The following is a 115,343-nucleotide window of genomic DNA, read 5'->3' on the forward strand; positions in this document are numbered from 1 at the left end:
AGCGACACCGGCCTGTCGTCGATGGCCGCGCTCAAGCTCAGCCTCGGCAAACGTGGCGCGAGCCTGCCTGCCGTGCTGAACCTGCTGCAACTGATCGGTTGGGGTTCGTTCGAAATCATCGTGATGCGCGACGCCGCCAGCTTGCTGGGTGCGCGGGCGTTCAGCGAAGGCAGCCTGCTGTCGAATCCACTGCTCTGGACCGTATTTTTTGGTGGTTTGGCGACCTTGCTGGCCGTCAGCGGTCCGTTGACGTTCGTGCGACAAATCCTGCGCAAGTGGGGTATCTGGCTGCTGCTGGCCGCGTGCATCTGGCTGACGTGGAACCTGTTTGCCAAGGCCGATCTGACCGCGTTGTGGGCACAGGCCGGTGACGGTTCGATGCCCTTCGCCGTGGGCTTCGACATTGCCATTGCGATGCCGCTGTCGTGGCTGCCGCTGATTGCCGACTACTCACGCTTCGGCAAGCGTGCGAAAAATGTGTTCGGCGGTACAGCGATTGGCTTCTTTATCGGCAACTTCTGGCTGATGAGCCTCGGCGTGGCCTACACCCTGGCGTTCGCGCCGAGCGGTGAAGTGAATGCCTTGTTGCTGGCGCTGGCGGGTGCAGGCCTGGGCATTCCGCTGTTGCTGATCCTGTTGGACGAGTCGGAAAACGCCTTCGCCGACATTCACTCGGCGGCTGTCTCCAGCGGGATTCTGTTGCGCTTGAAAGTCGAGCATCTGGCGTTGGCCATCGGCGTGATTTGCACACTGATCGCGTGCCTGGCGCCACTGGCGCAGTACCAGAACTTCCTGCTGTTGATCGGTTCGGTGTTTGCGCCGCTGTTCGGCGTGGTGCTGGTGGATCACTTCATTCTGCGCAAACGCAGTGCTCAGGTGGCGTCAGCCGCGTTGCGCTGGCCGGCGCTGCTCGCCTGGTTGGGCGGGGTGAGCACTTATCATTTGTTGGCCAATCTGTATCCGGACATCGGCGCAACCCTGCCGTCGTTGATTCTGGCAGGGTTGCTCCAGCTAGTGCTGGGCCGTGCCTTCAGTTACGGCCGGGAAACAGCTCGGGCTTGAGAATGCCGTTCAGGCGCGGGTAGGGGATCTTCAGTTCGACGTGGCCCAGCGCGTAAGGCGCGATGGTGCTCACTTCGTACTTGAGGATCACCCCGCCGTAGGTCAGCGCCACATTCTGGGTTTTCTGGAACGGCCACTGCTTCACGAACTCCGGTTCCTGATCGAGCTTGGTGCTGATCAGCCAGCTGTTGTGCGCCACTTGCGCGGCTTTCCAGAACGCCTCTTCCTGACCCGGCACCAACATGTCGGACAAGGTCAGCACTTTATGCTGCTGGCGCGAATAGTTGATGAAGCCGCGGCCTGGTGTGCCATGTGCGCCGCCGGTGTCCAGGTAGCTGGAAAACTCGACGATCACCAAGCCGTCATGCTGCTCACGTACCTTGGCTTGCAGGTAGCTGCTGTTACGCGGGCCAGCGGTGCGCAAAAACTCATCGCGATAGGCCGCCAGCGTCGGTGCCGCAGGGGCTTCGGGCGAGGTGCGGGTCATTTGCAACAGGCGCTTTTCGACAATACCGTCAAGCTGAGGCTCGGCCGGGAAGCGCAGCGTATCGATGTTCACCAGCGGGCAGTCAGGCGTCGTGCAACCCGGTTTCAGTGTTTCGGTGGCGTCGCGGGTAGTTTCCAGCGGAGCTCGGTAGTTGGGTTGGAACAAACTCTGGCAGGCACCCAGGGTCAGGGCAATTGCGGCCACGGAGGCGATTTTAAAAAGCGACATGGGCGTCCTTCGTAAAACAGGGAAAGGCAAAAAGTTATCCGCTTCGACTCTCAACGAAGCAGTCAGTTCGCCACTAAGCTAATTAGAGTTGGTTTCGCCCTCACCGTCTATCTCGCTGACGGGAAAGGGGCTGCATCAAACGGCGCGGGCGCGTTAGGATGGCGCGAAGTCGAGGTTGGAGCCTCTTCATGGATTTGCAGTAAACGAGGATTGTCATGACTGATTTTGCCAACGCCATTCCGACCGCCGTTGATATCGTTCGGCGCGAAAAGTGCTACGAGGGCTTCTACAAGCTCGATCGTGTGCACTTGCGCCATGAGTTGTTTGCCGGTGGCATGAGTCGCGAGATCAATCGTGAAGTGTTTGTTCGCCATGATGCGGTGTGCGTGTTGCCATACGATCCGCAGCGCGATGAAGTGGTGCTGATCGAGCAGTTTCGCGTGGGCGCCATGGGCAAGACCGACAACCCGTGGCTGATCGAGCTGGTCGCCGGTCTGATCGACAAGGATGAAGTGCCGGAAGAAGTTGCTCACCGCGAGGCGCAGGAGGAAGCTGGGCTTGTGTTCGGGGCGCTCTGGCCGATGACCAAATACTTTCCATCGCCGGGCGGCAGCAACGAATTTGTGCACTTGTACCTGGGGCGTTGCGACAGCACCGGAGTCGGCGGCCTGCATGGGCTGGAGGAAGAAGCAGAGGATATCCGCGTTACGGTCTGGGCGTTCGAAGATGCCTTGCAGGCCGTCCGCGACGGACGTATTGCCAACGCGCCAAGCATCATTGCCTTGCAATGGTTGGCCTTGAACCGCGCTGAAGTGAGGGGGCTATGGTCGTAAACAAGCTGCGCGATCGTTACAGGGTGGACCTCGTGGGGCTGCAAGCCTCCTGCGAGGCCAACTACGCGCGCCTCATGCGACTGCTGCCGGACATGCGCAACGAACCCGAGGCGCGGCGCATTGCCGTGACTCACGGCGACCAGATGCTCGGCGTACTGGCTCTCGAAGTGCTGCAGGTCTGTCCGTACACCACGACCCTGCAAGTGCGCCAGGAACACAGCCTGCCGTGGCTGCCGGTGCCGCAACTGGAAGTGCAGGTCTACCACGATGCGTGCATGGCCGAAGTGGTCAGCGCCGAACATGCACGACGCTTTCGCGGCATCTATCCTTACCCGAATGCCTCAATGCATCAGCCGGATGAAAAGGCCCAGTTGAATATGTTCCTGGGTGAATGGCTGAGCCATTGTCTGGCGTGTGGGCATGAGTACGCCGTTGTGCGCTGAGTGTGAACTGCGTCAGATTCACAGGTTTCCTCTTTTGATCGTCCCCCAGCATAATTGCGGCACTCATCCAATCCCGTGATTCAGCCTGGGAGAACGCCTTGCCGAGCGTATCCACATTGACCACCGCCGATTCGGCGTTGCTGGTGCAACTGTCCGACAGTCATCTGTTTGCCGAAGCGGACGGGAAGTTGCTGGGCATGAATACCCGGGACAGCCTGCAAAAGGTCATTGAGCTGGTGCGCCTGCAGCAGCCGCAGATTGACCTGATCGTTGCCAGCGGTGATCTGTCTCAGGACGGGACGCTGGAGTCTTATCAGCTGTTTCGCGACCTGACCCGGCAGCTCGATGCACCGGCGCGCTGGATTCCTGGCAATCATGATGAGCCGCGGATCATGGCCGAGGCGGCGGTGCAAAGCGCATTGCTGGAGCCGGTGGTGGATGTCGGTAACTGGCGGGTGACTTTGCTGGATTCGGCGGTGCCGGGGTCGGTGCCGGGCTATTTGCAGGATGAGCAGTTGCAGTTGCTGGCGCGTTCGTTGAGTGAGGCGCCGGAGCGGCATCATCTGGTCTGCTTTCACCATCATCCGGTGTTGATCGGCTGTTTGTGGATGGAGCCTATCGGCTTGCGTAATCCTGAGGCCTTGTTTGCGGTGCTGGATCGCTTTCCGCAGGTGCGTGCTGTTTTGTGGGGGCATGTGCATCAGGAGGTTGATCAGGTGCGCAAAGGGGTGCGGTTGATTGCTTCGCCTTCGACTTGCATTCAGTTTGAGCCTGGGAGTGATGATTTCAAGGTTGGGGAGCAGGCACCGGGGTATCGCTGGTTGCGGTTGTTGCCGGATGGGCAGATTGAAACGGGTGTTGAGCGGGTCACCGGGTTTGATTTTCAGGTTGATTTCGGGTCGAACGGGTACTGACTTTTCATCTTGGACTTGGCGGCCTGATAGCCGGCCAGGTTCTTGTTTACCGGGTACATATCCGTTTCTGCGGTAACGGCGGCTGGCGGTTTTGCCCTTACGGCGAGTCCCTTTTGTCAAACGCCACAAAAGGAACCAAAAAGTCTCGCCCCAAGCGTCCGGCCCCTCGCTAAGGCTCGGCGTACCTTCGCTCCGGTATCCATCCGGGGACACTGCCCTCCGGTCTGCTTCGCGACGACCTACATGCAGCGTGTTCGACTGCGTCGAACGGCGCTGCGCGCCACTCCCCGGATGAACACCTCCACTCAGCCTCCCGAAAGGGGCGGGTAGATCAAGATCAAGAGCTGCAGGCGAGCTAACGCTCGGCCTGATGAGTGGTGAAGAGCGAAGCGTGTACAGCGAACCCCTTGTAGGAGCGAGGCTTGCCCGCGAAGGCGGCCTGACAGCCGACCAATCTCTTTTGCAAGTAACCACATTCCCCTGTAGGAGCGAGGCTTGCCCGCGAAGGCGGCCTGGCAGCCGACCAATCTTTTTTGCAAGTACCCACATTCCCCCGTAGGAGCGAGGCTTGCCCGCGAAGGCGGCCTGACAGCCGACCAATCTCTTTTACAGGTACCCCCATTCCACTGTAGGAGCGAGGCTTGCCCGCGAAGACGGCCTGACACCCGACCAATCTCTTTTACAGGTACCCCCATTCCACTGTAGGAGCGAGGCTTGCCCGCGAAGACGGCCTGACACCCGACCAATCTCTTTTACAGGTACCCTCATTCCACTGTAGGAGCGAGGCTTGCCCGCGAAGACGGCCTGACACCCGACCAATCTCTTTTACAGGTACCCTCATTCCACTGTAGGAGCGAGGCTTGCCCGCGAAGGCGGCCTGACAGCCGACCAATCTCTTTGCATGTACACCCATTCCACTGTAGGAGCGAGCCTGCTCGCGAAGGCGGCCTGACAGCCGACCAATCTCTTGCAGGTACACCCATTCCACTGTAGGAGCGAGGCTTGCCCGCGAAGGCGGCCTGACAGCCGACCAATCTCTTTGCAGGTACCCACACTCCACTGTAGGAGTGAGCCTGCCCGCGAAGACGGCCTGACACCCGACCAATCTCTTTTACAGGTACCCCCATTCCACTGTAGGAGCGAGGCTTGCCCGCGAAGACGGCCTGACACCCGACCAATCTCTTTTACAGGTACCCTCATTCCACTGTAGGAGCGAGGCTTGCCCGCGAAGACGGCCTGACACCCGACCAATCTCTTTTACAGGTACCCTCATTCCACTGTAGGAGCGAGGCTTGCCCGCGAAGGCGGCCTGACAGCCGACCAATCTCTTTGCAGGTACCCACACTCCACTGTAGGAGTGAGCCTGCCCGCGAAGACGGCCTGACACCCGACCAATCTCTTTTACAGGTACCCCCATTCCACTGTAGGAGCGAGGCTTGCCCGCGAAGACGGCCTGACACCCGACCAATCTCTTTTACAGGTACCCTCATTCCACTGTAGGAGCGAGGCTTGCCCGCGAAGACGGCCTGACACCCGACCAATCTCTTTTACAGGTACCCTCATTCCACTGTAGGAGCGAGGCTTGCCCGCGAAGGCGGCCTGACAGCCAACCAATCTCTTGCAGGTACACCCATTCCACTGTAGGAGTGAGCCTGCTCGCGAAGACGGCCTGACAGCCGACCAATCTCTTGCAGGTACCCACATTCCCCTGTAGGAGCAAGACTGCCCGCAATGGCGTCTACCCAGCCCCCCATGCCCGCCATGCATATCCCGATCCCCCCGACTCCCTGTAAACTCCGCGTTCTTTACCGACGCACAGGGAGCTCAAATGTCCGGTTCGATCCTTTATATCCACGGCTTCAACAGCGCGCCTTCGTCAAAAAAGGCCACGCAGTTGGTGCAAGTGATGGACCGCCTGGGTTTGAGCGATCAGTTGCGCGTTCCTGCCTTGCATCACCACCCGCGCGAAGCCATCGGTCAGCTGAACAAGGCGATTGAAGAGCTTGGGCGGCCACTGCTGGTAGGCAGCTCACTCGGCGGCTACTATGCGACTCACTTGGCCGAGCGCCATGGCCTCAAGGCCCTGTTGATCAACCCTGCCGTCAGTCCGCACCGGATGTTTGACGGGTATCTGGGGACGCAGAAAAACCTGTATACCGATGAGGCCTGGGAATTGACCCACGACCACGTGACGGCCCTGGCCGAGCTGGAAGTGCCGGCGCCCCAGGATCCGCAGAGGTATCAGGTGTGGTTGCAGACCGGCGACGAAACGCTGGACTATCGCCTCGCCCAGCAGTATTACCGCGCCTGTGCCTTGCGCATCCAGGCCGGCGGCGACCATAGTTTCCAGGGTTTTGCCGCGCAACTGCCGGCAATGCTGAGTTTTGCCGGTATCGGCGCAGATTTGTATCAGGCGATCGATTTCACAGCACTGTGAGTCGTCGTCTCTTTTTCACAGAACACTTTTTTGACAGGCGGACGACGAGACCCCATGGCCACTCCCAGCGCTAGCTCTTATAACGCAGACGCCATCGAAGTCCTCTCGGGCCTCGACCCGGTGCGTAAACGCCCCGGCATGTACACCGACACCAGTCGGCCGAACCACCTCGCCCAGGAAGTCATCGACAACAGCGTCGACGAAGCCTTGGCCGGGCACGCAACGTCGGTGCAGGTCATCCTGCACGCCGATCACTCCCTGGAAGTCAGCGATGACGGCCGTGGCATGCCGGTGGACATTCACCCGGAAGAAGGTGTGTCGGGCGTCGAGCTGATCCTCACCAAGCTTCATGCGGGTGGCAAGTTTTCCAACAAGAACTACCAGTTCTCCGGCGGTCTGCACGGGGTGGGTATTTCGGTGGTCAACGCTTTGTCGACCGAAGTCCGGGTGCGCGTGAAGCGCGACGGCCACGAATACCAGATGACTTTCGCCGACGGTTACAAGAAAACCGAGCTGGAAGTGATTGGCACCGTCGGCAAGCGCAACACTGGCACCAGCGTGTTCTTCGCCCCGGACCCGAAGTACTTCGATTCACCGAAATTCTCCATCAGCCGCCTCAAGCACGTGCTCAAGGCCAAGGCCGTTCTGTGCCCGGGGCTACTGGTCAGTTTTGAAGACAAGGCCACCGGCGAGAAAGTCGAATGGCATTACGAAGACGGCCTGCGCTCCTACCTGGTTGACGCCGTCAGCGAATTCGAACGCCTGCCGGACGAGCCGTTCTGCGGCAGCCTGGCCGGTAACAAGGAAGCGGTCGATTGGGCGCTGCTGTGGTTACCGGAAGGTGGCGACAGCGTGCAGGAAAGCTACGTCAACCTGATCCCGACGGCGCAGGGCGGCACTCACGTCAACGGTCTGCGTCAGGGCTTGCTCGATGCGATGCGCGAGTTCTGCGAATTTCGCAGCCTGTTGCCGCGTGGTGTGAAGCTGGCGCCGGAAGACGTCTGGGAACGCATTGCGTTCGTGCTGTCGATGAAAATGCAGGAACCGCAGTTCTCCGGCCAGACCAAGGAACGTCTGTCGTCCCGTGAAGCGGCGGCGTTCGTTTCCGGTGTGGTCAAGGATGCGTTCAGCCTGTGGCTCAACGCTCATCCGGAAACCGGCATGCTGCTGGCGGAACTGGCGATCAACAACGCCGGCCGTCGTCTCAAGGCCAGCAAGAAGGTCGAGCGCAAGCGCATCACCGCCGGGCCGGCATTGCCGGGCAAACTCGCCGACTGCGCCGGGCAAGACCCGATGCGTTCCGAGCTGTTCCTGGTGGAAGGTGATTCCGCCGGCGGTTCGGCCAAACAAGCGCGGGACAAGGAGTTCCAGGCGATCCTGCCGTTGCGCGGCAAGATTCTGAACACCTGGGAAGTCGACGGCAGCGAAGTGCTGGCCAGTCAGGAAGTGCACAACATCGCCGTGGCCATCGGTGTCGATCCGGGCGCGGCGGACATGAGCCAGCTGCGTTACGGCAAGATCTGCATTCTCGCCGACGCCGACTCCGACGGCCTGCACATCGCCACCTTGCTTTGCGCTTTGTTCGTCCAGCATTTCCGCCCGCTGGTGGATGCCGGTCACGTTTACGTCGCGATGCCGCCGCTGTACCGCATCGACCTGGGCAAAGAGATTTACTACGCCCTCGACGAAGCCGAGCGCGATGGCATTCTCGATCGCCTGGTGGCCGAGAAGAAACGCGGCAAGCCGCAGGTCACCCGATTCAAAGGCCTGGGTGAAATGAACCCGCCGCAACTGCGCGAAACCACCATGGACCCGAACACGCGGCGTCTGGTGCAGTTGACGCTGGACGATTTCGAAGCGACCTCGGAAATGATGGATATGCTGCTGGCGAAGAAACGCGCCGGTGACCGCAAATCCTGGCTGGAATCCAAAGGCAACCTCGCCGAGGTTCTTGGCTGATGCGGGCTGGCTTTGCCCTGGCGTGTGCGTTACTTCTGACCTCCGTTTCGGCGCTTTCCGAACCGGCACCGCAGTTGCGCCTGTTGTCCGAGCATCCCGTCGACGGCATGCACGGCGGCAATCTGTCGGGGCTGGCCCAGTGCGGCAAAGACTTGTGGACGGTCTCCGATCGCGACGATGACCAGATCTACCGTCTCGATACCCGCGACACGGTCTGGCAGGCCGAAACCGTGGGCATCGGCGTGCCGACGGTGCCGGACAGCGGTTTGCCCTGGGGGTTGCGTTCGCGGGCCTGGGTCGCGGCGTTTGTACGGGGCGGGGACCTGGATTTTGAAGGCATCACTTGCGACAGCGCGGGTAATCGCTACATCGTCAGCGAGTCCCATGCCGCGATCCTGCAAGTGCCGCCCGTTGGGCGGTCGTCCTGGCTGAAGATCTCGCCGATGCTGGTTCGCGAAGCGCGGGCCAGTGGCATGCTGTTGCAGTTCAATGCGCTGTTCGAGGGGCTGGCGATCAATCCGGCGGGCGATCAATTGTGGCTCGCCGCCGAGCGTCAAAGCCGTGGCTTGTTGCTGATCAAGCGCAAACAGACTGTGTGGGATTGCGACGGTGGCTGCGTGCTGCTGAGCGAGGCGGGAAAAGAAATGCAGCCGGCACAGTTTCCACGGGCCAAAGCCGTGACTCGGGACTTTGCCGATGTATCGCTGTTCAACGGCAAGCTGTTTACCCTTGAACGCAACGCTTACCAGATCTGCCGCCGCGACCCGGAGACGGCCAAGGTCGAGCGCTGCTGGTCATTTGCCGATGAAGCCTTGCAGGAACACCGCCGCTATCAAAATCCGTTTGGTCTGACTGAAGCGTTGATTGTCGACGCCGAGGGTGCCTGGGTCGGCACCGACAACAACAACGATGCCCGCGCCGATGGCGAGGTTCGCCCGGTCGTTTGGCGCTTCGCCGCGCCTGAAGGTGGCTGGAGTGCCAAGCCGTGAGCCAGCAAACGCCGGGAAAGCGTGCCGGTCGGGTGTTCATGGTGCTGGCCTGGTGCGCGGCGCTGTTCCTGGCGACGCGGTTTTTCGGCCAGTGGGAGGATCGGCAGCAAAATCCCAATGTGGTCATCAGCTCGGAGCAGGGCGAAGGTTTTATTGAAGTGAAACTGGCCAGCAACACCCAGGGGCACTTCGTCGCCAGCGGCCAGATCAATGGCCAGCCGGTGGATTTCATGCTGGATACCGGGGCAACCGATGTGGCAATCCCGGCGCAAATGGCCGAACGGCTGAAACTGGAACAAGGCTTCGGGGTGACCCTGAGCACCGCCAACGGTCGTACCGAGGGTTATCGAACCCGCGTCGACCGGCTGCAACTGGGCGACATTGTGCTGCGTGATGTGCGCGCCATCGTCGTGCCAGGCCTGGATGGCAAGCAAGTGCTGCTCGGTATGAGCGCGCTGAACAAACTTGAATTTACCCAGCGCGGTGGCACCATGCTGCTGCGCCAGACAACGAACCGATGAGGCCCGCATGAGCGACTCCCTTGATCTCAGCCTGGACGGTGTAGAACGCCGGTCACTGGCTGACTTCACCGAAAATGCCTACCTCAACTACTCCATGTACGTGATCATGGACCGTGCCTTGCCACATATCGGCGACGGCCTGAAACCGGTACAGCGGCGCATCATCTATGCGATGAGCGAGTTGGGGCTGGACGCCGACTCCAAGCACAAGAAATCGGCGCGTACCGTCGGTGACGTGCTCGGTAAATTCCACCCGCACGGCGATTCGGCCTGCTACGAAGCCATGGTCCTGATGGCCCAGCCGTTCAGCTATCGCTACACGCTGGTCGACGGCCAGGGCAACTGGGGTGCGCCGGATGATCCCAAGTCCTTCGCCGCCATGCGTTACACCGAGGCGCGGCTGTCGCGTTATTCCGAAGTGCTGCTCAGCGAACTGGGCCAGGGCACGGCGGACTGGGGGCCGAACTTCGACGGTACACTCGACGAGCCGCTGGTGTTGCCGGCACGTTTGCCGAACATCCTGCTCAACGGTACCACCGGCATCGCCGTGGGCATGGCCACCGACGTACCGCCGCACAACCTGCGCGAAGTCGCGACAGCCTGCGTGCGCTTGCTCGATGAACCCAAAGCCACGGTCGAGCAGCTCTGCGAGCACATCCAGGGCCCGGATTACCCGACCGAAGCGGAAATCATCACGCCTCGTGCCGATCTGCTGAAAATGTACGAAACCGGCAAGGGGTCGGTGCGCATGCGCGCCGTGTACCACATCGAAGACGGCGACATCATCGTCACCGCGCTGCCGCATCAAGTCTCGGGCGCCAAGGTGCTGGAGCAGATCGCGGCGATGATGCAGGCCAAACCGTCCAAAGCCCCGCAGATCGCTGACCTGCGCGACGAATCCGACCACGAGAACCCGTGCCGGATCGTGATCATTCCGGGCGCGCGGAAGAATTTCGACCACGATGCGCTGATGCAACACCTGTTTGCCAGCACCGAGCTGGAGTCGAGCTACCGGGTCAACATCAATATCATTGGCCTGGACGGCAAACCGCAGCTGAAGAACCTGCGTGCGCTGCTGGTGGAATGGCTGGAATTCCGCGTGCAGACCGTGCGTCGTCGTCTGCAATTCCGCCTCGACAAGGTCGAGCGTCGCCTGCACCTGTTGGACGGTTTGTTGATTGCCTACCTCAACCTGGATGAAGTGATTCACATCATCCGCACCGAGGAACACCCGAAAGCCGCGCTGATCGCACGGTTCGCCTTGAGCGAAATCCAGGCCGACTACATTCTCGACACCCGTTTGCGTCAGTTGGCGCGACTGGAAGAGATGAAACTGCGTGCCGAGCAAGATGAACTGCTCAAGGAACAAGCCAAGCTGCAAGCCCTGCTGAGCAGCGAAGCCAAGCTGAAAAAGCTGGTACGTACCGAGCTGATCAAGGACGCCGAAACCTACGGCGACGACCGTCGTTCGCCCATCGTCGAGCGCACCGAAGCCAAGGCCCTGACCGAGCACGATCTGCTGCCGAACGAGAAAGTGACTGTCGTGCTGTCGGAAAAAGGCTGGGTGCGTTCTGCCAAAGGCCACGAGATCGACGCCACCGGGCTTTCCTACAAGGCCGGGGATGGTTTCAAGGCGTTGGCACCGGGTCGCTCCAACCAGTTTGCAGTGTTTATCGACTCCACCGGTCGCAGTTATTCGGTGGCGGCCCACACGCTGCCATCTGCCCGTGGCCAGGGCGAGCCGTTGACCGGCCGTCTGACGCCGCCGCCAGGGGCGAGTTTCGAATGCGTGCTGATGCCGGAAGACGATTCGCTGTACGTGATCGCCTCCGATGCCGGATACGGCTTCGTGGTCAAGGGTGAAGACCTGCAAGCCAAGAACAAGGCGGGCAAGGCGTTGTTGAGCTTGCCGAACAACTCGAAGGTCATTCTTCCGCGCCCGGTGACCGATCGCGAGAACAATTGGCTGGCCTCGGTGACCACCGAAGGTCGCCTGCTGATCTTCAAGATCAGTGATCTGCCACAATTAGGTAAGGGCAAAGGCAACAAGATCATCGGGATCAACGGTGAGCGTGTGGCCAGTCGCGAAGAATATGTCACGGACATCGCCGTACTGCCGGAGGGCGCCACGTTGGTGCTTCAGGCCGGAAAACGTACGTTGTCCCTGAAAGCGGACGACCTCGAACACTACAAAGGTGAGCGTGGTCGTCGTGGCAACAAACTGCCACGTGGCTTCCAGCGGGTCGATGCGCTGCTCGTCGAAAACCTCAATTAAGCGGCCTAGAGCGCTCGATCTACGATTTAACGCGTAGATCGACGCTTTGCCGCTGGAGTCGGAACGCATATTCACGGATGATATGGCCTTTCAAGCGCCGGCGTGGCCGAGCGTTCTTCATATTTATTGAGTATTTTCACTGTGGTTAGCCTTGTGGCAACCACCTGGATGGGACGATGACTGCTCTGCGCCTTCCTTTTATTTTGATGCTCGCTGGCGTTCTTGGCCTAGCGGGTTGCAGCGTTCACCAGCCGGTGTCGCTGTATCAGCTGGACAGCGGAAGTCCGGTTCAGCCTGCGCAAAGCGCCGGCATGGCGGTATTGCTCGGCCCGGTAACGCTTGCGGATTACCTGCAACGCGAAACCTTGTTGCAGCGACAGCCGGATGGCAGCCTTCAGGCGTCGACCGACGGTCGTTGGGCTGGAAGCCTGTCGTCGGACGTTGATCAGCTGTTGCTGCGTCAGGTGGCGGGCCATCTGGACAGTCAGCGGGTTGTGCTGGCGCCTGCGACCCTCGGCTTCACGCCGGATGTCCAGGTGCTGCTGACGATTACTCGTCTGGACTCGGGCGAATCGCAACCGGCGATCCTGGATGCGCAGTGGCGCCTGATCGACCGTCGTGGCCAGGTTCGCGATAACCGCATCATTCACCTGCAGGAGCAGCACGCAGGCGGCACGGCCGCTCAGGTTCAGGCTCAGGGGGTGTTGCTGCAGCGTCTGGCCGAGCAATTGTCCGTGGCGCTCAAGCCACTGGCTAATCAACCGCCGATCGCTGAAGCACCCAAAAAGCCTGCTCCGAAGCCTGTGGCTCCCGCGGCAGAGCAAGAGCAACAGCCGAAGATCCCGATGGCCTCGCCGATCCGGACCGATATGGAAGTGTTCAGGTTCTAAGCCTGGATTGATCCAAGAACAAAGCCCGCAGTGATGTGGGCTTTGTTGTTTCTGCAGGGTGCAGATATCTGTCGCTTGTCCTGGCCTCTTCGCGAGCAGGCTCGCTTGTATGGTAGGACTTGAAGGGAGGAGGAGGGACAAGGCTCGATTCTGACTGTTGACGCAGTACAGACTGTGGGAGATTTCGCCCCTCCTCCTTTCACCCAAGCGCCGATAAAGAATGCATCTGGCTAGACCGACGATAGGAACAAGCCTGCGCCTCTGGGTGAGCCCTTCAAGTGCTCAAACCTTATCTCGGAGGAAATCCTATGGCAATGCCGGTCTCTCTATCAAAACCGATCGTGGGCGTGGATGTCGCCAAGAATGAACTGGTGATTTATCAGGCTGATAACGATTTGCTTAAAGAGATTCCCAACACTAAAACATCCATCAAGCAGTGGCTGAATACGTTGCCGGGGACGGTGGCTATTGCCATTGAGGCGACCAACATCTATCACCTGGACTTTGCTGATCTGGCCTATGAGGCCGGATGTGCGATTTACATGGTGGGAGGCTATGAACTCAAACATTATCGCGAAGGCGTGAAAATCCGCGCCAAAACCGACGCGCTGGACGCCAAGTTGCTGGCCCGTTACCTGAAGAACGAAGCCGAGGAGTTGCGCCCCTGGACCCCTCCATCACCGCTGTACCGCCAGCTCCTGAGCCTCTTCCGCCGCCGGGCTGCCTTGGTCCAGGCTAGGGTTGGCCTGGTGCAGAGTTGGTCGAATGAGCCGCTGCTGAAAGCGGCTTTTGCAGAACAAGTGAAGTCCATGCAGCAGCTTGAAACGCTGATCGAAAAGACGATCAACGATCAGCTCAAAGAAGCCGGTTTACTCGGTCAACTGAAACGTTGCCTGAAAGTTGAAGGCATTGGATTTTTGACTGGGGCTCGCTTGATAACTGCATTTCAGCGCGGGGATTTTAGAAACGCGGATGCGTTTATCGCCTTCCTGGGCATGGATTTACGGGTGTCTAAATCAGGACAGAAGGACGGTCGCCGCAGTTTGACCAAGCGCGGTGACCCCGAGGCCCGCCGGCTTCTGCACAATGCAGCGATGTCGGCTAGCCGTACGAAAGCCTGGAAAGGGTTTTACGAAGCCCAAAGAGCCCGGGGCTTCAGCACTACTGAGGCGCTGGTGATGCTGGCTCGCAAGCTTGCGCGGGTGGCATTCGCCTTGCTGAAAGGGCAGAGCGAATATCAGTCAAAGGTCAGTTGAGGGTTTCCCCTCAACCATAGAATCTCCCACAGGTTTTGTGTCGTACACCTATCGCGCGAACGACGAAGGGCCTGTGGGAGCGAGCCTGCTCGCGAAGAGGCCGGGACAGGCAACAAAAAAGCCCGCAGACGATCACTCGTCTGCGGGCTTCTTCACTTCTGGGTTTAAGGCTTACGCCCGACGCTCATGCATCCGCGCCAGTTGTCGCTCCAGCATCGACGGATAAGGCTCCATCAACCGCTCCACACAGCACGCACCCTCAGGGCTGGCAATCGGGCGGATCCGCGCACGCTGGCGTATCAGCGCGTCGTCACCGATCTTGCGCTCCACCAACAGCAGGTTGCGGCTGTGTTGCGACAAGGCCAGGGCATCCTGAGCGGCTTCGGTCAGCAGCAGGTCGATCTGGCTCAGACCGAATAGCTCATCACCCAGCGTCAGGCCCAGCTGCAATTGCAGGGTGATGCCGCTGTCTGCAACTTCAATCTGCAACTGATGACCCAAGGCTCGCAGCAATTCACCGCAGCAGATTGCGTTGGTCAGGTAGTCGTCGCCGCTGTCTTCGGTGTGGAACAGCATCAGCGTGCTGCCATCGTTCAGGGTGTGCAGTTCGCTCTGATAGAGCGAAGCTGCCTGATCGAGGCAGTCGCGATAGCGTTTCAGCAGTTCTTCCAGGCGGGTGCGAGGCAGACGACGCAGTTGATCTTGAGCGCCCAGTTGCACGGCCAGTACGGCGCTGTGCTGCGGCACGTTCGAAATCACCGGTTTGGCGAGCGGTTTAGGCGCAACGTCGGCCGATTCATCACGCAAGTCAGCAAACGCATCGTCGTCATCGTCGTCTTCAACGGTGCTGACACTGCGCCGTGGTGCTGGCTTGAGGCCAGCCACAGGTTTGCTTTCATCGAAACTCGGATCCCGCAGGTTGCGCACTTCGAAGGACGGCTCGTTATCGTCGGCGTCTTCATAGTCGCTGTCGTCGAATTCCGGCTCCGGCACGGGTTCCGGTTCGGCCGGCTCCGGCGCGAAGTTGGCGTGCAGCTGACGGGCCAGGTCGCCGATCTCGTCCTGGCGCTCGGTGGCCGGGGTGTATTCGTCGATATTGCGCAGCCACACGCGCAGTTGCAGCAGCGGCGTGGAGATGTGTCGGCCCAGGCGCAGGCTCAAGGCCAGGGACAGGGCCAGCAGAATCGCACTCAAAATGCCCATGCTTTGCAGGCTGATGGTCATGGGCTGCTGGAACTGATCCATGTCCAGGCTGATGCGCAGTTGCCCGGCGGTGACGTCCTGGAACGTGATCTTGCTCTGGTACATGCCCTCGGCTTCGCCCAGCAGGCTGTGCTTGGGGCGCTGACCGGCTTCGGCGAGGATGCGGTTATCCACGCTGTAAATGGCGGCGTGGGCCACCAGCTTGTTTTTGGTCAGGTTGTTGAGCAGCACGTTGAGGCTGAGGATGTCGTTGGACACCAACAGCTCCGTGGCGGACGTGGCAGTCTGCGTGGTCAGGCTTTCACCCAGCGCATCGGCCTGCTCGTGCATGGCCTGCTTGAACTGCAAACCCATCACGCAGGCGTAGATCACCAGGGCCAGAGCGACCAGGATCACGTTATGGCTGGCGATGCGCAATGCAATCGGTACACGGCGGTGGCGCAGTGCACGGAAGATCAGCAGAAAGAAGTTATCGGTTTTTACTGGCGTGGGCCGGTTCACTTGAGCTCGGCTCTTTTGTCCGTGAAGTTGACGCGCAGTATAGCGACAGGCCCTAGACCGGCAAAGCGCTCACGGTGCCCGATGGTCACTGAAAGTGGGTAGAATGCGGTTTTTTTCCACTTGCGGGGGTGCGCCTTGCGCGAAATCGTCCTGATAAACATCACGGGAGTCGACCGACCGGGTCTGACTGCGGCCATTACCGGCGTTCTGGCCCAGGGTGGTGTGAACATTCTCGACATTGGTCAGGCGGTGATCCACGACACCCTGTCGTTCGGCATCCTGGTTGAAATTCCTGATACCGAGCAAGGCAAGTCGGTGCTCAAGGACATCCTGTTCAAGGGGTACGAGCTCGATCAGCAGGTGCGATTCACTCCGGTGTCCGAAGGGGATTACCAGCAGTGGGTCGGCAATCAGGGCAAAAAGCGCCACATCGTGACGCTGTTGACCCGCAAGGTGACCGCCGGACAGTTGCAGGCCGTGAGCTCGATCACCGCCAAATATGGCCTGAACATCGACCACATCGATCGCTTGTCCGGGCGCATGCCGCTGGACACCCCGGCCGACAAGGGCAAGGGCTGCATCGAGTTTTCCGTGCGCGGCGAAGCGGCTGACCCGCAGGCGCTGCGGGCTGAATTCCTCAGCGTCGCCCAGGAACTGAACGTCGACATCGCCTTTCAGGAAGATTCGCTGTTTCGCCGTAACCGCCGCCTGGCGGTATTTGACATGGACTCGACGCTGATCGAAGCCGAAGTCATCGACGAACTGGCCAAGGCAGCGGGCGTGGGCGATCAGGTGTCGGAAATCACCGAGCGAGCGATGGCCGGTGAACTGGATTTTCGCGCGAGCTTCAAGGAACGCCTGGCCTTGCTCAAGGGGCTGGACGTCAGCGTGCTGGATTCGATCGGTGCTTCGTTGCGCCTGACTGAAGGCGCCGAAACCCTGTTTGCCGAGCTAAAGCGCCTGGGCTACAAGACCGCGATCCTGTCGGGCGGCTTCACCTACTTCGCCAAGCAATTGCAGGCCAAGTTGGGCATCGACTATGTGTTTGCCAACGAGCTGGAAGTGGTCGACGGCAAGGTCACCGGTGTGGCGGTCGAGCCGATTGTCGATGCGCAGCGCAAGGCGGATCTGCTGAAGGAGCTGGCGCACAAGGAAGGTTTGCGCCTGGAGCAGACCATTGCGGTCGGCGACGGTGCCAACGATTTGCCGATGCTGGCAATTGCCGGCCTGGGCGTGGCGTTCCGCGCCAAGCCGCTGGTGAAGCAGTCGGCAAAGCAGGCGATTTCCACCCTTGGATTGGATGGCGTGCTGTATCTGCTGGGCTTTCGGGACCGTGACGGGCAGCTCTGAGTCTCCCCAGAGCTGAAAGGCGCTTGTGGCGAGGGAGCTTGTCGGATCGCCGCACCGTCCCGCTGGGCTGCGAAGCGGCCCCGAAAAAGGACTGCTACGCAGTCCATACGGGAGCAAGATCCCTCGCCACAGGTATTGGATTCACCCTCAGAGCGACTTCCACAACGAATCGAAATCCTCCTCGACGCCGCTCTCCGCGGCGTTGTCGTTTCTGCTCGCCTCCAGCGAACGGTAGGCAAACTGATTGAAGCTGTTGGTGCTCGCCACCCGCCGATCCAGCCCGGCGCGGCGTTCCTGGCCGTTGGTGTTGATCAGCACTTTGCTGCCTTCCTGAAAGGGCAGGCGCGGAGCGAGCAACGTGGCGGGCAGGTCGATGGCGCTGATTTCCGGCAGCAACAGGCCGCGCAGATATTGACTGTGGTCGTCCCGCGTTCGCACCAGTTGCAGCCCGCAAGGCTCGGCGTAAGGCGCGACCTGCTCGATCCCCATTTGCGTCCCGCCGCCGCGCACCTGACGAATCCAGCGCACCACCGCAATACTCCAGCCCTGATTGGCAGAGTCCTGGATGCCGATCATTTCGCCAGCCTGCAACTCGGCGGGCACCGCGTCGGGCCACGCCAGGCAATAACCGCCGGGGCTGTGGTTGATGACCGGCAGGGCGTAAGTCGGAAAGTGCCGATTGTTATCGGCCGCCTCCTGGCCGTCGTCGCTCTGGAGGTGCGGGTATTCAATTTCTTCGTAGGGCAGCAAGGTATCGGCGCTGCCGTGGGGGGCGGCGTCGAACGCGTGGTGCCATTGGTCCTTTCCCTGGTTCGTCGGGGACGCTGCCGAGAACTGCGCGAGTCGAGTGCCGGGGTTTTTCAGAATATCGCTGAACGAACGTTGCCCGCCCAGGTAGAAGTGCAATGCGCTCATGCCCACACACAAGGTCAAGGTGCCTTGGCCAACCGTGCGCTGAAAACTGCGCTCGGCCGCCTGGCCCCAGGCAGCGTGCAGGTGTTGCAGGGTATCCAGGCTGAGCCCGGTCGGTACCGGCAGCGGCGGTGTGCCGTCATTGCCTTGCAGATGCGCTTCGATGGCGGTGACCAGCGGCTGCGGATCAATCCCCAGCAAACCGGCCTGCTGCTCGGCCCTGAATTTCGAACGATAGCGCGGCCCGGTGTCGAGGTCCGGCGCGACGGCAAACAATCCGTCTGCGGGTTGGCCGGGTTGCAACTTTATCCATTGGCTCCAGGGCTCCAAGACCTCGGCGAGCCGGGCGATCTGGTTCTGGCGCAATTGATTGCAGCGGGACGCGCCCAGCAGCAGGGCGGTTACATAAGTCTGTTCGACGCTCAGGGTTTTGGTCTGGCTGGCCAACTCATCGCGCAGGCTCAGGTGCTGGAGTTTGAGTGCGCAGGCGATCCGATACAGCTGATGCAGCTCCAGCCACAGGCCTTCCGGTACCGGGCAATACAGTTGAGTCGAGCGAATCAGCGGCCCGTTCAGGCAATGGATCGCCCGCTGCAACGCTTGGGTCAGCAGCGATGCTCGGTCCTTGCTGAAGCGCGGGGTGATGCGCACGACGATCTGTTTGTAACCAATCGCCAAGTGATTTTGCAGGGCCTGGCAGAGGTTGGCGATCTTGCGCGAACGCTCGTCGAGCACTATCGCCTGGTGCAGGAAATGCCGTTCCAGGTGTTTGCAGACGTAATACACCTCGGGTCGCAACAGTTCGAGCAGTTGCAGGCGATTGTCGCTGGGGGTGAGCAGCTGGTTGAGTTCGCTCAAGCCTTGATAGAGCAGGCGAGCGGTTTCACCGATGTTTGCTTTGGGCAGGTTGGCGATCCAGCGCTTGAGGTCGCGTGGCGTCGGTTCACAGAATGTCAGGCGCAATTGAGCCGGGATCGGGGCGCGTAGCAGCTGGTGAGGGCTGGTTTCATTCATGCCGTAGAAAAACTCCAACCGGGAAATGGGCAGTGAATGATCTGACTGTAGCAGTTACGGATGTCGACCGTTTGTCTGTCAGTCGAGTGCTGCCCGGGCGTACTACTAATCTGACACACGTGCGACTGGATACGCACGGTCGTGCGGCCTGCTGCCTACGCAGGGCAGGTCTCTTGTAACTTCAAGGAGATGAGGTTCATGTCTAGATACGTAGTGGCAAATCAATGGGGCGGTAGTTCGGCACCCTGGCATCCGGGCGGAGACTGGACGTTGGGTGCGAGGGACAACCAGAACGTGGTCGCGATCGAGATCAAATCGGGCGATGGCGGGAAGAGCTTCACCGGCACCATGACTTACGCGGGTGAAGGTCCCATTGGCTTCAAGGCTCAGCGCACGGGCCAGAACCAGTACAACGTGGAAAATCAGTGGGGCGGCAATGACGCTCCATGGCATCCGGGTGGCAAGTGGGTCATCGGCGGCCGTGATAATCAGAACGTTGTGGCGTTGAGCGTCACCTCCAGTGATGGAGGGAAAAACCTCAGTGGCACCAATACCTACGCCAACGAAGGGCCGATCGGCTTTCGTGGGCAGATAGAGTAACGGCGCTACCGAAATGTCCGCCCCTTCGAAGACGTTCGACGGGGCGGATTAGCCAATCAGGCTGCTGGCAGGCCCAGCGCCTGGCCCATTTGTACTGGCGACAGGGCGCCGAGCCCTTCAACCCACTTCACTTGATCCGGCCCGAACAGCACCACAGCGGTCGAACCCAGCTTGAAGCGACCCAGTTCCGCACCTTTTTCCAGATGGATTGGCGCGCGGGCGGCTTCGTCGTAACGGAAGGTTTTCAGCTCGCGTTTCGGCGGCGTCACCAGTCCGGCCCACACGGTTTCAATCGACGCCACGATCATCGCGCCCACCAGCACCACGGCCATCGGCCCGCGCTCGGTGTCGAAAATGCACGCCACACGTTCGTTGCGGGCAAACAGTTCCGGCACGTTTTCGGCGGTGGTCTGGTTGACCGAGAAAATCCGGCCCGGGATGTAGACCATCTCGCGCAGGGTGCCGGCCAGCGGCATGTGCACGCGGTGGTAGTCTTTCGGCGACAGGTAAATCGTCGCAAAGTCGCCGCCCATGAACGGCGCAGCATTGGCGGCATCACCGCCCAGCAATTCCAGCACGCTGAAACTGTGGCCCTTGGCCTGGAACACGCGGCCATGTTCGATCGGGCCGAGTTGGCTGACCGCACCGTCGGCCGGGCTGAGAATGGCGCCCGGGGTTTCATCGAGCGGGCGAGCGCCGTCTTTCAAGGCGCGGGTGAAGAACGCGTTGAAGTGCTCGTAAGCCGTCAGGTCTTCGACCAGCGCCTGGGACATGTCCACCTGATAGCGCTTGGCGAACCAGGCGGTAAAGGCATTCTTGAACCAACGCACGCGGCATTCGGCAATGCAGCCGGCCAGTCGCGAGAGCAAGTGGTGAGGCAGCAGGTATTGGCTGAGGATAAACAAACGCTTATTCATGGACTGTCCTTAAAAACCTTAAATCTCTACGGGCGTATCGGGGTGGTTGCCCCATTCGCCCCAGGAGCCGGCGTAGCCTTTGACCCGCGGATAACCGAGGGATTTGGCCACCAGATAAGTGAAGCCAGAGCGATGGTGAGTCTGGCAGTGGGTAATGACTTCTTTGTCTTTGGTGATACCGAGTTGTTCCAGGATCTGCGGCATGTCCGTGCGGATGCGCAGGTTGCGCGCTTGATCCATGCCGGCCGTCCATTCGAAATTCACCGCGCCGGGAATGTGCCCGGCCTTGGCTGCCAGGACTTTCTCGCCGGAGTATTCCAGTGGGCCACGCGCGTCCCAGATCGCCAGGTCGGCGGCACCGAGACGGCTTTGCAGGTATTCGCGGGTGGCGGTCGGCTCGTCGTGCAGGGTCAACGCAATCGGGCCGCCAGCGGGGGCCGGGATCTGGATCGACATGGGCATGCCTTCTGCCAGCCAGGCTGTCAGGCCGCCGTCGAGATAGTGGTAGTTGCGATGGCCGATGACATCGAGCAGCCAGATAAAGCGCCCGGCCCAGCCGCCGCCTTCGTCGTCATAGACCACGTAGGTGGCATTGGCGTTATGTCCCAACTCACCGAACAACGTTTCGAGTGCCGCTTGCGGCGGCATCAGCCCAGGCGCAGGCGCCTGGCCGAGTTGTGTGCGTTTGGGATCGACAAAGCGTGCACCGGGAATATGCCCTTCGGTGTAGCGGGCACTGCTGGTCAGGTCCACCAGAATCAGTTCGCGGGACTCGAGGCGAGGGAGCAAGTCGCTCGGCTCGATGACCAGCGCCAAGCCAGAGAAGTCAGACATGTGAGGTCTCCAGAGCACAAAAGGGAGGATTGTAGCGCAGCATTCATTGACCGCGCTGGCTAAAGCTATGGAGTGCCTTTTCAATGCACTGCGCGGTTTTGCCGAAGGCTTGCACGGTGATTTCCGAGAACGGCCCGCCGCCCTGATCCGCCACAACGACCATGATCACCCGACCATTGTTGACCAGCGAGCGCAGCAGCAGGTGTTCGCCGCGAAACTGCGCACGCAGGCTGGCGGGTAGCAGCGCCGAGAACTGGGCGTTGTTGGCCGGGGTCAATCGCACCTGGGCCTGTTGCGAGAGCAACCGTTGCAGCACAGTGCTCTGACTCACGACCAGGTTTAGCCCCGCCGCTTCCTTCGCCAGCCCGGCCGTTTGATGCGCACGCAAATTGGCGTGGGTGCGGTCAGCCATCAATATCATCACTCGACGCATACCGCATGCGACCAGTGCGTCCCGGGCCGACGTGGTCAAGTGCATCGCATTGGTGAAGCGGCTCGGCTCAACCAGCAGTTCAGCACATTGTTTACGCCATGCCGTCAGGTTTTCGGTGGTCGGCGCTGGTGCCGGCAGCAACCCGGCGTGAATGCGGTTCACGCCCGAGGGCCAGATCAACGCTACTGCGGGGTGCCAGATGTCCGGCATGGCATGCTGGTGCGCGCTGTTCACGGCTTGTTGATGCAGTTGCTGCTGCACGTCGCTCATCGGCATTTGCAGGTAAAGGCTGGTCAGGTATTGCCAGCGCTCGCTGTGCGGGCTGTCCCAGGCCTGTTGCGCCGACAGTGCCAGCCCATTGGCCAGCAACACGGTATTGGCCGGTTGGTTGAGCCAGCGACGCAAGGTCGGATCGTCATCGAGGCGGTTTTGCTGGCGCAAGGGATGCTCGCTGTCCCGGGCAATGCGCAGGACTTTGACCAGTTCGCGCTGCTCGTTGAGCAGCAGGCGATAACCTTGCTGCACCCAGATCGGCAGGCGCCAGATGTCCACCAGCGCCTGGCAGATGTCCAGCAGGCGAACGCCGAACAGGTCCTTTTCGACTTTGCGCGCTGACTCGCCTTTATGAATGACCCGCAGTTCCCATTCTTCGAGCAACTGCGGATGAGTCAACGCCATCGGCCAGAGCGGCGAGAGAAACAGCAGGCTGCCCCAGTGGATGTCCTGCCAGAGCCGCGCCAGGCGAGCGGCAAAAAAACCGTTGGCCTGTTGGGTCGCGTGCTGGCTGATCATCTGTATCTGACGCAACGCCACCGGGATCTGTGATTGCGGTTCGGCAGGCAACCGGGCGAGCAATTCCTCGGTGCGTTTCAACCCGAGACGATTGATCGCCACCTCAAGGTTTTCTGCCGGGTCGGTCATGCTGCCGTGGGTATGACGATTGGCTTCACGAATCACGCTCAAGGCCAGGGCCGGGCTGTCCTGCAACAATTCGGCGATGTCGCGAATCGAGCTGCGGTTGTCGGCGAGGGCCTTGCAGACACGGTCGTGACTGTCTTGCGGAACCGGCAGACGCACGCCATCGAGAAGCTTGACCCAGCCTTCAAGAGTGGTTGGTTTTGGGATAGGGGTGTTCGTTTCGTTAGCCATGGTTGGACGTGATCATCGTCTGCATTACCTATGCCCAGAGAGGGCTAAATTAGCTTTTCGCTTGAACTGGCTATAGTCTGGCGCAGTTTTGCCGATAAGTAGAAGAAGAGATTTTTTAACTTCCGAATATGACCTTGAACCCGACTCAGTAAGTGCTCTCCTACCTATGGCTAAAATAATCGGCATCATCGTCGTATTCGCGAGCGTGCTCGGCGGATACGTGCTTTCCCACGGCAAGATTGCCGCCCTGATTCAACCTTTCGAGGTGTTGATTATCGGTGGTGCGGCCCTCGGTGCATTCCTGCAGGCCAACCCAGGTCACATGTTCAAACTCGTTCTCAAGAAAGCGCTGGGAATGTTCAGTTCGCGCTTCAACCACACGTTCTATCTGGAAGTGCTGGGCCTGATCTACGAGATCCTCAACAAGAGCCGCCGCGAAGGCATGATGGCGATCGAAGGCGACATCGAAGACGCCGCCGCGAGCCCGATCTTCGCCAAGTACCCTGCGGTTCTGAAAGATGACCGCATGACCGCCTACATCTGCGATTACCTGCGCATCATGTCCTCCGGCAACATGGCGCCCCATGAGCTCGAAGGTCTGTTCGACATGGAACTGACCAGCCTCAAGGAAGACCTCGATCACCCGTCCCACGCCGTGAACGGCATCGCCGACGCCATGCCTGGCTTCGGTATTGTCGCGGCCGTATTGGGTATCGTGGTGACCATGGCCTCCCTGGGTGAAAGCGATCAGAAAATGATCGGCTTACACGTGGGTGCGGCACTGGTAGGTACTTTCTTCGGTATTCTCGCCGCCTACGGCTTCTTCGGCCCGCTGGCCCATGCCCTGGCCCACGAAGCCAAGGAAGAGCTGAACGTCTACGAAGCCATCAAGGCTTCGCTGGTTGCTTCGGCTTCCGGCATGCCGCCATCGCTGGCAGTGGAATTCGGCCGCAAGGTTCTGTACCCGGCGCACCGTCCTAGCTTCGCTGAGCTGGAACAAGCGGTTCGCGGTCGCTAAGTCATGGAAAACAACCAGCCGATAATCATCAAACGCGTAAAAAAATACGCGGCCGGACATCACGGGGGCTCCTGGAAAATCGCCTTCGCTGACTTCGCGACGGCGATGATGGCGTTCTTCCTGGTGCTGTGGTTGTTGTCCACCGCCACGCCGGAACAGAAGATTGCCATCGCCGGTTACTTCAAGGACCCGGTCGGTTTTTCTGAAAGCGGCACGCCATACATCATCGATCTGGGCGGCTCCCCGACCCTGGCGCCGGAGAACACCCTCAACCCTGAGGTGAAGTCTCAGCCGCAGCCTGACCGAGTCACCGTCGACACCGACCAGGTCGAAGGCATGGCCGAACAGGTGGAGAAGGAACGCCTGGAACTGTTGCTGCAAGAATTGCAGAACAAGGTCGATGAGAACCCGCAGCTGCAAAAATTCAAGGACCAGATCCTGTTCGAAATCACACAGGACGGCTTGCGCATCCAGATCATGGACGCGGAAAACCGGCCTATGTTCGACTCAGGCTCAGCGCGTCTGAAACCGTATTTCGAAGACATCCTGCTGGCCATGGCCGACACCATCAAAGCGGTGCCGAACAAGATCAGCATCAGCGGCCACACCGATGCCAAGCCGTACTCGGGCACCGGTGATTTTGGTAACTGGGAACTCTCGGCCAACCGTGCCAACGCCGCCCGCCGTGCCCTGGTCGCCGGCAGCTATCCGGATCAGCAAGTGGCGCGGGTGGTCGGTTATGCCTCGTCGGCGCTGTTCGATCGCGAGAACCCGTTCAACCCGGTCAATCGCCGGATCGACATCGTGGTGCTGACCAAAAAGGCCCAACGCGCCATCGAAGGTTCGCAAGGCGTTGAACCGGCACCTGCGCCAACGCAAGGGCAGGGCGGTCCGGGCGAAGTGCCGGCCACGCCGATCGATCCGAACGCATTGCCGGCGGATAAACAACCGCTGCCGGCCCATGAGCTTCGTGAGCGATTGAATATCTTCGAAGACCCGGCACCGAACCCGGCGGAACCGCCGAAGCAGTGACCCATAACAATCAAGCCGACAGAGATGTCGGCTTTTTTGTGCGTCTTTCACGGGTTTGGACGTCACTGCATTTTTAGCGTGGACATGGCCCTGTGGGAGCGAGCCTGCTCGCGAAGGCTTTGTGTCAGGCGACGGGGGGAGGGCGGTGTACATATCCATTTCTGCGGTAACGGCCGCCCATGGATCATGTTCGTGGCATCACGAACATGATCACGGCTACTTAATAACTGGTTTCCGGCAAACTGGCGATGATCGAGCGATAGCTGTTCATCCGCTGCTGCTGCACGCGACCCTCTTCCAGCGCCTTGAGCAAGGCGCAACCCGGCTCGCGGTCGTGCTTGCAGTCGCGGAAGCGGCAGGTGCCGATCAAGTCGTTGAACTCGATGAAACCGGCTTCGACGTCGGCACGGCTGACGTGACCCAGACCGAATTCGCGGATACCCGGGGAGTCAATCAACTCACCGCCACCGGGGAAGTGGAACAACCGCGCGGTCGTGGTGGTGTGGGTGCCCTGGCCGGACAGCTCGGACAGCGGGCCGACACGGGCTTCGACTTCCGGCAGCAGGCTGTTGACCAGCGAGGACTTGCCGACGCCGGACTGGCCGACGAATACGCTGATGCGTCCGTCCAGCTGCTTCTGCAGCTGTTCCATGCCGTTGCCGTGGTGCGCCGAGACCTCCAGCACCGGGTAACCCAGCGTGCGGTAAACCGCCAGCAAGGCATTCAGCGCCGGGGCGTTCTGCTCGTCGATCAGGTCGAACTTGTTGAGCAGCAGCAGCGGACGAATCCCGGCGTGCTCAGCAGCGACCAGGTAACGGTCGATCAGGTTCGCGTGCGGCTCGGGCAGCGGGGCGAAGACGATGACGATCATATCGACGTTGGCTGCAACGGGCTTGAGCTGGCCACGGCTGTCCGGACGGCAAAGTTCGGTTTTACGCGGCAGTTGCGCCACGATTACCCCGATGCCTTGGTTGCCGGCACGCCAGACCACCTGATCACCGGTCACCAGCGCCGGCAGGTTGGCGCGCAAATGGCAGCGGAACACTTCGCCGGCCAGTTCGCCCTCAAGGGCTTCGACTTCGACCTGCACACCGAAGTGCGCGATCACCAGGCCCGTCTGTTCCGGACCCAGGTCGCCGCCCTCAAGTGCCTCGACAGCCGAGGACTCGCGTTTGGCGGCGCGGGCAGCGCGTTCACCTTGGATCTTTTCGATGCGCCAGTTTTGACGACGATTGAGTTGGCGTTTGGCCATGGGTGTTCCGTATCAAGAATGCAGCGATTAGGTAAAACGGCCGCGAGTTTAGCACGCCCGGGCGCCGCCCTAGGCTAAACTGCGCAGCATTGCCTAGGAGCCGACACATGCAAAACCCGCAGAATCTGATCTGGATCGACCTGGAAATGACCGGTCTGAACCCTGATACCGACGTCATCATCGAAATGGCGACCATTGTCACCGACAGTGACCTGAACACCTTGGCCGAAGGGCCGGTGATCGCTATTCACCACAGCGACGAGATCCTCGCCGGCATGGACGAGTGGAACACCCGTCAACACGGCGGCTCGGGCCTGACCCAACGGGTGCGCGACAGCCGCATCAGCATGGCCGAAGCCGAGGCCGAGACCATTGCCTTCCTGGAGAAATGGGTGCCAAAGGGCAAGTCGCCGATCTGTGGCAACAGCATCTGTCAGGACCGTCGCTTCCTTTATACCCACATGAAATCCCTGGAAAGCTACTTCCACTACCGCAACCTCGACGTGTCGACCCTGAAAGAGCTCGCCGCACGCTGGGCACCGGACGTGCGCGACAGCTTCAAGAAAGGCAGCACCCACCTGGCCCTGGACGACATCCGCGAATCCATCGCCGAGTTGCAGCACTACCGCAAGCATTTCATCAAGTTTTGAAGGGTGTCGGGCCTTTGTGGCGAGGGAGCTTGCTCCCGCTCGGCTGCGAAGCAGTCGTAAAACCTGCAAATGCGGTGTGACTGGAAGAATGCCGGGGAGCGCTTCGCGCTCCAGCGGGAGCAAGCTCCCTCGCCAAAGGTTGCGTGTAATGCGTTCTCTTGCCCTCTTTTGGTGCCGGGACTAAATGGCTAGACTGCGCGCCTTTCTGCAAGGACCGCCACCATGTTGCTGATGCTCTACCTGATCGCCATCACCGCCGAAGCCATGACCGGTGCCCTTTCCGCTGGTCGTCGCGGTATGGACTGGTTTGGTGTGGTGCTGATCGCCTGCATCACGGCGTTGGGCGGCGGTTCGGTGCGCGACGTGCTGCTCGGTCACTACCCGCTGACGTGGGTGAAACACCCGGAATACCTGGTGCTGACATCGATTGCAGCCATGTTCACGGTTTTCGCTGCGCGCTGGATGCGTCACTTGCGCTCACTGTTTCTGGTGCTCGACGCCGTGGGCCTGGTGGCATTCACCCTGATCGGCTGCATGACCGCCCTGGAAATGGGTCACGGCATGCTGGTGGCCTCGGTCAGCGGCGTGATCACCGGGGTGTTCGGCGGCATCCTGCGCGACATCTTCTGCAACGACATCCCGCTGATCTTCCGCCGCGAACTCTACGCCAGCGTCTCGTTCGCTGCGGCGTGGTGCTACATGCTGTGCATCTACCTGCAATTACCCGGCGAACAGGCGATTTTGATCACGTTGTTTGGCGGTTTCCTGTTGCGGTTGCTGGCGATTCGTTTCCACTGGGAAATGCCGAAATTCGTTTATAACGACGAAGCCTGACGCTCGGCGTGTTGTTTCAGCGCCCACTCGACGTGTTCCCGCACCAGTTCCGACGGATAGTCGCGCCGCGCTTTCAATGCTTCCAGCACCGGAATGCTCGAGGGTGCGTTCCCTAGCCCGACGGCGAGGTTACGCAACCAACGCTCGTAACCGGCACGGCGCAATGGTGAACCTTCGGTGCTGCTGAGGAACCTGTCCTCATCCCACATGAACAGTTCGGCCAGTTCGGCGTTGTCCAGGTTATGCCGTGGCTTGAAGTCGCTTTCGCCGGACGGGCGGGCGAAGCGGTTCCACGGGCAGACGATCTGGCAGTCATCGCAACCGAACACCCGGTTGCCGATCAACGGGCGCAAATCTTCGGGGATCGCGCTTTTCAGTTCGATGGTCAGGTAAGAAATGCAGCGCCGGGCGTCCAGCACATAGGGGCCGACGAAGGCGTTGGTCGGGCAAATGTCCAGGCACGCAGTGCAGCGTCCGCAATGTTCGGTGCTGTGCGGTGGATCGACTGGCAGTGGCAGATCGACAAAGAGTTCGCTGAGGAAGAAGTAACTGCCGGCCTTGCGATTCAACACCAGGGTGTTTTTGCCGATCCAGCCCAGGCCGGCCTTTTCTGCAATGGCCTTTTCCAGCACCGGCGCGCTGTCGACGAAGGCGCGGTAGCCGAACGGCCCGATGACCGCCTGAATTTTTTCTGCCAGTTGTTGCACACGTTTACGGATCAATTTGTGGTAATCGCGGCCCAAGGCATAACGCGATACGTATGCTTTTTCCGGTTGGGCCAGTAATTGCGCCATTTGGGTATCGCCGGGCAGGTAGTCCATGCGCAGGGAAACTACGCGCAACGTACCGGGGACAAGCTCTTCGGGATGCGAGCGTTTGCTGCCGTGGGCGCCCATGTAATCCATTTCGCCGTGGTAGCCGGCCGCCAGCCAGCGCTCCAGGTGCTGCTCATGCTCGGCCAGGTCGAGGCCGCTGATGCCGACTTGCTGAAAGCCCAGCTCGCGGCCCCAGTCCTTGATGGATTGGGCGAGGGCGGGCAGGTCTGTAGTAATAGCGGGCATGAGGCGAGAGAAACCGGAGCTGAGGTGCGTATAATTCTGCCAGACATCGGAGCCCGAAGACGCATGCCGCACACTAAAGATGATTTACCCGACGCGCTGTACAGCGCCGCGCACGTGCGAGCCCTCGATGCGAATCTGATCGCGGCCGGCACGCCGGGCTTCGAATTGATGCAGCGTGCAGCGCGAGCGACCTGGCGTGGACTCGTCCGTCAGTGGCCGTCGGCGAATGAATTGACAGTCGTGGCCGGTCGCGGCAATAACGCCGGTGACGGTTATCTGGTGGCGGTGCTGGCGCGACGTGCCGGTTGGCATGTCCGGGTCTTGGCGGCTGGCGATCCCCAGCGTTTGCAGGGGGACGCGGCGCTGGCCCATGCCGAGGCGGTGTCCGAGGGCATTGCGGTTCAAGCCTTCACTGCGCAGTCGGAATTGCGTGGAATCGTGCTCGACGCCTTGCTCGGTACCGGTTTGACCGGCGAAGTGCGAGAGCCCTTCGCCAGCGCGATCACCGCAATCAACGCCAGTGGACTGCCGGTGGCGGCGGTGGATATCCCTTCGGGTTTGTGCGCCGATACGGGGCGCATATTGGGCACGGCTGTCCGAGCTGATCTGACCGTGACCTACATTGCCTTGAAGGTGGGATTGTTCACGGGTGACGCGGCGGATGTGGTCGGCGAGCTGGTGTTCAACGATCTGCAAGCCAGCGCCGAGTCGTTTAACGGGGTCGACATTGATGCACGGCGCCTGACAGCCGGTAATTTGCCGCGTCTGGCAGGCCGCGTGCCAACCGCCCATAAAGGCAAATTCGGTCACGTCTTGCTGATCGGCGGTGATCGTGGCTTCGGCGGTGCCATTCTACTGAGCGCGCAGAGCGCATTGCGCAGTGGTGCGGGCATGGTGTCCGTGGCCACACGCAGTGAACATGTGCCTGCGGCGTTGGCGAGAATTCCTGAAGCGATGGTGTTGGGCACTTCCTCGGCCAATCAACTGATGGGGCTGCTGCAAAAGGTTTCCGTGTTGGTGGTCGGCCCGGGCCTGGGTCAGGCTGCCTGGGGGCGCAGTCTTTTGTCGGCGGCGGCCAACGCGCCGTTGCCGCAAGTCTGGGATGCCGATGCGTTGAATTTGCTGGCTTCAAACCATGTGAGCTTGCCCAAGGACTGCGTGATCACGCCGCATCCGGGTGAAGCGGCGCGGTTGCTGGGGATCAGCACCGCCGAAGTCCAGGCTGATCGCCCGGCGGCAGCTCATGCATTGAGCGAAAAATATACAGCTGTTGTGATTCTTAAAGGCGCCGGCAGTCTGATCGCCAGCCCCGACGGGCGCCTGGCGTTGTCTCATCAAGGGCATCCGGCCATGGCCACCGCGGGTTTGGGTGATGTGCTGGCCGGTCTGGTCGGCGCGTTGCTGGCCCAGGGCATGGACGCGTTCAACGCTGCTTGTCTGGCGGTCTGGCTGCACGCCAATGCCGGCGAGCAACAAGGTAAATCGGGCCGCGGGCTGGCGGCCAGTGATCTGATCCCAGCCATTCGTCAGTTGTTGGAGGAGCAAGCACCGTGTCTGAAGTAACCCTGTACCTGGCCGATGAAGAGGCGATGACCGCATTTGGCGCACGCATCGCACAAACTACCCAAGGGCACGGTCTGATTTTTCTGGAAGGCGATCTGGGGGCGGGGAAAACCACGCTGTCACGGGGCATCATCCGTGGCCTGGGGCATGTGGGAGCGGTAAAAAGTCCGACGTTCACCCTGGTCGAGCCTTACGAAATCGGCGACATCCGGGCCTTTCATTTCGACCTCTATCGACTGGTCGATCCGGAGGAGTTGGAGTTCCTCGGTATCCGCGATTACTTCGAAGACGACGCGCTGTGCCTGATCGAATGGCCCCAGAAGGGTGCAGGCTTTTTGCCAAAGCCCGACCTGACCATTACCATTAGCCCGCAAGACAGCGGGCGTTCGCTGAAAATTTTGTCCCAGGGCTCGCGCGGCGAGTCGTGGTGTGCCGCTTTGGCATTGGAATCCAATTAAATGATGGGGTCAGGTATGCGCTTTCGCGCGATGGTAGCTGCCGTAGGGATGTTGTTTTTGGCGGTGACCGTCGACGCTGTGGCCGAGACTAAGGTCAACAGCGTTCGCCTGTGGCGGGCGCCGGATAACACACGGTTGGTGTTCGACCTGACCGGGCCGGTGCAACACAGCGTTTTCACCCTGACCTCCCCGGATCGGCTGGTGATCGACATCAATGGCGCCTCCCTTGGCTCGCCGCTGAACGTCAACACCTCGAACACCCCGATTACCGCCATGCGCTCGGCCCAACGCACGCCGACCGATTTGCGGGTGGTCATCGACCTGAAAAAAGCTGTTACGCCAAAAAGCTTCACCCTGGCGCCAAATGCCCAGTACGGCAATCGATTGGTGGTCGACCTGTTCGATAACGCCGCCGATGCCGCGCCAATACCGGCGCCGACCAATGTCGCGACGGTGGCGCCAGTGCCGGTCACGCCGGTAGAGCCTCCGGTGAAGCTGCCGCCTGCGCCTGCCGGCAAACGCGACATTATCGTGGTGATCGACGCCGGCCACGGCGGCGAAGACCCGGGTGCCTCGGGGGCTCGCGGTCAGCGTGAAAAAGACGTGGTGCTGGCCATCGCCCGCGAGCTGCAACGCCAGGTCAACGGCATGAAAGGCTTCCGCGCCGAGCTGACCCGCACCGGCGACTACTTCATTCCATTGCGCGGCCGTACCGAAATCGCCCGCAAGAAAGGCGCCGACCTGTTCGTCTCGATCCACGCCGATGCCGCCCCTTCGGCTGCGGCGTTCGGTGCGTCGGTGTTTGCCCTGTCTGATCGCGGCGCCACCTCGGAGACGGCCCGTTGGCTGGCCGATAGCGAAAACCGTTCCGACTTGATCGGCGGTGCCGGCAACGTCAGCCTCGACGACAAGGACCGCATGCTCGCGGGCGTGCTCCTCGATCTGTCGATGACTGCCTCCCTGACGTCCAGCCTGAACGTTGGCCAAAAAGTCTTGAGCAACATCGGCCGCGTCACGCCGCTGCACAAACAGCGCGTGGAGCAGGCCGGGTTCATGGTATTAAAGTCGCCGGACATCCCTTCGATCCTGGTGGAAACCGGGTTCATTTCCAACGCCAAAGAAGCGTCCAAGCTGGCTGCCGCCAACCACCAGCAGGCGCTGGCGCGTTCGATCAGTAGCGGCGTGCGCCAGTTCTTCCAGCAGAACCCGCCGCCGGGCACCTACGTTGCCTGGCTGCGTGATTCCGGCAAGATCGCTCAAGGCCCACGTGACCACCGGGTAAACCCGGGTGAGACGCTGGCGATGATTGCCGTGCGTTACCAAGTGTCTCCGACCACATTACGCAGCGCCAATAACCTGAAAAGCGACGAGCTGAAAATCGGTCAGACCCTGACCATTCCCGGCACAGAACTGGCGTCCAAAGAATGAATCAGGTGTTGACCCATGCGGCTCGCATCGAGCTGCTCAGCCCGCGACTGGCGAACCAGATTGCCGCCGGTGAGGTGGTTGAGCGCCCGGCCTCGGTGATCAAGGAGTTGCTGGAGAACAGCCTCGACTCCGGCGCCAAACGCATCGACGTCGATGTGGAGCAGGGTGGCGTCAAGCTGTTGCGGGTGCGCGATGACGGCAGCGGCATTTCGGCCGATGACCTGCCGCTGGCCCTGGCGCGACATGCCACCAGCAAGATTCGCAACCTGGAAGACCTCGAGCAGGTCATGAGCCTCGGGTTTCGCGGTGAAGCCCTCGCCTCGATCAGCTCCGTGGCGCGTCTGACCCTGACGTCCCGGACCAAGGATGCCGACCAGGCCTGGCAGGTCGAGACCGAAGGCCGGGACATGGCCCCCCGGGTTCAACCCGCTGCCCACCCGGTGGGCACCTCGGTTGAAGTGCGCGATCTGTTCTTCAACACCCCGGCGCGGCGCAAATTCCTCAAGACTGAAAAAACCGAATTCGATCACCTGCAAGAAGTGATCAAGCGTCTGGCGCTGGCGCGTTTCGACGTGGCGTTTCATTTGCGTCACAACGGCAAAACCATCCTAAGCCTGCACGAAGCCCATGACGACGCGGCTCGTGCGCGGCGAGTGGCAGCGATTTGCGGTTCAGGTTTCCTGGAACAGGCGCTGCCGATCGAAATCGAACGCAATGGCCTGCATTTGTGGGGTTGGGTCGGGTTGCCGACGTTCAACCGCAGCCAGGCGGACTTGCAGTATTTTTTTGTGAACGGCCGTGCCGTGCGCGACAAACTGGTGGCCCACGCGGTGCGCCAGGCGTATCGCGACGTGCTGTTCAATGGTCGGCACCCGACGTTCGTGCTGTTTTTCGAGGTCGATCCGGCCGGTGTCGACGTCAACGTGCACCCGACCAAACACGAAGTGCGCTTCCGTGACGGGCGTATGGTCCACGACTTTCTCTACGGCACCTTGCACCGCGCCTTGGGCGATGTGCGACCGGATGATCATCTGGCTGCACCGGTGGCGACGGCGATCGTTCGGCCGACCGGCATAGACGCCGGTGAATTCGGTCCCCAGGGTGAAATGCGCCTGGCGGCCAATGCCCTGCTGGAGCAACCTCAGGCGCAGCCGTCGTTCAATACGACGGCAGGCTCGGGCGCTGGTGCCGGTTATCAGTATCAATACACGCCGCGTCCTCAGTCCGGCGTGCCAGCGGCTGAGGCCCAAGCGGCGTACCGGGAGTTTTTTGCACCTTTGCCAGAGGCAAATGCCGTCGCGCTCCCGGCCGGTCAGGATGATATTCCTCCATTGGGCTATGCATTGGCGCAGCTCAAAGGTATCTACATTCTCTCGGAAAACGCCCAAGGCCTAGTGCTGGTGGACATGCACGCCGCCCACGAACGGATCATGTACGAGCGCCTGAAAATCGCGATGGCCAGCGAAGGCCTGAGCGGCCAGCCGCTGTTGGTGCCGGAATCGTTGGCGGTTAGCGAGCGCGAAGGCGATTGCGCCGAAGAAAACGTCGCGTGGTTCCAGCGTCTGGGCTTCGAGTTGCAGCGACTCGGCCCGGAAACACTGGCGATCCGGCAGATTCCGGCCTTGCTCAAGCAAGCTGAAGCGAATCGATTGGTGAGTGATGTGTTGGCCGATCTGATGGAATACGGCACCAGCGACCGTATCCAGGCGCACCTCAACGAACTGCTTGGCACCATGGCCTGCCACGGCGCGATTCGGGCAAACCGGCGTCTGGCGCTGCCGGAAATGAACGGTCTGCTGCGGGACATGGAAAACACCGAGCGCAGCGGTCAATGCAACCATGGCCGACCGACCTGGACCCAATTGGGCCTGGACGATCTGGACAAACTGTTCTTGCGCGGTCGTTGATGAGCCAACTCCCACCTGCGATTTTCCTGATGGGCCCGACCGCAGCGGGCAAGACTGATCTGGCCATCGAACTCACCAAAGTGCTGCCTTGCGAGCTGATCAGTGTCGATTCGGCGCTGGTCTACCGCGGCATGGACATCGGCACCGCCAAGCCTTCGAAAGAGATTCTGGCCGAGTTTCCGCACCGTTTGATCGATATTCTTGACCCGGCCGAGAGCTATTCGGCGGCGGATTTTCGCCGTGATGCGCTGGAGGCGATGGCCGAGATCACTTCGCGCGGCAAAATTCCGCTGCTTGTAGGCGGCACGATGCTCTACTACAAGGCTTTGGTCGAAGGACTGGCAGAAATGCCGGCGGCGGATCCCGAGGTTCGTGCGCAAATCGAAGAAGAGGCTGCACGCCTTGGCTGGCAAGCCCTGCACGAACAATTGGCGCTCGTAGATCCGGTTTCGGCGGCGCGAATTCATCCGAACGATCCGCAGCGACTCAGTCGAGCGCTGGAAGTTTATCGCGTCAGCGGTCAGAGCATGACCGAGCTGCGGCTGAGACAAAGTGCGCAAAGTACTGAAGCAGCCGCTTCGGGACTGCAACAATTGCCCTATACTGTCGCGAACTTGGCCATTGCTCCGGCAAATCGCCAGGTACTGCACGAGCGAATTAAACAAAGATTCACAGTTATGTTGGAACAGGGATTCATTGACGAGGTCGTAGCCCTGCGTAAGCGAAGTGACCTGCATTCCGGGTTGCCGTCTATACGTGCGGTAGGCTACCGACAAGTCTGGGACTACCTGGATGGCAAGCTGACCCAAGCCGAGATGCAGGAGCGTGGAATCATTGCCACGCGCCAATTGGCAAAACGTCAGTTCACCTGGCTGCGCAGCTGGGCTGATTTACACTGGTTGGACAGCCTGGATTGCGACAATCTGCCGCGCGCCTTGAAATACCTTGGGGCCATCTCCATATTGAGCTGAGTCCTTGCAATTGCCGTCTATCCTTGGGGGTGTGACGGCCACAAGCCATCTGTTTACCTATTTTTTATATTGAATCCTTAAAGGAGTGCGGCACATGTCAAAAGGGCATTCGCTACAAGACCCTTACTTGAATACTTTACGTAAAGAGAAAGTTGGGGTGTCCATCTACCTGGTGAACGGGATCAAACTGCAAGGCACGATCGAGTCTTTCGACCAGTTCGTTATCCTGCTGAAAAACACCGTCAGCCAGATGGTTTACAAACACGCTATCTCTACAGTGGTGCCGGTTCGTCCAATTCGTCTGCCTAGCGCAACCGAATCCGAAGCAGGTGACGCTGAGCCAGGTAACGCCTGATAGGAGTCTCCTTTGTTCTTTGAGCGCCACGGTGGTGGTGAGCGAGTGATCCTCGTTCACTTGGATGGACAGGACCCTGAGGCGCGCGAAGATCCGCAGGAGTTTCAGGAGTTGGCTAATTCGGCTGGCGCCGAGACCGTTGCGTTTTTTAACGTGCCGCGTCATCGGCCAACCGCCAAATTCCTGATTGGCAGCGGCAAGGTCGAGGAACTTCGCGACCTGGTCCATGCCGAGAAGGCAGATCTGGTGATCTTCAATCACATCCTCACGCCCAGTCAGGAACGTAACCTCGAACGTGTTTTCGAGTGTCGCGTGATCGACCGCACGGGTCTGATTCTCGATATTTTCGCCCAGCGCGCCCGTACCCATGAAGGCAAGCTCCAGGTAGAACTGGCCCAGCTTGACCACATGAGCACCCGGCTGGTCCGTGGCTGGACTCACCTTGAGCGTCAAGGTGGCGGTATCGGCATGCGTGGCCCGGGTGAAACCCAGCTGGAAACCGACCGCCGTTTGCTGCGGGTACGCCTGCGACAGATCAAGGGCCGACTGGAAAAAGTGCGCAGTCAGCGCGAGCAGTCGCGACGCGGCCGTTCGCGTGCGGATATTCCTACCGTGTCCCTTGTGGGCTATACCAACGCCGGCAAATCCACGCTCTTCAATAACGTGACGAAATCCGACGTGTACGCGGCTGACCAGTTGTTTGCCACGCTGGACCCGACCTTGCGCCGTCTGGAGCTCGACGACCTGGGGCCGATTGTCCTGGCCGATACGGTGGGTTTCATACGCCACTTGCCTCACAAGCTGGTTGAGGCATTTCGGTCTACGCTCGAAGAGTCGAGCAACTCAGACCTGCTGTTGCACGTGATCGATGCGGCCGAACCGGATCGCATGTTGCAGATCGAGCAGGTGATGGTGGTGCTGGGCGAGATCGGTGCCCAGGACTTGCCGATCCTCGAGGTCTATAACAAACTCGATTTGCTTGAAGGCGTTGAGCCACAAATTCAGCGCGACGAAAACGGCAAGCCCCAACGGGTCTGGCTGTCGGCGCGTGATGGCAGTGGTCTGGAATTGCTTGAGCAAGCCATTGCCGAGTTGCTGGGCGGTGATTTGTTTATTGGCACCTTGCGCTTGCCGCAACGTTTTGCTCGACTGCGTGCGCAGTTTTTCGAACTCGGTGCGGTGCAGAAAGAAGAACACGACGAAGAAGGCATCTGCCTGCTGGCCGTTCGCTTGCCACGGGTTGAGTTGAATCGACTGGTGAGTCGCGAAGGTCTGCAACCGATGGAATTCATCGAACAACACACTTTGCAATAAAAGCCTGAAAAAGCGGTTGTGCCGCGGTGACAGGCATTCTGTAGCATTGGTCGGCGCGCCGTGGGTGCGTCTTTGCTTTATCAGATGGAGAGCGCTATGGCTTGGAATGAGCCGGGTGGCAACTCGAATAATCAGGATCCTTGGGGTGGCAAGCGCCGCAATAACGGCGACCGCAAGGGGCCACCGGATCTCGACGAGGCCTTCCGAAAGCTGCAGGAAAGCCTGAACGGGTTGTTCGGTGGTGGTAAGAAACGCGGTGATGACGGCGGTGGTTCGGGCAAGAGTGGCGGCTTCGGCGGCCTGCTCGGCATCGGCCTGGTCGTGTTGGCGGCCGTTTGGCTGTACAGCGCGGTCTACGTAGTCGACGAGCAGGAGCAAGCCGTGGTGCTGCGCTTCGGCAAGTACTACGAAACCGTCGGTCCGGGCCTGAACATCTACTTCCCGCCGATTGATCGCAAGTACCTGGAAAACGTCACGCGCGAGCGTGCCTATACCAAGCAGGGTCAAATGCTCACTGAAGACGAGAACATCGTCGAAGTGCCGCTGACCGTGCAGTACAAGATCAGCAACCTGCAGGACTTCGTGCTGAACGTCGATGCGCCGGAAATCAGCCTGCAGCACGCGACCGAAAGTGCCTTGCGCCATGTGGTGGGTTCCACCGCGATGGACCAGGTGCTGACCGAAGGTCGTGAGTTGATGGCCAGCGAAATCAAGGAGCGTCTGCAACGCTTCATGGATACCTATCGCACCGGTATCACCATCACTCAGGTCAACGTACAGAACGCAGCGGCACCGCGCGAAGTACAGGAAGCCTTCGACGACGTGATTCGTGCCCGTGAAGACGAGCAGCGTTCGCGCAACCAGGCTGAAACCTACGCCAACGGTGTCGTGCCGGAAGCTCGTGGCCAGGCCCAGCGTATCCTTGAAGATGCCAATGGTTACCGCGACGAAACCGTCTCGCGCGCCAAGGGTGAGGCTGATCGCTTCACCAAACTGGTTGCCGAGTATCGCAAGGCCCCCGAAGTCACCCGCGAGCGTCTGTACCTGGACACCATGCAGGAAGTCTTCACCAACACCAGCAAGGTCCTCGTGACCGGCAACAAGAATGGCCAGAGCAATCTGCTGTACTTGCCGCTGGACAAGATGGTCGAAAGTGGTCGCAACACCAGCACTCCGGTGAGCGGTGCGGCAGCCACCAGCAATGAAGCGAATGCGCGTGCGGCAGCTGATCTGCAGCAACAGCCATCTCGTACCAGGGAGAGTCGCTGATGAGCAATAAATCGCTGATCGCCCTTATTGTCGGCGTCGTCGTGGCCATCGCTGCCTGGAACTGCTTCTACATCGTGGCTCAGACCGAGCGTGCGGTGTTGCTGCAGTTCGGTCGCGTGGTTCAGGCCGATGTTCAGCCGGGCCTGCATGTGAAAGTGCCTTACGTTAACCAGGTGCGCAAGTTCGATGCCCGCCTGATGACGCTGGATGCGCCGACGCAGCGCTTCCTGACGCTGGAAAAGAAGGCCGTGATGGTCGATGCCTACGCCAAGTGGCGCGTGAAAGATGCCGAGCGCTTCTACACCGCGACTTCCGGTCTGAAGCAGATTGCCGATGAGCGTCTTTCCCGTCGTCTGGAATCGGGTCTACGTGACCAATTCGGTAAGCGCACGCTGCACGAGGTGGTTTCTGGTGAACGTGACGCGTTGATGTCCGATATCACTTCTTCGTTAAACTTGATGGCGGAAAAAGAGCTGGGCATCGAAGTTGTCGATGTTCGGGTCAAGGCCATCGATCTGCCGAAAGAAGTAAACCGCAGTGTGTTCGAGCGTATGAGCTCCGAGCGTGAGCGTGAAGCTCGCGAGCACCGCGCCAAGGGTAACGAGCTGGCAGAAGGCATCCGTGCCGACGCCGATCGTCAACGCCGCGTGCTGCTGGCTGAAGCCTATCGTGAATCTGAAGAGGTTCGCGGTGATGGTGATGCCCAGGCCGCTGCGATCTACTCCAAGGCCTACGGCCAGGATCAGGAGTTCTACGGTTTCTACCGTAGCCTGCGCGCCTACCGTGAAAGCTTCGCGAACAAATCCGACGTCATGGTCCTGGACCCAAGCAGCGACTTCTTCCGTTACCTGGAAAAAGCCAAGCCTTGATACGACGTTGACCTGAATCATCCCCCGCCTGGCGGCTAAAGCCTCCGGCGGGGTGATCCTTTGGGAAAACGTGTGTATGATGCGGCAGCCGGGAAATTCCCGGCTTTTTTGCGTCTGCACGTTTGATTGCTGTTTTTAGCGGGCGCCCGAGTTGAATGACTCGACAGGTTTTTCGAGGAAAGTGGTTGGCGAAGCCGGTTTCAGGCTTTTCGCCACGTTGTTTATGCGCGTGGTTTGCACATGCGCCGACCATTTTCTGCTTCACTCAAGGCTCGCCCAACGGCTGGCCGCCCGGATCATAGGGGAATGGCGTAATGGCAACGGTAGACTGCTGGCTGCTGCCAGATGGCATCGAAGAAGTACTGCCACCAGAGGCGGCGCGCATTGAAGTCGCGCGTCGTCAGGTGTTGGATCTGTTCCAGAGCTGGGGTTACGAGTTTGTCGTGACTCCCCATATCGAGTACCTGGAATCCCTGCTGACCGGCGCGGGCTCGGACCTCGATCTGCGGACCTTCAAGGTCATCGACCCGCAATCGGGCCGGCAGATGGGTTTCCGTGCCGACATCACGCCGCAAGTGGCGCGCATCGATGCGCACACCCTGCGCCGTGAAGGCCCGAGCCGCCTGTGCTATGCCGGCAGCGTGCTGCATGCCCAGCCGCGCGCCCTGTCGTCCTCACGCAGCCCGATCCAGCTGGGCGCCGAGTTGTATGGCGATGCCAGCCCGAGCAGCGACGTGGAAGTCATCAGCCTGATGCTGGCCATGCTGCAACTGGCCGATGTGCCGGATGTGCACATGGACCTCGGTCATGTCGGCATCTACCGCGGCCTGGCCCGTGCGGCCGGTCTGTCTGGCGAAGTTGAACAGCAGTTGTTCGATGCGTTGCAACGCAAGGCCATCGACGAGGTCATTACCTTGACCGAAGGCTTGCCTGCCGATCTGTCGGGCATGTTGCGCGCGTTGGTCGATCTGTGTGGCGGCCGTGAAGTATTGAGCGCTGCTCGCGAGCGTCTGGCGCATGCGCCAGCGCCGGTTCTGGCGGCGCTGGACGATTTGCTGGCGATTGCCGAGCGTCTGTCCACGCGTTTCCCGGAGTTACCGCTTTATTTCGACCTGGGCGAGTTGCGCGGCTACCACTACCACACCGGTGTGGTGTTCGCGGTGTTCGTACCGGGTGTTGGCCAGTCCATTGCCCAGGGCGGTCGTTACGACGACATCGGCGCCGACTTCGGTCGCGCTCGTCCGGCAACCGGCTTCTCCACCGATTTGAAAACCCTGGTGACCCTGGGGCGTGCTGAGATCAAGCTACCGTCTGGCGGTATCTGGATGCCTGACAGTACGGATGCGGCACTCTGGCAGCAGGTTTGTCAGTTGCGCAGTGAGGGTCAGCGTGTCGTTCAGGCGTTGCCTGGACAACCTTTGGCCGCCGCCCGTGAAGCGGACTGCGACCGGCAATTGATTCAGCAGAACGGGCTTTGGCAAGTATCGCCACTGGCTTCTTGAGTTTTCCTGTCGGCTGCGGCCGGCACCAAGTTTGCGCGAATGAGGACAAGTGTTATGGGTAAGAATGTCGTAGTCCTGGGCACCCAATGGGGTGATGAGGGCAAAGGCAAGATCGTTGATCTGCTGACCGAACATGCTGCCGCCGTAGTGCGCTACCAGGGTGGCCACAACGCGGGTCACACCCTGGTGATCGACGGCGAAAAAACCGTCTTGCACCTGATTCCGTCGGGCGTGTTGCGCGAAGGCGTGCAGTGCCTGATCGGCAACGGCGTGGTGGTTGCACCCGACGCTCTGCTGCGGGAAATCATCAAGCTGGAAGAGAAAGGCGTACCGGTGCGTGAGCGCCTGCGTATCAGCCCGTCCTGCCCGCTGATCCTGTCCTACCACGTCGCGCTGGACCAGGCCCGTGAAAAGGCCCGTGGCGAGCTGAAAATCGGTACCACCGGTCGCGGCATCGGCCCGGCTTATGAAGACAAGGTTGCACGTCGCGGTCTGCGCATCGGTGACCTGTTCCACCGTGAGCGTTTCGCCGCCAAGCTGGGTGAGTTGCTGGATTACCACAACTTCGTCCTGGTCAATTACTACAAAGAGCCTGCGATCGACTTCCAGAAAACACTCGACGAGTGCATGGAATACGCCGAGCTGCTGAAGCCGATGATGCTCGACGTCACCGCCGAGCTGCACGAGTTGCGTCGCGCTGGCAAAGACATCATGTTCGAAGGCGCCCAAGGCTCCCTGCTGGACATCGACCACGGTACCTACCCGTACGTGACCAGCTCCAACACCACCGCGGGCGGCATCGCTACCGGTTCGGGTTTTGGTCCGATGTACCTGGATTACATCCTGGGCATCACCAAGGCGTACACCACTCGCGTGGGTTCGGGTCCGTTTCCGACTGAGCTGTTCGACGACGTGGGTGCATTCCTGGCCAAGCGTGGCCACGAGTTCGGCGCTACCACCGGCCGTGCCCGTCGTTGCGGCTGGTTCGATGCCGTCATCCTGCGTCGCGCTATCGACGTCAACAGCATCTCGGGCCTGTGCCTGACCAAGCTGGACGTGCTGGACGGTCTGGAAACCATCAACATCTGTGTTGGCTACAAGAACCAGGATGGTGCAGTGATCGACGCGCCGACTGACGCCGACAGCTACATCGGCCTGGAGCCGGTGTACGAAGAGATGCCAGGCTGGACCGAATCCACCGTCGGTGCCAAGACGCTGGAAGAGCTGCCGCAAGCTGCTCGCAACTACATCAAGCGCGTCGAAGAGTTGGTCGGTGCGCCGATTGACATTATTTCGACGGGCCCGGACCGCAACGAAACCATCGTTTTGCGTCACCCGTTCGCTTAATAAGTTGTTGATGTAGAAAGCAAAGGGCCCTTGATTGGGCCCTTTGTCGTTTATACCTGCCGGACGGCATGACCTTTGCTGTGATGTTGAATAAAAGCATCGCTTCCAGTGCGCCATCAATTTAATGGCGCCAAAGCAGAGGGATTCCAAGTGTCGGCCGTTCTCTCATTGTTACAAAGCCGTTTGTTGCGGCCTGTGTTCGTTACCCTTGGTATCGCCCTTTTGGTGCAGGTGCTGGTGGCTGTTGCTCTGACTCGGAGCACGGTGACTGCGCTTGAGGCTGATCTTGGTGTGCGTCTGGGTGTCGACAGCCAAAAACTGTCTGGAGAGCTTGAGCAGGCGGGGCGTGAAGTCACGTCGAGCCTGGACAACCTCTCTACCAGCACCCGTCAGCGACTCACTGCCGGCTTGTCTACGCGATTGAAAGACGAGCAGGTGCAATTGCGTGCGACGTTGGAAAAGGATCTCAAGGATTCGGCCAACGACATGGCGCAACTGCTGGCCTCGGTCGCTCCGCGTGCCATGTGGGACAGCGACGTTCCAACCCTGTCCGAATTTGCCCGCCGGGCCCAGCGCAATCCCAACGTGTTGTTCGTGGTGTATGACGACGCGACGGGTCAGCACCTGACGCGCTACCTCAACCGCGAAAACCCGATCAACAAGGCGCTGCTGGAGAAAGGCCAGGGCGAGCGTGCGCTGGACAAAGTGCTGGACGCGGCGAAGAACGATCCATCGGTCTACTACCTCGAAGCATCGATCAACCCCAACGGTGTGGAAATCGGCAAGGTCTTGATGGGTGTCTCGACCGCCTCGGTGGAAACTGATCTGGCGGCCCTGGATAAACGTTTTGCGGCGCTGATCGCCAGCGGAGATCAACTGGTTGGCGACAGCCTCAAAGGCGCGGCCGCCGACAGCGCTACGGCGATGCGTGCGCGTCTGACGTCTGCGCAGGTTACGGCCTCTGAAATGAAAGCCAACACCACCAGCACCGTGCAGGAAGCGGCGTCGACATTGCGCTGGCGCATCGGGATGTTCCTGGCGCTGGTCGGTTGCGGTGTGCTGCTGTTGCTCGCGGTGGTGCTGGGCCGTCGCGTGGTCAATCGCTTGAAAATGCTCATCGCCGCCATGGATGACCTGGCGGCGGGTGAGGGCGACCTGACCAAGCGCGTGCAGATCAATAGCAAAGATGAGATCGGCGATATGGCCGCGGCGGTCAACCGCTTTGTGGATAAGTTGCAGCCGATCGTGCGCGAAGCGGGCGATGTGGCCCAGCGTACCGGTGTGGAAATCGGCGCCATGACCCTGCGCAATGCCGGAGCTGATGCGGCGGCGGGCATGCAGCGTGATGAAGTGGCTGAGAGCCTGCGCGCGTTGTCGCAGATGGCCGATGAAGCCCAATCGGAAAGCAACGCCATGCAGGCTGCGTTGCAGCAAGTGGTGGATATTCGTTCGGCCACCGATGAGAACACTCGAACTTCGGCGAAGGTCGGTAGCCTGATCGAGGCGTTGGCCGGGCAGGTCGATACCGGAGCGAAAGTCATCGAGCATCTGGCGCAGCAGAGCGAACAGATTGAAGTGGTGCTGACGGTGATTCACGGGATCGCCGAGCAAACCAACCTGCTGGCACTGAACGCCGCCATCGAAGCGGCGCGTGCCGGCGAAACCGGTCGCGGCTTTGCGGTGGTGGCGGACGAAGTCCGGGCGTTGGCGAGCAAGACCCAAAGCTCCACCGGCGACATCCAGGCGCACATCGTGGCCTTGCAGCAAGGTGCGCGTGAAGCGGTGGCAGCGATCGGCCAGGCCGGGCGTCAGGCCAATGAAGGTTTGCTGGTATTGCGTGACAGCGCACGGTTGCAGCAATCGGTGCAGGCATCGGTCGAGCAGGTGCATGCGGCGATTGGTCTGGCGACCCAGGCAGCGGCGCATCAGGCGCAAGGTGCACAGGCGGTGCGCGGTCGGGTTGAGACGATTCATGCACAGGCTGAGAAAGCGGCTCAGGCGGTGGTGGAAACCACGGCCAGCGGCAAGGTGCTGGATGGGTTGGCGGCGCAGCTGAAGGCAAGCCTGGGGCAGTTCAGGGCGTAAGACTTGTATTGGTTGAGCTGACGTCATCGCGAGCAGGCTCGCTCCCACGGGATTGTGGGTGGGCACAGAATTTGTGACCACCTCAGATCAAATGTGGGAGTGAGCCTGCTCGCGATGGCGATCTCAACGGCTCAAATACATCCGGGTTGTTAACAGGTAAACCGGCAGCCCCGACACCAGAATCAACAACGCCGCATAAGGCGCCGCTGCCGCGAACTCCACGTTCGCGGTATGCGCCCAAACCTCCGTCGCCAGCGTATTGAGCCCGGTCGGACTCAACAGCAGCGTCGCCGTCAGCTCCTTCATCGCATCCAGAAACACCAGCGCAAACGCTGCACCCAGTGCTGGAAAGATGATCGGCAGTGTCACCCGGCAAAACGCACTGAAAGACGATGCCCCCAGCGTGCGTGCCGCCTCTTCCAGTTGCGGCGCGGCCTTGTTCAGCGCCGTGCGAATCGGTGCCTGCGCCAATGGCAAAAACAGTAGCGCATAAGCGATCAGCAGCAGTGCCGAAGTCTGGTACAGCACCGGCACGTAGTGCAGGGCGAAATACACCAGCGTCAGCGCAATCACCAGGCCTGGCAGCGCGTGCAGCAGATAGGGCAAGCGCTCGGCCCAGATCGCCAGCCGGCCTTTGTGCCGCACCACCAGCAATCCCACCGGCACCGCCAGCACCAGGCACAGTGCAGCGCCACCCAGCGACAACGCCAGGGACGACAGTAGCGCTTCGCTGATTGCTGCCACCGGGAATGCTGCCGACGAACCTACCGCCAGCCAGTACGCCAGCATCCCCAGCGGAATGCCGCTGCCGATGATTGCCAATGCCAGGCAGTAAACCTGTCCGGCAACCGTCCATGGCCCCAGTCGAACCTGTTCCGCCTGCCGCGCTGCGCCCTGGCCGGTGCGCACGTGCCGGCCTTTGCCGCGTACTCGCAACTCAAGCCACAACAGCACCAGGCACAGCGCCAGAAGCACCGCCGACAGCATCGCCGCGTTGGCGTTGCTGAATTCCAGTTCGAACTGTTGATAAATCGCGGTGGTAAAGGTTTGCAGGCCGATGATCGACAGGGCGCCGAACTCCACCAGCATGTGCAGGGCAATCAACAGCGAACCTGCAAGCAGGGACGGCCAAAGCAGGGGGAGGGTAATCCTGAAAAACACGCCCCACCGATTCTGTCCCAGCGTGCGGGCTGACTCTTCCAGGGACGGATCGAGGTTGCGCAGGGTTGCTGCGACGGGCAGAAAGATCAGTGGGTACTTGGACAGGGTCATCACCAGGATCGCCCCGCCCAGGCCTTCGAAATGCGCGCTCAGGGATACCCAGGTAAAACTGCTGACGAACGCCGGCACGGCGAACGGCAAGCACAGGATAACGCCCCACACACGCCGTCCTGGCAGATTGCTGCGTTCCAGCAGCCAGGCAAGGGACAAACCGATCACGCCGCAGGCGACGGTCACGCCGATCATCAGCGCCAGCGTATTGCGCAGCAGCCCGAACACATAAGGCCGCCACAGCAAATGCAGCGCCTCGGCCCAGCCGGCCTGCCAGGTCTTGAGCCCGACATACACCAGCGGCAAAAGGCTGAGCACCACCAGCAGCAAAACCGGCAGCAGCAGCCAGATCGACGGCCGCTTGCGCCGTGGCACGTAACCCCCGCGCGAGGCGGGGGCGGATAACGATGCGCTCATCAGTTCAAGCCAACGTCACGTTCCAGGTCCAGGGCTTCTTCGGCGTTGCCGAGGTCGGCCGGGGTGACTTTCGGTGCCTCCAGTTCGCTGAACGGCTTGAGACCGCGATCCGATTCCATGCCTTTGTGCAGCGGGTATTCGGCGGTGGTCTGGGTGATCACGCGCTGACCTTCTTCGCTGGCCATGTAGGCGAGAAATTGCTGGGCTTCTTTTGGATGCTTGGTGGATTTCAGCACGGCGGCGCTGGAAACAGTGATCAAGCCGCCGACGTCGCCGCCGGTGAAGTAATGCAGTTTCGAGTCGAGCTGGCCTTTTTCCCGTTGCAAGGCGAACCAGTAGTAGTTGTTCACCAGCACGGTGGCGACTTCGCCGTTTTCCACCGCTTTCAGCGCAACCATGTTGTTGCTGTAAGTCTTGCCGAACGCGCGCAGGCCGGTCAGCCATTCTTCGGCCGCGTCCATGCCATGCACTTTGATGATTGCCACGGCCTGTTCCTGGAACGCGCCGCTGGTAGGTACGAAACCGACCTTGCCTTGCCATTTCGGATCGGAGAATTCCATCACCGACTTGGGCAGGTCTTTTTCATCGATCAGTTTCGGGTTGAACGCGACCACGCGGACCCGGGCGGTGATGCCGATCCAGGTGCCATTACCGGCGACGTAGTCTTTCGGCAGAACGGCGAGGGTGGCGGCGTCGGTCTGGGCCAGCAGGCCCTGTTCGCCGAGTTTGTTCAGCGGAGGCGATTCTTCTGTGTAGATCACATCGGCGGGAGAGCGGTCGCCTTCTTCGACGACCTGGCTGGCGAGCTGATTGCTGCTGCCTTTGCGCACGTTGACGTGAATGCCGGTCTTGGCCTCGAAGGCTTTGGCGATGGCGTCGCCGACTTCCTTGTGTTGGCCGTTGTAGAGGGTCAGGGAAACTGGATCAGCAGCCTGGGTGAGGGGAGTGGCGAGTGCCAGGCCGAGCAGGGTGAAGGTCAGGCCGCGGCGCAGGGTATTTCGAAACATCATTCGCAGGGTTCCTCACTGTCGCATTGCAAAAACTTGAAACAATGATAAACGATATTGTTTCTCAAGTGCGCCTTGCGGGGCGCAGAGGGTTTTGCTAGAGGGGGTGCGATCTCTTTGGCGAGGGAGGAGTAATGGCTTGAAGTTTTTGAATGCCAGAAACGCAAAAACCCGCTTTCGCGGGTTTCTGTGAAATCCAAGATCGAAACCTTGAATTTGAATTGGTGCCCAGAAGAAGACTCGAACTTCCACGACCTTGCGGTCACCAGCACCTGAAGCTGGCGTGTCTACCAATTTCACCATCTGGGCATAATCTTCAGCGTCGCCGCTGTTGATGTGGCGCACTATACGGAGAGCGTTTTGATCTGTAAACCCCTGATTTAGATTTAATAAATCAGATGTTTAGAATGCAAAAAACCCGCTTTCGCGGGTTTTTGTGTGAGCCTTGAAATTGATCTAATCTCAAGCTCGTAATTGGTGCCCAGAAGAAGACTCGAACTTCCACGACCTTGCGGTCACCAGCACCTGAAGCTGGCGTGTCTACCAATTTCACCATCTGGGCAGTATCGGCAACGCTAGTGCGTCGTCGATGGCGCGCACTATACGGAGCGTCTTTTTAACTGTAAACCCCTGGCATCAAAAAAACCTGGAAAATTTTACCAGCGGCATTTAAATCAGCTTTGCGCTGTCGATATAAGGCTTTAGATAGGCTGTCGCAGCCTGAAATTTCCCGTTTCATTACGCCTATGCCAAACTAACCCGCATATAGACAAGGTGAAAACTCTCTAATGGCCGATTGGCAGTCCCTCGATCCCGAGGCCGCTCGTGAAGCGGAAAAATATGAAAACCCTATTCCTAGCCGCGAACTGATCCTTCAGCACCTTGCTGATCGGGGTTCGCCTGCTAACCGCGAGCAGTTGGTGGAAGAGTTTGGTCTGACCACGGAAGACCAGATCGAAGCCCTGCGTCGCCGCCTGCGCGCCATGGAGCGCGACGCTCAACTGATCTATACCCGTCGCGGCACCTATGCGCCTGTGGATAAGCTCGACCTGATCCTGGGCCGCATCAGCGGTCACCGTGACGGCTTCGGCTTCCTGGTCCCGGACGACGGCAGCGATGACCTGTTCATGAGTCCGGCGCAAATGCGCCTGGTGTTCGATGGTGACCGAGCCTTGGCCCGTGTGTCTGGCCTCGACCGTCGCGGTCGTCGCGAAGGCATGATCGTCGAAGTGGTGTCCCGTGCCCACGAGACCATCGTCGGTCGCTACTTCGAAGAAGGCGGTATCGGCTTCGTGGTGGCGGACAATCCGAAGATCCAGCAAGAAGTGCTGGTCACTCCGGGTCGTAACGCCAACGCGCAGATCGGTCAATTCGTCGAAGTGAAGATCACGCACTGGCCGACCCCACGCTTCCAGCCGCAAGGCGACGTGGTCGAGGTCGTGGGCAACTACATGGCGCCGGGCATGGAAATCGACGTTGCCCTGCGCACCTACGATATTCCCCACGTCTGGCCTGAGGCGGTGCTCAAAGAAGCCGCCAAGCTCAAGCCTGAAGTTGAAGAGAAAGACAAAGAGAAGCGCATCGACCTGCGTCATCTGCCGTTCGTGACCATCGACGGTGAAGATGCGCGCGACTTCGATGACGCGGTTTACTGCGAAGCCAAGCCTGGCAAGCTGCGCCTGTTCTCCGGCGGCTGGAAGTTGTACGTGGCGATTGCCGACGTTTCCAGCTACGTGAAGATCGGTTCGGCACTGGATAACGAATCCCAGGTTCGCGGCAACTCGGTGTACTTCCCCGAGCGCGTCGTGCCGATGCTGCCGGAGCAGCTGTCCAACGGCCTGTGCTCGCTGAATCCGCACGTCGATCGCCTGGCCATGGTTTGCGAGATGACCATCTCCAAAACCGGCGAGATGACCGACTACTGCTTCTATGAAGCGGTGATTCACTCCCACGCCCGCCTGACCTACAACAAGGTCAGCGCGATGCTGGAAACGCCGAAACTCACAGAAGCGCGTCAGCTGCGTGGCGAGTACACCGACGTCCTGCCACACCTCAAGCAGCTTTACGCACTGTACAAAGTGCTGCTGGCCGCTCGTCACGTGCGTGGCGCGATCGATTTCGAAACGCAGGAAACCCGGATCATCTTCGGTACCGAGCGCAAGATTGCCGAAATCCGTCCGACCGTGCGTAACGATGCGCACAAGCTGATCGAGGAATGCATGCTGGCGGCCAACGTGGCCACCGCCGAATTCCTGAAAAAGCACGAAATCCCTGCGCTGTATCGCGTCCACGACGGTCCGCCACCGGAGCGTCTGGAAAAACTGCGCGCCTTCCTCGGCGAGCTCGGCCTGTCCTTGCACAAAGGCAAGGACGGCCCGTCGCCGAAGGATTACCAGGCCTTGCTGGCCAGCATCAAGGACCGTCCGGATTTCCACTTGATCCAGACCGTCATGCTGCGCTCGTTGAGCCAGGCGGTGTACAGCGCCGATAACCAGGGCCACTTCGGCCTGAATTACGAAGCCTATACCCACTTCACCTCGCCGATCCGCCGCTACCCGGACTTGCTCACGCACCGGGCGATCCGCAGCGTCATCCATTCCAAGCAGAACACCCCGCACGTTCGCCGTGCCGGCGCGATGACTATTCCGAAAGCGCGCATCTATCCATACGACGAAGCGGCGCTGGAGCAGCTCGGCGAGCAATGCTCGATGAGCGAACGCCGTGCCGACGAAGCCACTCGCGACGTGGTGAACTGGCTCAAGTGCGAGTTCATGAAAGACCGTGTGGGCGAATCGTTCCCGGGTGTGATCACCGCAGTGACCGGTTTTGGTCTGTTCGTCGAGCTGACCGACATCTACGTCGAAGGCCTGGTGCACGTCACCGCGCTGCCGGGCGATTACTACCACTTCGACCCTGTGCACCACCGCCTCGCCGGTGAGCGTACCGGTCGCAGCTTCCGCCTTGGCGACACCGTTGAAGTGCGCGTGATGCGCGTTGACCTCGACGAGCGCAAGATCGACTTCGAGATGGCGGAAAAAACCATCAGCGCGCCGATCGGCCGCAAAAAGCGCGGAACTGAAAAGACCGAGCCAGCCGCCAAGACATCGGCCAAAACCGCAGCAGAACCGGCACCGGCAAAAACCGGTCGTCGTCCTGCCAAGGAAAAGGCTGTCGAAGCCTATCGCCCAAGCGATGCTGCGGCGAAAAATGCCGAGCTGCGTAAAAGCCGTGAATTGAAACAGGCGTTACTGTCTGAAGCAAAAAGCGGCGGTAAAGCGGCGTCTGGGGGAAAGACCGGACGGTCGGCGCCTGACAAGGCCCCCGGCAGCAAGCCAAGCAAACACCGTAAAGGCCCGCCGAAAGCGGGTTCGGCCCCAGCCAAAAGCGGCGGTGCGCGTAAACCTAAGGCCAAGTCATGAGTAATCTGGAAAAGATCTACGGCGTGCACGCTGTAGAAGCATTGCTGCGTCACCACCCGAAACGCGTCAAGCAAATCTGGCTGGCTGAAGGCCGCAGTGATCCGCGGGTTCAGACACTGATCGCCCTGGCTGCGGAAAATCGCGTGGCCGTCGGCCAGGCCGAGCGCCGTGAGCTGGATGCCTGGGTTGAGGGCGTGCACCAGGGCGTCGTGGCGGATGTGAGCCCGAGCCAGGTCTGGGGCGAAGCGATGCTCGACGAGTTGCTCGATCGCACCGAAGGCGCGCCGCTGCTGCTGGTGCTCGACGGCGTGACCGATCCGCACAATCTGGGCGCTTGCCTGCGTTCGGCCGATGCGGCCGGTGCGCTGGCGGTGATCGTGCCGAAGGACAAGTCAGCCACCCTGACCCCGACGGTACGGAAGGTGGCTTGTGGTGCGGCGGAAGTGATTCCGTTGGTCGCCGTGACCAACCTGGCGCGAACCCTGGAAAAACTCAAGCAGCGTGGCTTATGGGTTGTCGGTACGGCGGGCGAGGCTGAACAGAGTCTGTACCAGCAAGACATGACCGGCCCGACCATCCTGATCATGGGCGCGGAAGGCAGTGGCATGCGTCGCCTGACTCGCGATCTTTGCGACTACCTGGTGCATCTGCCGATGACGGGCAGCGTCAGCAGCCTCAACGTGTCTGTGGCGACTGGCGTTTGCCTGTTCGAGGCCCAGCGCCAGCGCAGCGTCAAAGCTGCGGCGGGCGGCAAGAAGTCTTAAGCCGGTTGTAATCCCTGTGGGAGCGAGCCTGCTCGCGAAAGCGGAGTAACATTCAGCATCAATGTTGAATGTCATGCCCCCTTCGCGAGCAGGCTCGCTCCCACAGTGGTTTGTGTCAGGGCGAAAAGTTGCGGTGCGAACGAACTGTTCAAATAATCACCAATTGCCTTGCGCCTCTTCTATCCCTTCTCTACAATTGCGCCCCTTGCTGTGACGGCAGGCACTCACGTGTCTATCGCAAGCAAGTCCATAAGTGTCATTCACTCCTTGTCTGACCGTTTTTGAACGGCAGGCTACAACCCGTAAGGAGCATTCATGCGTCATTACGAAATCATCTTTTTGGTCCACCCGGATCAAAGCGAGCAAGTCGGCGGCATGGTTGAGCGTTACACCAAGCTGATCGAAGAAGACGGCGGCAAAATCCACCGTCTGGAAGATTGGGGCCGTCGTCAACTGGCCTACGCAATCAACAATGTTCACAAGGCTCACTACGTGATGCTGAACGTTGAGTGCACTGGCAAGGCCCTGGCCGAGCTGGAAGACAACTTCCGCTACAACGATGCAGTGATCCGTAACCTGGTCATCCGTCGCGAAGAAGCCGTTACCGGCCAATCCGAGATGCTCAAGGCTGAAGAAAACCGCAGTGAGCGCCGTGAGCGTCGCGACCGTCCTGAGCACGAAGGCGCTGAAAGCGCTGATAGTGATGACAGCGACAACAGCGATAACGCTGACGAGTAATCCACGGACCTTTTAAGGAGCCTATCAAATGGCACGTTTCTTCCGTCGTCGTAAATTCTGCCGCTTCACCGCTGAAGACGTGAAAGAGATCGATTACAAAGATCTCAACACTCTGAAAGCCTACGTATCCGAGACCGGCAAAATCGTTCCAAGCCGCATCACCGGTACCAAAGCTCGTTATCAGCGTCAGCTGGCCACCGCTATCAAGCGCGCCCGCTTCCTGGCCCTGCTGGCCTACACCGACAGCCACGGCCGCTGAGACCGGGCAGTCGACACGTAGCAAAGGATTGAATGCATGCGCGCCTTAGCTGAGTTCATCATGCGCGGCCGTATGCAGGCCACTCTGGTAGTGGCTGGATGCGCAATACTGCCGTTGTTGTATTGGTTGGGTGCTGCCGCCGGATGCCTTGTGCTCCTGCGGCGCGGATTGAAGGACGCCATTGGCGTACTTGCTCTGGGGCTGCTGCCGGCGTTGATCTGGTGGCTTTACTCCGATGACCCACGGGCACTTCTGGTGCTGCTGGGGTCTTCGAGCCTTGCGTTGGTTTTGCGCGCAAGCGAGTCCTGGAACCGCGTGCTGCTGGTCAGCATAGCGATGGGAGTGGTGTTTGCAGTGGTGCTGGGGACAGTTTTTGCTCCCCAAATCGAGATGCTGGCGCAGGCTTTGATAAAAGTCATGCCGTCGCTACTCGGTGATGTCTACCAGAAGTTGTCGGTAGACGAGCAAGCGCATTTTGCGTCCCTGATTGCACCGGTCCTGACCGGCCTGATTGCGGCCTTGTTGCAAATCGTCAGTGTGCTGAGCCTGATTGTCGGGCGCTACTGGCAGGCGTTGTTGTACAACCCGGGTGGTTTTGGTCGCGAGTTTCGCGCCATCCGATTCCCGCTTTTACCAGCGATGTTGCTGCTGGCGTTCATGCTTCTGGGGCCGAATATCGGTCCACAGATGGCCATGTTGACGCCGTTGTGCAGCGTACCGCTGGTGTTCGCCGGGCTGGCCCTGATTCACGGGCTGGTGGCGCAAAAGCGACTGGCCAGGTTCTGGCTGGTGGGGTTGTACGTCACGCTGTTGCTGTTCATGCAGCTGATCTATCCGTTGCTGGTGGTCTTGGCCATCGTCGACAGCTTGATTGATTTTCGCGGTCGTTCGACGCCGAAAGACGTCGATAGCGCGAACGGTGAAGGTTAAAAGTTAAGAGGATTTTCACATGCAACTGATCCTTCTGGAAAAAGTCACCAACCTGGGCAACCTGGGTGACAAAGTAAACGTTAAGGCTGGTTACGGTCGTAACTACCTGCTGCCTTACGGCAAAGCTACCGCTGCGACCGCTGCCAACCTGGCTGCGTTCGAAGAGCGTCGCGCTGAGCTGGAAAAAGCCGCAGCAGACCGTAAAACTTCGGCTGAAAGCCGTGCCGCCCAACTGGCTGAGCTGGAAGTGACTATCACTGCCACCGCTGGTGACGAAGGCAAGCTGTTCGGTTCGATCGGTACTCACGACATCGCTGATGCACTGACCGCCTCTGGCGTTGAAGTGGCAAAAAGCGAAGTTCGTCTGCCGAACGGCACCATCCGCAACGTAGGCGAATTCGACGTAGCCGTGCACCTGCACGCCGAAGTTGAAGCCACCGTACGCGTTGTCGTGGTAGCAGCTTAAGCAGCACTTGTCGGCTGGCACCCTCGGGTGCTTGCCGGTAACATCGGGCACGATCCTGTTTACAGGTCGTGCCCTTTGTCTTTCTGAAACCCCCAATTTCTAGTGGCCATGAACGATATCTCCGCTCCCGAGCAATACGATCTGCAAACCGCTGCCCTGAAGGTGCCGCCGCATTCCATCGAGGCCGAACAGGCCGTGCTCGGTGGTTTGATGCTGGACAACAACGCCTGGGAACGCGTGTTGGATCAAGTGTCGGACGGCGATTTCTATCGGCATGACCACCGTTTGATCTTCCGCGCGATCGCCAAGCTCGCCGACCAGAACTCCCCCATCGACGTCGTGACCCTTGCCGAGCAATTGGACAAGGAAGGTCAGACCTCGCAGGTCGGTGGTCTCGGATACCTGGGTGAGCTGGCGAAAAACACGCCGTCCGTCGCCAACATCAAGGCGTATGCGCAGATTGTTCGTGCGCGGGCAACCTTGCGCCAACTGATCGGCATTGCCTCCGAAATTGCCGACAGTGCCTTCAACCCGGAAGGCCGTACCGCTGAAGAGATTCTCGACGAAGCCGAGCGCCAGATCTTCCAGATCGCTGAGGCCCGGCCAAAGACCGGCGGCCCGGTGAGTGTGAATGACCTGTTGACCAAGGCTATCGACCGCATCGACACCTTGTTCAACACCGACAACGCCATTACTGGTCTGTCCACCGGTTACACCGACCTCGACGGAATGACCAGTGGCTTGCAACCGTCTGACCTGATCATCGTCGCCGGCCGTCCATCCATGGGTAAAACCACCTTTGCGATGAACCTGGTGGAAAACGCCGTGTTGCGCAGTGACAAGTGCGTACTGGTGTACTCGCTCGAGATGCCAGGCGAATCGCTGATCATGCGTATGCTGTCGTCCCTCGGCCGTATCGACCAGACCAAGGTCCGTGCCGGTCGCCTGGACGACGACGATTGGCCGCGCCTGACCTCGGCGGTCAACCTGCTCAACGATCGCAAACTGTTCATCGACGATACGGCCGGCATCAGCCCGTCGGAAATGCGTGCGCGGACCCGACGCCTGGTGCGTGAGCACGGCGACATCGCCCTGATCATGATCGACTACCTGCAATTGATGCAGATCCCGGGTTCGGGCGGTGACAACCGGACCAACGAGATTTCCGAGATCTCCCGTTCCTTGAAGGCCCTGGCCAAGGAATTCAACTGCCCGGTGGTGGCGTTGTCCCAGCTCAACCGCTCCCTGGAGCAGCGACCGAACAAACGGCCGATCAACTCCGACCTCCGGGAATCCGGAGCGATCGAGCAGGATGCGGACGTGATCATGTTCGTGTACCGGGACGAGGTGTACCACCCGGAAACCGAGCACAAAGGCATCGCCGAGATCATCATCGGCAAGCAGCGGAACGGCCCGATCGGAACGTCGCGGCTGGCATTCATCGGCAAGTACACCCGCTTCGAAAACCTCGCACCGGGCAGCTACAACTTCGACGACGAGTAACGCCCAGGCAGGACGCTTGCCTGTGGCGAGAGAGCTTGCTCCCGCTCGGCTGCGCAGCAGTCGCAAAGCTGAGGAATGCGGTCCGTCTGGAAAAATTCGGTCGAAGGTTTTGGGGCCGCTTCGCTGCCCAGCGGGAGCAAGCTCCCTCGCCACAAGGGTTGCGCCTGGCCTCTGGATCTTTGCGCGAAACGGGCGCCGCAATTTCCGACCATAGCCGTCGGAATTGGTTGTTTTTTGTGCTATATTCCGCGCCCGCGATTTTTCATCTCAACACCGGTCATCGTCATGCAAACAGCCAAGCCGTTATTTGACTATCCCAAGTACTGGGCCGAATGTTTCGGCCCGGCGCCATTCCTGCCGATGAGCAGGGAGGAGATGGATCAGCTTGGCTGGGATTCCTGCGACATCATCATCGTCACCGGTGATGCGTACGTTGACCATCCATCGTTCGGCATGGCAATCATCGGCCGGCTGCTGGAGTCGCAAGGCTTCCGCGTCGGGATCATTGCCCAGCCAAACTGGCAGTCCAAAGACGACTTCATGAAGCTCGGCGAGCCGAACCTGTTCTTCGGTGTCGCGGCCGGCAACATGGATTCGATGATCAACCGCTACACCGCCGACAAGAAAATCCGTTCCGATGACGCCTACACCCCGGGTGGCCTGGCGGGCAAACGTCCGGACCGCGCGAGCCTGGTTTACAGCCAGCGCTGCAAGGAAGCCTACAAGAATGTACCGATCGTGCTCGGCGGCATCGAAGCTTCCCTGCGTCGCATCGCCCACTACGATTACTGGCAGGACCGGGTGCGCAACTCGATCCTGATCGACGCCTGCGCCGACATCCTGCTCTACGGCAACGCCGAGCGTGCGATCGTCGAAGTCGCCCAGCGTCTGTCCTTCGGTCACAAGATCGAAGACATCACTGACGTGCGCGGCACCGCGTTCATCCGTCGTGACACGCCGAAAGACTGGTACGAAGTCGATTCCACGCGCATCGACCGTCCGGGCAAGGTCGACAAGATCATCAACCCGTACGTGAACACCCAGGACACCCAGGCCTGCGCGATCGAGCAGGAAAAAGGCCCGGTTGAAGACCCGAGCGAAGCCAAGGTCGTGCAGATCCTGGCCAGCCCGAAAATGACCCGCGACAAAACCGTGATTCGTTTGCCTTCGGTCGAGAAAGTCCGTGGCGATGCGGTTCTGTACGCTCACGCCAACCGCGTGCTTCACCTGGAAACCAACCCGGGCAACGCCCGCGCCCTGGTGCAGAAGCATGGCGAAGTCGACGTCTGGTTCAACCCGCCGCCGATTCCGATGACCACTGAAGAAATGGACTACGTGTTCGGCATGCCTTACGCACGGGTTCCGCACCCGGCGTATGGCAAGGAAAAAATTCCTGCCTACGACATGATCCGCTTTTCGGTGAACATCATGCGTGGCTGCTTCGGTGGCTGCACCTTCTGCTCGATCACCGAGCACGAAGGCCGGATCATCCAGAACCGTTCCGAAGAATCGATCATTCGCGAAATCGAAGAGATCCGCGACAAGGTACCAGGCTTCACCGGCGTGATTTCCGACCTCGGTGGCCCGACTGCGAACATGTACCGCATCGCCTGCAAGAGCCCGGAAATCGAATCCGCGTGCCGCAAGCCGTCGTGCGTGTTCCCGGGCATCTGCCCCAACCTGAACACCGATCACTCATCGCTGATTCAACTGTACCGCAGCGCCCGTGCCTTGCCGGGTGTGAAGAAGATCCTGATCGCGTCCGGCCTGCGCTACGACCTCGCGGTCGAGTCGCCGGAATACGTCAAAGAGCTGGTGACCCACCACGTCGGCGGTTACCTGAAGATCGCCCCGGAACACACCGAGGAAGGTCCGCTCAACCAGATGATGAAACCGGGCATCGGCAGCTATGACAAGTTCAAGCGCATGTTCGAGAAGTACTCCAAGGAAGCCGGGAAAGAGCAGTACCTGATTCCGTACTTCATCGCCGCCCACCCGGGCACCACCGACGAAGACATGATGAACCTGGCCTTGTGGCTCAAGGGCAACGGCTTCCGCGCCGACCAGGTGCAGGCGTTCTACCCGTCGCCGATGGCCACTGCCACCGCGATGTACCATTCGGGCAAGAACCCGCTGCGCAAGGTCACTTACAAGAGCGACGCCGTGACCATCGTCAAGAGCGAAGAGCAGCGTCGCCTGCACAAGGCGTTCTTGCGTTACCACGACCCGAAAGGCTGGCCGATGCTGCGTGAAGCGTTGACCCGCATGGGCCGCGCCGACCTGATCGGGCCGGGCAAGAACCAGTTGATCCCGCTGCATCAGCCGGCGACCGACAGCTACCAGAGCGCCCGTCGCAAGAACTCGACGCCGGCCGGCAGTCACAAGGTTGCAGGGGAAAAAACCACCAAGATCCTGACCCAGCACACCGGCCTGCCACCGCGTGCCAGCGATGGCGGCAATCCGTGGGACAAGCGTGAACAGGCCAAGGCGGCGGCATTCGCCCGCAACCAACAGGCGGCCAAAGATCGCAAGGACGCGGCCAAAGGCAAGGGACCGAAGCCTGCGCGCAAGCCGGTAGTGCCGCGCTAATCGCTGACCGCTGATAACAGAACGCCAACCTTCGGGTTGGCGTTTTTTATTGTCTGCTGATCGTTCCCACGCGCTGCGTGGTAATGCCTCAAGGGACGCTCCGCGTCCAGTGACGCGGAGCGTCACGGACTGCATTCCCACACAGAGCGTGGGAACGATCGTAGGTATCTCGCCACATTTGCGTGCAATCCTCTCAAACCAATTTCCCGCATCGCCCGATTTTGGTGCTGTACTGCCTCAAGCAATCGAAGAAAGCGCCAGCGCTGCTGGATGGCATAAGTCTTGCGCGCTTTCCCAATACGCTTAAGGCTCGCAGGAGGCACGCCGTGTCGATTCATGTCGCATTGCACCACGTCACGCATTACCGCTACGACCGCGCCGTCGAGCTCGGTCCGCAGATCGTTCGCCTGCGCCCGGCCGCCCACAGTCGCACGCGGATTCTGTCCTATGCGCTGAAAGTCTCCCCCGAGCAGCATTTCATCAACTGGCAGCAGGACCCCCAGGGCAATTACCTGGCGCGGTTGGTGTTCCCGGAGAAAACCGCTGAGCTGCGCATCGAGGTCGATCTGCTGGCGGAGATGGCGGTGTTCAATCCGTTCGACTTCTTCCTTGAGCCCTACGCGGAAAAGATCCCGTTCACCTACGCCTCGGATGAGCGCAAGGAACTGGCGCCATACCTGGAAACTTTGCCCCTGACGCCGAAGTTCAAGGCCTATCTGGACGGCATCGACCGCACGCCGCTGCCGAGCGTCGACTTCCTCGTGGCGCTCAATCAGCGCCTGAGCGAAGACATCGGCTACCTGATCCGCATGGAGCCGGGGGTGCAAACCCCCGAACACACCCTTGAACATGCGTCCGGTTCCTGCCGTGACTCGGCGTGGTTGCTGGTGCAGTTGCTGCGTAACCTCGGGCTGGCGGCGCGCTTCGTCTCTGGTTATCTGATCCAGCTGACCGCCGACGTCAAAAGCCTCGACGGTCCCTCGGGCACGGAAGTGGATTTCACCGACTTGCACGCCTGGTGCGAGGTCTATTTGCCTGGCGCCGGCTGGATCGGCCTGGACGCGACGTCAGGGCTGTTTGCCGGTGAAGGACACATTCCGTTGGCGTGCAGCCCCGATCCGGGCTCTGCGGCACCGATCAGTGGCCTGGTGGAACCATGCGAGTGCGAGTTCACCCACGAAATGTCCGTGGAGCGGATCTGGGAAGCGCCGCGAGTAACAAAGCCCTATACCGAAGATCAGTGGTTGGCGATCCAGGCGCTGGGGCGGCAGATCGATGCCGACCTGCTGGAGGGCGACGTGCGCCTGACCATGGGCGGCGAGCCGACGTTTGTTTCCATTGACGATCCGGACGGCGCCGAGTGGAACACCGCTGCACTTGGCCCGGACAAGCGTCGGCTGTCCGCCGAGCTGTTCCAGCGCATGCGCAAACACTACGCGCCCAAAGGCCTGGTGCATTTCGGTCAGGGCAAGTGGTATCCCGGCGAACAACTGCCACGCTGGTCGCTGAACTGCTACTGGCGGCGCGATGGCGTGCCGATCTGGCACAACAGCGCACTGATTGCCGATGAGCAGGAAGACTACGGCGCCGATGGCGAACTGGCCGGGCGTTTTCTGTCGAGTGTCGCCGAACGCCTGAAAATTCCGACACGCTTTGTTTTTCCCGCCTACGAAGACAATTTCTATTACCTCTGGCGCGAAGGCACGTTGCCGCTGAACGTCAGCGCCGAAGACTCGCGTCTTGAAGAACCGCTGGAGCGGGCCCGCCTGCGTAAAGTCTTCAGCCAGGGCCTGGACAAGGTGATCGGTCAGGTCCTGCCGCTGGCGCGCACCGCCAAGGGTGATCAATGGCAGAGCGGTCGCTGGTACCTGCGTGACGAGCACTGCCGACTGGTGCCCGGTGATTCACCGCTGGGCTATCGGCTTCCGTTGGGCTCGCAGCCATGGGTAAAAGCGGCGGAGTATCCGTTCATCCATCCTAACGATCCGAATCAGGCATTCCCCTCGCTACCAGACACTCAGCAGTTGAACAGTCCGGGAGCACCGGCCGAAGCGGTCGAGCGGGAACTGAAAATCGATGAATCCGCCGACTGGCTGACCCGCACCGCATTCTGCGCCGAGGCACGGGAAGGTCGGTTGTACCTGTTCATGCCGCCGCTGGAACGGGTCGAGGATTATCTGGAACTGGTCACCGCGATCGAGGCCACGGCGCAGGAACTGCATTGCCCGGTGCTGCTGGAAGGCTACGAGCCGCCGAGCGATCCGCGCTTGAGCAACTTCCGTATCACCCCTGACCCGGGCGTGATTGAGGTCAATGTGCAGCCGTCCGCCACGTGGGATGAGCTGGTCGAGCGCACCGAGTTCCTCTACGAAGAAGCGCGCCAGACCCGACTGACCACCGAGAAATTCATGATCGACGGCCGGCACACCGGCACTGGCGGCGGCAACCATTTCGTCCTGGGTGGCGCGACGCCGGCTGACTCACCGTTTCTGCGCCGTCCCGACCTGCTGCGCAGCCTGATCAGTTATTGGCATAACCACCCTTCCTTGTCCTACCTGTTTTCCGGCTTGTTCATCGGCCCGACGTCCCAGGCGCCGCGTGTCGATGAAGCACGCAACGATGCCTTGTACGAACTGGAAATCGCCTTCGCCCAGATGCCGGAGCCGGGCGAGGAGTGTGCGCCGTGGCTGGTCGACCGGTTGCTGCGCAACTTGCTGATCGACGTGACCGGCAATACGCACCGCGCCGAGTTCTGCATCGACAAGCTCTATTCGCCGGATGGCGCGACGGGTCGGCTTGGATTGCTTGAGTTGCGCGCCTTTGAAATGCCACCGCATGCGCGCATGAGCCTGGCGCAACAGTTGCTGCTGCGGGCGCTGGTGGCGCGGTTCTGGCGCGAGCCGTATGCGCCGCCGAAACTGGCGCGCTGGGGCACTGAGCTGCATGACCGGTTCCTGCTGCCGCACTTTATCGAGCAGGATTTCGCCGATGTGATCGTCGATCTCAATGCCGCCGGTTATCCCGTGCGCGCAGAGTGGTTTGCCGCGCATCTGGAATTTCGTTTTCCCAAGGTCGGCGATTACGCCGTCAGCGGCATCGAGCTGGAAGTGCGTCAGGCGCTGGAGCCTTGGCATGTGCTGGGTGAGGAGGGCGCGGTCGGCGGCACGGTGCGCTACGTGGATTCGTCGCTGGAACGCTTGCAGGTGAAGCTCACCGGTCTGGCACCGCAGCGTTATTTGCTGACGTGCAATGGCGTTCCCGTACCGTTGCAGCCGACCGGCCGCGTCGGCGAGTTCGTTGCCGGCGTGCGTTTCCGCGCCTGGCAACCGGCCAACTGCCTGCAACCGACCATCCCGGTCCACGCGCCGTTGGTGTTCGACCTGCTCGACACCTGGATGCAGCGTTCGCTGGGGGGCTGTCAATACCACGTCGCCCATCCGGGCGGGCGTAATTACGACAGCTTGCCGGTGAATGCCAATGAGGCCGAGAGCCGACGGATGGCGCGTTTCTTCCGCATCGGACACAGCCCGGGGAAACTTCCGATACCGATTCTGGAAATTAATGACGAGCTGCCGATGACGCTCGATTTACGACGTTTCTAAACCGTACACGACGCTCGGATTTTTCGTCTATCCGGGCGTCATGAGCCTGCGTTAGTCTGACCGTTCTTTGCTGTCTGCCGAGCTTTCCATGCCTGACCTGCTTGACCGCTACCCGCTGACGGCGGGCACTTATCACGAACTGCTCGACGACAGCGGCGCCGTGCGCCCCCACTGGCGCCGGTTGTTCGACCAATTGCAACGCAGCACGCCAGCGCAATTGGTGCAGCGTCAGGCTTTGTTGACCCGGCAGATCCAGGAAAACGGCGTGACCTACAACGTCTACGCCGACCCCAAGGGCGCGGATCGGCCGTGGGAGCTTGACCTGCTGCCGCATGTGATTGCGGCAGATGAGTGGCAGCAGTTATCGGCCGGGATTGCCCAGCGAGCTCGGTTGTTGAATGCCGTGCTGGCAGACCTTTATGGCCCGCAGCGATTGATTGCCGAAGGGCTGTTGCCGGCGGAACTGGTATTTGGCCACAACAATTTCCTCTGGCCCTGTCAGGGTATTACGCCGCCGGACGGGGCTTTTCTGCATTTGTACGCCGTGGATCTGGCGCGCACGCCGGACGGTCGTTGGTGGGTGACGGCGGACCGGACTCAAGCGCCTTCCGGTGCCGGTTATGCGCTGGAAAACCGCACCATCGTGTCCCGAGCCTTTCCCGAGTTGTATCGCGACCTGAAGGTGCAGCACCTGGCCGGGTTCTTCCGCACACTCCAGGAAACCCTCGTCCGCCAGGCGCCAAACGATGAAGACGCGCCACTGATCGTGCTGCTGACGCCGGGGCGTTTCAACGAAAGCTATTTCGAACATCTCTATCTGGCGCGCCAGCTCGGTTATCCACTGGTGGAAGGCGGCGACCTCACGGTGCGCGATGCCACGGTCTACCTGAAGACCCTCAGTGGCCTGCGTCGGGTTCACGCGATCATGCGTCGGCTCGACGATGATTTCTGCGATCCGCTGGAACTGCGTACCGACTCGGCACTCGGTGTGCCGGGCTTGCTCGAAGCCGTGCGGCAGGGGCGCGTGCTGGTGGCCAATGCCCTCGGCAGCGGAGTACTCGAGTCGCCGGGGTTGCTCGGCTTTTTGCCGAAGATCAATCAATTCCTGTTCGGCGAAGAACTGATCCTTCCGTCCATTGCGACGTGGTGGTGTGGCGAAGCGCCGGTGCTGGCCCAGGCGCTGGAGAAACTGCCGGAATTGCTGATCAAACCCGCCTTCCCGTCGCAAAGCTTCGCCCCTGTATTTGGCCGCGATTTGAGTGAAAAACAGCGTCAGGCCTTGGCTGAGCGCATGCAGGCGCGGCCTTATGCATATGTTGCGCAAGAGTTGGCGCAATTGTCCCAGGCACCGATCTGGCAGGCCGAGGACGGTCAGCTGCAACCGCGAGCCATTGGGATGCGTATGTATGCGGTGGCCAGTCAAGACGGTTATCGGGTGTTGCCGGGCGGATTGACCCGGGTGGCCGCCGAAGCGGATGCGGAAGTGGTGTCGATGCAGCGCGGCGGTGCGAGTAAGGACACCTGGGTATTGGGGGATCGTCCGCCGAGCGGCGAGCAATGGAAAACCCAGCGCACGATCGGTGTGCATGATCTGGTTCGGCGCGATCCGTACCTGCCGTCGCGGGTGGTCGAGAACCTGTTCTGGTTTGGCCGCTATTGCGAACGCTGTGATAACAGCGCGCGATTGTTGCGGATCATGCTGGCGCGCTACGTCGATGGCGATGACCCGCAGGCCCTGGACGCGGCGGTCGACCTCGGCGAGCGCCTCAATCTGTTGCCAGACGAAGGTGAGTTGCCCGAGCGGTTGTTGGCGGCGTTACTCGGCGATGATTGGCCCTTCAGCCTGCGCTCCAATTTGCAGCGCTTGCAGTGGGCCGCCTCGCAAGTGCGCGGCAAGCTCTCGCGGGAAAACTGGCAGGCGCTGGTGGAATTGCAGCGCGAAGCCATGGAGCTGGAAACCGAAGAGCCGGATTTCGGTGAGTTGCTGGACTTCCTCAACCGGCTGGTGATGTCCTTGGCGGCACTGTCCGGTTTTGCCCTGGACGACATGACCCGGGATGAAGGCTGGCGTTTCCTGATGATTGGCCGGCGGATCGAGCGGCTGCAATTTCTCAGCGCCAGCCTGGCGGCGTTTCTGCGCGGTGCCGGTGCCTTCGATCAGGCTGGGCTGGAATGGCTGCTGGAACTGGGCAACAGCAGCATCACATACCGCTCGCGGTACCTGGCGGTGGCGCAGTTGATTCCGGTGCTCGACCTTTTGCTACTCGACGAGCAAAACCCTCATGCGGTGCTGTTCCAGTTAAAACTGGTGACCCGCACCCTGAAACGCTTGAACGATGATTTTGGCGTGCCTCGCGAAGCCGGTCTGCCGCAACTGGTAGAGCGTCTGGCGCGGTTCGATCTGGGTTGCCTGGAGAATTCGTTGTTCGGCGAAGCCAGCGTTCGCGCCGCCATCAACGGTCTGGCCGATTTGCTGCAAGAGATCGCCGATGCCAGCGGGCAAGTGTCGGATCGTCTGGCCTTGCGCCATTTCGCCCATGTCGATGATGTCAGCCAGCGCACGGTGTCCGTCTGATGAGCGCCCGTTACCAGATTCTCCACGACACCCATTATCACTACGACAGCCCGGTGTCCCTGGCACAGCAACTCGCGCACCTGTGGCCACGGGCCTGTGCCTGGCAGCGTTGCACTGAACAACACTTGCAGATCAGTCCCGACCCGACCTCGCGCCGGGATGAGCTGGATGTATTTGGCAATCCGCTCACCCGCTTGGCGTTTGAGCGGCCGCATGATGAATTGCTGGTCAACGCCCGGCTCACGGTCGAGGTGCTGGCCCGGCCAACGCTGGATTTCAATCAATCCCCCGCGTGGGAAGAAACCCGCAATGCGCTGACCTACAGCAGTCAGCCGCTTTCTACAGATTTACTGGAAGCGTGCCGTTACCGGTTTGAATCGCCCTATGTGCATCTGAAGCGCAACTTTGTCGAATTCTCGGAAAGCTGTTTTCCACCGGGACAGCCTTTGTTGCTGGGCGTCCAGGCGTTGATGGAGAAGATTTTCAGCGAATTCACCTTCGACGCCGAGGCGACTCAAGTGGCAACGCCGCTGGTGGAGGTGCTGGAACGTCGGCGCGGGGTCTGTCAGGACTTCGCGCACCTGATGCTCGCTTGCGTGCGTTCCCGTGGACTGGCGGCGCGTTACATCAGCGGCTACCTGCTGACTCAGCCACCGCCCGGCCAGCCACGACTGATCGGTGCCGATGCCTCGCATGCCTGGGTTTCGGTGTTTTGCCCGCTGCTGGGCTGGGTGGATTTTGATCCGACCAACAATGTGCAACCGGCGCTGGAGCACATCACCCTGGCCTGGGGACGGGATTTTTCCGATGTGTCGCCGTTGCGTGGGGTGATTCTGGGGGGCGGCAATCACGACCCCGAGGTCCGCGTCACCGTGATGCCCCTGGACTAACAAAATCCCCTGAAGGAGCGAGCCTGCTCGCGATTGCGGTGTGTCAGTCGATATGAATGTTGAATGACACACCGCAATCGCGAGCAGGCTCGCTCCTACAGGGGGTGGTGTAAGTCAGTTCGGGATGGGGTGTTTCAGATTGGCCTGTGAGGGTCAGCAAGGAACTGCTGACCCTGGACACAGATCCGGTGGGCCTGATCAGATCATCGGGCCCTGAGGGTCTCAGGCGTCGGGCGCCTGATCTTTCGGTGCTTCAGTTTCGTCTGTAGCCACTTCGCCTTCGGCATCCGGGTTCAGTGCTGCTGCTTCTTCTTCAGCTGTAGCTTTCTTGCGCTGAAGCTTTTCCTCTTTCTTCTGCTCCTTGGCCAAGTCTCTCTGACGTTTGGCGAAGGAATAATTAGGTTTAGCCATGGGCGATCCTCTGGGGTCGAAGGTGAGGTTGAGCGGCGCATATTCTGCCCTGTATCGGGACCGAGCCGTTAGCTGGGTTTTTGCTCTGTCCATTTGGGCACCACTGTCGGCTGCCAAGCGTCCAGCGCATCGATCAGGGTTTGCGGCGATTCGCTCACTTGCAGCATGTCACGGTGCGCTTCGCGAACGAAGCCTTCGCCGACGATATGATCAAGAAAACCGGTCAATTTGCTATAGAAACCGTTCACTTCCAGCAACCCGAGCGGTTTGCCATGGTAGCCGAGCTGGCCCCAGGTCCAGACTTCGAACAATTCTTCCAGGGTGCCCAGGCCTCCGGGCAGCGCGATGAAGGCATCGCTGAGCTCGGCCATTCGCGCCTTGCGCGCATGCATGCCGTCGACCACTTCCAGACGAGTCAGGCCGCTGTGGCCGATTTCCTTGTCTTTGAGGCTTTGCGGAATGATTCCGATCACTTCGCCGCCGGCCGCCAGTGCCGCATCGGCGACGATGCCCATCAGCCCGACGGCGCCGCCGCCATAGACCAGGGTCAGCTTGCGCTCGGCCAGTGCTCGCCCGAGGGCGACAGCCGCTTCACGATAAGCCGGACTGGTGCCGGTGCTGGCACCGCAAAATACACAAACGGACGCTAAAGACATGCCTTACTCCACGGTCAGGATGGCCATAGAGTAAAGGCAGGCGGGCGGCGCTCCAAGGTCTAAACTTCGCGTTCAGGTGTTTCGTAGGTGCCGCTGGCGCCACAGGCATAAGCGGCGAGCAAACTGCGCAACAGGCTGTTAAAGGACATGACAGGCGCTCCAGATCAGGGATGACGGCCTGATGATAGGGCCGGGCCAGACGTCTGGCTGGTAGATTGTTTCGATAGGTGTCATAGCCCGAAAGTTGTATACAATTTTTGATTCAGGTCATAGGAACTTGCGCAGTTTTCAGGCAGTCTTCTGTCCATTCGCACTTTTGTTAACCCCTGCCTTGGAGATTCACCATGTTTGCCAAACTTGTTGCGGTATCCCTGCTGACACTGGCCAGCAGCCAACTGATGGCTGCTGAATGCAAGGCCACTGTCGACTCCACCGATCAAATGACCTTCAACACCAAGGCCATCGAAATCGACAAAAGCTGCAAGACGTTTACCGTAGAACTGACCCACTCCGGCAGCCTGCCGAAAAATGTCATGGGCCATAACTGGGTGCTGAGCAAAGAGGCCGACATGCAGCCGATCGCCACCGCTGGCTTGGCCGCAGGCATCGACAAGAACTACCTGCCGGAAGGTGATGCACGCGTCATCGCCCACACCAAAATCATTGGTGCCAAGGAAACCGACTCGGTGACCTTCGACGTGTCGAAGCTTGATGCTAACGAGAAGTACGGCTTCTTCTGCTCGTTCCCGGGCCACATCTCGATGATGAAAGGTACGGTTACCCTGAAGTAATCGATTCGAGTACATAAAAAAAGCGTCCCGATTGGGACGCTTTTTTTGTGCCTGACGAAAGGCCGGGTCATCAATCATCGTCGGAACGCCGCCCGGAGCCGGCTCGCCCCACAGGTACAGTGTTGTCCTTGTGGGAGCGAGCCTGCTCGCGATGGCGTCAGTACAGACGCCGCAGCTTCAAGGCGCGAACGGCATCACGCGCTTGTGATGGGTCTTTTTATACGTATCGCAAATAATCCTGAATGCTTCCTCACGCACCGGCTGGCCGTGCAGGAACGCGTCGATTTCGGCATAGGTCACGCCGTGGGACGCCTCGTCGGGTTTGCCCGGCGACAGGTCTTCAAGGTCGGCGGTCGGGATTTTTTCCACCAGCGATTCCGGCGCGCCGAAACTGCGGGCGATGTCTCGAACCTGGTTTTTCACCAGGCCACTCAACGGGGCGAGGTCGCAGGCGCCATCACCGAACTTGGTGAAGAAACCCATCACCGCTTCCGCCGCGTGGTCGGTACCGATGACCAGCCCGTGCGCCGCGCCGGCGATGGTGTACTGGGCGACCATGCGCATCCGCGCCTTGGTGTTGCCGAGCACGAAATCCACCGAGACCGCGTGCTTGCCCTCGAAGGCCGCCACTTCATTGGCCAGGGCTTTCACCGCCGGGCCGATGTTCACGGTGTGACGTTCGTCCGGGGCGATGAAATCCACCGAGGCCTGGGCATCGTGTTCATCGAACTGGGTTTCATAAGGCAGGCGCACGGCGATGAACTTGTAGCTTTTGTCGCTGGTTTGCTCGCGCAACTCACGCATGGCGCGTTGGGCCAGCAGGCCGGCGGTCAGCGAGTCGACGCCGCCGCTGATGCCGAGCACCAGGGTCTTGAGCCCGGAATTGACCAGGCAATCCTGGATGAAGCTGACCCGCCGGGCGACTTCGGCCTCGAGGGCGGCGTGGTCGGCGAATGGCGGCTGAACCTTGAGCTGCTCAGCAATCTCACGCTGTACGGCTTGCATGAATTCACTCCTTGCTAGTGGTGCCAGATGTGCTGGAAAGGGCGGCAGGTACTTTGAAAACGTGTCGCAAATAGGCGACGAAATTCGGGTCTTTGCAGTGAGTCTTGCCAGGCTCATCGGAAATCTTTGCCACGGGCTGGCCGTTGCAGGCCGCCATTTTAAGCACGATGCTCATCGGTTCGACACCCGGAATATCGCACGTCAGGTTGGTGCCGATCCCGAAGCTGACATTAATCCGACCGCGCAACGCCCGAAATATTTCCAGGGATTTTGGCAGCGTCAGGCTGTCGGAGAACGTCAGGGTCTTGCTCATCGGGTCGATGCCCAGCTTTTGATAGTGGGCGATCGCCTTTTCTGCCCAGATCACCGGATCGCCGGAGTCATGGCGCAGGCCGTCGAAGAGCTTGGCAAAGAACAGGTCGAAGTCGTTGAGAAAGGCATCCATGGTGATGCAGTCGGTCAGGGCAATCCCCAGCAGACCCCGATACTCGCGCACCCAGCAATCGAGGGCGGCAATCTGGCTGTCGATCAGTCGGGGACCGAGTTGCTGGTGCGCCATGATCCATTCGTGGGCCATGGTGCCCAAAGGTTTCATGTCCAGTTCCCGTGACAGATGCACGTTGCTGGTGCCGACGAAACGCCCGGGGAAATCGTGCTTGAGCACGTTCACCACTTCTTCCTGCACGCGGAAGGAGAAACGACGGCGTGTGCCGAAATCGGCTACCTGCAGTTCGGACAATTCGTCGCTGCTGGCGTTGGCGGTCAACCAGTCGAACTTGCGGTAGAGCTGCTCGCGAGCCTGTTCCAGAACAATTTCGCGGTAGCGATAGCGGTTGCGCACTTCGCTGACGATGGAAAGCAGCGGTACTTCAAACAGAATCACATGCAACCACGGCCCGCGCAGGCGGATGAACAGCTCGCCGTTTTCGATACCCGTGTGGACGTAACGCAGGTTGAAGCGGAACAGCCCGAGAAAGCGCAGGAAATCCGGCTTCATGAAGCTGATGCGTTCCATGAAGCTCAACTGGTCGGCGCTCAGGCTCAACTCGGCCAGGCGTTCGATCTGGAAGCGGATTTCTGCCAGATACGGGCGCAGATCCTCACTGTTACGGCAACGAAACTCCCATTCGACTTCCACGTTCGGGTAGTTGTGCAGCACCGCCTGCATCATCGTCAGTTTGTAGAAATCGGTGTCGAGCAGGTTCTGCACAATGCGATCGCCAAACACGCTCTCGCTCATAACGGGGTTCTCCAGGCGGGCCGCGGCCTGTGGTCGCGACGTTTCAGCTGTTTCTATGAATGGGGCTAGTGGCGCATATCAGAGGCAGTTATTGCCAGCGATTTTTTAGACAGTGCATATCCTTGTGGCGAGGGAGCTTGCTCCCGCTGGGGTGCGAAGCGCCCCCAATACAGGACTGCTGCGCAGCCCAACGGGAGCAAGCTCCCTCGCCACAAGAATTAGCCGGGGCTTCAAATCTACGGCGCATCCGGGCTGTCGATCTGCTCCAGCATCCACTTCACAAAATCGCGCACCTTGGGCACTTCCGCCGAATGCTCGGGATACGCCAGGTAATAGGCATCCGTGCTTGGCATCGCGTGTTTCCAGGGGATAACCAGTTTGCCGTCCGCCAACTCTTCTTCCACCAAAAACCTTGGCAACAGCGCCACGCCGCAGCCGACCTGAGCGGCGCGGATGCACATATAAAACGTTTCGAAGCGCGGGCCGTGGTAGCTGTGTTCGGTGTGGTAGCCCTGGCTGTCGAACCAGTCGTGCCAGGCCTGGGGCCGCGAGGCGTTTTGCAGCAGGACGAGGTCGGCGAGCTGCGTAGGGTCGGTGAACGGCGTGTCCGGCAGGCTGCCCGGCGCGCAGACCGGCACCAGCTCCTCGCCAAACAGCTTCAGGCATTCGGTGCCGGGCCGCGAGCCTTGGCCGAAGTAGAACGCCAGGTCGCTGCGACCTTGCAGCAAATCGTCGGCTTCCTGCTCGCTGCACAGGTCCAGATGGATTGACGGATGACGCAGGCGCCAGCCTTTCAGGCGTGGCACCAGCCAGCGCGCACCGAAGGTCGGCGGCGTCGAAACCCGCAAGACTTCGGTTTCGCCGCCGTAGGAACGCAGGTAATGGGTCGACATCTCGACCTGGGTGAGGATTTTTCGTACTTCCACCAGGTACAAATCACCGGCCGGGGTCATTTGCAGGCGTCGGCGCACCCGGCGGAACAGCAAGTGCTGCAACAACTCTTCGAGTTGCGCGACCTGTTTGCTGACGGCGCTCTGGGTAAGGTTCAGCTCTTCGGCGGCCCGGGTGAAGCTCAAATGCCGGGTCACGGCCTCGAAACACTGCAGTGCGGTGATCGACGGCAAATAGCGTTTATTCAGCATGGACGGTCCTTTTTCTTGTTTCTTTTACTGCCAGCAATTCAAAGCATGAATAAACGGAATGATATCTCTCTTAAAGGTCGTTTGTTGGGTAACCTCCGGGGAGCTAAAACTACAGGTCTGATCAGCCGTGAATGTCCGGCTGTACGTTTTCTGTTTTTTGCTCGAGGAGTGACCCATGGTTGCCGCATTGCTTGATCGTCTTGGTGTGAACCCGGCCCTGTACCAGAACGGCAAAGTGCCGGTGCATTCGCCGATCGATGGCAGCCGGATCGCTGCCGTGAACTGGGAAGGCGCCGCTGAAGTCGAGCAGCACATCAGTCGTGCAGATCATGCGTTCGAATTGTGGCGCAAGGTCCCGGCCCCGCGCCGTGGCGAACTGGTGCGTCAACTGGGCGACATCCTGCGCGAATACAAGGCTGACCTCGGCGAGCTGGTTTCCTGGGAAGCCGGCAAGATCACGCAGGAAGGCCTGGGTGAAGTTCAGGAAATGATCGACATCTGCGATTTCGCCGTCGGCCTGTCCCGTCAGCTGTACGGCTTGACCATCGCGTCCGAGCGTCCTGGCCACCACATGCGCGAAACCTGGCACCCGCTGGGCGTCGTCGGCGTCATCAGCGCCTTCAACTTCCCGGTTGCGGTCTGGGCCTGGAACACCACGCTGGCGCTGGTCTGCGGCAACCCGGTGATCTGGAAACCGTCCGAGAAAACCCCACTGACCGCACTGGCCTGCCAGGCGCTGTTTGACCGCGTACTGAAGAACTTCAGCGACGCACCTCCACACCTCAGCCAAGTGATCATCGGCGGCCGCGATGCCGGCGAAGCGCTGGTCGATGACCCGCGTGTCGCGCTGATCAGCGCCACCGGCAGCACCCGCATGGGCCGTGAAGTGGCGCCAAAAATCGCCGCACGTTTCGCCCGCAGCATTCTGGAACTGGGCGGCAACAACGCCATGATCCTCGCTCCAAGCGCCGACCTGGACATGGCCGTCCGCGCCATCCTGTTCAGCGCCGTCGGCACCGCCGGTCAGCGTTGCACCACGTTGCGTCGCCTGATTGCCCATGAGTCGGTGAAGGAAGAAATCGTCACTCGCCTCAAGGCTGCCTACTCCAAGGTCCGCATCGGCAATCCGCTCGAGGGCAACCTGATCGGTCCGCTGATCGACAAAAACAGTTTCGAAAACATGCAGGACGCGCTGGAACAAGCCCTGAGCGAAGGCGGCCGGGTGTTTGGCGGCGAACGCCAGCTGGAAGACAAATACCCGAACGCTTATTACGTCTCGCCGGCCATTGTTGAAATGCCGGAGCAGAGCGATGTGGTCTGCAATGAAACCTTCGCACCGATCTTGTACGTGGTCGGTTACAAGGACTTCGACGAAGCGCTGCGTCTGAACAACTCGGTGCCACAAGGCCTGTCCTCGTGCATCTTCACCACCGACGTGCGTGAAGCCGAACAGTTCATGTCGGCGGTGGGCAGCGACTGCGGCATCGCCAACGTCAACATCGGCCCGAGCGGTGCGGAAATTGGCGGCGCGTTCGGTGGCGAGAAAGAAACCGGTGGTGGGCGTGAGTCGGGCTCCGATGCATGGCGCGGCTACATGCGCCGCCAGACCAACACCGTGAACTACTCGCTGGAGTTGCCGTTGGCTCAGGGCATCACGTTCGACTGATTCTCGAGTCGAACAGTGATCCCCTGTAGGAGTGAGCCTGCTCGCGATTGCGGTCTATCAGTCAACATAGATGTTGAATGTTAAATCGCTATCGCGAGCAGGCTCACTCCTACATTTTGAACTGTGTGTTGGTTAGGTTTCTGTTGGAGTCTGGCAATGCCGTTACGCGAAGAGTGTCTGTGGGAAAAACTGACGCCGCAAAGGCCCGACAATGCCGCGCTCAAGGGCGAAGTTACCGTCGATGTCTGCGTCATTGGCGCCGGTTTCACCGGCCTGTCGGCGGCGGTGCATCTACTTGAAAAAGGTAAAAAGGTCTGCGTGCTCGAAGCCCATCGCGCCGGTCACGGCGGTTCGGGGCGCAACGTCGGTCTGGTCAACGCCGGGATGTGGATTCCACCGGACGAGATCGAAGCCGGGTTCGGCGAAGCGGTGGGCAGTCAGCTCAATCGCATGCTGGGTGCAGCGCCATCGCTGGTGTTCAGCCTGGTCGACAAATACAACATCGATTGCCAGTTACGCCGCGAAGGCACGCTGCACATGGCGCACAACGCCCGTGGCGAAGCCGATCTGCGCAGTCGCGAAGAACAATGGAAACGTCGCGGAGCACCGGTCGAACTGCTGACCGGGCAATCCTGCGAACAAGCGACGGGTACCAAAAAGATTGCTGCCGCGCTGCTCGACAAGCGTGCCGGCACGATCAATCCGATGGCTTACACCACGGGGCTGGCCAAAGCGGCCATCAGCCTCGGGGGCCAACTGTTCGATCATTCTCCGGTGACCCGACTCGAACGTCAGGGCGAACGCTGGTCGGTGCAAACCGCTCAGGGATCAGTGCTCGCCGAGCAAGTGGTCATCGCCTCCAACGCTTATACCGAAGGTGACTGGACGGAGTTGCGGCGCAATTTCTTCCCCGGTTATTACTATCAAGTGGCGTCGGTCCCGCTGACCGAAGACGCCGCGCAGCAAATTCTGCCCGGCGGCCAGGGTTCCTGGGACACGCGCCAGGTACTGAGCAGTATTCGTCGCGACAAAGACGGCCGTCTGTTGCTGGGCAGCCTCGGTAACGGCAATCAGAAACCGGCCTGGTTCCTCAAGGCCTGGGCCGATCGGGTGCAGCAGCACTATTTTCCCTACCTCAAACCCGTGGAATGGGAATGCACCTGGACCGGTTGCATCGCGTTTACCCCGGACCATTTGATGCGTTTGTTCGAGCCGGCGCCCGGTTTAGTGGCAGTCACCGGTTACAACGGCCGGGGCGTGACAACGGGGACGGTGGTCGGCAAAGCCTTTGCCGATTATCTGTGTAACGGAAATCCTGAGGCGCTACCCATTCCCTTTGCCCCCATGCAGCCATTGGCCGGGGTGGGTTTGCGCAGTTGTTTGTACGAGGCCGGTTTCTCGCTGTATCACGCAGGCCAGTGCTTGCGGATCGTTATTTGATTGTTGAAATTTGTTGCTGGGAGCGGCGCTTTTTCGCGCAGCGACTAGCCTGTAAAAGGTGCGGGTTGTAGCAGTTCCGCACCAGCAGTGTGCACTTCGGTGACGCACGTTGTTACAGGCTGGTTGCACGTCGTTTGGCGCCGCGGTTGCAATGATGGCGCGCGCGGGTTGCGCCTTTAAAAATAAATGGTTTCACCTTCTGCGGTTTAGACGGTTGCACGCCCAATGAAAATGGGATCGAAACAGTCGAAATAACAATAAAGCAGCGACTTTTTTCAGAATAAAAAACCGATGGCACGGCCCTTGCTCTGAGCATTCAGAGAAGTCGCAGTGCCAACTAAAAAAAACCTTGGAGCACCACCTCATGTCCCAGACGTTTTACAAGAAAGGCTTTCTGGCCCTCGCAGTGGCAACTGCGTTGGGTGTTTCTGCGTTTGCACAGGCTGATGTGAAAATCGGTGTGGCGGGTCCGATGACAGGCGCCAACGCGGCATTTGGCGAGCAGTACATGAAGGGTGCACAGGCTGCAGCCGACGCGGTCAACGCGGCGGGCGGCGTTAACGGGGAAAAAATCGTACTGGTGAAGGGCGATGACGCCTGCGAACCGAAACAGGCTGTGACGGTCGCCAAGGACCTGACCAACCAGAAAGTCGCCGGCGTAGTCGGTCACTTCTGCTCCTCGTCGACCATCCCGGCCTCCGAGATCTACGACGAAGCGGGCATCATTGCAATCACTCCGGGTTCCACCAACCCAGCGGTTACCGAACGCGGCCTGAGTGCCATGTTCCGTATGTGCGGGCGTGACGATCAGCAAGGCATCGTGGCCGGTGACTACATCGTCGACGTGCTCAAGGGCAAGAAAGTCGTTGTCCTGCACGACAAGGACACCTACGGCCAAGGCCTGGCGGACGCTACCAAGGCCCAACTGGAAAAACGCGGCGTGAAGCCTGTGCTGTATGAAGGCCTGACCCGTGGCGAGAAAGACTTCAGCACCATCGTCACCAAGATCCGCGGCGCTGGCGCCGATGTCGTCTACTTCGGCGGTCTGCACCCGGAAGCCGGTCCTCTGGTCCGTCAACTGCGTGAGCAAGGCCTCAAAGACGTCAAGTTCATGTCCGATGACGGCATCGTGACCGACGAACTGGTTACCACTGCTGGCGGTCCGCAATTCGTTGACGGCGTACTGATGACCTTCGGCGCCGACCCACGCCTGCTGCCAGACAGCAAAACCGTGGTGGACGAGTTCCGCAAGAAAGGCACCGAGCCTGAAGGCTACACCCTGTACGCCTACGCTTCGGTCCAGACCCTGGCCGCAGCTTTCAACGGCGCCAAGTCCAACAGTGGCGAGAAAGCCGCCGAGTGGCTGAAGAAAAACCCGGTCAAAACAGTGATGGGCGAGAAGACCTGGGACGCCAAGGGCGACCTGAAAGTCTCCGACTACGTCGTTTACGAGTGGGACAAGGACGGCAAATACCACCAGCTGGAAAAACAGAAGTGATATGACCTGATCTGCCCGGTGCCTGTTGCACCGGGCAGTCTATGAACATGTCCGTGCAGTACCTGTCTTTTCTCGTAGAGCTGCACACAACCGTGTTGCCCCGGCGGCTGAACCCCGGTCCGTTGCACCCGGCTTCTGTGCAGTCTCTCAAATGCGTGAGATTGCGTTATGGATGGTATTTTCCTGCAGCAACTGGTCAACGGCCTGACCCTCGGGTCGGTCTATGGCCTGATCGCCATCGGCTACACAATGGTCTATGGCATCATTGGCATGATCAACTTCGCCCACGGCGAGGTTTACATGATTTCCGCTTACCTCGCGGCAATCAGTCTGGCTCTGCTGGCGTACTTCGGTATTGAATCCTTCCCGCTGTTGATGCTCGGCACCTTGATCTTCACCATCGTGGTCACGGCGGTGTATGGCTGGGTCATCGAGCGCGTCGCCTACAAGCCCCTGCGCAACTCCACCCGACTGGCACCGCTGATCAGCGCCATCGGGATTTCGCTGATTCTGCAAAACTATGCCCAGATCGCCCAAGGTGCCAAGCAACAGGGCGTTCCGACCTTGTTGACGGGGGCCTGGCGCGTCGAAATCGGCACCGGCTTCGTGCAGTTGACCTACACCAAGGTGTTTATCCTGATTGCCGCATTCGCCGGCATGGCCCTGCTGACCTACATCATCAAGTACACCAAGCTCGGCCGCATGTGCCGCGCCACCCAGCAAGACCGCAAGATGGCCTCGATCCTGGGGATCAACACCGACCGCGTGATTTCCTACGTGTTCATCATCGGTGCAGCGATGGCGGCCCTGGCCGGCGTGCTGATCACCATGAACTACGGCACGTTCGACTTCTATGCCGGCTTCATCATCGGCATCAAGGCGTTCACGGCCGCGGTACTTGGCGGCATCGGCTCGCTGCCTGGTGCGATGCTTGGCGGGATCATTCTCGGGATCTCCGAGTCGCTGTTCTCAGGTTTGGTCAACTCGGACTACAAAGACGTTTTCAGCTTCTCGCTGCTCGTTCTCGTTCTGGTCTTTCGGCCCCAAGGCCTGCTCGGCCGTCCTCTTGTGTCGAAGGTGTAAGCGATGTCTTCAACCACTAAAAAAACCATTGATCTCAAAAGAAGCCTGGTTGACGCGATTCTTGCCGGCCTTGTCGCCCTGATTGTGTTCGGCCCGATTGTCGGCGTGGTCCTCGACGGCTACGGCTTCAATCTGGAAACGACCCGGGTGGCCTGGATTGTCGCCATCGTCATGGCTGGCCGGTTTGCCCTGAGCCTGTTCCTGCAAACGCCCAAGGGTCTGAAAATCCTTGAAGGATTTGAAAGCACTGGTTCCGGGGTTCATGTACTGCCGCCTGATTACAAATCCCGCCTGCGCTGGATCATCCCGCTGGTGATCCTCGTTGCCGTGGTGTTCCCGTTCTTCTCCAACTCCTACCTGCTGGGCGTGGTCATTCTTGGGCTGATCTACGTATTGCTCGGCCTGGGCCTGAACATCGTGGTCGGCCTGGCCGGCCTGCTCGATCTGGGTTACGTGGCCTTCTACGCCATCGGTGCCTACGGCCTGGCGCTGGGTTATCAATACCTCGGCCTGGGTTTCTGGACGGTGCTGCCGCTGGCGGCCATCACCGCGGGCCTTGCCGGTTGCATCCTCGGGTTCCCGGTGCTGCGATTGCACGGTGACTACCTGGCGATCGTGACCCTGGGATTCGGTGAAATCATTCGCCTGATCCTCAACAACTGGTTGTCCCTGACCGGCGGCCCGAATGGCATGGCGGCTCCATTGCCAACCTTCTTCGGCCTCGAGTTCGGCAAGCGCGCGAAGGAGGGGGGCGTCCCGTTCCATGAGTTCTTCGGCATCGCCTATAACCCGGACGTGAAGTATTACTTCATCTATGCGGTGTTGTTCCTGGTGGTGCTGGCCGTGCTGTACATCAAGCATCGTCTGGTCAAGATGCCGGTCGGCCGCGCTTGGGAAGCCTTGCGTGAAGACGAAATCGCCTGCCGCTCCATGGGCCTGAACCACGTACTGGTCAAGCTATCGGCGTTCACCATCGGTGCCTCGACGGCCGGCCTGGCCGGGGTGTTCTTCGCCACTTATCAAGGCTTCGTCAACCCGACCTCGTTCACCTTTTTCGAATCGGCGCTGATCCTCGCCATCGTAGTCCTCGGCGGTATGGGCTCGACCATCGGCGTGGTGATTGCAGCCTTCGTGCTGACTGTTGCCCCGGAACTGCTGCGCGGCTTTGCGGAATATCGCGTGCTGCTGTTCGGCGTGCTGATGGTGTTGATGATGATCTGGCGACCGCGCGGCCTGATTCGGATCAGCCGTACCGGTGTGACGCCACGTAAAGGAGTAGCGCCATGAGCGAAGTCGTACTCTCGGTCGAGAAGCTGATGATGCACTTCGGCGGCATCAAGGCGTTGAGCGATGTCAGCCTCAAGGTGCATCGCAACTCGATCTTTGCCCTGATCGGCCCCAACGGCGCCGGCAAGACCACCGTGTTCAACTGCCTGACCGGTTTCTACAAGGCCTCCGGTGGCAGGATCGAACTCAATACCCGCGGCGAACGCACCGATGTCATCCAGCTGTTGGGCGAATCGTTCAAAGCCACGGATTTCGTTTCGCCGAAAAGCTTCATCACCCGGATGCGCTACAAAATGTTCGGCGGCACCCACCTGGTGAACCGTGCCGGGCTGGCGCGCACCTTCCAGAACATTCGCCTGTTCAAGGAAATGTCGGTACTTGAAAACCTGCTGGTAGCCCAGCACATGTGGGTCAACCGCAACATGTTGGCCGGCATCCTCAATACCAAGGGCTACCGCAAGGCCGAAAGCGACGCGCTGGACCACGCCTTCTACTGGCTGGAAGTCGTGGACCTGGTGGACTGCGCCAACCGTCTGGCCGGTGAACTGTCCTACGGCCAACAGCGCCGCCTGGAAATCGCCCGGGCCATGTGCACCCGGCCTCAGATCATCTGCCTCGACGAACCGGCGGCCGGCCTCAACCCTCAGGAAACCGAAGCGCTGAGCGCGATGATCCGTTTGCTGCGCGACGAGCACGATCTGACCGTGGTGCTGATCGAACACGACATGGGCATGGTAATGAGCATTTCCGACCACATCGTGGTGCTGGACCACGGCGTCGTCATCGCCGAGGGCGGACCTGAAGCGATTCGCAACGACCCGAAAGTGATTGCGGCCTATCTGGGCGCTGATGAAGAGGAAGTGGTGCTATGAGTCAACCCATCCTCGAACTCAAGGATCTGGATGTGTTTTACGGGCCGATCCAGGCTCTGAAAAAAGTCTCGCTGCATATCGAAGAAGGTGAAACCGTCAGCCTGATCGGCTCCAACGGCGCCGGTAAATCGACCTTGCTGATGTCGATCTTCGGCCAGCCGCGAGCGGCTAGCGGGCAGATCATTTATCAGGGCGTTGACATCACCCACAAGTCGTCGCACTACATCGCGTCCAACGGCATCGCACAGTCGCCTGAAGGCCGACGGGTGTTCCCCGACATGACCGTCGAGGAAAACCTGCTGATGGGCACCATCCCTATCGGTGACAAGTACGCTGCCGAGGACATGCAGCGCATGTTCGAGTTGTTTCCACGGCTCAAGGAGCGCCGTAACCAGCGGGCCATGACCATGTCCGGCGGTGAGCAACAGATGCTCGCCATCGCTCGTGCGTTGATGAGTCGGCCCAAGCTGCTGTTGCTTGATGAGCCGAGCCTTGGACTGGCGCCGATCGTGGTGAAACAGATCTTCGCGACCCTGCGGGAACTGGCGAGTACCGGCATGACCATCTTCCTGGTCGAGCAGAACGCCAACCACGCGTTGAAGCTGTCGGACCGGGCATACGTGATGGTCAACGGCGAGATCCGCATCACGGGCACCGGCAAGGAGCTGCTGGTCAACGAGGAAGTGCGTAACGCCTATCTCGGCGGGCACTGACACGCTGCCGAAATATCCACAGCCCCGACGAGCAATCGCCGGGGCTTTTTTACACCTCGAATACACCACGAATCCCCCTGTGGGAGCGAGCCTGCTCGCGAAAGCGGAGTGCCAATCGACAGGTGTTTCACTGGCCCACCGCTTTCGCAAGCAGGCCCGCTCCTGCAAGGGCCAAGTGTGCTTTCCGGAAATTGTGGAAAACAATATTCACAAGCTCTCAAAGCGCGACATAAAGCCGCTGCAAATAGTTGTTTTGTCACGCTTTTGACTTGTCCCCGTTTACTGTGGAGCTGGCTGTGAATAACGTGGGAGTAGCTGTCTGAGAGCCTTTGAATCCGTGGCTTGCAGCGATGTGGTTGTTTTTTGATCAGGCGGTTTTGCTTGACCCGGAACAGGCTTTGTCAACCTTTTTGTTGGATGGCAAAGTGGCTGGAAATGCAATGGGCCAGCCTGTGGATAAGTCTGTGGTTAAACTCTGGAAAGACTCGGCTGAGGGCCGTAGTTACTGGCTTGGCGCCATCGTCGGTTTGCCCATCACATCGTGCAAAATGCCATGGGCTACACAGCTGGTACCCGAGGGTCAAGCAAAAAACTTTGTAATCTACCCGCAAAGCCTTGTGGATAGCGGCTTGCAGCTTTTCCACTTGCCCCCGGAAACTGTGGACCGGCCTGTGGATAAGGTGCGTGTACATGGCTGCAAGCCACGGTGCCTGTGGCTTTGGAAGGTCTGGTTGTTTTTTGTACAGTTTTTGCGGCGGTTGCCGCTGTGGGCAAGGCCGGGCATGCTGCCAGCTGATTTTCTATTCCAATGGCTGTCGATCAGCCGAAGCAAGGAGAACACGATGTCCAACACCCTGTTTATTACCGGCGCGACCTCTGGTTTTGGTGAAGCCTGTGCCCGTCGTTTTGCCGAGGCCGGCTGGAAACTGGTGCTGACAGGCCGTCGTGAAGAACGCCTCAATGCCCTGTGCGCCGAGTTGTCGAAGCAGACCGAGGTGCATGGCCTGGTGCTCGACGTGCGTGATCGCAAGGCCATGGAGGAGGCGATCGCCAACTTGCCGCCGTCCTTTGCCAAGCTGCGCGGGCTGATCAACAACGCCGGTCTGGCGCTGGGCGTTGACCCGGCACCGAAGTGCGATCTCGACGATTGGGACACCATGGTCGACACCAACATCAAAGGCCTGATGTACGCCACTCGCCTGCTGTTGCCACGCCTGATCGCCCACGGCCGCGGTGCCGGTATCGTCAACCTCGGCTCCGTCGCCGGCAACTATCCGTACCCGGGCAGCCATGTTTATGGTGGGACCAAAGCATTCGTTGGCCAGTTCTCGCTGAACCTGCGTTGCGACCTGCAAGGCACTGGCGTGCGTGTCAGCAATATCGAGCCGGGCCTATGCGAGAGCGAGTTCTCGCTGGTGCGTTTCGCCGGTGACCAAGAGCGCTACAACGCGACCTACGCCGGTGCCGAGCCGATCCAGCCGCAGGACATCGCCGATACCATTTTCTGGGTGCTTAATGCCCCGGCGCACATCAACATCAACAGCCTGGAGTTGATGCCGGTGAGCCAGACGTGGGCCGGGTTTGCGATTGAGCGTAATGCCAAGGGTTAAGACCGCATAACGGCTTTCGCGGGCAAGCCGCGCTCCCACAAGACTTGTGTTGAATCGTCATTTCGCGAACGACAAAAAACCTGTGGGAGCGGCGGTGCGGCGATCCGAATTGCCCGCGATAGCTATCTGTCAGTCAGCCGAGATAATCGACCAGCCCTCGATAGCAAGTGGCCAAGTGATAAGGCGTGGTCGATGGCATGTCCTTGCGGCTGACTTCGCCCTGCTCGTCGCGACATTCATACCACCCCCCCGCATGCAAAAAGCGTTGTTGCAATGCCTGCAATTGGCGTTGCACCGAGCCTTCGCTATTTGGACGCAAGGTCAGGGCGCGCAGGTATTCAGCCTGGGCCCAGATGCGTTGAGTGGCATCCTTGGCAGAGCCATTCAGATCGAGCATCGCCGTCACCGCACCCGTTTGTGGATCAACGCCCAGTTGTTCGGTGAGTACAAACGCGCGCTCCAGCGAAGCATGCAGTTTTGAGCCGTGCAGCAGTGGTGAAGACTCCAGCAGGAAATACCACTCGAACTGATGCCCCGGTTCAAACCAGTTATCCACAGCGCCCAGCGGTTTTTCCATCAGCACGCTGTGGTGCGGGTCAATAAAACGCTTCTGCATGGCTGTGCATAACTCGACCAGCGCGCGCTGTACGGCGATGTCTTCTCGCACCGACAGGGTCGCGAGGAAAGCTTCGGCCAGATGCATCAAGGGATTTTGCAGGGGGCCGGAGTCGAGCGAGGACCAGTCGCGGTCGAGGCTGGCTTCGTACAGGCCGTCGCCTGTGGCGAAGCGCTGCGCCAGCACTTCCAGTGTCGCGTTGAGGACCGATTCCACCAACGGCTCGCGCACCTTGCCCCAGTAATGGGCGCAGGCGAACAGGATAAAGGCGTGGGTGTAGAGGTCTTTGCGCTGATCCAGTGGCGCACCTTGCGGGTCGATGCTGTAGAACCAGCCGCCGTGCTCGGCGTCGTGAAAATGCTGTTGCAAGGAACGGAACAACGCCGCGGCGCGTTCCTCGGCGGCCGGCACCTGGCCGATCAGGCTGGAAAACAGATACAGCTGCCGCGCGCAGGCCATCGCTCGATAGCGTTGGGGCGACAGCGGTTGATGCCCGGCGTCCAGCGCTTCATAAGGCAACGCCATGTCGGCATTCCAGCCGGGGCCTTGCCAGAGCGGCACGATCACGTCCTGGAAATGCTGTTGCACCGAGGCGAACAGAGCGGTCAATTCAGGCTGGGAGGCAGAGCGGGAAACAGGCGGCATTGGCTGGCGTCGTCACGGCAGGGTTGATTGCGCGACATGTTAGCAGGCCTGAGAGATGCGGTGTCTGTCAGGCCGTCTTCGCGAGCAGGCTCGCTCCCACAGGTGTACGCATTCCAATGTGGGAGCGAGCCTGCTCGCGAAGGGGCCATCACAGGCAATAAAAGATCAACCTGCGAGCAACCACGCACCAGTCGCCGCCGAAGCCGCACCGGCCAATCGAACCAACGGCGCCGCCGCTTGCGGCAACACGCGCACCACGGCATAACCCGCAGCATGCAACGCCGCCGTCGCCGCCACAAACCCTGCGGCATACGCCCAAGGGCTCGACATGTCCGGCAACTCCAGCCCATGGGCCACACCATGGAACAGCGCAAACAAAGCCGTCGCACCGACTGCCATGCTCAACGGCGGACGCACGGCCAGGGCCACGGCCAGGCCCAGCGCCAGCACCGACGCCGCAATGCCGCCTTCCAGCGCCGGCAGGTTCAGTCCTTCAAATCCCAGCAGTCCGCCAATCAGCATGGTGCCCACGAAGGTGCACGGCAGCGCCCAGCGCGCGGCGCCTTTCTGCTGCGCCGCCCACAAACCCACCGCCACCATCGCCAGCAAGTGATCAAGGCCGCCAATCGGGTGGCTGATGCCGGCGATCAAACCGTTGTCGCCATGACCCGGGTGCGCGAAGGCGATGGCCGGGGTCAGCAGCAGGGCCAGGGTGCCCAGGATGCGTTTCAGTGTCATGGATAAGCTTCCTTGTTGATAAGTCGTGATCAGGCTGCGGTCAGCAGGCCTTGGCGTTCGATGAAGGCGATGATTGCTTCCAGGCCCAAGCCGGTTTTCTGATTGCTGAAGACAAACGGCTTGCCGTTGCGCATGCGCGTGGTGTCGCTGTCCATCAGTTCCAGCGACGCGCCCACCAGCGGCGCGAGGTCGACCTTGTTGATCACCAGCAAGTCGGACTTGCAGATCCCCGGCCCGCCCTTGCGCGGCAGCTTGTCGCCCGCCGAGACGTCGATCACGTAAATGGTCAGGTCGGACAGTTCCGGGCTGAAGGTCGCCGACAGGTTATCGCCGCCGGACTCCACCAGAATCAGATCCAGCCCCGGAAAGCGGCGGTTCAGTTGATCCACCGCTTCGAGGTTGATCGAGGCGTCTTCGCGGATCGCCGTGTGCGGGCAGCCGCCGGTTTCCACGCCGATGATGCGCTCAGGGGCCAGGGCTTCGTTGCGCACCAGGAAGTCGGCGTCTTCGCGGGTGTAGATGTCGTTGGTGACGACGGCCAGGTTGTAGCGGTCGCGCAGGGCCAGGCAGAGCGCCAGCGTCAGGGCGGTTTTACCGGAACCGACCGGTCCGCCGATGCCGACGCGCAGGGGTTGTGTGTTCATGTGATTCTCCAAGTAAAAAGGCCCTAGGAACGGAACAGACGGCTGTACTGGCGCTCATGGGCCATGCACGCCAGGGACAGGCCGAACGCGGCGCTGCCGTAGTGTTCGGGGTTGATTCGGGTGGCGTCCTGCTGGGCTTGTTGCAGCAGTGGCAGCAGTTCGCTGGTCAGGCGTTGCGCGGCTTGCTGGCCCAGGGGCAGGGTTTTCATCAGCACCGCCAATTGATTTTCCAGCCAGCTCCAGAGCCACGCCGCCAGCGCATCTTGCGGGCTGATCTGCCAGGCGCGAGCGGCAAGCGCCCAGCCGAGGGCCAAATGCGGCTCAGGGCGCTGCTGGAGAAAGGCGCGGGCTGGCGCATCGAGTTCCGGCAAGCCGTTGAGCAGTTGTTGCAATGAATAGCCCATCTGTCGGCTTTCCTGATGCAGCTCGCGGGTTTCCCGGCTGGCACGATGTTCTTCGCAGCGTTGCAGCAACTGGCCCCAGTTCTCATCAACGGCAGCGGTGCAATGGGCGAGCAGCAGCGGCGCTTCGAAGCGTGCCAGGTTCAGCAACAACTGATCGCTGATCCAGCGTCGCGCGCTGTCTGCATCGTTCACCCGGCCGTTATCCACCGCCATCTCCAGGCCTTGCGAATAGCTGTAGCCGCCAATCGGCAGTTGTGGGCTGGCCAGGCGCAACAGCGCCCAGGCCGGGTTCATAACCGGACGCCGAACTGGTGCAATTTCGGCGGGTAGTTGAAGTCCTCGTCGCCGTGGCGGGAATGGTGATGGCCGCCCCCATAGGCGCCGTGTTCCGGCTGGAACGGTGCCTCGATGTTGTCGACGTTGGCCTCCAGCTGTTCGAGCATGGCCTTGAGTACGTAATCATCGAGCAGGCGCAACCAGCCATCACCGACTTGCAGGGCGACGTGGCGATTGCCCAGGTGATAGGCCGCGCGAGTCAGTTCGAACGCGTTGGCGCACGTAACATGCAGCAATTGTTCGGGGCGGGCGCAGACGCGGACGATGCGCCCATCTTCGGCTTGCAGGCACTCTCCGTCATACAGTGGCGGCTGACCGCGCTCCAAAAACAAACCGACGTCCTCGCCTTCGGCACTGAAACAGCGCAAACGGCTTTTGCTCCGGGCCTCGAAAGTCAGGTGCAACTCGGCGGCCCAGACGGGTTGAGGGTCGATTCTGCGATGAATCACCAGCATCGGAAGGCTTCCAGCAATGGACGATGTTCAGGCTAGAGCAAGGGGCTTGCCAATCGGGCGATACGTAGGAAATACCTGTCGGAGCGTAGTGGGTGGCTCAGGCTGTTGCGGGATTTTGAACTGGAATGGTGCGGGGATTTTTCGGTGGCACCAAATTGATGCCTTGACTGGTTTTGTGGACGTGAGCCTGCTCGCGATAGCGTCGGCACAACAACATTTGATGTGGATGACATTCCGCTATCGCGAGCAGGCTCGCTCCTACAGGGTTTATTCAGTGCTGCCGAGGCCTTGCCAATGCTTGAGGCCGATGAAGATGAAGCGCAGTTGTTGAGTGATTTTTGCCTGTGGCGTCAGGTGCTCAGGCAGCGCCTCGGCCGGTGGATCGATAATGTCCGGCAAGGTCGCGAACACACTTTTGACGATCAGGTCCGCCATGACGCTGAGGCCGGCGATGTCCAGATGCTGCAATTTCGGCATCAAGGACAGGTCGGCCGCGAGGTCCGAGCTGATGTCTTCCCGCAGGCGACCAATGGCCTGGCGCACGGGCAGCGATCCGCCGTACTGCTCCCGGGCCAGAAACAGGAACTGCGAGCGATTGGCCGAGACCACGTCGAGAAAGATCCGAACCGAAGCGTCAATGATGCCGCCCATGACAAACTCGTTATGGCGCACCAGGCGAATGGTCTCGCGAAAGGTCTGGCCGACTTCGCTCACCAGTACCAGGCCCAGTTCGTCCATATCGGCGAAATGCCGGTAGAAACCGGTGGGCACGATGCCGGCGGTTTTCGCCACTTCGCGCAGGCTCAGGCTGCCGAATCCTCGACCACATTCCATCAGGTGACGGGCAGCGTCCATCAGGGCGTTGCGGGTTTGTTGTTTCTGTTCGGCGCGGGGCAGCATCGCAAGGGTGTTTTTCTGGACAGGGACAGCGGCGCACTCTAGCAAATCGGCTTCGCTGGCGTCGAACGACTATCGGGGGATCAAGCGGGGATGTGCAACTTCCAATGAGGCAAAACCCTATAAAGTCAAAAGCCCAATCCAGGGATTGGGCTTTTTTTCAGGGCCGCCATGGGCTCAGCTCACAGCGCTGTTGCGTTCGATGACACGGTCACCACCACCTTCGGCGAGTGTTTGGCCTGGGGTGCGATCGGAACCATCGGCAGCCAGTGTTTGGCCTGGAGTGCGGTCGGAACCATCGGCAGCCAGTGTTTGGCCTGGGGTGCGGTCGGAACCATCGGCAGCCAGTGTTTGACCTGGGGTGCGGTCGGAACCATCGGCAGCCAGTGTTTGGCCTGGAGTGCGATCGGAACCATCGGCAGCCAGTGTTTGACCTGGGGTGCGGTCGGAACCATCAGCGGCGAGAACCTGGCCTTGTGGCGTTTTGTCATAACCGTCTTCAGTGATCAGGCCTTTTTCTTTCAAGCGATCATTGCCACCTTCGGCAAGGGTCTGGCCTTGTGGAGTGCGGTCGGAACCATCGGCAGCGACGGTTTGGCTGAACACCGAGCGGCTGTCTTTGACTTGTGGAGTGGCCTGGTCAGCAGCAGGCAGAGCGAAAGCGGTGCTGGCCAGCATTGAGAGGGTAAGGCTAAGCAGTAATTGGCGTTTCATGATGGGTTGCTCCTTGGGAGGGCGATAAAGTGGGTACGAGGGCAATGCTACTCTCGATAAGTCGATATAAAAGTTCATAAACGCAATGGTAATAATCAACGGAATTGATTGTTCTGCCGAAGCGCTCTAGAACGGGTGTCTCCGGCGATCGCTTTTGCACTGGAGTGGGTATTTTCGACCCACTGATGCCGCACAAAAGTGCGGGGGCGGTAACGCTGGATTCGGGGGCAGTCTCTCCCCGGTCGATTATTTGAGGATTAATCGATGTTTCGGTTAAACCTGCGGGCCGTTTTTCAGTCGTAGATTCCATGGCAGGCCGGTTCTGGCCTGTCGTTTCACACGTGCGTCGCAGTCAGGGCGCTCAGTCGTATCAGGAGCCCTGTGCAATGACGCGCACTCGTAAAATTGTTACCTGGACCTTCGCCAGCCTGATTGTCTTGCTGGCGGTATTGGTTCTGATCATCGCGTTCTTCGATTGGAACCGGATCAAACCGCCCCTTAACGCCAAAGTTTCTGAAGAGCTGCATCGTCCGTTCGCCATTAATGGCAACCTCGCGGTGGTCTGGCAGCGCGAGCCCGACGAGGGCGGTTGGCGGGCGTGGGTGCCGTGGCCGCACGTGGTGGCCGAAGACCTGAGCCTGGGCAACCCGGACTGGTCGAAAAAACCACAGATGGTCACCCTCAAACGCGTCGAGCTGCGTATTTCACCCTTGGCATTGCTGGCGCAACGGGTGGTGATCCCGCGTATTGACCTGACCGAGCCGAATGCCGACCTTCAGCGCCTGGCCGATGGCCGTGCCAACTGGACGTTCCAGTTCGACCCCAAAGACCCGAACGCCGAGCCTTCGAGCTGGGTGGTGGATATCGGTGCCATCGGCTTCGACAAGGGCCACGTCACCCTCGACGACCAGAACCTCAAGACTCAGCTCGATGTGCTGATTGATCCGTTGGGCAAACCCATTCCATTCAGCGATATCGTCGGCGACAAAGCCGCAAAAACCGCGCAGGAGAAAGGCGCGGCTCCCCAGGATTACGCGTTCGCGCTGAAGGTCAAAGGCCAATACCACAATCAGAAACTCGCGGGCGAAGGCAAGATCGGCGGGTTGCTGGCATTGCAGGATGCGGCCAGGCCGTTCCCGCTCCAGGCGCAAGTGAAGATCGCCGATACCAGTGTCGAACTGGCCGGAACGCTGACCGATCCGCTGAATCTCGGCGCCCTGGACCTGCGCCTGAAACTGGCCGGTACCAGCCTGGGCAATCTCTATCCGCTGACCGGTGTGACGCTGCCGGATACGCCGCCCTACGAGACCGACGGGCATTTGATCGCCAAACTGCATGAGCCGGGTGGTGCGGTGTTCCGCTATGAAGCATTCAACGGCAAGATCGGCGAGAGCGACATCCACGGCAGCCTGGCCTATGTCGCCAGCCAGCCGCGGCCGAAACTCAGTGGTTCGCTTGTTTCCAACCAACTGCTGTTCGCCGACCTGGCCCCGTTGATCGGTGCTGACTCCAACGCCAAGCAAAAGGCCCGTGGCGGCGAAAGCAAGCAGCCGACGGACAAGGTGTTGCCGGTCGAGGAGTTCAAGACCGAGCGCTGGCGTGACATGGACGCCGACGTCGAATTCACCGGCAAGCGCATCATCCACAGCGAAAAATTGCCGTTCAATGACCTCTATACGCACCTGGTGCTGACCGACGGTGTTCTCAGTCTGGAGCCTCTGCGTTTCGGCGTGGCGGGCGGCAACCTGGATGCGCAGATTCGCCTCAATGGCCGCACCGAGCCGTTGGAAGGCCGGGCCAAACTGACCGCGCGCAAGTTCAAGCTCAAGCAGCTGTTCCCGACCTTTGAACCGATGAAAACCAGTTTCGGCGAACTCAACGGTGATGCCGACATCACCGGCCGTGGCAACTCGGTGGCCAAGCTGCTGGGCAGCGCCAATGGCAATCTGAAAATGCTGATCAACGATGGCGCCATCAGCCGCGAGTTGATGGAGCTGGCCGGGCTCAACGTCGGCAACTATGTGGTGGGCAAGATCTTTGGCGACAAGGAAGTGAAGATCAATTGCGCGGCGGCCGACTTCGACATCAAGACCGGTTTGGCCACCACCCGATTGTTTGTCTTCGATACCGAGAACGCGATCATCTATATCGACGGCACGGCGAACATGGCGACGGAGCAGCTGGACCTGACGATCACCCCGGAATCCAAAGGCTGGCGGTTGATTTCGTTGCGCTCGCCGCTATACGTGCGGGGCAAGTTCATCAAGCCGGATGCGGGCGTGAAGGCGGTGCCGCTGATTTTGCGTGGCGCCGGGATGGTTGCACTGGGCGTGATTGCAGCGCCAGCGGCGGGGCTGTTGGCGTTGGTGGCACCGAGTGGGGGTGAGCCGAATCAGTGTGCGCCATTGTTGGAACAGATGAAGGCGGGCAAGGCGCCGGTGACCGTTAAACCAACGAAATAATGGGGTGTCAGTGTGGCTGCCTTCGCGGGCAAGCCTCGCTCCTTCAGGAGAATAATAAACCTGTAGGCGCGAGGCTCGCCCGCGAAGACGATCTGAAAGGCGCTAAAGATCTTTCAGAATGTCAGCCATATCATCCGCATGCTCTTCTTCCTGAGCCAGGATGTCTTCAAAGATGCGCCGGGTGGTCGGGTCTTTTTCGCCGATGTACTGAATGATCTCGCGGTAGCTGTCGATGGCAATCCGCTCGGCGACCAGATCTTCGTAGACCATCTCTTTCAGTGAATTGCCCGCCACATATTGCGCGTGGGAGTTTTTCGACAGCAAGTCAGGGTTGAACTCCGGCTCACCGCCCAGTTGCACGATGCGCTCGGCCAGTCGGTCGGCGTGCTCGGCTTCCTGGGTTGCGTGCTCGAGGAACTCGTCGGCCGCGACGTTGGCTTTCAAGCCGCTGGCCATGAAGTAGTGGCGCTTGTAGCGCAACACGCAGACCAGTTCCGTGGCCAACGACTCGTTCAGCAGGCGCAGTACTTCTTCACGGTCAGCGCTGTAGCTTTCGGTCACCGCGCCGTTCTCGACGTTCTTACGGGCCCGTTCGCGAAGGGTGGTTACGTCAGACAAATGCATGTCACTCATCTCGTTCTCCTGGAGGCTAATCCGGTTTGCGTCACCTTCTGGGGAAGTGATCGCTACTTAAGGTGTGAGTGATGAGCGCGGCGAAAAGTTTTATGCCATTTGTCCATCGTAAAAGCGCCCGAAATGGTCACGCCAACCCATGCCCGGACAACAGCGCCTCCTCGCGCAGCCACGCAAAAAACGCCCGCACCGGCGGATGCCGTTCGCGTCCCGGCACACAGAGTGCGCTATAGCCGGCGCCATCGACCTGGACCTCGCCCCGGTAGGCGACCAGTAAACCGTTGGCCACGCTTTCCGACACCAGGATATTGCTCGCCAGCACCAGCCCCTGCCCGGCGATCGCGGCTTGCAGGGCGTAATGCTCTTCGTCGTATTCACGGACCGCCGGTTGCCCTGTCAGCCAACGTTCGCCGGACTGCGCGCACCAGGCCGCCCAGCCGTGGGCATAGAGTTTGGAGTTGTGCCAGCGCACGCTGATCAGCGTGGGTACCCGCTCAGCCGCCAGGGCCACCTGCCCGGGCGAGCCATAGACGCCGAACGATTCGTCGAACAGGCACAGCCCATAAAGGTTCGGGTAATCACCCAGGCTGTAGCGCACCACCAAATCGACGCTGGCGTCCTGATGCAGATCGATGACTTCGCAGTGGGTGTCCAGGCGCAGGTTGATGTTCGGATGGCGGGCGTAAAACCGACCCAGACGCGGCACCAGCCACAACGCCGCGAAGGCCGCCGTGGTGGAGATCGTCAGGCTCGCGCCGCTGCGTTGCGGGCGCAGGGTGTCGACGCTTTGCGCCACTTCCAGCAGCGCGCCGTGCAGGCTGCGGAACAACCGTTCGCCGCCGTCGGTGAGGCGCACCTGCCGTGGCAGCCGCTCGAACAGCGGCACGCCGAGCCAGTTCTCCAGCGAACGAATCTGGTGCGACACCGCTGTGGGCGTCACCGAAAGTTCTTCGGCGGCGGCCTTGAAACTCAGCAGGCGCGAGGCGGATTCGAAGGCGCGCAGGGCGGTGAGCGGCAACGAGGCAAACATTCAAATACTCCATGGATGAAATGGATTCATCCAGACTGATTTCTACTCAGTTGAAGAAGGGCGGCTGCGAGCTTCAATCTGCAAGCCACAGGCAGTTTAGCCCTTAAGGAGATTCAGATGAGCAAGATTCTTGCGATCCATGCCAGCCCCCGTGGCGAGCGTTCCCATTCCCGGCGTCTGGCGGAAGTGTTTCTTGGCGCTTGGCAAGCGCGACATCCTCAGTCGCAGCTGACTCGCCGGGAAATAGGTCGGGCATTGATACCGCCGGTTAACGAGGCCTTTGTGGCCGCGGCCTTTTACCCCGAGCCCCAAGCGCGTCCCTTGTCGATGCAGGCCGACCTGGCGTTCAGCGATGAGCTGGTCGGCGAGTTGCTCGGTCAAGATTTGCTGGTGATTTCCACGCCGATGCACAACTTCAGCGTACCCAGCGGCCTCAAGGCCTGGATCGATCAGATTGTGCGGCTCGGGCTGACGTTCAATCACACCCTGGACAATGGCGTGGCGCAGTACGAGCCGTTGGTGCACGGCAAAAAAGCCCTGATCGTCACCAGTCGCGGCGGCTTCGGTTTCGGGCCGGGCGGCGAGCTGGAGGCGATGAACCATGCCGATCCGTTGCTGCGCACCGCGCTGGGGTTCATCGGCATCACCGACATCACCGTGGTGGCCGCCGAAGGCGAAGAGTCGGCCGAGCGCACATTCGAGATTTCGCTGGCCGAAGCCGAGCAGCGTTTGCTGACGCTGGCCCGGGAGTTCTGATGGCCTGGCTGTTTCTGCTGATCGCCGCCGGGTTCGAAGTTACCTTCGCCATGGGCATGAAGTACGCCGAAGGCTTTACCCGACTCTGGCCATCGCTGATCACGGTGGCCGCCGTCGGCGGGATTTACTTCCTGACCCTGGCCATGCGCGAGTTGCCGGTGAGCATCGCCTACCCGATCTGGACCGCCATCGGTTCACTGGGCACGGTGTTTCTCGGCTTTGCGCTGCTGGGTGAAAGCCTGACGGCGATCAAACTGGTGTCGGTGGGGCTGATCGTGGCAGGCGTGGTGGGGCTGAAGTAGGGTGGATGTCATAGACTGGTCGTCGAGTTGTCATCTTGGGTGACGATGCTTGGCTGACGTCTTGCATCGCGCCTTGCTTCATCTCACCGATCACAAGGATGTCCGTCCATGTCGCAAGGTTCTGCCACGCGTTATCCGTTGGTGCTGGTCCCGGGAATGCTCGGGTTTATCCGTCTGGTGCTGTATCCGTACTGGTACGGGATCATTTCGGCGTTACGCCGGGGTGGGGCGACGGTGTTTGCGGTGCAGGTCTCGCCGCTCAATTCCAGCGAGGTGCGCGGCGAGCAGTTGCTGGCGCGGATCGAGGAGATTCTGCGGGAAACCGGGGCCGAGAAGGTCAACCTGATCGGCCACAGCCAAGGCTCGCTCACGGCCCGTTACGCGGCCGCCAAACGTCCGGATCGCGTGGCGTCCGTCACGTCGGTCGCAGGGCCGAATCATGGCTCGGAGCTGGCGGATTATCTGGAAAAGCATTACCCGGCCGACACGTTCAAAGGACGGGTTCTCAGCGTGTTGTTGCGCTGGATCGGCGCGTTGATGAGCCTGCTGGAAACCGGCTATCGCGGGCCGAAGTTGCCTGTGGATATCCCGGCTTCGCACCATTCGCTGACCACTCAAGGCGTGGCGCTGTTCAATCAGCGTTATCCACAGGGCCTGCCTGAAACCTGGGGCGGGCACGGGCCGGAAGAGGTCAACGGCGTGCGCTATTACTCCTGGTCCGGGACGTTGCAACCGGGCAAGACGGACCGCGGCGGTAACCGGTTCGACGGCACGAACCGCAGTTGCCGGCTGTTTGCCAGAACCTTTGTGCGCGAAACCGGGCATTGCGACGGGATGGTCGGGCGTTACAGCTCGCACTTGGGGACGGTGATTGGCGATGAGTATCCGATGGATCACTTTGACATCGTCAATCAGTCGCTGGGGCTGGTGGGGAAAGGGGCGGATCCGGTGCGGTTGTTTGTCGAGCATGCGGCCCGATTGAAAGCGGCTGGCGTGTAAACGTCAGTTGGACCGCGAAGGCGTCGGGTCAGGCAACGCTGACCTTACGGCCCAACACGGTAGTCCAGCGCTCCGAAAGCACCACCCCACCCAGCGTCAACACCCCACCCACCAGGTGATACATCGCCAACTGTTCATTCAGTACCACCGCCGCAATCAACGCCGTAATCAACGGCAGCAAATTGAAAAACAGCGTGGTCCGGCTCGGTCCCAGGCGCACCACGGCCTGCATCCACGCCAATGGCGCCAGCATCGAAGCCAGCAAACAGGCATAAAGCACCAGCGGAATATTCTGCAAGGTCGGTCCGACCTTCGGTGAAGCGACAAACAACGGAAACAGCACCACCACCGCCACCAGCACCTGCAAATACAACAGCACCAGTGGCGGCAAGCGCAGCTGCCATTTTTTCAGCAGCGTGCTGTAGATCGCGTAGGCCAGCGTGGCGATCAGCATCATCGCGTCGCCCAGGTTCACGCCGTGCTCAAGCAGTGCGCCGAGGCTGCCGGACGACACCACCACCAACACGCCGGCGAACGACAACACCGCACCGGCCAATGCGCCCGCAGTCAGGCGCTGACCGAGGCTGGCGATTGCCATGGCCAGCGACATCAAGGGCATCAGCGACAAGATGATCCCCATGTTGGTGGCTGTAGTCAGCGTTGCGGCGAAGTACGCCAGGCTCTGATAGACGGCCATGCCGAGCACGCCAAGGATGAAAATCTTGCCCAGGTTCGGGCGAATCTGCGGCCAATGCGCGATCACCGGTTTGAGCATGAACGGCGTGAACAGAATCCCGGCCAGCAGCCAGCGATAGAAGCCGATTTCTGCGGGGAAGATCGCGCCGACCGCCAGTTTGTTGATCACGGTGTTGCCGGCCCAAATGAAAATGGCCAGCAGGGGATAAGCGTATTGCATCAGAAAAACCATCAACGTTAGTGAGGAGCGATTATCCGCCTGTCTGGATGCAAGCCTATACTTCAATCCAGACAACCTGCCCTTGATGACGGACAGCATGACCAGTAAACACATCGACCTGCTCGATTTTGCAGAATTGCCGTCCCCGGTCTATTTCCGTTATGCCGACTTCGACACCCATGAATATGCCTCGACCCACCGTCACCCGTGGGGCACCCTCGAGTATTCGGCCAACGGTGTGTTGCACATGGAAATTGGCAGCAGCCGCTTCATGTCGCCGCCGCAATACGCGGTGTGGGTGCCGCCACAGACCGAGCACAGTTTCTACAGCAATCAACCGATCAACTATCGCGCGGTCTGCCTGGCGCCGGTGTTGTGCACCGCGTTGCCACAACAAGCGTGCACGCTGGCAATCAGCGACATTCTCAAGGCGATCCTCAAGGACTTCGCCGCCCGCGACGTGAAAATTCCCGACCACGATGCGGACAAACGTCTGGCGCAGGTGTTGGTGGACCAGTTGCAACTGGCACCCATCCAGGAGTGTTTTTTGCCTTACGCCAGCAGCTCGGGATTGCTCGTAATACTTGAAGCCCTGCAAGCCGAGCCCGGGGACAATCGGCCATTGGCGCACTGGGCCGCGCAGATTCATGTCAGCGAACGCACCTTGGCGCGGCAGTTTGTCCGTGAGCTGGGCATGAGTTTCGGCGAGTGGCGGCAACGCTTGCGTTTCCTCGCGGCGATCGAAGCGCTGGACAGTCAACGCAGCATTCAAAACATTGCCTTCGACATGGGTTACAGCACCGGTTCGGCATTTATTGCGATGTTCCAACGCCAGGCTGGGTGTACACCTGAGCAATATCGTCGGCAACGAATTATCTGAGATAAAGAAGTCAGTGGGTGTTAGAGGTTTTAAGTGGTGAAGTTTCTTACAGGCTAATCGGAATTGAACTTCATTTGATTGAGTGATTAACGTTGTACGCTAGTTGCATGAGCCGTTTCTGTTCAGCAAACTTATGCAGAGTATCAATGTGACCACTTCAATCCGGATCGATGAAATATCAGCAACCGCAATACAACAAAAAAGCATACATCACGAACTTATAAAAAATGCTATCCCGGAATGGATGCGCCAAACTTCACCCCACAGAATCAGCGCGTTAAAAACCGTGATAGCCCCACTTCCGGAATGGATTAGCACCGCTTCACCGATGCAGCTCGCAGCCCTGCAGCGCGCCTCGGAGGAAAGCTGGCGGGCTCAAAACGATGTCGACCAGATGCTGAGCGAGACGCAAGATGTCTACGCCTTTGCTGAACCGCTGCTTCGTCAGGCGCTGAAAGATCAATACGGTGTAGACGTCGATGTAAAGGAAACTTTCTTGCAGTTGTTTTCTCCGCCCCATTTATCCCCTTGGGCCAACAATTTCAATAACGGCGTGGAATCGCGCATTGTTTCGCTGCTGGATGCGGCATTACATAACTTTTCGGATAAAGAAGTATTAACCTCTGATTCGCAGTTTATTACCCGGCCGGACAAATCGAATCGATTCGATATAACCGGTGTTCGTAACAACATGAGTGTCGACCAATTCAAGACACTTTGCCGCACTCTGGATATCGGCGCTCACTATAAAGCCCATCTTGAAGGCTATGTGCGCCCTGTCGACGGGCTGGCGCGTAGTGTGGTGCAGCAAACAGTCATAAAAAGCCAAAAGGCTGCGTTAAAAGCAGCCCTGTATCTGGCCAGCCTTAAAAATGACATCTCGGCCAGTGGCTACCTGGCTGTACAAAGCCTGCTCAAGGATATTAAAGCGTGGAAGATGGATGGCCTTCCCGTTCATTACTATCAGCTGAAAATTCTCGATGTCCAGTTGAGAGGCATCGTGCTGATCGCCCCTGATCTGCATATCCACGACAGCGCCGCCCGGCGAGTCATTGTCTATGTGCCACATGACCCGGAGCATCCACTGAAAGAGTACGCCTCGAAGGCCGAGTTCGCCCGTGAGCTCACTCGCCAATTGCGGGATGCCCCGAGGAATTCCACAAACAGTTATCAGCAGTTCTTCAGCCGTTTTGTCGACCATCAACAACGGGGGCGCTTCTTCTCGGCACTCAATGCCGCGCTGGTGGAAATAACCCAACACGACAAAATTCCGGGCGTCGATCAGCCGGTATGGCGCGAAACGCCCATCGAGAATCCGCGCCTGCACTTTGAGCACGTTCGGTTCGAGAACGACATCCATACCTTTTTTACGGGCGACCCTTGGCTTTATCTCTACCAGCAACAGCAAAACAAAATCCTGAACGACGCCCGGGAGATGGTCATCTCGACGCAAGATGCCGATCGTATGGAGCGCTGGGCGTGGTTCGACAACCTGGAAAAAATGCTTTCCGACGTCTTCAATGCCGCGTTAATGGTGGTGGGGCCTTTCATACCCTTTGTGGGCGAGGTAATGATGGGTTACATGGTTTATCAGTTGGTCAGCGAGGTCGTCGAAGGCATTGTGGATCTGGCTGAAGGTCTCTATCTGGAAGGGGCCGAGCACATCATTGGGTTTGTCGAAAGCCTGGTCCAGTTGGTGGCCTTCGCTGGCGGCATGAAAATCGGCAGTGAGGTGGTACTGCCCAAGTTGTCATCGTTCATCGAGTCGACAACACCGGTCACGCTCGCCAACGGCGCCAAACGCCTGTGGAGCCGCGACCTTGAGCCCTATCAAAAACAAAACCTGACCCTGACTGCGGATTCAAAGCCTGATGAAACCTGGCTGCACCGGCATGAGGGCAAGCCGATTCTCAAGCTGGACACCCGGCACTTCGAACTGACGAAAGATCCACAGAACGGTAAACACAGGGTTAAACATCCGACCCGCTCCGACGCCTATCAACCCGTGGTGGAGAGCAACGGCGAAGGTGCCTTCGTGATTGAAGGCGAGCAACCCCATAGGTGGGATGACTCGACCTTGATGGCGCGACTCGGCCCGGACATGGGTGAACTGGCCGATGCCTACGGCGACATCCGCACGGTCAGCCAGACCGATGCCAGTGCGATCCGCCAAATGTATGCCGACAATGAGCGGCCATCGCCGTTGCTCAGCGATACCGTGACCCGGTTTCGTATCGACCGTGACATCCAGACCTTCATCGAGCAGATGGGCAGCGAGCGTGCGCAAGATTACTCAAGCGCCGATCCCGAGATGCAATTTCAGCTGCTCGATGGTCTGTGGCCCGGCAATGCGATTGAGCTGGTAGACGCCAGGGGCGAAGTGCTTCGGGTCATCGGTCGCGCGGGCGGGCCGGGTGTCCAGATAAACAGCAATCGTCTGGCTGACGTCGATCTGCTCAAGACGCTGTTATCGCACCTGGATGAAGCACAACTGAACACCTTGTTGGACGTCGAGTTCCATATCACGCCCAGCACGCTGGAACTGAACGCCAAAAATCTGCGGGCCGAGTTGGCGAAACGGGCCAGGAGCAAGCGCACGTCGCTGTTCAACGCACGTTATCGTCGTGTCGAAGCTGCCACGAGTGACAGCGCAAAAACGATCCAGGCCCAAGTGCCGGGCCTGCCTGGCACTGTCGCCCGGGAGTTGCTGTCCATCGCCACGCCCTCCGAAGTCCAGGCGATTGAGCGCGGGCAGTTGCCCGCAAGGCTGGAAAACCTCGCGCGTTGGGCGCTGCGAGACGTGCGCATGAGTCGTGCTTATGAAGGTTTTTACCTCGACTCGGTCGACAGTCCCGACATGGACCGGCTGGCGCTGCACTCCCTTGAGCATCTTCGCGGCTGGAATCCCGATGTGCGCATTGAGGTCCGACGGTTCGAGTACGACGGAACCCTGCTCGATAGTATCGGCCAGGACGACGCAGGGATTCGCCGTACGCTCGTCGAGCTTCATGACTCGACATTCGTCGCTTATGACGAAGACGCAAATGCCCTGCATTCGGGCATGGATCTGTTTTCCGCTATTTTGCAGGCGTTGCCGGACGCCGAGCGTAACGCGCTGAACATCTATATCGGCCAGGGGGCCAAACTGAAGCTGGCCCTGCGCGACAACGCATTGCAGCCCTATCAGTTGCTGAAGGTGCTGGACGGTCTGCCGGTTCTTGACCCGCTCACTTACGATCCTCAATTGATGCGCCTGCGTGGTGGCTCGCCGGGCGCGGGCGGCGAACGTGCAGTCCTGGAAGACATCGGCGGCCAATACAGCGACCTGGTCACGGTAGCGTTCCATCCTTCTGTTTCGGCATTCAAGCGATTCGATTATCTGCGCGGCCTGAAACTGATTCACGACAGCCTTCCACAGGATTATCTTTTCGACCTTTTCGAGGCGCTGAACGCAGCCAATGCGACCGGAGAGGCCGGGCCAGGCCTGCGGATCGTCCAAAGTATCGAGGCGTTGCCTGATCTGCAGAAGCTGATGCTGCCAGAGCAGTTCAACGCGTTGACCGGGCGCCTGTTTACCAAAGAGGGCCTGGTGCCGCTCACTGAACTGGAACGAAACCTGGGGTTGAATGCGCGCAATCTGGAACAGACCGGGCGGGTCAATGCTTACCAGGCGCTGTTACATTCAGTCCGGGAGAACGGTGTAACGCCAAGTCCGGAGCTGGCTGATTTAAGCAGCTATGGGGAGTGGTTTTCCCAGACCGTGGTCGAGACCGAAGGGCCGGTTCAGGTATCGCCTCAAACCATGGCCAACTTGAAAATGGCGCAGGACGCGATCTATCGAGCCAAGGAGCTCCTGCCGTTATCGGGGAATCAGTTGCCAAGCATGTGGGAAAACGGCGGTTCGGCGATTGCCAAAATCAAAGGCCTGCGAGGGATGGACCTTGAGGAGGGCGGGTTCTCTGCAAAATTGACCACCGCTGAGGCCGCTCGCAAAGCCATTGATATCAAGGGCGGGAATTGTTCGGAGAACTCGAAGGTCACGTTTTCGATTCTCGCCAGCCAGCCCCGGACGTCCAGCATTCACATTGTCAGGGCCACCCGTTTTGATCATCAATATGTAGTGATAGGAGATGATCTGAGCAATCTTGATGCTCTGGTCGTCGCTGACTCGTGGCCGGAATTTCCCGCAGCGCACTTGGCCAGCAATGCACACTTCAATTTCGAAATGCCGCCGGTGACCACACTGACCCCCGGGCCGGCCGTGGCCGAGTACGCCTTTATCAATGAAGCCGCGCCAGGGCCGGCGGTATTGCCTGCGGTTTCCGAGGCGAACACGTTCCGGCAGATAAAAATCAACAAGCTCTATGAGGAGGGTGCGGCATATGCCCAATGGACGTCGTTGCGTGAGCTTGGACAGACTTATGCGGTCGAGGGGGGCACGCCGGTCTTGTTCGAGCGGATGCCCGCGTCGGTCATTGATAACCGGGTTGATGCTTATCAGCGATACCGGGAAGCCTTTAAAGATCTTCTGGAATCGGAGGCTGATTGAGGGCCATCGGTTGCGTCGGTGGATGAATGTGTAACAGGGGTTGTCTACACTCCAGATTGAGGCTGCGCCCCTCGGTGCGGCAACAAGGAGAAAACTCCATGATGATGTTGCGTGTCCCTTTGTTGATGATCGGTTTGCTGCTTAGTGCCCAGGGCTTCGCCGCCACTGAGCAACAGAACAAGATGACCACCTGCAACGCTGACGCTACCGCGAAAGGCCTCAAGGGCGACGAGCGCAAAGCCTTCATGAGCACCTGCCTCAAGGCGGCACCGGCCGCCAATGACGCCAAGACCTTGACCCCTCAGCAAGAGAAAATGAAAACCTGCAACGCCGATGCGGCGACCAAAGCGCTTAAGGGTGACGAGCGCAAAGCATTCATGAGTGATTGCCTGAAGAAAAAATAAATAACTGAGTCATAACGGGCGGCAGATTGGGGTGGCTGTGAGGGCCCCTTTGCGAGCAAGCCCGCTCCCACAATGGAACTGTGTTCGCAGGACTGATGTGGGAGCGGGCCTGCTCGCGAAGGGGCCAGCATGGCCGCTATAAAAAATCGCCCACGCCCCACTAAGGTCGCCCTACACAATCCCTAGTGCTGGCCTGCGAACGCTGGCAGACTGCCAATCCTTTTACGTCGTTCGTTTTGAGGCTGTATGCCAACGTTTTCTCAACGCCACGTTTTGCTGCTGATCAGTTGGGTCATCATCTTTGGTGGTTTGCTGCTGGTGATCCCGCTGCGACTGCTGCCTAGCCTGCTGGCCGGGTTGCTGGTGTTCGAACTGGTCAACATGCTCACCCCGCAGTTGCAGCGGCTGATCGAAGGTCGACGCGCGCGCTGGCTGGCGGTGGCGTTGCTGGGGACGTTAGTGGTCAGCGTGTTGACCCTGATTTTTGCCGGCGCCATCAGCTTTTTGCTGCACGAGGCGGAAAACCCGGGCGCATCGCTCGACAAATTCATGCACGTGGTTGACCGCGCGCGCGGGCAGCTGCCGCCGTTCATCGACGCCTATCTTCCGGCCAGTGCCGCGGAATTTCGCGTGGCCATCGGCGAGTGGATGAGCAAGCACCTGAGCGACTTGCAACTGGTCGGCAAGGACGCGGCGCACATGTTTGTGACGCTGCTGATCGGCATGGTGCTCGGGGCGATCATCGCCTTGCAGCGCATACCGGACGTGACCAAGCGCAAGCCGCTGGCTGCCGCGTTGTTCGACCGCCTGCACCTGCTGGTCCAGGCGTTTCGCAACATCGTCTTCGCCCAGATCAAGATTTCCCTGCTCAACACCTTCTTTACCGGGATCTTCCTGGCGGTGATCCTGCCGATGTTCGGCGTCCAGCTGCCGCTGACCAAAACCCTGATCGTGCTGACCTTCCTGCTCGGTCTGTTACCGGTGATCGGCAACCTGATGTCGAACACGCTGATCACCATCGTCGGCTTGTCGCTGTCGATCTGGGTCGCCATGGCGGCGCTGGGTTATCTGATTTTTATCCACAAGCTCGAATACTTCCTCAACGCGCGCATTGTCGGCGGGCAGATCAGTGCCAAGTCGTGGGAGTTGCTGCTGGCAATGCTGGTGTTCGAGGCCGCGTTCGGCCTGCCGGGGGTGGTGGCGGGGCCGATTTATTACGCGTACCTGAAGAGCGAGTTGAAGCAGGTGGGGATGGTGTAACCACCCCATGATCGTTCCCACGCTCTGTGGTGGGAACGATCACTACCTCGGGTTGCGAATCAGTCCATCGTGCCGTAACGCTTCATCGCCTCGATCGCCAACCCGCTGCCGATGCTGCCGAAGATGTTCCCTTCCACATGCCGCGCATTCGGCAACATCGCCGACACGCTGTGGCGCAGCGCCGGAATGCCGCTCGAACCGCCCGTGAAGAACACCGTGTCGACCTGATCGACCCGCACGTTGGCGTCGTTCAGCAGTTGGGTCACGCTGTTGCGCACGCGCTCCAGCAGGTTGTCGATGGCCGACTCGAACAGCGCGCGACTCAGCTCAACGCTCAAGCCCGGCTCGATGCGGTCCAGCGGCACATGGCGGCTGTCGGCGTGGGTCAGCTGGATCTTGGTTTCTTCCACTTCCATGGCCAGCCAGTGTCCGGCGCGCTGGTCGATCAACTTGAACAGGCGATCGATACCGCCGGTGTCTTCGATGTCGTAGCGCATGCTGCCCAGGGCCAGGGTCGACTTCTGCGAGTACACCGAGTTGATGGTGTGCCAGGTCGCCAGGTTCATGTGGTGGCTGGTGGGCATGTAGGCGCCGCTCTTCATGCGGCTGCCGTAGCCGAACAACGGCATCAGGCCCTGCAGGCTCAACTGCTTGTCGAAGTCGGTCCCGCCGATGTGCACGCCGCCGGTGGCGAGGATGTCGTCGTGACGGTTGTCGTGGGTGCGGCGCTCCGGGGACAGGCGCACCAGCGAGAAGTCGGAGGTACCACCGCCGATGTCGACGATCAGCACCAGCTCTTCCTTTTCGATGGTCGACTCGTAGTCGAATGCCGCCGCAATCGGTTCGTACTGGAACGACACATCCTTGAAGCCGATGGCGCGCGCCACGTCCACCAGGGTGTTCTCGGCTTCCTGGTCGGCCATTTCGTCGTCATCGACGAAGAACACCGGGCGGCCCAGCACCACTTCCTCGAATTCCCGACCGGCGGCCGTCTCGGCGCGCTTCTTCAACTGGCCGATAAACAGCCCGAGCAGGTCCTTGAACGGCATCGCCGTGCCGAGGACGCTGGTGTCGTGCTTGATCAGCTTGGAGCCCAGCAGGCTCTTGAGCGAGCGCATCAGTCGGCCTTCGTAGCCTTCCAGGTACTCGTGCAGCGCCAGCCGACCGTACACCGGGCGGCGTTCTTCCATGTTGAAGAACACCACCGACGGCAGGGTGATCTTGTCGTCCTCCAGCGCGATCAGCGTTTCCATGCCGGGGCGCAGCCAGCCGACGGTGGAGTTGGACGTGCCGAAGTCGATACCACAGGCACGGGCTGGAGATGCGTTTTTCATGACTTTCAGGTTCCGGTTAAAAAACGGCCGCGCAGTGTATGTCAGTGCGGCGCAGATTCGAAGGCCGACTATCCGCTAAATACACCAATGGCGCCTTGATAAGATGGCCGGATGCCCCAAACTTGTCTGCATTGAGCCTGGCAGCCATCGGACGGTCGCAAGAACCGCCCACTGCTGCCGATAAACTTCTGACGCGCTACCCGGTCACAAACTTGAGATCGGTCAACCCGGCGCCTGGAAATACGCGCAGACTACGGTGACGGCGCGATATCGATAACGGATGGTGATCCTTAGATGGACTTCAAAGACTATTACAAGATTCTCGGTGTGGAACCGACCGCGGACGATAAGACGATCAAGGCGGCTTATCGGAAACTGGCGCGCAAATACCACCCCGATGTCAGCAAGGAAAAGGACGCCGAGGCCAAGTTCAAGGACGCCTCGGAAGCTTATGAAGCGCTGAAAAGTGCCGACAAGCGCGCCGAATATGACGACTTGCGCAAATACGGCCAGCACGGCCAACCGTTCCAGGGGCCGCCGGGTTGGCAGGGCCGTGGCGGCGGTGGGTTTGGCGGTGGTCAGGACACGGGCGATTTTTCGGACTTCTTCAGTTCGATCTTCGGCAACCGTGGTCCGGGTTTTGGTGGTGGACAGTCGGGCCGCAGTGCCGGGCGCCGAGGGCAAGACGTGGAAATGGAACTACCGATTTTTCTGGAAGAAAGCCTGTCGAACGAGTCGAAGAAGGTCTCCTTCCAGGTGCCGCAGTACAACGCGGCCGGCCAGCACGTCAGCAACACCAGCAAAAGCCTGAACGTGAAAATCCCGGCCGGTGTGACCGACGGCGAGCGCATCCGCCTCAAGGGCCAAGGGGCGCCGGGCATCGGTGGCGGGGCCAACGGCGATCTGTTCCTGATCATTCGCTTTGCGCCGCACCCAAAATTCGACGTCGAAGGCGAGAACCTGATCATTACCTTGCCGCTGGCGCCCTGGGAGTTGGCGCTGGGTACCGAAGTCGCCGTGCCTACACTGACCGGCAAGATCAACCTCAAGGTGCCGGCCGGCAGCCAGAACGGCCAGCGCATGCGCGCCAAGGGGCACGGTCTGCTGAACAAGGCGGGCGAGCGAGGCTACCTGTTCGTGCAATTGAAAGCCGTGATGCCCAAGACTTCGAGCGACGAGGTCAAGGCGCTGTGGGAAGAACTGGCGAAAAAAGCCGCTTTCGACCCGAGAGAAAATTTCTGATCCAAGAGACGGAGTAGCCCATCATGAGCAAGCCCCTGATCGTTCAACTGGACATGGCAGAATTCTGTGAGGCGACCGAGCTGTCGGACGTCTACGTGATCGAAATCGTCGAGCACGGCATCCTCGAACCTCAGGGCAAGCAGCCCAAGGATTGGGTTTTCAACGATTACGAGCTGGCTCTGGCCAAGCGCGCCGCCAAGCTGCGGCGCGATCTGGAGCTGGAGTGGGAAGGCGTCGCCCTGGCGCTGGACCTGCTTGAAGAGGTCCAGCAGCTGCGGGCGGAGAATCGCATGCTCAAGCAGCGGTTGGGGCGGTTGGTCGTCGAGTAGTGTTCTGCTGGTTTTGTGTCGTTTGACACGGCCCCTTCGCGAGCAGGCTCGCTCTCACATTGGATCGGGTTCTTCCAGAAGGAATACGGTCAACTGTGGGAGCGAGCCTGCTCGCGATGAGCGATGACGCGGTCCGTGGTATTAAACCTTGCGCGGCAACACCACGGTAAACAGCGTGCCGTCCGCTTCGCTGGAACTGACCTCGATCGTCCCGCCGTGTGCATCGACCACTTCCTTGACGATAAACAACCCCAAACCAAGGCTGGTGGAGGGTTGGCCGAGCTGCTCGTCAGCGCTGCGCACCAGCGGATCGAATATCGTGCCGATCGCTTCCTCGGGGATCGGAGCGCCATAGTTATGCACCGTGAGGCGAACCGTGTCCGGCTCGCCCGTCAGGGTCACCGTCACGTCACGCTTGTTCAACCCATGCTGCAAGGCGTTGCCGATCAGGTTCTGCAACAGTTGACTCACTCGTCCGGCATCCCAGGCGCCTCGGGTGTCACCCTTTACGTGGACCGTAGGATCGCACTCGGGGTTACCGGCGCAGGCTTCGGCAATCGCCGCATGGGCGGCATCGGCCAGGTCCATGGGGGCCCGTTCGATCGGCAGGCTTTTACCCAGGCGACTGCGCACCAGCTCCAGCAAATCGCCGACCATCGCCGCCATGTGCCGCGCGCCGTGCTTGATGTTGACCGCGCAGGTCAGCGCATCGCCTTCAAGCTTGGCTTTGCGCAGCAGTAATTCGGTGGACATGCTCACCGCTTGCAAGGGCGCCCGCAGGTCATGCCCCAGGATCGCCAGAAAGATATCCCGCGAACGATTGACCTGCTCGGCGTAGGCCGCGGTGGATTCGGCGAGTGCTTCGTCAATGGCTTCGTTGAAACGGATCATGTCCTGGAAATAGGCCATGTCCGGAGACGCCAGGCTGTCGACCCACAAACGGATGACGCAGGCACGCAAATGACGGAATTCCGATGTCATCTGTACCAGATCAAACCCCACGGTATGCCGCAGTTCGCCATGACTGGCACCGGCCTCGTCCAGGCTCGGGGTTTTTTCCGGGCCTTCGCCCTTGGCCTTGGCCATCTGTTCGCTGGAGGTTTGCGCGGTGGTCATGTCACGCGCGGCGGCCAGCAAAATGACCTTGGCGTGATCGCGCAGGGCGACCTTGTCCATGTGCTCGGCCGCCGGGGTAATGGTGCTGGCGAACTGCTCCCATTCATCGACGATACGGTCTACGTGTTGCCTGATGAAATCGGGTAGGCGCATGTCCGGTTTCCTGATGGGAATTCTGGCGCATCTTAGCCCCTTTGCTGCCCGCTAAAAACTACCATTACGCGGGGGAGCACTTTTGTACGGGGTTCGGGTGGTAATTGCCTGTTTTTTAGATTCTTAAATCGAATGCGACGTTGATGTATTCGTGATTTTGGCGTTGTTTTTTGAGCTTTTGTTTTCGTCGCCAGCCAATAATCTGGTGGTTCAATTCGTCGCATAAGGATTTGCGAAATGAGTGACCGTTCGGACAGCCCGGGTCGGCCAGCCATTGCCGGGCAGGCAAGAGAAGTGAATAACAATGTGTATCGTGATTATCTGCTGGGCAAACTGCCCGCGCCGGTCAAAGACGCGCCCGCCTCACGCCTGGTTGCCTTTGCCCATTCGAAACCGGAGTTTCCTGAGTGGTATTTGAATTCAAGCGCCATTGATCGCCAGTACCTCAAGGAGTTGATCGACGAGCGCTGGCGCCTTCAGGGGCCATTGGACGAGGCGCTGAAGAATGTACAGCAGGACATTCTTGCCTTCGCCGAGCCCTTGCTGGTCCAGGCATTGAAAGAGCATTTGAACCTGGAACTGGACGTCAACGCGACGCTGATTCGGCTGTACGTCCCCGCCAATCTGGCCATTGGCATCGATACCCATGCCAGTCGGCTCAGGCAATCATCATTGCTGGAAGCGGCCCTGCACAATTTCGAGGCCCCCGAAACGCAGGAGGGCGCGTTTCGCGATGGCTCGGGCATCTTCATCAGGGACGACGAAAACGAACTTCAGCGGCATACGCTGACGGTCGAAAGATTTGCCGCCCTGTGCCGCACGCTCGATATCGGTGCGCACTATCAGCGTCACATCAAGGCATTGCTGATGCCCGAAGAGGTGACGGCCAGAGCGACCGTCGTGCAGCAATGCACGGCCAGTGAAAAAGCCGCGTTTCACGAATCGGCACTGATCGCGTATCTGAAAAAAGACATCACGTCCTATGGCTACGGGAAACTCCGGCAGATTCGTGACAACGAACAAGGCATTTTGATGGGCCGTCGGCCCCTGCAATGCCACCGGCTGGCGATTATGGGGTTCAGGCTGTCCGGCATTGTGTTGTTCAGTGCAGTGGCGGACTCTTCAAAAATCAAACGGGTTTACGACGCGCTGATTCCACAGCATCAACGAACGATGCTGGAATGGTCGCGACGTCTGACACTGCTCCCGGGGCAGGAGTTTGATCAGTTCAAGTTGCTCCAGGCGTTTTTCGCCAATGGCCCCAGCGGTCTCGTTGAGGCCATGTTGCAACGGGACGATGCTTATCAACAAAGTCGTCTGGAGGGGACGCTGATTGCGTATATCCCCGATGATCCCGACCACCCCTTCAAGGAATACGAGTCCTTCACTGACTTCATGAAGGCGCTGACGAGCCAGTTGCGCTCGGCGGGTTATCAACAGTTTTTCAGCCGTTTTGTCGCGCAAAAAGACCAGGGCAAGTTTTTTGCCCGGGTTCGCGAGCGCCTCTCGACCTTCACCTGGAAACAGCGCGAGCCGCTGGACATGGGGCCGTGGTGGCGGGAGAGCGCCGTTGAAAATGCCAACGCAGAGCCTGTCACCCATATCATTTCGGGCGATCTCTGGGCGCAAACAAGTCTATGGCGCAGGGAGAAAGCGATTGCCGATGCGCGGCACATCGCTGTGCCGACCGGCGATGAAGACGCCACCACCCGTTGGAACCGGCTGATCAGCTATCTGAACATCGGCTGGAACGTGTTCAATTTCGGCGCCATGCTGGTGCCCGGCCTGGGCGAAGCGATGCTGGCCGCCATAGTCGGGCAGATGGTCCTGGAAACCCTCGAAGGCTTCGAAGACTGGAGCAAGGGGGACAAGGAAGACGCGGCGTCCCATCTCACCGGCGTCATGATCAATTTCGCGCAGTTGGCCATTATGGGCGCCGGGCATGTCTTGCCGGCCGGTGCGGCGGCGTCGGTCAAACCATCGGCGTTTATCAACCGGTTGAAAAAGGTTGATCTGGCCAACGGCCAGACGCGCCTCTGGAAGCCGGACCTTTCACCCTACGCCCATGACATGGTGTTGCCCGCCGAGGCGAAGCCAAGCGAGCAGGGTCTGTATCGGCACAGCGAAAAGGACTTCCTCAAGCATGAAAACCAACACTTCGAAGTGATCAACGATTCACGCACCGGCCAGCCACGCTTGCAACATCCGGCCCGGCCACAGGCTTATCAGCCGACACTGGAGCACAACGGTGGCGGCGCGTGGAAAACCGAACTCGACCGTCCCATCGAGTGGGACAAAACCACCCTCATGCGGCGCCTGGGCCCGACGCTCGAGGGCTTTTCTGATAACACCCTGGAGCATATTCGTCTCGTCAGCGGCATGGAGGAGGACGAATTGCGTCGCTTGCATGTGGTCAGCGAACCGCCGCCCGCGTTGCTGACCGACACGATCGAACGCTTCCAGGCCTGGGCCGAAGTGCAAAAACTGCCCGGGCAGATAAGGCTCAACGAGGTTCCGCAAGCATTCGTCGAGCAGGTGCCCAGCTTGCTGGTTGAATGGCCCGGATGGCCCGAGCAAAAAGGCATCGAGCTGTTTGACGGCCCTGGGCATAGCGGGCGCTCGATCAAATTCGGCAACGTCGATGCTCTGCCCGCTGACACGCTGAAGATAAGTCGTGCCGAGGTCCGTTCAGGGAAACTGCCGGAGCGTGCCGTGAAGTTTGCGAACGAGGCCGACATCCACGCGCTGCTCGGGCAGGGCATTTCAACGGACGAGCAAGTCCGCATCGATGCCTTGAAAAACCAACTGGCCGAGCGAGCAGACAGTCGCCGCGCAGCTCTGCTTGACGCGCTGAGTCGCCGTTTGCAGCAAACCGACAACCCGCAGGTGCAGGTGCTTCAGGATGCGTTCAATGGGCTCCCCGCTGCGGTAGCCCGGGAACTGCTCGCGGAGATCGAGCCGCAAGACCGGCTCGACATCACCGAGCCGTCGCGCATCCCCTTGCAACTCAGGGAGCGGGTAAGAGTGGCCTTGCGGGCCATACGAACCGCGCGCGCTTATGAAGGGCTCTTTCTCGACGCGGCGTTCGGTGTGGACACCGAGCGGCTGGCGTTGCACTCGATGCAGGCGCTACCCGGCTGGCCCGAAAACGTGCGGATCGAAATCCGTGAGTTTTCATTCGATGGCCCGTTGCGCGACAGCGTCGGCCCGACGGACGCCACCCACCGCAGAATCCTGGTCAGCGAGGACGGCCAATACCAGGCGCGCGATACCGATGATCTGCAATTGCACGGGGCCGATGATTTATACGCGTCGGTGTTGCATGCCTTGCCGGATGCCGAGCGAAACGCGCTGGGGTATCACGTCAACCAAGGTGCCACGCTCAAGTCCGCCATTCAAAAAACGCCATTGCCACGGGACAGGTTCAGCGCGCTTCTGGGCGATAACCCTGTACGCAAACCGGCGTATGACCCCGTCACGATGCGCCTGCGTGGCGGCATGCGCGGGGTGGCTCATGGGCTAAGTCGAATCAACGAACCCATGACGCCGCAAGAGCGGGTGCGTGTTGTCCGCCCCGGATGGACGGAGGCCGAAGCCTTGGCCTATCTGCAGATGAGTGGCAGCGAACTCAGTCTGGAGCAGAGGGCCAGCGCACTCGAAGCGGAGTTCGATCGGCTCAACGCCAATTTTCAACGCTGGTTGAAATCGCCGACCGAAGCGTACAGCTTCACGCCTGCCGGCGTCGCCGAATGGCAAGCCAGAAACGCTTTATACAAAGAGATCAGGGAATGCTGGCAGCACACCGGGTTGCGCCACGTGGATTCATTCGGTCATCTGCAGGGCGTTGTGCTCGACCTGGAAAACATCCCGCTGGGGCGTCATCTGCGCACCATGCCTGCCCTGGAAGGTAATTTCGATCACGTCACGCGCCTCAATCTGACCCTGTCCGAATTGACCGACGCACACAGTTCCTTTCTCGATCATTTTCCCCGCTTGCGTTCGCTCAACGTCAACGGCAATGCGTTCTCCGCTGTTCCCGGTGCCATCCGCCGCATGCGCGCGCTGACGGAACTCAACATGCGAGGCAACCGTATTGTCCTGGATGCACAAGGTGTCGCGGACCTGCGCAACCTGACACGACTGGAGGTCCTGGACCTGTTTGGCAATCCGTTGGGGCAAGTCCCGGATATTGGCGGCATGAGAAGGTTGCATACGCTGATCCTGGCGGACACCGGCGTGCACACCTGGCCGCAGGGGCTGTTCGCACAACCGCGGTTCCGGCATTTTTTTCTGGATTTGCAGCGCAACGAAATCACCCACATTCCGGCAGTGCCCCCTGGCTCCGCTCAGGCGGAATTGCTGGCGCGCACCTTGCTGAGCCGAGAGCCGCAGTGGTTGGCCGAGGCCAATCTGCAAACGCTCAGGGACTACATCGAGTCCATCGGCATGGACCCCGATCGACCTTATCCTCCCCGTGGTGTGCGTGACAGTCTCGACTGGGAGGAGGGCATGACACGGCCGGAATGGGTGGCGAAGCAAGCGGTCTGGAACAGTGTCGAGGATGAGCGCGGATCGGTCGGTTTTTTCAACGAAATCCGCAAACTCACCGAGTCGGGGCACTTCAAGCACGACCTCGGGTTTCGGGTCGATATGACCGCCAAGGTCTGGCGCATGCTCGAGGCGATGTCGAAAAATACCGAGCTTCGGCAAAAACTCTTCACCATGAGTACGGTGCCCACAACGTGCGTCGATGCGGGCGCGCAGCTGTTCAATGCCATGGGCCTGGAGGTGCTGATTCATGAAGCCTATGAGTTGGCCAATCCTTCGCTCGTGGAGGGTGAACTGGTCACGCTGGCGCGAGGCAAGTCACGTCTGGATGAACTGAGCAGGATTGCCCGCAAAACCATTTCCGAACGCGAGGCGATGGGCGAGGAGTTCAGGCGTGTCAATGCCATGGGGGAGGTGATGGGCACGATCGATGAGGTGGAAGTTCACCTGGCGTTCATGACCGATCTTGCCGAACGGCTGGACTTGCCCTGGCAGTCTCGAAACATGCAGTTCCGAGGGATCGCGGGTGTCACCTTGGCGATGACCGACAATGCTTACCTGCGTGTGCTCGACCTTGAGGAAGGTGAGCTGCTCGGTGATTTGCTTGTCGAGCAGCCGTTCTGGTCATCCTATGTCGAGGGTGTCAACCGACGGGCTTTCAAAGTGTTCAGGCGCCGGATCGATGCCACGACAGACTTCTATATGGCCTTGGACCAGCGTGCGAACGACACAACGCTGACCCTTGAGCAAAAGGCTCGGCTGAAGGAAGCGCTCAGGGTGCTCGGCGCGGAACTGAACAAGCCGGAAAGCGACTTTGCACCGGGACGCATCATGACCGATGCGCAATACGCTGCTGAGTTGAAGACGATCGATGAAGAGCAAAAGGCGTTGCTCAAAACCTTCACCCAACAGGCGATCGACCGGGCAAAACTGCAAAGGGTAGAACTGCCCTTTGTCGTGCAGCCGGACAGCTGATTGCACCTGTTTTTCCCGGGGGGCTGGTTCGCCAGGCCCCCGGGTTTGTCAGGCAGACAGAACGATCAGAACAGGAAATATCGCTGGGCCATCGGCAGCACGTCGGCGGGCTCGCACCACAGCAGGACACCGTCGGCCTTGACTTGATAGGTCTGCGGGTCGACATCGATGGTCGGCAGGTAGTCGTTGTGGATCAAGTCGGTTTTCTGCACCTCGCGGCACCCTTTGACCACTGCGATTTTCTTCTTCAAACCCAAGGCCTCGGGAAGGCCTGCTTCTTGGGCTGCCTGGCTGATGAAGGTCAGGCTGGTGGCGTGCAACGAGCCGCCGTAGCTGGCAAACATCGGACGGTAATGCACCGGTTGCGGCGTCGGAATGGAAGCATTGGCATCGCCCATCAAGCTGGCCGCAATGGCCCCGCCCTTGAGGATCAAGGTCGGCTTGACGCCAAAAAACGCCGGACGCCAGAGCACCAGATCCGCCCATTTACCCACTTCCACCGAGCCCACCTCATGGCTGATGCCATGGGTGATCGCCGGGTTGATCGTGTACTTGGCGATGTAGCGTTTGGCGCGGAAGTTGTCGTTGCCTTCGCCATCCCCGGGAAGCGGGCCGCGCTGCTTTTTCATCTTGTCGGCGGTCTGCCAGGTGCGCGTGATGACTTCACCGACGCGGCCCATGGCCTGGCTGTCGGAGCTGATCATCGAGAACGCGCCGAGGTCATGCAGGATGTCTTCGGCCGCGATGGTTTCGCGGCGGATGCGGCTTTCGGCGAAGGCCACGTCTTCGGCAATGCTCGGGTCCAGGTGGTGGCAGACCATCAGCATGTCGAGGTGTTCGTCAATGGTGTTGCGGGTGAACGGCCGGGTCGGGTTGGTCGAGCTCGGCAGCACGTTGGCAAAGCCGCAGGCCTTGATGATGTCCGGGGCATGACCGCCCCCCGCGCCTTCGGTGTGATAGGTGTGGATGGTGCGACCCTTGAAGGCGGCGAGGGTGGTTTCGACAAAGCCCGACTCGTTGAGGGTGTCGGTGTGGATCGCCACCTGCACATCGTACTGGTCGGCGACGTTCAGGCAGTTGTCGATGCTCGCCGGGGTGGTGCCCCAGTCTTCGTGCAGCTTGAGGCCGATGGCGCCGGCCTTGACCTGCTCGATCAACGGCTCCGGCAGGCTTGCGTTGCCCTTGCCGGTAAAGCCAATGTTCATCGGGAATGCATCGGCAGCCTGGAGCATACGCGCCAGGTGCCACGGCCCGGACGTGCAGGTGGTGGCGTTGGTGCCGGTGGCCGGGCCGGTGCCGCCGCCGATCATGGTGGTGACGCCGCTCATCAATGCTTCTTCGATCTGTTGCGGGCAGATGAAATGGATGTGTGTGTCGATGCCGCCAGCGGTGAGGATCATGCCTTCACCGGCAATGACTTCGGTGCTGGCGCCGACCGCGATGGTCACGTCCGGCTGGATGTCCGGGTTGCCGGCCTTGCCGATGGCGGCGATGCGGCCGTCTTTGAGGCCGACGTCGGCTTTGACGATGCCCCAGTGGTCGATGATCAGCGCGTTGGTGATCAAGGTGTCGACCACTTCGGCGGCCAGTAATTGACTCTGCCCCTGGCCATCACGGATGACTTTGCCGCCACCGAATTTCACTTCTTCGCCGTAGGTGGTGAAGTCTTTTTCCACTTCGATCCACAGCTCGGTATCGGCCAGACGGACCTTGTCACCGACGGTGGGGCCGAACATGTCGGCGTAGGCCTGACGGGAAATCTTCATTCGTTCGCCTTGAGATTCAATTGAATTTGAAATCGTTCGCTGCGCTCACTCTCGCGAGCAGGCTCGCTCCCACAGGGGAGTGCGATCAACTGTGGGAGCGAGCCTGCTCGCGATGGGGTCGGTGCAGACACCGCATTCCTTAGAGGTCACCCATGATCCTGCCGGCAAACCCGAACACCCGACGATGCCCGGCCAGGTCCACCAACTCGACCTCGCGACTCTGTCCCGGCTCGAAGCGCACGGCGGTGCCGGCGGGGATGTTCAGGCGCATGCCGCGACTGGCGGCGCGGTCGAAGGTCAAGGCGTCGTTGGTTTCGAAGAAGTGGTAGTGCGAGCCGACCTGGATCGGCCGGTCGCCACTGTTGGCCACTTTCAGGCTGACAGTGCGACGGCCAACGTTGAGTTCGATGTCGCCGGGCTGGATCTGGTATTCACCGGGAATCATCAGTGGGCTCCCTGAAGAATCTTGTAGTAGAGGGCGGTCGGTTTGTACTGGCCGCTCGGGTCGCAGGCGTAATCAGGGATTTGACCTGCCTTGGTGTAACCCAGGGCCTTGTAGAAGTCTTCGGCGGGGGAGCCGGCTTCGGTGTCGAGGTAAAGCATGCCGCGTTTGTGCTGGAGCGCGGCCTGTTCCAGCGCGCTCATCAATTGTTGGCCCAGACCACGGCGGCGCGCATGTTCGCGCACCAGCAGTTTCTGCACTTCGGCACGGTTAAGGCCGTTGGCTTTCTGGCACAGGGTCAGTTGCACGCTGGCCTGCACTTGCTCGTCCTTGACCACCACCCACAGCAGTACGTTGCCCTTGTTCAGGTTGTCCTGAACCTCATCGAAATAGGCGCGGGCCTGAGTGGCGTCCAGATTGGCCATGAACCCGACACTGGCGCCATAGCCGACGGCGTCGAGCAGCAAATCAATCAAACCCTGACGATAGTGCGCAAAGCTTTCAACATTGACGCGGCGCAGTTGGGCAGCGTTCATCGGCAATTACTCCTTGTTGGCGGGCGGCGGCTCCGCGCCAGGATTGAGGGTCAGTTGCATGAAGGTCAGGTCCAGCCAGCGGCCGAACTTGGTGCCCACCTGCGGCATTTGCCCGGTGGTCACGAAACCGGCCCGTTCATGCAAACGGATGGAAGCGGCGTTGCCGCTTTCGATGGCAGCGACCATGACATGTTTGTCGCAGTCTTTGGCGCGCTCGATCAGCACCGTCATCAATTGCGGGCCGAGACCGTTGCCACGCTGGTCGCTACGCACGTAGACCGAGTGCTCGACGGTGTGGCGAAAACCGTCGAACGGCCGCCAGTCACCAAATGAAGCGTAGCCCAGCACACTGTTATCGCCGTCGACGATCACCAGGATCGGATAACCCTGGGCTTGCCGGGCGCTGAACCATGCCTGACGGTTGCCCAGGTCCACGGCCTGTTCGTTCCAGATCGCCGTGGTGTGGAGCACGGCGTCGTTGTAGATGTCGCGGATCGCCGGCAGATCGGCGTGCAGCGCGTCGCGGATGTGATAGGTCATGACGCGTCCTCAGGCGATGGGTTGGTGAACGGTGACCAGTTTGGTGCCGTCGGGGAACGTCGCTTCGACCTGGATCTCCGGGATCATTTCCGGGATGCCTTCCATCACTTGTTCGCGGCTGAGCAGGGTGGTGCCGAAGTGCATCAGTTCGGCCACGGTCTGGCCGTCACGCGCGCCTTCGAGCAGCGCAGCGGAGATGTAGGCCATGGCTTCCGGGTAATTGAGTTTCACGCCGCGCGCCAAACGCCGCTCGGCCACGAGGCCTGCGGTGAAGATCAGCAGCTTGTCTTTTTCGCGTGGGGTCAGGTCCATCGTTTGGAATCCATCAGGGCAGTTAAAAAGGTCATTGGAACTGTGAATACAAACCTTGTGGGAGCGAGCCTGCTCGCGAAGGCGGCGGGCCAATCAGCATCTATGTTGAATGACACCGCGCCTTCGTGAGCAGGCTCGCTCCCACATTGGAAAGTGTTTCAGGTGCTCCATATTCTGGGTGGGACCGCTTCCCTGCCGAGCAACGCAGGTCTCAGCAACCGCCACAAATCAATCATCCAGCCCCGCGCCAACAGCGCCTCACTGGCCAGACACCGAGCCACCAGAAGCCCCGGCAATTGCGTCAGATCCCCGCGCACTTCATTGGGCAGCGAGCGACAGGTTTCCAGCAGTTCGCTATCGATCTCACCCGTGACCAGCAACGTCGCAAACACCGGCTGCCCATCCAGGCCAATCGGCGAGTCGAGCAGCCCGTCATCCCCGACAATGCGCTGGCGTTCGTGCCAGAGCAACTGGCCGTCGCGGCGGATGTCCAGTTGCGCCTGAAAATACCCGAGGTCGAAGCGCTCGCCACTGGCCGGGCGACCCAGCGCCACGACGTCCCAGTAAAACAGCCGGGCGTCGCCCTCCAGATCAATCGAGGTGCCGAGTTCGGCCTGGGCGTCGCTGAAGATAATCGTCTCTTGCGGCAGCCATTCCAGTGTCGCACCACACGCCACTTTCAACGTCAGCTGCTGATAGGCGGGCCCCGCCGCGCGATACCATTTGGCAGCGCCCGGGCTGGTGATTTGCGCCCAGGCATCCGGGCCGACGCTGGCCGAGATGTCCAGTCGATCACCGCCTGCGATGCCGCCCGGCGGATGAACGATGATGTGCTGGCACACTTGCGGCCCTTCGGCATACAGGTGCTTCTGCACCCGCAGCGGACCTTTATGCCGGCGCTGGACCGGGCGCGTGCTGTCGCCGAACCGGGCGTAGCCCAATTCCAGCTCGGCATGCCAGCTCGGGGTAAACAGGGCAGTGGGGAGAGGTAAGTTCATGTCTTCTAGTTATCGTCAGGACGCTTCAGATTAGATCGTAACCAGACCGCGTACACCCTCGGCTTCCATATTTTCGCCGCGACCTTGCTGCACGATCTCGCCGCGGGACATCACCAGGTACTGGTCGGCCAGTTCGGCGGCGAAATCGTAGAACTGCTCGACCAGCAGAATCGCCATGTCGCCCCGGGCCGCGAGCTTCTTGATCACCACGCCGATCTCCTTGATCACCGACGGCTGGATGCCTTCGGTGGGCTCATCGAGAATCAACAGCCGTGGACGGCTGGCCAGTGCGCGACCAATCGCCAATTGCTGCTGTTGGCCGCCGGACAAGTCACCGCCACGCCGTTGCTTCATTTGCAGCAATACCGGGAACAGCTCGTAGATGAAGGCCGGCACTTCCTTGGCCTCAGAACCAGGAAATCGCGAAAGGCCCATCAGCAGGTTTTCTTCCACGGTCAGGCGGCCGAAAATTTCGCGGCCCTGAGGCACATAGGCGATCCCGGCATGCACCCGCTGGTGCGGCTTGAACGTGGTGATCGGTTTGCCTTCCCAGTTCACCGCGCCTTCCTTGGCCGGCAGCAAACCCATCAGGCATTTGAGCAGGGTGGTCTTGCCCACGCCGTTGCGCCCCAGCAGGCACGTCACTTCACCGACCTTCACGTCAAACGTCAGGCCCCGCAGGATGTGGCTACCACCGTAATACTGGTGCAGTTTGTCGACTTGCAGCATCTTCAAATTCCCCTCAAATCCCCTGTAGGAGCGAGGCTTGCCCGCGAAGGGGGCCTCGAGGCCGCCAAAAGCTTCGCGGGCAAGCCTCGCTCCTACGGGAGCAAAATCATCTTCCGAGATAAACCTCGATTACACGCTCGTTTTCCTGCACCTGTTCCAGCGACCCTTCGGCCAGCACGCTGCCCTGGTGCAACACGGTGACGTGGTCGGCAATCGAGCCGACAAAACCCATGTCGTGCTCCACCACCATCAGCGAATGCTTGCCGGCCAGGCTTTTGAACAGTTCGGCGGTGAACTCGGTCTCGGCATCGGTCATGCCCGCCACCGGCTCGTCGAGCAGCAGCAGTTGCGGGTCTTGCATGAGCAGCATGCCGATCTCCAGAAACTGCTTCTGGCCGTGGGACAACAGACCCGCCGGGCGATTGACCGAGGCCGTCAGGCGAATGGTTTCCAGCACCTCGCTGATGCGATCTTTCTGTTCGCCACTGAGGCGAGCCCGCAGGCTGGCCCACACCGACTTGTCGGTTTTCTGCGCCAGCTCCAGGTTCTCGAACACGCTCAAGGCTTCGAACACCGTCGGCTTCTGGAACTTGCGGCCGATGCCGGCCTGGGCAATCTGCACTTCGCTCATCGACGTCAGGTCCAGGGTTTCACCGAACCAGGCTTTGCCGTGACTGGGGCGAGTCTTGCCGGTGATAACGTCCATCAGCGTGGTC

The 115,343-nt window shown here is 60.1% G+C and carries 95 protein-coding genes and 2 tRNA genes (2 of these 97 running past the window's edge); 60 read left to right on the forward strand and 37 right to left on the reverse strand.

Translation table 11 applies throughout. From position 1 onward, the window contains the following. Nucleotides 1–1,062, forward strand: partial view of a putative hydroxymethylpyrimidine transporter CytX gene (cytX, locus tag RHP74_RS02840; RefSeq protein WP_311097704.1) — the 3' portion only. 231 nt of this gene lie to the left of the window's left edge; only the last 1,062 of its 1,293 coding nucleotides appear in the window; its start codon lies off the left edge, out of view; its stop codon occupies nucleotides 1,060–1,062. On the opposite strand, the gene RHP74_RS02845 is transcribed toward cytX, so the two are convergent. Then, on the reverse strand, nucleotides 1,031–1,777 hold the full coding sequence (locus tag RHP74_RS02845; RefSeq protein ID WP_010464245.1) for an RsiV family protein: 747 nt from the start codon (nucleotides 1,775–1,777) through the stop codon (nucleotides 1,031–1,033). The two genes, cytX and RHP74_RS02845, sit on opposite strands and share 32 nt — an antisense overlap. 215 nt (nucleotides 1,778–1,992) lie before the next feature. Here RHP74_RS02845 and RHP74_RS02850 point away from each other — a divergent pair, with 215 nt between their 5' ends. The 10 genes from RHP74_RS02850 to RHP74_RS02895 all read left to right on the forward strand — a co-directional run bounded on the left by RHP74_RS02850 (nucleotide 1,993) and on the right by RHP74_RS02895 (nucleotide 14,294). Then, nucleotides 1,993–2,610 (forward strand): NUDIX domain-containing protein, encoded by a 618-nt coding sequence (locus RHP74_RS02850; RefSeq protein WP_010464243.1) that lies wholly within the window; start codon nucleotides 1,993–1,995, stop codon nucleotides 2,608–2,610. Then, nucleotides 2,601–3,053: a DUF1249 domain-containing protein gene (locus tag RHP74_RS02855; protein ID WP_008153350.1), complete on the forward strand. Its 453-nt coding sequence runs from the start codon at nucleotides 2,601–2,603 to the stop codon at nucleotides 3,051–3,053. Before RHP74_RS02850 ends, RHP74_RS02855 begins: the two co-directional genes overlap by 10 nt. Before the next feature lie 98 nt (nucleotides 3,054–3,151). Further along, a complete protein-coding gene (gene cpdA, locus RHP74_RS02860) occupies nucleotides 3,152–3,967 on the forward strand; it encodes a 3',5'-cyclic-AMP phosphodiesterase (protein ID WP_083375186.1) in 816 nt (271 codons plus the stop codon). 1,828 nt (nucleotides 3,968–5,795) lie between these two features. After that, complete coding sequence (locus tag RHP74_RS02865) at nucleotides 5,796–6,404, forward strand: YqiA/YcfP family alpha/beta fold hydrolase (RefSeq protein WP_083375184.1); 609 nt, start codon at nucleotides 5,796–5,798, stop codon at nucleotides 6,402–6,404. A 54-nt stretch (nucleotides 6,405–6,458) separates the two neighbouring features. Next, nucleotides 6,459–8,363 carry a DNA topoisomerase IV subunit B gene (gene parE / locus RHP74_RS02870; protein ID WP_311097711.1) on the forward strand — a complete coding sequence of 635 codons (1,905 nt, stop codon included), beginning with the start codon at nucleotides 6,459–6,461 and terminating at the stop codon, nucleotides 8,361–8,363. Beyond that, nucleotides 8,363–9,352 carry an esterase-like activity of phytase family protein gene (locus RHP74_RS02875; protein WP_311097713.1) on the forward strand — a complete coding sequence of 330 codons (990 nt, stop codon included), beginning with the start codon at nucleotides 8,363–8,365 and terminating at the stop codon, nucleotides 9,350–9,352. The genes parE and RHP74_RS02875 overlap by 1 nt, the downstream gene beginning before the upstream one ends. Next, a complete protein-coding gene (locus tag RHP74_RS02880; protein WP_311097715.1) occupies nucleotides 9,349–9,873 on the forward strand; it encodes a TIGR02281 family clan AA aspartic protease in 525 nt (174 codons plus the stop codon). Before RHP74_RS02875 ends, RHP74_RS02880 begins: the two co-directional genes overlap by 4 nt. Before the next feature lie 7 nt (nucleotides 9,874–9,880). Further along, nucleotides 9,881–12,148, forward strand: coding sequence for a DNA topoisomerase IV subunit A (parC, locus tag RHP74_RS02885; RefSeq protein ID WP_010464231.1), 2,268 nt, complete (start codon nucleotides 9,881–9,883; stop codon nucleotides 12,146–12,148). A 176-nt stretch (nucleotides 12,149–12,324) separates the two neighbouring features. Then, nucleotides 12,325–13,038, forward strand: coding sequence for a membrane integrity-associated transporter subunit PqiC (locus RHP74_RS02890; protein WP_200667559.1), 714 nt, complete (start codon nucleotides 12,325–12,327; stop codon nucleotides 13,036–13,038). Between the two features lie 308 nt (nucleotides 13,039–13,346). After that, the gene (locus RHP74_RS02895) at nucleotides 13,347–14,294 is read left to right on the forward strand and encodes an IS110 family transposase (RefSeq protein ID WP_042932411.1); all 948 of its coding nucleotides are present in this window, start codon (nucleotides 13,347–13,349) and stop codon (nucleotides 14,292–14,294) included. Between the two features lie 171 nt (nucleotides 14,295–14,465). On the opposite strand, the gene RHP74_RS02900 is transcribed toward RHP74_RS02895, so the two are convergent. Further along, the gene (locus RHP74_RS02900; RefSeq protein ID WP_200667560.1) at nucleotides 14,466–15,998 is read right to left on the reverse strand and encodes an AhpA/YtjB family protein; all 1,533 of its coding nucleotides are present in this window, start codon (nucleotides 15,996–15,998) and stop codon (nucleotides 14,466–14,468) included. Between the two features lie 135 nt (nucleotides 15,999–16,133). On the opposite strand from RHP74_RS02900, the gene serB reads away from it, so the two are divergent. After that, on the forward strand, nucleotides 16,134–17,348 hold the full coding sequence (gene serB, locus RHP74_RS02905) for a phosphoserine phosphatase SerB (RefSeq protein ID WP_010464223.1): 1,215 nt from the start codon (nucleotides 16,134–16,136) through the stop codon (nucleotides 17,346–17,348). A gap of 147 nt (nucleotides 17,349–17,495) precedes the next feature. Here the strand turns inward: serB and RHP74_RS02910 are convergent, their stop codons facing one another. After that, nucleotides 17,496–19,274 (reverse strand): molecular chaperone, encoded by a 1,779-nt coding sequence (locus tag RHP74_RS02910; protein ID WP_311097720.1) that lies wholly within the window; start codon nucleotides 19,272–19,274, stop codon nucleotides 17,496–17,498. A gap of 198 nt (nucleotides 19,275–19,472) precedes the next feature. Here RHP74_RS02910 and RHP74_RS02915 point away from each other — a divergent pair, with 198 nt between their 5' ends. Beyond that, a complete protein-coding gene (locus RHP74_RS02915; protein ID WP_042932429.1) occupies nucleotides 19,473–19,874 on the forward strand; it encodes a hypothetical protein in 402 nt (133 codons plus the stop codon). A gap of 56 nt (nucleotides 19,875–19,930) precedes the next feature. Here the strand turns inward: RHP74_RS02915 and asd are convergent, their stop codons facing one another. From asd to RHP74_RS02930, 3 genes are read right to left on the reverse strand one after another with little or no spacing between them, the layout of a single operon-like run. Further along, nucleotides 19,931–20,791, reverse strand: a complete 861-nt coding sequence (asd, locus tag RHP74_RS02920) for an archaetidylserine decarboxylase (RefSeq protein WP_077750232.1) — start codon at nucleotides 20,789–20,791, stop codon at nucleotides 19,931–19,933. Between the two features lie 18 nt (nucleotides 20,792–20,809). Next, the gene (locus RHP74_RS02925; protein ID WP_010464217.1) at nucleotides 20,810–21,625 is read right to left on the reverse strand and encodes a rhodanese-like domain-containing protein; all 816 of its coding nucleotides are present in this window, start codon (nucleotides 21,623–21,625) and stop codon (nucleotides 20,810–20,812) included. Nucleotides 21,626–21,668: 43 nt separating this feature from the next. After that, nucleotides 21,669–23,207, reverse strand: coding sequence for an HDOD domain-containing protein (locus RHP74_RS02930; protein ID WP_172792092.1), 1,539 nt, complete (start codon nucleotides 23,205–23,207; stop codon nucleotides 21,669–21,671). A 166-nt stretch (nucleotides 23,208–23,373) separates the two neighbouring features. Here RHP74_RS02930 and motA point away from each other — a divergent pair, with 166 nt between their 5' ends. Both motA and motB read left to right on the forward strand, forming a co-directional pair. Beyond that, nucleotides 23,374–24,225 carry a flagellar motor stator protein MotA gene (gene motA, locus RHP74_RS02935; RefSeq protein WP_077750234.1) on the forward strand — a complete coding sequence of 284 codons (852 nt, stop codon included), beginning with the start codon at nucleotides 23,374–23,376 and terminating at the stop codon, nucleotides 24,223–24,225. Nucleotides 24,226–24,228: 3 nt separating this feature from the next. Next, nucleotides 24,229–25,257 (forward strand): flagellar motor protein MotB, encoded by a 1,029-nt coding sequence (gene motB / locus RHP74_RS02940; protein ID WP_311097729.1) that lies wholly within the window; start codon nucleotides 24,229–24,231, stop codon nucleotides 25,255–25,257. A 220-nt stretch (nucleotides 25,258–25,477) separates the two neighbouring features. On the opposite strand, the gene rsgA is transcribed toward motB, so the two are convergent. Continuing rightward, nucleotides 25,478–26,509, reverse strand: coding sequence for a small ribosomal subunit biogenesis GTPase RsgA (rsgA, locus tag RHP74_RS02945; protein ID WP_010464204.1), 1,032 nt, complete (start codon nucleotides 26,507–26,509; stop codon nucleotides 25,478–25,480). A gap of 107 nt (nucleotides 26,510–26,616) precedes the next feature. On the opposite strand from rsgA, the gene orn reads away from it, so the two are divergent. Both orn and RHP74_RS02955 read left to right on the forward strand, forming a co-directional pair. Further along, nucleotides 26,617–27,159 (forward strand): oligoribonuclease, encoded by a 543-nt coding sequence (gene orn / locus RHP74_RS02950; RefSeq protein WP_007995036.1) that lies wholly within the window; start codon nucleotides 26,617–26,619, stop codon nucleotides 27,157–27,159. Between the two features lie 222 nt (nucleotides 27,160–27,381). After that, a complete protein-coding gene (locus RHP74_RS02955) occupies nucleotides 27,382–27,993 on the forward strand; it encodes a trimeric intracellular cation channel family protein (RefSeq protein ID WP_007945604.1) in 612 nt (203 codons plus the stop codon). On the opposite strand, the gene queG is transcribed toward RHP74_RS02955, so the two are convergent. Then, nucleotides 27,975–29,054, reverse strand: coding sequence for a tRNA epoxyqueuosine(34) reductase QueG (gene queG, locus RHP74_RS02960; RefSeq protein ID WP_083375176.1), 1,080 nt, complete (start codon nucleotides 29,052–29,054; stop codon nucleotides 27,975–27,977). The two genes, RHP74_RS02955 and queG, sit on opposite strands and share 19 nt — an antisense overlap. 63 nt (nucleotides 29,055–29,117) lie before the next feature. Between queG and RHP74_RS02965 the strand changes: the two genes are divergently transcribed. The 12 genes from RHP74_RS02965 to RHP74_RS03020 all read left to right on the forward strand — a co-directional run bounded on the left by RHP74_RS02965 (nucleotide 29,118) and on the right by RHP74_RS03020 (nucleotide 44,122). Next, nucleotides 29,118–30,617, forward strand: coding sequence for an NAD(P)H-hydrate dehydratase (locus RHP74_RS02965; protein WP_311097736.1), 1,500 nt, complete (start codon nucleotides 29,118–29,120; stop codon nucleotides 30,615–30,617). After that, nucleotides 30,605–31,075 carry a tRNA (adenosine(37)-N6)-threonylcarbamoyltransferase complex ATPase subunit type 1 TsaE gene (tsaE, locus tag RHP74_RS02970; protein WP_010464201.1) on the forward strand — a complete coding sequence of 157 codons (471 nt, stop codon included), beginning with the start codon at nucleotides 30,605–30,607 and terminating at the stop codon, nucleotides 31,073–31,075. Before RHP74_RS02965 ends, tsaE begins: the two co-directional genes overlap by 13 nt. A 48-nt stretch (nucleotides 31,076–31,123) precedes the next feature. Beyond that, the gene (locus RHP74_RS02975; protein WP_372241901.1) at nucleotides 31,124–32,503 is read left to right on the forward strand and encodes an N-acetylmuramoyl-L-alanine amidase; all 1,380 of its coding nucleotides are present in this window, start codon (nucleotides 31,124–31,126) and stop codon (nucleotides 32,501–32,503) included. Between the two features lie 8 nt (nucleotides 32,504–32,511). Beyond that, on the forward strand, nucleotides 32,512–34,410 hold the full coding sequence (gene mutL, locus RHP74_RS02980; RefSeq protein WP_010464199.1) for a DNA mismatch repair endonuclease MutL: 1,899 nt from the start codon (nucleotides 32,512–32,514) through the stop codon (nucleotides 34,408–34,410). Continuing rightward, nucleotides 34,410–35,381: a tRNA (adenosine(37)-N6)-dimethylallyltransferase MiaA gene (miaA, locus tag RHP74_RS02985; protein WP_145310231.1), complete on the forward strand. Its 972-nt coding sequence runs from the start codon at nucleotides 34,410–34,412 to the stop codon at nucleotides 35,379–35,381. The genes mutL and miaA overlap by 1 nt, the downstream gene beginning before the upstream one ends. A 94-nt stretch (nucleotides 35,382–35,475) precedes the next feature. Then, nucleotides 35,476–35,736 (forward strand): RNA chaperone Hfq, encoded by a 261-nt coding sequence (gene hfq / locus RHP74_RS02990; protein ID WP_007902656.1) that lies wholly within the window; start codon nucleotides 35,476–35,478, stop codon nucleotides 35,734–35,736. Nucleotides 35,737–35,748: 12 nt separating this feature from the next. Further along, nucleotides 35,749–37,050: a ribosome rescue GTPase HflX gene (gene hflX, locus RHP74_RS02995; RefSeq protein WP_145310233.1), complete on the forward strand. Its 1,302-nt coding sequence runs from the start codon at nucleotides 35,749–35,751 to the stop codon at nucleotides 37,048–37,050. Between the two features lie 96 nt (nucleotides 37,051–37,146). Then, entirely contained in the window at nucleotides 37,147–38,319 is a 1,173-nt protein-coding gene (hflK, locus tag RHP74_RS03000; RefSeq protein ID WP_145310235.1) for an FtsH protease activity modulator HflK, read from the forward strand. Then, nucleotides 38,319–39,188, forward strand: a complete 870-nt coding sequence (hflC, locus tag RHP74_RS03005; protein WP_145310237.1) for a protease modulator HflC — start codon at nucleotides 38,319–38,321, stop codon at nucleotides 39,186–39,188. Before hflK ends, hflC begins: the two co-directional genes overlap by 1 nt. A gap of 314 nt (nucleotides 39,189–39,502) precedes the next feature. After that, the gene (locus tag RHP74_RS03010) at nucleotides 39,503–40,690 is read left to right on the forward strand and encodes an ATP phosphoribosyltransferase regulatory subunit (protein WP_311097746.1); all 1,188 of its coding nucleotides are present in this window, start codon (nucleotides 39,503–39,505) and stop codon (nucleotides 40,688–40,690) included. Nucleotides 40,691–40,744: 54 nt separating this feature from the next. Then, nucleotides 40,745–42,037, forward strand: a complete 1,293-nt coding sequence (locus RHP74_RS03015) for an adenylosuccinate synthase (protein ID WP_010464193.1) — start codon at nucleotides 40,745–40,747, stop codon at nucleotides 42,035–42,037. Between the two features lie 150 nt (nucleotides 42,038–42,187). Then, nucleotides 42,188–44,122: a methyl-accepting chemotaxis protein gene (locus tag RHP74_RS03020; RefSeq protein ID WP_311097748.1), complete on the forward strand. Its 1,935-nt coding sequence runs from the start codon at nucleotides 42,188–42,190 to the stop codon at nucleotides 44,120–44,122. 123 nt (nucleotides 44,123–44,245) lie between these two features. Here RHP74_RS03020 and RHP74_RS03025 read toward each other — a convergent pair whose 3' ends face one another. The 4 genes from RHP74_RS03025 to RHP74_RS03040 form a co-directional block, all read right to left on the reverse strand. Then, nucleotides 44,246–45,811, reverse strand: coding sequence for an iron ABC transporter permease (locus RHP74_RS03025; protein ID WP_077750242.1), 1,566 nt, complete (start codon nucleotides 45,809–45,811; stop codon nucleotides 44,246–44,248). Further along, nucleotides 45,811–46,821: an extracellular solute-binding protein gene (locus RHP74_RS03030; RefSeq protein WP_169857569.1), complete on the reverse strand. Its 1,011-nt coding sequence runs from the start codon at nucleotides 46,819–46,821 to the stop codon at nucleotides 45,811–45,813. Before RHP74_RS03030 ends, RHP74_RS03025 begins: the two co-directional genes overlap by 1 nt. A 219-nt stretch (nucleotides 46,822–47,040) precedes the next feature. Then, nucleotides 47,041–47,127: transfer RNA gene (locus tag RHP74_RS03035), tRNA-Leu, on the reverse strand. Between the two features lie 166 nt (nucleotides 47,128–47,293). After that, a tRNA-Leu gene (locus RHP74_RS03040) sits at nucleotides 47,294–47,380 on the reverse strand. Nucleotides 47,381–47,606: 226 nt separating this feature from the next. Here RHP74_RS03040 and rnr point away from each other — a divergent pair. The 11 genes from rnr (at nucleotide 47,607) to RHP74_RS03095 (ending at nucleotide 64,553) form a co-directional block, all read left to right on the forward strand. After that, nucleotides 47,607–50,237 (forward strand): ribonuclease R, encoded by a 2,631-nt coding sequence (gene rnr, locus RHP74_RS03045; protein WP_010464189.1) that lies wholly within the window; start codon nucleotides 47,607–47,609, stop codon nucleotides 50,235–50,237. Beyond that, nucleotides 50,234–51,001, forward strand: a complete 768-nt coding sequence (gene rlmB, locus RHP74_RS03050) for a 23S rRNA (guanosine(2251)-2'-O)-methyltransferase RlmB (protein WP_010464188.1) — start codon at nucleotides 50,234–50,236, stop codon at nucleotides 50,999–51,001. The genes rnr and rlmB overlap by 4 nt, the downstream gene beginning before the upstream one ends. Before the next feature lie 315 nt (nucleotides 51,002–51,316). Further along, the gene (gene rpsF, locus RHP74_RS03055) at nucleotides 51,317–51,739 is read left to right on the forward strand and encodes a 30S ribosomal protein S6 (RefSeq protein WP_003217491.1); all 423 of its coding nucleotides are present in this window, start codon (nucleotides 51,317–51,319) and stop codon (nucleotides 51,737–51,739) included. A 28-nt stretch (nucleotides 51,740–51,767) separates the two neighbouring features. Then, the gene (gene rpsR, locus RHP74_RS03060) at nucleotides 51,768–51,998 is read left to right on the forward strand and encodes a 30S ribosomal protein S18 (RefSeq protein WP_002551829.1); all 231 of its coding nucleotides are present in this window, start codon (nucleotides 51,768–51,770) and stop codon (nucleotides 51,996–51,998) included. A 36-nt stretch (nucleotides 51,999–52,034) separates the two neighbouring features. After that, nucleotides 52,035–52,928, forward strand: coding sequence for a hypothetical protein (locus tag RHP74_RS03065; protein ID WP_010464187.1), 894 nt, complete (start codon nucleotides 52,035–52,037; stop codon nucleotides 52,926–52,928). Between the two features lie 19 nt (nucleotides 52,929–52,947). Then, nucleotides 52,948–53,394, forward strand: a complete 447-nt coding sequence (gene rplI / locus RHP74_RS03070; RefSeq protein ID WP_003197251.1) for a 50S ribosomal protein L9 — start codon at nucleotides 52,948–52,950, stop codon at nucleotides 53,392–53,394. A 108-nt stretch (nucleotides 53,395–53,502) separates the two neighbouring features. Next, nucleotides 53,503–54,897 (forward strand): replicative DNA helicase, encoded by a 1,395-nt coding sequence (gene dnaB / locus RHP74_RS03075; protein ID WP_010464182.1) that lies wholly within the window; start codon nucleotides 53,503–53,505, stop codon nucleotides 54,895–54,897. 285 nt (nucleotides 54,898–55,182) lie between these two features. Continuing rightward, nucleotides 55,183–57,486 carry a YgiQ family radical SAM protein gene (locus RHP74_RS03080; RefSeq protein WP_077748929.1) on the forward strand — a complete coding sequence of 768 codons (2,304 nt, stop codon included), beginning with the start codon at nucleotides 55,183–55,185 and terminating at the stop codon, nucleotides 57,484–57,486. A 326-nt stretch (nucleotides 57,487–57,812) separates the two neighbouring features. Continuing rightward, nucleotides 57,813–61,088, forward strand: a complete 3,276-nt coding sequence (locus RHP74_RS03085; RefSeq protein ID WP_311097753.1) for a transglutaminase family protein — start codon at nucleotides 57,813–57,815, stop codon at nucleotides 61,086–61,088. 88 nt (nucleotides 61,089–61,176) lie between these two features. Next, nucleotides 61,177–63,663 (forward strand): circularly permuted type 2 ATP-grasp protein, encoded by a 2,487-nt coding sequence (locus RHP74_RS03090; protein WP_154912015.1) that lies wholly within the window; start codon nucleotides 61,177–61,179, stop codon nucleotides 63,661–63,663. Continuing rightward, a complete protein-coding gene (locus RHP74_RS03095; protein WP_311097755.1) occupies nucleotides 63,663–64,553 on the forward strand; it encodes a transglutaminase family protein in 891 nt (296 codons plus the stop codon). Before RHP74_RS03090 ends, RHP74_RS03095 begins: the two co-directional genes overlap by 1 nt. A 222-nt stretch (nucleotides 64,554–64,775) precedes the next feature. On the opposite strand, the gene RHP74_RS03100 is transcribed toward RHP74_RS03095, so the two are convergent. Together RHP74_RS03100 and RHP74_RS03105 are read right to left on the reverse strand one after the other, a co-directional pair. Continuing rightward, complete coding sequence (locus tag RHP74_RS03100) at nucleotides 64,776–64,964, reverse strand: hypothetical protein (RefSeq protein WP_007947526.1); 189 nt, start codon at nucleotides 64,962–64,964, stop codon at nucleotides 64,776–64,778. A 68-nt stretch (nucleotides 64,965–65,032) separates the two neighbouring features. After that, on the reverse strand, nucleotides 65,033–65,620 hold the full coding sequence (locus tag RHP74_RS03105; protein ID WP_010464168.1) for a TIGR00730 family Rossman fold protein: 588 nt from the start codon (nucleotides 65,618–65,620) through the stop codon (nucleotides 65,033–65,035). Nucleotides 65,621–65,964: 344 nt separating this feature from the next. On the opposite strand from RHP74_RS03105, the gene azu reads away from it, so the two are divergent. Next, nucleotides 65,965–66,411 (forward strand): azurin, encoded by a 447-nt coding sequence (azu, locus tag RHP74_RS03110; protein WP_311097757.1) that lies wholly within the window; start codon nucleotides 65,965–65,967, stop codon nucleotides 66,409–66,411. Between the two features lie 177 nt (nucleotides 66,412–66,588). Here the strand turns inward: azu and nadE are convergent, their stop codons facing one another. The 3 genes from nadE to RHP74_RS03125 all read right to left on the reverse strand — a co-directional run bounded on the left by nadE (nucleotide 66,589) and on the right by RHP74_RS03125 (nucleotide 69,798). Continuing rightward, entirely contained in the window at nucleotides 66,589–67,416 is an 828-nt protein-coding gene (gene nadE / locus RHP74_RS03115) for an ammonia-dependent NAD(+) synthetase (RefSeq protein WP_010464159.1), read from the reverse strand. Nucleotides 67,417–67,420: 4 nt separating this feature from the next. Then, complete coding sequence (gene pncB, locus RHP74_RS03120; RefSeq protein ID WP_010464157.1) at nucleotides 67,421–68,656, reverse strand: nicotinate phosphoribosyltransferase; 1,236 nt, start codon at nucleotides 68,654–68,656, stop codon at nucleotides 67,421–67,423. Nucleotides 68,657–68,892: 236 nt separating this feature from the next. Further along, nucleotides 68,893–69,798 carry a LysR family transcriptional regulator gene (locus RHP74_RS03125; protein ID WP_083375171.1) on the reverse strand — a complete coding sequence of 302 codons (906 nt, stop codon included), beginning with the start codon at nucleotides 69,796–69,798 and terminating at the stop codon, nucleotides 68,893–68,895. Between the two features lie 175 nt (nucleotides 69,799–69,973). Here RHP74_RS03125 and RHP74_RS03130 point away from each other — a divergent pair, with 175 nt between their 5' ends. From RHP74_RS03130 to RHP74_RS03165, 8 genes are all read left to right on the forward strand, one after another. Next, nucleotides 69,974–71,464, forward strand: a complete 1,491-nt coding sequence (locus tag RHP74_RS03130) for an aldehyde dehydrogenase family protein (protein WP_010464154.1) — start codon at nucleotides 69,974–69,976, stop codon at nucleotides 71,462–71,464. A 156-nt stretch (nucleotides 71,465–71,620) separates the two neighbouring features. Continuing rightward, complete coding sequence (locus tag RHP74_RS03135; protein WP_311097762.1) at nucleotides 71,621–72,904, forward strand: FAD-binding oxidoreductase; 1,284 nt, start codon at nucleotides 71,621–71,623, stop codon at nucleotides 72,902–72,904. A 364-nt stretch (nucleotides 72,905–73,268) separates the two neighbouring features. Beyond that, nucleotides 73,269–74,402 (forward strand): ABC transporter substrate-binding protein, encoded by a 1,134-nt coding sequence (locus RHP74_RS03140; RefSeq protein WP_010464151.1) that lies wholly within the window; start codon nucleotides 73,269–73,271, stop codon nucleotides 74,400–74,402. Nucleotides 74,403–74,570: 168 nt separating this feature from the next. Continuing rightward, nucleotides 74,571–75,485, forward strand: a complete 915-nt coding sequence (locus RHP74_RS03145; RefSeq protein ID WP_010464150.1) for an ABC transporter permease subunit — start codon at nucleotides 74,571–74,573, stop codon at nucleotides 75,483–75,485. A gap of 3 nt (nucleotides 75,486–75,488) precedes the next feature. Beyond that, nucleotides 75,489–76,772: a high-affinity branched-chain amino acid ABC transporter permease LivM gene (gene livM / locus RHP74_RS03150; protein WP_010464149.1), complete on the forward strand. Its 1,284-nt coding sequence runs from the start codon at nucleotides 75,489–75,491 to the stop codon at nucleotides 76,770–76,772. Further along, entirely contained in the window at nucleotides 76,769–77,644 is an 876-nt protein-coding gene (locus RHP74_RS03155) for an ABC transporter ATP-binding protein (protein ID WP_010464147.1), read from the forward strand. Before livM ends, RHP74_RS03155 begins: the two co-directional genes overlap by 4 nt. Beyond that, a complete protein-coding gene (locus RHP74_RS03160) occupies nucleotides 77,641–78,357 on the forward strand; it encodes an ABC transporter ATP-binding protein (protein ID WP_083375170.1) in 717 nt (238 codons plus the stop codon). The genes RHP74_RS03155 and RHP74_RS03160 overlap by 4 nt, the downstream gene beginning before the upstream one ends. Before the next feature lie 842 nt (nucleotides 78,358–79,199). After that, entirely contained in the window at nucleotides 79,200–79,967 is a 768-nt protein-coding gene (locus RHP74_RS03165) for an SDR family oxidoreductase (protein ID WP_010464142.1), read from the forward strand. A gap of 133 nt (nucleotides 79,968–80,100) precedes the next feature. On the opposite strand, the gene RHP74_RS03170 is transcribed toward RHP74_RS03165, so the two are convergent. The 7 genes from RHP74_RS03170 to RHP74_RS03200 form a co-directional block, all read right to left on the reverse strand. Next, a complete protein-coding gene (locus tag RHP74_RS03170) occupies nucleotides 80,101–81,228 on the reverse strand; it encodes an AGE family epimerase/isomerase (RefSeq protein ID WP_154912018.1) in 1,128 nt (375 codons plus the stop codon). Nucleotides 81,229–81,393: 165 nt separating this feature from the next. After that, nucleotides 81,394–81,966 carry a HupE/UreJ family protein gene (locus RHP74_RS03175; protein WP_154502824.1) on the reverse strand — a complete coding sequence of 191 codons (573 nt, stop codon included), beginning with the start codon at nucleotides 81,964–81,966 and terminating at the stop codon, nucleotides 81,394–81,396. 29 nt (nucleotides 81,967–81,995) lie between these two features. Then, a complete protein-coding gene (ureG, locus tag RHP74_RS03180; RefSeq protein WP_010464137.1) occupies nucleotides 81,996–82,610 on the reverse strand; it encodes an urease accessory protein UreG in 615 nt (204 codons plus the stop codon). A 23-nt stretch (nucleotides 82,611–82,633) separates the two neighbouring features. Next, nucleotides 82,634–83,308, reverse strand: coding sequence for an urease accessory protein UreF (locus RHP74_RS03185; protein ID WP_077748939.1), 675 nt, complete (start codon nucleotides 83,306–83,308; stop codon nucleotides 82,634–82,636). Then, complete coding sequence (gene ureE, locus RHP74_RS03190) at nucleotides 83,305–83,805, reverse strand: urease accessory protein UreE (RefSeq protein ID WP_010464135.1); 501 nt, start codon at nucleotides 83,803–83,805, stop codon at nucleotides 83,305–83,307. Before ureE ends, RHP74_RS03185 begins: the two co-directional genes overlap by 4 nt. 267 nt (nucleotides 83,806–84,072) lie before the next feature. Beyond that, nucleotides 84,073–84,705 carry a TetR family transcriptional regulator gene (locus tag RHP74_RS03195; RefSeq protein WP_010464134.1) on the reverse strand — a complete coding sequence of 211 codons (633 nt, stop codon included), beginning with the start codon at nucleotides 84,703–84,705 and terminating at the stop codon, nucleotides 84,073–84,075. A gap of 174 nt (nucleotides 84,706–84,879) precedes the next feature. Further along, the gene (locus RHP74_RS03200; protein ID WP_081853972.1) at nucleotides 84,880–85,416 is read right to left on the reverse strand and encodes a hypothetical protein; all 537 of its coding nucleotides are present in this window, start codon (nucleotides 85,414–85,416) and stop codon (nucleotides 84,880–84,882) included. Nucleotides 85,417–85,802: 386 nt separating this feature from the next. On the opposite strand from RHP74_RS03200, the gene RHP74_RS03205 reads away from it, so the two are divergent. Continuing rightward, a complete protein-coding gene (locus tag RHP74_RS03205) occupies nucleotides 85,803–87,878 on the forward strand; it encodes an AsmA family protein (protein WP_083375167.1) in 2,076 nt (691 codons plus the stop codon). Between the two features lie 102 nt (nucleotides 87,879–87,980). Here RHP74_RS03205 and RHP74_RS03210 read toward each other — a convergent pair whose 3' ends face one another. Beyond that, nucleotides 87,981–88,511: a bacterioferritin gene (locus tag RHP74_RS03210; RefSeq protein ID WP_010464129.1), complete on the reverse strand. Its 531-nt coding sequence runs from the start codon at nucleotides 88,509–88,511 to the stop codon at nucleotides 87,981–87,983. Between the two features lie 127 nt (nucleotides 88,512–88,638). After that, complete coding sequence (locus RHP74_RS03215) at nucleotides 88,639–89,541, reverse strand: LysR substrate-binding domain-containing protein (RefSeq protein WP_311097775.1); 903 nt, start codon at nucleotides 89,539–89,541, stop codon at nucleotides 88,639–88,641. A 117-nt stretch (nucleotides 89,542–89,658) separates the two neighbouring features. On the opposite strand from RHP74_RS03215, the gene RHP74_RS03220 reads away from it, so the two are divergent. The 3 genes from RHP74_RS03220 (at nucleotide 89,659) to RHP74_RS03230 (ending at nucleotide 91,598) form a co-directional block, all read left to right on the forward strand. Beyond that, nucleotides 89,659–90,297 (forward strand): NAD(P)H-dependent oxidoreductase, encoded by a 639-nt coding sequence (locus tag RHP74_RS03220; protein ID WP_311097777.1) that lies wholly within the window; start codon nucleotides 89,659–89,661, stop codon nucleotides 90,295–90,297. Next, complete coding sequence (locus tag RHP74_RS03225) at nucleotides 90,297–90,599, forward strand: multidrug efflux SMR transporter (protein ID WP_311097779.1); 303 nt, start codon at nucleotides 90,297–90,299, stop codon at nucleotides 90,597–90,599. Before RHP74_RS03220 ends, RHP74_RS03225 begins: the two co-directional genes overlap by 1 nt. Nucleotides 90,600–90,707: 108 nt before the next feature. Beyond that, the gene (locus RHP74_RS03230; protein WP_077748945.1) at nucleotides 90,708–91,598 is read left to right on the forward strand and encodes a triacylglycerol lipase; all 891 of its coding nucleotides are present in this window, start codon (nucleotides 90,708–90,710) and stop codon (nucleotides 91,596–91,598) included. Between the two features lie 28 nt (nucleotides 91,599–91,626). On the opposite strand, the gene RHP74_RS03235 is transcribed toward RHP74_RS03230, so the two are convergent. Beyond that, nucleotides 91,627–92,514 carry a DMT family transporter gene (locus tag RHP74_RS03235; RefSeq protein ID WP_154502833.1) on the reverse strand — a complete coding sequence of 296 codons (888 nt, stop codon included), beginning with the start codon at nucleotides 92,512–92,514 and terminating at the stop codon, nucleotides 91,627–91,629. 97 nt (nucleotides 92,515–92,611) lie between these two features. On the opposite strand from RHP74_RS03235, the gene RHP74_RS03240 reads away from it, so the two are divergent. The 4 genes from RHP74_RS03240 to RHP74_RS03255 all read left to right on the forward strand — a co-directional run bounded on the left by RHP74_RS03240 (nucleotide 92,612) and on the right by RHP74_RS03255 (nucleotide 99,607). Then, nucleotides 92,612–93,394, forward strand: a complete 783-nt coding sequence (locus RHP74_RS03240; RefSeq protein WP_010464115.1) for a helix-turn-helix transcriptional regulator — start codon at nucleotides 92,612–92,614, stop codon at nucleotides 93,392–93,394. Nucleotides 93,395–93,542: 148 nt separating this feature from the next. Beyond that, entirely contained in the window at nucleotides 93,543–97,943 is a 4,401-nt protein-coding gene (locus RHP74_RS03245) for a dermonecrotic toxin domain-containing protein (RefSeq protein WP_311097783.1), read from the forward strand. 98 nt (nucleotides 97,944–98,041) lie between these two features. Then, nucleotides 98,042–98,347 (forward strand): PsiF family protein, encoded by a 306-nt coding sequence (locus tag RHP74_RS03250; protein ID WP_010464113.1) that lies wholly within the window; start codon nucleotides 98,042–98,044, stop codon nucleotides 98,345–98,347. A gap of 246 nt (nucleotides 98,348–98,593) precedes the next feature. Beyond that, nucleotides 98,594–99,607 carry an AI-2E family transporter gene (locus RHP74_RS03255; protein WP_010464112.1) on the forward strand — a complete coding sequence of 338 codons (1,014 nt, stop codon included), beginning with the start codon at nucleotides 98,594–98,596 and terminating at the stop codon, nucleotides 99,605–99,607. A 59-nt stretch (nucleotides 99,608–99,666) separates the two neighbouring features. Here RHP74_RS03255 and RHP74_RS03260 read toward each other — a convergent pair whose 3' ends face one another. Then, a complete protein-coding gene (locus tag RHP74_RS03260; RefSeq protein WP_010464110.1) occupies nucleotides 99,667–100,941 on the reverse strand; it encodes an Hsp70 family protein in 1,275 nt (424 codons plus the stop codon). A gap of 294 nt (nucleotides 100,942–101,235) precedes the next feature. Between RHP74_RS03260 and RHP74_RS03265 the strand changes: the two genes are divergently transcribed. Both RHP74_RS03265 and RHP74_RS03270 read left to right on the forward strand, forming a co-directional pair. Continuing rightward, nucleotides 101,236–102,183, forward strand: a complete 948-nt coding sequence (locus tag RHP74_RS03265; protein WP_010464109.1) for a DnaJ C-terminal domain-containing protein — start codon at nucleotides 101,236–101,238, stop codon at nucleotides 102,181–102,183. 23 nt (nucleotides 102,184–102,206) lie between these two features. Then, nucleotides 102,207–102,512 (forward strand): chaperone modulator CbpM, encoded by a 306-nt coding sequence (locus tag RHP74_RS03270; RefSeq protein WP_010464108.1) that lies wholly within the window; start codon nucleotides 102,207–102,209, stop codon nucleotides 102,510–102,512. Between the two features lie 141 nt (nucleotides 102,513–102,653). Here RHP74_RS03270 and RHP74_RS03275 read toward each other — a convergent pair whose 3' ends face one another. Further along, on the reverse strand, nucleotides 102,654–103,781 hold the full coding sequence (locus RHP74_RS03275) for a sensor histidine kinase KdpD (protein ID WP_010464107.1): 1,128 nt from the start codon (nucleotides 103,779–103,781) through the stop codon (nucleotides 102,654–102,656). Between the two features lie 237 nt (nucleotides 103,782–104,018). Here RHP74_RS03275 and RHP74_RS03280 point away from each other — a divergent pair, with 237 nt between their 5' ends. Then, nucleotides 104,019–109,304 (forward strand): NEL-type E3 ubiquitin ligase domain-containing protein, encoded by a 5,286-nt coding sequence (locus RHP74_RS03280; protein WP_311097789.1) that lies wholly within the window; start codon nucleotides 104,019–104,021, stop codon nucleotides 109,302–109,304. Nucleotides 109,305–109,369: 65 nt separating this feature from the next. Here the strand turns inward: RHP74_RS03280 and ureC are convergent, their stop codons facing one another. The 8 genes from ureC to urtD form a co-directional block, all read right to left on the reverse strand. Then, the gene (ureC, locus tag RHP74_RS03285; RefSeq protein ID WP_010464104.1) at nucleotides 109,370–111,070 is read right to left on the reverse strand and encodes an urease subunit alpha; all 1,701 of its coding nucleotides are present in this window, start codon (nucleotides 111,068–111,070) and stop codon (nucleotides 109,370–109,372) included. A gap of 139 nt (nucleotides 111,071–111,209) precedes the next feature. Next, complete coding sequence (locus tag RHP74_RS03290; RefSeq protein ID WP_008146494.1) at nucleotides 111,210–111,515, reverse strand: urease subunit beta; 306 nt, start codon at nucleotides 111,513–111,515, stop codon at nucleotides 111,210–111,212. Then, the gene (locus RHP74_RS03295) at nucleotides 111,515–112,048 is read right to left on the reverse strand and encodes a GNAT family N-acetyltransferase (RefSeq protein WP_010464097.1); all 534 of its coding nucleotides are present in this window, start codon (nucleotides 112,046–112,048) and stop codon (nucleotides 111,515–111,517) included. Before RHP74_RS03295 ends, RHP74_RS03290 begins: the two co-directional genes overlap by 1 nt. Before the next feature lie 6 nt (nucleotides 112,049–112,054). After that, entirely contained in the window at nucleotides 112,055–112,588 is a 534-nt protein-coding gene (locus RHP74_RS03300) for an N-acetyltransferase family protein (RefSeq protein ID WP_311097793.1), read from the reverse strand. Between the two features lie 9 nt (nucleotides 112,589–112,597). Then, the gene (gene ureA / locus RHP74_RS03305; RefSeq protein WP_007907366.1) at nucleotides 112,598–112,900 is read right to left on the reverse strand and encodes an urease subunit gamma; all 303 of its coding nucleotides are present in this window, start codon (nucleotides 112,898–112,900) and stop codon (nucleotides 112,598–112,600) included. A 158-nt stretch (nucleotides 112,901–113,058) separates the two neighbouring features. Next, nucleotides 113,059–113,898 carry an urease accessory protein UreD gene (locus tag RHP74_RS03310; protein WP_154502845.1) on the reverse strand — a complete coding sequence of 280 codons (840 nt, stop codon included), beginning with the start codon at nucleotides 113,896–113,898 and terminating at the stop codon, nucleotides 113,059–113,061. 30 nt (nucleotides 113,899–113,928) lie between these two features. Further along, on the reverse strand, nucleotides 113,929–114,627 hold the full coding sequence (gene urtE / locus RHP74_RS03315; protein ID WP_077748951.1) for an urea ABC transporter ATP-binding subunit UrtE: 699 nt from the start codon (nucleotides 114,625–114,627) through the stop codon (nucleotides 113,929–113,931). A gap of 106 nt (nucleotides 114,628–114,733) precedes the next feature. Beyond that, nucleotides 114,734–115,343 carry the 3' portion of an urea ABC transporter ATP-binding protein UrtD gene (gene urtD, locus RHP74_RS03320; protein WP_010464089.1) on the reverse strand. It continues 260 nt past the right edge of the window, so 610 of the gene's 870 nt are visible here — the last part of the coding sequence; its start codon lies off the right edge, out of view — the gene reads right to left on this strand; its stop codon occupies nucleotides 114,734–114,736.

The sequence above is a fragment of the Pseudomonas sp. SG20052 genome (assembly GCF_031766055.1).
Taxonomy (GTDB): domain Bacteria; phylum Pseudomonadota; class Gammaproteobacteria; order Pseudomonadales; family Pseudomonadaceae; genus Aquipseudomonas; species Aquipseudomonas mandelii.

What these genes read in the sequence shown, in the direction of transcription:
- RHP74_RS03125 (WP_083375171.1), bottom strand. Translation starts at nt 69,798, where the DNA reads ATGCTGAATAAACGCTATTTGCCGTCGATCACCGCACTGCAGTGTTTC.
- RHP74_RS03165 (WP_010464142.1), top strand. Translation starts at nt 79,200, where the DNA reads ATGTCCAACACCCTGTTTATTACCGGCGCGACCTCTGGTTTTGGTGAA.
- parC (WP_010464231.1), top strand. Translation starts at nt 9,881, where the DNA reads ATGAGCGACTCCCTTGATCTCAGCCTGGACGGTGTAGAACGCCGGTCA.
- RHP74_RS03275 (WP_010464107.1), bottom strand. Translation starts at nt 103,781, where the DNA reads ATGCGCCTACCCGATTTCATCAGGCAACACGTAGACCGTATCGTCGAT.
- urtE (WP_077748951.1), bottom strand. Translation starts at nt 114,627, where the DNA reads ATGCTGCAAGTCGACAAACTGCACCAGTATTACGGTGGTAGCCACATC.
- RHP74_RS03130 (WP_010464154.1), top strand. Translation starts at nt 69,974, where the DNA reads ATGGTTGCCGCATTGCTTGATCGTCTTGGTGTGAACCCGGCCCTGTAC.
- RHP74_RS03140 (WP_010464151.1), top strand. Translation starts at nt 73,269, where the DNA reads ATGTCCCAGACGTTTTACAAGAAAGGCTTTCTGGCCCTCGCAGTGGCA.
- RHP74_RS03300 (WP_311097793.1), bottom strand. Translation starts at nt 112,588, where the DNA reads ATGACCTATCACATCCGCGACGCGCTGCACGCCGATCTGCCGGCGATC.
- RHP74_RS02865 (WP_083375184.1), top strand. Translation starts at nt 5,796, where the DNA reads ATGTCCGGTTCGATCCTTTATATCCACGGCTTCAACAGCGCGCCTTCG.
- RHP74_RS03265 (WP_010464109.1), top strand. Translation starts at nt 101,236, where the DNA reads ATGGACTTCAAAGACTATTACAAGATTCTCGGTGTGGAACCGACCGCG.
- RHP74_RS03270 (WP_010464108.1), top strand. Translation starts at nt 102,207, where the DNA reads ATGAGCAAGCCCCTGATCGTTCAACTGGACATGGCAGAATTCTGTGAG.
- dnaB (WP_010464182.1), top strand. Translation starts at nt 53,503, where the DNA reads ATGAACGATATCTCCGCTCCCGAGCAATACGATCTGCAAACCGCTGCC.
- rnr (WP_010464189.1), top strand. Translation starts at nt 47,607, where the DNA reads ATGGCCGATTGGCAGTCCCTCGATCCCGAGGCCGCTCGTGAAGCGGAA.
- RHP74_RS02915 (WP_042932429.1), top strand. Translation starts at nt 19,473, where the DNA reads ATGTCTAGATACGTAGTGGCAAATCAATGGGGCGGTAGTTCGGCACCC.
- ureE (WP_010464135.1), bottom strand. Translation starts at nt 83,805, where the DNA reads ATGCTGGTGATTCATCGCAGAATCGACCCTCAACCCGTCTGGGCCGCC.
- rsgA (WP_010464204.1), bottom strand. Translation starts at nt 26,509, where the DNA reads ATGGCCAAACGCCAACTCAATCGTCGTCAAAACTGGCGCATCGAAAAG.
- RHP74_RS03240 (WP_010464115.1), top strand. Translation starts at nt 92,612, where the DNA reads ATGACCAGTAAACACATCGACCTGCTCGATTTTGCAGAATTGCCGTCC.
- parE (WP_311097711.1), top strand. Translation starts at nt 6,459, where the DNA reads ATGGCCACTCCCAGCGCTAGCTCTTATAACGCAGACGCCATCGAAGTC.
- RHP74_RS03195 (WP_010464134.1), bottom strand. Translation starts at nt 84,705, where the DNA reads ATGCTGCCCCGCGCCGAACAGAAACAACAAACCCGCAACGCCCTGATG.
- RHP74_RS03155 (WP_010464147.1), top strand. Translation starts at nt 76,769, where the DNA reads ATGAGCGAAGTCGTACTCTCGGTCGAGAAGCTGATGATGCACTTCGGC.
- rlmB (WP_010464188.1), top strand. Translation starts at nt 50,234, where the DNA reads ATGAGTAATCTGGAAAAGATCTACGGCGTGCACGCTGTAGAAGCATTG.
- RHP74_RS03030 (WP_169857569.1), bottom strand. Translation starts at nt 46,821, where the DNA reads ATGATGTTTCGAAATACCCTGCGCCGCGGCCTGACCTTCACCCTGCTC.
- RHP74_RS02930 (WP_172792092.1), bottom strand. Translation starts at nt 23,207, where the DNA reads ATGGCTAACGAAACGAACACCCCTATCCCAAAACCAACCACTCTTGAA.
- RHP74_RS02845 (WP_010464245.1), bottom strand. Translation starts at nt 1,777, where the DNA reads ATGTCGCTTTTTAAAATCGCCTCCGTGGCCGCAATTGCCCTGACCCTG.
- RHP74_RS03215 (WP_311097775.1), bottom strand. Translation starts at nt 89,541, where the DNA reads ATGTTTGCCTCGTTGCCGCTCACCGCCCTGCGCGCCTTCGAATCCGCC.
- RHP74_RS03235 (WP_154502833.1), bottom strand. Translation starts at nt 92,514, where the DNA reads ATGCAATACGCTTATCCCCTGCTGGCCATTTTCATTTGGGCCGGCAAC.
- hfq (WP_007902656.1), top strand. Translation starts at nt 35,476, where the DNA reads ATGTCAAAAGGGCATTCGCTACAAGACCCTTACTTGAATACTTTACGT.
- hflC (WP_145310237.1), top strand. Translation starts at nt 38,319, where the DNA reads ATGAGCAATAAATCGCTGATCGCCCTTATTGTCGGCGTCGTCGTGGCC.
- RHP74_RS03250 (WP_010464113.1), top strand. Translation starts at nt 98,042, where the DNA reads ATGATGATGTTGCGTGTCCCTTTGTTGATGATCGGTTTGCTGCTTAGT.
- orn (WP_007995036.1), top strand. Translation starts at nt 26,617, where the DNA reads ATGCAAAACCCGCAGAATCTGATCTGGATCGACCTGGAAATGACCGGT.
- RHP74_RS02975 (WP_372241901.1), top strand. Translation starts at nt 31,124, where the DNA reads ATGTTGTTTTTGGCGGTGACCGTCGACGCTGTGGCCGAGACTAAGGTC.
- RHP74_RS03025 (WP_077750242.1), bottom strand. Translation starts at nt 45,811, where the DNA reads ATGAGCGCATCGTTATCCGCCCCCGCCTCGCGCGGGGGTTACGTGCCA.
- RHP74_RS02855 (WP_008153350.1), top strand. Translation starts at nt 2,601, where the DNA reads ATGGTCGTAAACAAGCTGCGCGATCGTTACAGGGTGGACCTCGTGGGG.
- azu (WP_311097757.1), top strand. Translation starts at nt 65,965, where the DNA reads ATGTTTGCCAAACTTGTTGCGGTATCCCTGCTGACACTGGCCAGCAGC.
- RHP74_RS03255 (WP_010464112.1), top strand. Translation starts at nt 98,594, where the DNA reads ATGCCAACGTTTTCTCAACGCCACGTTTTGCTGCTGATCAGTTGGGTC.
- RHP74_RS02875 (WP_311097713.1), top strand. Translation starts at nt 8,363, where the DNA reads ATGCGGGCTGGCTTTGCCCTGGCGTGTGCGTTACTTCTGACCTCCGTT.
- motA (WP_077750234.1), top strand. Translation starts at nt 23,374, where the DNA reads ATGGCTAAAATAATCGGCATCATCGTCGTATTCGCGAGCGTGCTCGGC.
- RHP74_RS03175 (WP_154502824.1), bottom strand. Translation starts at nt 81,966, where the DNA reads ATGACACTGAAACGCATCCTGGGCACCCTGGCCCTGCTGCTGACCCCG.
- RHP74_RS03080 (WP_077748929.1), top strand. Translation starts at nt 55,183, where the DNA reads ATGCAAACAGCCAAGCCGTTATTTGACTATCCCAAGTACTGGGCCGAA.
- RHP74_RS03225 (WP_311097779.1), top strand. Translation starts at nt 90,297, where the DNA reads ATGGCCTGGCTGTTTCTGCTGATCGCCGCCGGGTTCGAAGTTACCTTC.
- RHP74_RS02895 (WP_042932411.1), top strand. Translation starts at nt 13,347, where the DNA reads ATGGCAATGCCGGTCTCTCTATCAAAACCGATCGTGGGCGTGGATGTC.
- RHP74_RS03210 (WP_010464129.1), bottom strand. Translation starts at nt 88,511, where the DNA reads ATGAGTGACATGCATTTGTCTGACGTAACCACCCTTCGCGAACGGGCC.
- nadE (WP_010464159.1), bottom strand. Translation starts at nt 67,416, where the DNA reads ATGCAAGCCGTACAGCGTGAGATTGCTGAGCAGCTCAAGGTTCAGCCG.
- pncB (WP_010464157.1), bottom strand. Translation starts at nt 68,656, where the DNA reads ATGAGCGAGAGCGTGTTTGGCGATCGCATTGTGCAGAACCTGCTCGAC.
- RHP74_RS03090 (WP_154912015.1), top strand. Translation starts at nt 61,177, where the DNA reads ATGCCTGACCTGCTTGACCGCTACCCGCTGACGGCGGGCACTTATCAC.
- RHP74_RS03145 (WP_010464150.1), top strand. Translation starts at nt 74,571, where the DNA reads ATGGATGGTATTTTCCTGCAGCAACTGGTCAACGGCCTGACCCTCGGG.
- RHP74_RS02910 (WP_311097720.1), bottom strand. Translation starts at nt 19,274, where the DNA reads ATGAATGAAACCAGCCCTCACCAGCTGCTACGCGCCCCGATCCCGGCT.
- RHP74_RS03135 (WP_311097762.1), top strand. Translation starts at nt 71,621, where the DNA reads ATGCCGTTACGCGAAGAGTGTCTGTGGGAAAAACTGACGCCGCAAAGG.
- ureG (WP_010464137.1), bottom strand. Translation starts at nt 82,610, where the DNA reads ATGAACACACAACCCCTGCGCGTCGGCATCGGCGGACCGGTCGGTTCC.
- RHP74_RS03280 (WP_311097789.1), top strand. Translation starts at nt 104,019, where the DNA reads ATGAGTGACCGTTCGGACAGCCCGGGTCGGCCAGCCATTGCCGGGCAG.
- asd (WP_077750232.1), bottom strand. Translation starts at nt 20,791, where the DNA reads ATGAATAAGCGTTTGTTTATCCTCAGCCAATACCTGCTGCCTCACCAC.
- RHP74_RS03105 (WP_010464168.1), bottom strand. Translation starts at nt 65,620, where the DNA reads ATGTCTTTAGCGTCCGTTTGTGTATTTTGCGGTGCCAGCACCGGCACC.
- RHP74_RS03205 (WP_083375167.1), top strand. Translation starts at nt 85,803, where the DNA reads ATGACGCGCACTCGTAAAATTGTTACCTGGACCTTCGCCAGCCTGATT.
- livM (WP_010464149.1), top strand. Translation starts at nt 75,489, where the DNA reads ATGTCTTCAACCACTAAAAAAACCATTGATCTCAAAAGAAGCCTGGTT.
- RHP74_RS03095 (WP_311097755.1), top strand. Translation starts at nt 63,663, where the DNA reads ATGAGCGCCCGTTACCAGATTCTCCACGACACCCATTATCACTACGAC.
- RHP74_RS03185 (WP_077748939.1), bottom strand. Translation starts at nt 83,308, where the DNA reads ATGAACCCGGCCTGGGCGCTGTTGCGCCTGGCCAGCCCACAACTGCCG.
- RHP74_RS03260 (WP_010464110.1), bottom strand. Translation starts at nt 100,941, where the DNA reads ATGAAAAACGCATCTCCAGCCCGTGCCTGTGGTATCGACTTCGGCACG.
- RHP74_RS03015 (WP_010464193.1), top strand. Translation starts at nt 40,745, where the DNA reads ATGGGTAAGAATGTCGTAGTCCTGGGCACCCAATGGGGTGATGAGGGC.
- RHP74_RS02850 (WP_010464243.1), top strand. Translation starts at nt 1,993, where the DNA reads ATGACTGATTTTGCCAACGCCATTCCGACCGCCGTTGATATCGTTCGG.
- RHP74_RS03295 (WP_010464097.1), bottom strand. Translation starts at nt 112,048, where the DNA reads ATGAACGCTGCCCAACTGCGCCGCGTCAATGTTGAAAGCTTTGCGCAC.
- RHP74_RS03100 (WP_007947526.1), bottom strand. Translation starts at nt 64,964, where the DNA reads ATGGCTAAACCTAATTATTCCTTCGCCAAACGTCAGAGAGACTTGGCC.
- RHP74_RS02955 (WP_007945604.1), top strand. Translation starts at nt 27,382, where the DNA reads ATGTTGCTGATGCTCTACCTGATCGCCATCACCGCCGAAGCCATGACC.
- RHP74_RS03065 (WP_010464187.1), top strand. Translation starts at nt 52,035, where the DNA reads ATGCGCGCCTTAGCTGAGTTCATCATGCGCGGCCGTATGCAGGCCACT.
- RHP74_RS03200 (WP_081853972.1), bottom strand. Translation starts at nt 85,416, where the DNA reads ATGAAACGCCAATTACTGCTTAGCCTTACCCTCTCAATGCTGGCCAGC.
- rpsR (WP_002551829.1), top strand. Translation starts at nt 51,768, where the DNA reads ATGGCACGTTTCTTCCGTCGTCGTAAATTCTGCCGCTTCACCGCTGAA.
- hflK (WP_145310235.1), top strand. Translation starts at nt 37,147, where the DNA reads ATGGCTTGGAATGAGCCGGGTGGCAACTCGAATAATCAGGATCCTTGG.
- RHP74_RS02965 (WP_311097736.1), top strand. Translation starts at nt 29,118, where the DNA reads ATGCCGCACACTAAAGATGATTTACCCGACGCGCTGTACAGCGCCGCG.
- miaA (WP_145310231.1), top strand. Translation starts at nt 34,410, where the DNA reads ATGAGCCAACTCCCACCTGCGATTTTCCTGATGGGCCCGACCGCAGCG.
- RHP74_RS02890 (WP_200667559.1), top strand. Translation starts at nt 12,325, where the DNA reads ATGACTGCTCTGCGCCTTCCTTTTATTTTGATGCTCGCTGGCGTTCTT.
- RHP74_RS03290 (WP_008146494.1), bottom strand. Translation starts at nt 111,515, where the DNA reads ATGATTCCCGGTGAATACCAGATCCAGCCCGGCGACATCGAACTCAAC.
- motB (WP_311097729.1), top strand. Translation starts at nt 24,229, where the DNA reads ATGGAAAACAACCAGCCGATAATCATCAAACGCGTAAAAAAATACGCG.
- ureC (WP_010464104.1), bottom strand. Translation starts at nt 111,070, where the DNA reads ATGAAGATTTCCCGTCAGGCCTACGCCGACATGTTCGGCCCCACCGTC.
- queG (WP_083375176.1), bottom strand. Translation starts at nt 29,054, where the DNA reads ATGCCCGCTATTACTACAGACCTGCCCGCCCTCGCCCAATCCATCAAG.
- rplI (WP_003197251.1), top strand. Translation starts at nt 52,948, where the DNA reads ATGCAACTGATCCTTCTGGAAAAAGTCACCAACCTGGGCAACCTGGGT.
- RHP74_RS03170 (WP_154912018.1), bottom strand. Translation starts at nt 81,228, where the DNA reads ATGCCGCCTGTTTCCCGCTCTGCCTCCCAGCCTGAATTGACCGCTCTG.
- RHP74_RS03220 (WP_311097777.1), top strand. Translation starts at nt 89,659, where the DNA reads ATGAGCAAGATTCTTGCGATCCATGCCAGCCCCCGTGGCGAGCGTTCC.
- RHP74_RS03230 (WP_077748945.1), top strand. Translation starts at nt 90,708, where the DNA reads ATGTCGCAAGGTTCTGCCACGCGTTATCCGTTGGTGCTGGTCCCGGGA.
- RHP74_RS02925 (WP_010464217.1), bottom strand. Translation starts at nt 21,625, where the DNA reads ATGTCTGACTTCTCTGGCTTGGCGCTGGTCATCGAGCCGAGCGACTTG.
- RHP74_RS03310 (WP_154502845.1), bottom strand. Translation starts at nt 113,898, where the DNA reads ATGAACTTACCTCTCCCCACTGCCCTGTTTACCCCGAGCTGGCATGCC.
- rpsF (WP_003217491.1), top strand. Translation starts at nt 51,317, where the DNA reads ATGCGTCATTACGAAATCATCTTTTTGGTCCACCCGGATCAAAGCGAG.
- RHP74_RS03010 (WP_311097746.1), top strand. Translation starts at nt 39,503, where the DNA reads ATGGCAACGGTAGACTGCTGGCTGCTGCCAGATGGCATCGAAGAAGTA.
- ureA (WP_007907366.1), bottom strand. Translation starts at nt 112,900, where the DNA reads ATGGACCTGACCCCACGCGAAAAAGACAAGCTGCTGATCTTCACCGCA.
- RHP74_RS03160 (WP_083375170.1), top strand. Translation starts at nt 77,641, where the DNA reads ATGAGTCAACCCATCCTCGAACTCAAGGATCTGGATGTGTTTTACGGG.